The sequence below is a fragment of the Candidatus Halocynthiibacter alkanivorans genome (assembly GCF_003333265.1).
GTDB classification, from domain to species: Bacteria; Pseudomonadota; Alphaproteobacteria; order Rhodobacterales; family Rhodobacteraceae; genus Halocyntiibacter_A; species Halocyntiibacter_A alkanivorans.
In genome coordinates this window covers 57,672-173,014 of record NZ_QOLB01000029.1, presented here as the reverse complement: position 1 = coordinate 173,014, position 115,343 = coordinate 57,672, and the positions used below count along the sequence as shown (strand labels likewise).

The 115,343-nt window shown below is 58.8% G+C and carries 105 protein-coding genes (2 of these 105 cut by a window edge); 78 read left to right on the top strand and 27 right to left on the bottom strand.

Going from position 1 to position 115,343, the window contains the following annotated elements; genetic code table 11:
* From oppB to DWA01_RS01345, 4 genes are all read left to right on the top strand, one after another.
* Window positions 1-394, top strand: the 3' portion of a protein-coding gene (gene oppB, locus DWA01_RS01360; protein WP_114283814.1) for an oligopeptide ABC transporter permease OppB. The gene continues 530 nt to the left of window position 1, outside the view; only the last 394 of its 924 coding nucleotides appear in the window; the start codon falls outside the window, past its left edge; it ends in the stop codon at window positions 392-394.
* Window positions 395-406: 12 nt separating this feature from the next.
* Complete coding sequence (locus DWA01_RS01355; protein ID WP_114283813.1) at window positions 407-1,333, top strand: ABC transporter permease subunit; 927 nt, start codon at window positions 407-409, stop codon at window positions 1,331-1,333.
* A gap of 1 nt (window position 1,334) precedes the next feature.
* Window positions 1,335-3,143, top strand: coding sequence for an ABC transporter ATP-binding protein (locus DWA01_RS01350; protein WP_114283812.1), 1,809 nt, complete (start codon window positions 1,335-1,337; stop codon window positions 3,141-3,143).
* Window positions 3,144-3,580: 437 nt separating this feature from the next.
* The gene (locus DWA01_RS01345; RefSeq protein ID WP_114283811.1) at window positions 3,581-4,108 is read left to right on the top strand and encodes a GNAT family N-acetyltransferase; all 528 of its coding nucleotides are present in this window, start codon (window positions 3,581-3,583) and stop codon (window positions 4,106-4,108) included.
* On the opposite strand, the gene DWA01_RS01340 is transcribed toward DWA01_RS01345, so the two are convergent.
* Entirely contained in the window at window positions 4,105-7,140 is a 3,036-nt protein-coding gene (locus DWA01_RS01340; protein WP_200832479.1) for an aminotransferase class III-fold pyridoxal phosphate-dependent enzyme, read from the bottom strand. The two genes, DWA01_RS01345 and DWA01_RS01340, sit on opposite strands and share 4 nt — an antisense overlap.
* 251 nt (window positions 7,141-7,391) lie before the next feature.
* Between DWA01_RS01340 and trpB the strand changes: the two genes are divergently transcribed.
* Window positions 7,392-8,597 (top strand): tryptophan synthase subunit beta, encoded by a 1,206-nt coding sequence (gene trpB, locus DWA01_RS01335; RefSeq protein ID WP_114283810.1) that lies wholly within the window; start codon window positions 7,392-7,394, stop codon window positions 8,595-8,597.
* Between the two features lie 85 nt (window positions 8,598-8,682).
* Here the strand turns inward: trpB and modC are convergent, their stop codons facing one another.
* The 3 genes from modC to modA are packed head-to-tail and all read right to left on the bottom strand — an operon-like array spanning window position 8,683 to window position 11,389.
* Complete coding sequence (gene modC / locus DWA01_RS01330; RefSeq protein WP_114283809.1) at window positions 8,683-9,786, bottom strand: molybdenum ABC transporter ATP-binding protein; 1,104 nt, start codon at window positions 9,784-9,786, stop codon at window positions 8,683-8,685.
* On the bottom strand, window positions 9,783-10,481 hold the full coding sequence (modB, locus tag DWA01_RS01325; RefSeq protein WP_114283808.1) for a molybdate ABC transporter permease subunit: 699 nt from the start codon (window positions 10,479-10,481) through the stop codon (window positions 9,783-9,785). Before modB ends, modC begins: the two co-directional genes overlap by 4 nt.
* Entirely contained in the window at window positions 10,478-11,389 is a 912-nt protein-coding gene (gene modA / locus DWA01_RS01320; RefSeq protein WP_235008386.1) for a molybdate ABC transporter substrate-binding protein, read from the bottom strand. Before modA ends, modB begins: the two co-directional genes overlap by 4 nt.
* A gap of 227 nt (window positions 11,390-11,616) precedes the next feature.
* On the opposite strand from modA, the gene DWA01_RS01315 reads away from it, so the two are divergent.
* The 5 genes from DWA01_RS01315 (at window position 11,617) to DWA01_RS01295 (ending at window position 17,662) form a co-directional block, all read left to right on the top strand.
* Complete coding sequence (locus tag DWA01_RS01315) at window positions 11,617-12,465, top strand: alkaline phosphatase family protein (protein ID WP_114283807.1); 849 nt, start codon at window positions 11,617-11,619, stop codon at window positions 12,463-12,465.
* Between the two features lie 175 nt (window positions 12,466-12,640).
* Complete coding sequence (locus DWA01_RS01310; protein ID WP_114283806.1) at window positions 12,641-13,891, top strand: sarcosine oxidase subunit beta family protein; 1,251 nt, start codon at window positions 12,641-12,643, stop codon at window positions 13,889-13,891.
* A 12-nt stretch (window positions 13,892-13,903) separates the two neighbouring features.
* Complete coding sequence (locus tag DWA01_RS01305; RefSeq protein ID WP_114283805.1) at window positions 13,904-14,191, top strand: sarcosine oxidase subunit delta; 288 nt, start codon at window positions 13,904-13,906, stop codon at window positions 14,189-14,191.
* A complete protein-coding gene (locus DWA01_RS01300) occupies window positions 14,188-17,133 on the top strand; it encodes a sarcosine oxidase subunit alpha family protein (RefSeq protein ID WP_114283804.1) in 2,946 nt (981 codons plus the stop codon). Before DWA01_RS01305 ends, DWA01_RS01300 begins: the two co-directional genes overlap by 4 nt.
* Complete coding sequence (locus DWA01_RS01295; RefSeq protein ID WP_114283803.1) at window positions 17,126-17,662, top strand: sarcosine oxidase subunit gamma; 537 nt, start codon at window positions 17,126-17,128, stop codon at window positions 17,660-17,662. Before DWA01_RS01300 ends, DWA01_RS01295 begins: the two co-directional genes overlap by 8 nt.
* A 38-nt stretch (window positions 17,663-17,700) precedes the next feature.
* Here the strand turns inward: DWA01_RS01295 and DWA01_RS01290 are convergent, their stop codons facing one another.
* The 3 genes from DWA01_RS01290 to tmpA form a co-directional block, all read right to left on the bottom strand.
* Window positions 17,701-18,699: a GlxA family transcriptional regulator gene (locus DWA01_RS01290; protein WP_114283802.1), complete on the bottom strand. Its 999-nt coding sequence runs from the start codon at window positions 18,697-18,699 to the stop codon at window positions 17,701-17,703.
* A 313-nt stretch (window positions 18,700-19,012) separates the two neighbouring features.
* The gene (tmpB, locus tag DWA01_RS01285; RefSeq protein ID WP_114283801.1) at window positions 19,013-19,603 is read right to left on the bottom strand and encodes a (R)-1-hydroxy-2-trimethylaminoethylphosphonate oxygenase; all 591 of its coding nucleotides are present in this window, start codon (window positions 19,601-19,603) and stop codon (window positions 19,013-19,015) included.
* A complete protein-coding gene (gene tmpA, locus DWA01_RS01280) occupies window positions 19,600-20,745 on the bottom strand; it encodes a 2-trimethylaminoethylphosphonate dioxygenase (RefSeq protein WP_114283800.1) in 1,146 nt (381 codons plus the stop codon). Before tmpA ends, tmpB begins: the two co-directional genes overlap by 4 nt.
* A 98-nt stretch (window positions 20,746-20,843) precedes the next feature.
* On the opposite strand from tmpA, the gene DWA01_RS01275 reads away from it, so the two are divergent.
* Complete coding sequence (locus DWA01_RS01275; RefSeq protein WP_114283799.1) at window positions 20,844-21,731, top strand: LysR family transcriptional regulator; 888 nt, start codon at window positions 20,844-20,846, stop codon at window positions 21,729-21,731.
* A 530-nt stretch (window positions 21,732-22,261) separates the two neighbouring features.
* Entirely contained in the window at window positions 22,262-23,302 is a 1,041-nt protein-coding gene (locus tag DWA01_RS01270; protein WP_114283899.1) for a YeiH family protein, read from the top strand.
* Window positions 23,303-23,521: 219 nt separating this feature from the next.
* Here the strand turns inward: DWA01_RS01270 and DWA01_RS01265 are convergent, their stop codons facing one another.
* Complete coding sequence (locus tag DWA01_RS01265) at window positions 23,522-24,217, bottom strand: EF-hand domain-containing protein (protein WP_235008385.1); 696 nt, start codon at window positions 24,215-24,217, stop codon at window positions 23,522-23,524.
* A 170-nt stretch (window positions 24,218-24,387) separates the two neighbouring features.
* Here DWA01_RS01265 and DWA01_RS01260 point away from each other — a divergent pair, with 170 nt between their 5' ends.
* The 8 genes from DWA01_RS01260 to DWA01_RS01225 all read left to right on the top strand — a co-directional run bounded on the left by DWA01_RS01260 (window position 24,388) and on the right by DWA01_RS01225 (window position 32,127).
* The gene (locus DWA01_RS01260; RefSeq protein WP_114283798.1) at window positions 24,388-25,110 is read left to right on the top strand and encodes a response regulator; all 723 of its coding nucleotides are present in this window, start codon (window positions 24,388-24,390) and stop codon (window positions 25,108-25,110) included.
* Window positions 25,107-26,504 (top strand): ATP-binding protein, encoded by a 1,398-nt coding sequence (locus tag DWA01_RS01255; RefSeq protein WP_200832478.1) that lies wholly within the window; start codon window positions 25,107-25,109, stop codon window positions 26,502-26,504. The genes DWA01_RS01260 and DWA01_RS01255 overlap by 4 nt, the downstream gene beginning before the upstream one ends.
* 22 nt (window positions 26,505-26,526) lie before the next feature.
* Window positions 26,527-26,844 carry an SHOCT domain-containing protein gene (locus DWA01_RS01250; protein ID WP_235008384.1) on the top strand — a complete coding sequence of 106 codons (318 nt, stop codon included), beginning with the start codon at window positions 26,527-26,529 and terminating at the stop codon, window positions 26,842-26,844.
* A gap of 460 nt (window positions 26,845-27,304) precedes the next feature.
* Window positions 27,305-29,302: a heme lyase CcmF/NrfE family subunit gene (locus DWA01_RS01245; RefSeq protein ID WP_114283797.1), complete on the top strand. Its 1,998-nt coding sequence runs from the start codon at window positions 27,305-27,307 to the stop codon at window positions 29,300-29,302.
* Between the two features lie 3 nt (window positions 29,303-29,305).
* Entirely contained in the window at window positions 29,306-29,878 is a 573-nt protein-coding gene (locus DWA01_RS01240; RefSeq protein ID WP_114283796.1) for a DsbE family thiol:disulfide interchange protein, read from the top strand.
* Window positions 29,878-30,351 carry a cytochrome c-type biogenesis protein gene (locus tag DWA01_RS01235; RefSeq protein ID WP_419186975.1) on the top strand — a complete coding sequence of 158 codons (474 nt, stop codon included), beginning with the start codon at window positions 29,878-29,880 and terminating at the stop codon, window positions 30,349-30,351. Before DWA01_RS01240 ends, DWA01_RS01235 begins: the two co-directional genes overlap by 1 nt.
* A 1-nt stretch (window position 30,352) precedes the next feature.
* Window positions 30,353-31,522 carry a c-type cytochrome biogenesis protein CcmI gene (ccmI, locus tag DWA01_RS01230; RefSeq protein ID WP_114283795.1) on the top strand — a complete coding sequence of 390 codons (1,170 nt, stop codon included), beginning with the start codon at window positions 30,353-30,355 and terminating at the stop codon, window positions 31,520-31,522.
* 32 nt (window positions 31,523-31,554) lie between these two features.
* Complete coding sequence (locus tag DWA01_RS01225) at window positions 31,555-32,127, top strand: L,D-transpeptidase (RefSeq protein ID WP_235008383.1); 573 nt, start codon at window positions 31,555-31,557, stop codon at window positions 32,125-32,127.
* 519 nt (window positions 32,128-32,646) lie between these two features.
* Here the strand turns inward: DWA01_RS01225 and DWA01_RS01220 are convergent.
* Complete coding sequence (locus tag DWA01_RS01220; RefSeq protein ID WP_114283793.1) at window positions 32,647-34,779, bottom strand: protein-disulfide reductase DsbD family protein; 2,133 nt, start codon at window positions 34,777-34,779, stop codon at window positions 32,647-32,649.
* A gap of 456 nt (window positions 34,780-35,235) precedes the next feature.
* The gene (locus DWA01_RS01210; RefSeq protein ID WP_136057643.1) at window positions 35,236-35,535 is read right to left on the bottom strand and encodes a hypothetical protein; all 300 of its coding nucleotides are present in this window, start codon (window positions 35,533-35,535) and stop codon (window positions 35,236-35,238) included.
* A 303-nt stretch (window positions 35,536-35,838) separates the two neighbouring features.
* Between DWA01_RS01210 and DWA01_RS01205 the strand changes: the two genes are divergently transcribed.
* The 6 genes from DWA01_RS01205 (at window position 35,839) to DWA01_RS01180 (ending at window position 39,306) form a co-directional block, all read left to right on the top strand.
* Window positions 35,839-36,369 (top strand): L,D-transpeptidase, encoded by a 531-nt coding sequence (locus tag DWA01_RS01205; protein WP_114283790.1) that lies wholly within the window; start codon window positions 35,839-35,841, stop codon window positions 36,367-36,369.
* Window positions 36,370-36,421: 52 nt separating this feature from the next.
* The gene (locus DWA01_RS01200) at window positions 36,422-36,886 is read left to right on the top strand and encodes a c-type cytochrome (protein ID WP_473206057.1); all 465 of its coding nucleotides are present in this window, start codon (window positions 36,422-36,424) and stop codon (window positions 36,884-36,886) included.
* Between the two features lie 265 nt (window positions 36,887-37,151).
* Window positions 37,152-37,613 (top strand): hypothetical protein, encoded by a 462-nt coding sequence (locus DWA01_RS01195; protein WP_114283789.1) that lies wholly within the window; start codon window positions 37,152-37,154, stop codon window positions 37,611-37,613.
* Between the two features lie 373 nt (window positions 37,614-37,986).
* Window positions 37,987-38,079: a multicopper oxidase domain-containing protein gene (locus DWA01_RS24005; RefSeq protein WP_419186973.1), complete on the top strand. Its 93-nt coding sequence runs from the start codon at window positions 37,987-37,989 to the stop codon at window positions 38,077-38,079.
* Window positions 38,076-38,567: a c-type cytochrome gene (locus tag DWA01_RS01185; RefSeq protein ID WP_114283788.1), complete on the top strand. Its 492-nt coding sequence runs from the start codon at window positions 38,076-38,078 to the stop codon at window positions 38,565-38,567. Before DWA01_RS24005 ends, DWA01_RS01185 begins: the two co-directional genes overlap by 4 nt.
* Window positions 38,568-38,571: 4 nt before the next feature.
* The gene (locus DWA01_RS01180; protein WP_114283787.1) at window positions 38,572-39,306 is read left to right on the top strand and encodes a DsbA family protein; all 735 of its coding nucleotides are present in this window, start codon (window positions 38,572-38,574) and stop codon (window positions 39,304-39,306) included.
* A gap of 154 nt (window positions 39,307-39,460) precedes the next feature.
* Here DWA01_RS01180 and DWA01_RS01175 read toward each other — a convergent pair whose 3' ends face one another.
* Window positions 39,461-39,658, bottom strand: a complete 198-nt coding sequence (locus DWA01_RS01175; RefSeq protein WP_114283889.1) for a heavy-metal-associated domain-containing protein — start codon at window positions 39,656-39,658, stop codon at window positions 39,461-39,463.
* Between the two features lie 215 nt (window positions 39,659-39,873).
* Between DWA01_RS01175 and DWA01_RS01170 the strand changes: the two genes are divergently transcribed.
* From DWA01_RS01170 to DWA01_RS01160, 3 genes are all read left to right on the top strand, one after another.
* Window positions 39,874-42,384, top strand: a complete 2,511-nt coding sequence (locus tag DWA01_RS01170) for a heavy metal translocating P-type ATPase (RefSeq protein WP_200832477.1) — start codon at window positions 39,874-39,876, stop codon at window positions 42,382-42,384.
* An 11-nt stretch (window positions 42,385-42,395) separates the two neighbouring features.
* Complete coding sequence (gene cueR, locus DWA01_RS01165; protein ID WP_114283785.1) at window positions 42,396-42,812, top strand: Cu(I)-responsive transcriptional regulator; 417 nt, start codon at window positions 42,396-42,398, stop codon at window positions 42,810-42,812.
* 252 nt (window positions 42,813-43,064) lie between these two features.
* Window positions 43,065-43,715, top strand: a complete 651-nt coding sequence (locus DWA01_RS01160; protein WP_114283784.1) for a cupin domain-containing protein — start codon at window positions 43,065-43,067, stop codon at window positions 43,713-43,715.
* On the opposite strand, the gene DWA01_RS01155 is transcribed toward DWA01_RS01160, so the two are convergent.
* The 5 genes from DWA01_RS01155 to DWA01_RS01135 form a co-directional block, all read right to left on the bottom strand.
* Entirely contained in the window at window positions 43,703-44,191 is a 489-nt protein-coding gene (locus tag DWA01_RS01155; protein ID WP_200832476.1) for a GlcG/HbpS family heme-binding protein, read from the bottom strand. The two genes, DWA01_RS01160 and DWA01_RS01155, sit on opposite strands and share 13 nt — an antisense overlap.
* Window positions 44,192-44,205: 14 nt before the next feature.
* Entirely contained in the window at window positions 44,206-45,525 is a 1,320-nt protein-coding gene (locus tag DWA01_RS01150) for a TRAP transporter large permease (protein ID WP_114283783.1), read from the bottom strand.
* Window positions 45,522-46,163: a TRAP transporter small permease subunit gene (locus DWA01_RS01145; RefSeq protein ID WP_114283782.1), complete on the bottom strand. Its 642-nt coding sequence runs from the start codon at window positions 46,161-46,163 to the stop codon at window positions 45,522-45,524. Before DWA01_RS01145 ends, DWA01_RS01150 begins: the two co-directional genes overlap by 4 nt.
* Before the next feature lie 84 nt (window positions 46,164-46,247).
* Window positions 46,248-47,291, bottom strand: a complete 1,044-nt coding sequence (locus DWA01_RS01140; protein ID WP_114283781.1) for a type 2 periplasmic-binding domain-containing protein — start codon at window positions 47,289-47,291, stop codon at window positions 46,248-46,250.
* 462 nt (window positions 47,292-47,753) lie between these two features.
* Window positions 47,754-48,641 (bottom strand): LysR substrate-binding domain-containing protein, encoded by an 888-nt coding sequence (locus DWA01_RS01135; protein ID WP_114283780.1) that lies wholly within the window; start codon window positions 48,639-48,641, stop codon window positions 47,754-47,756.
* Between the two features lie 238 nt (window positions 48,642-48,879).
* Here DWA01_RS01135 and DWA01_RS01130 point away from each other — a divergent pair, with 238 nt between their 5' ends.
* The 3 genes from DWA01_RS01130 (at window position 48,880) to DWA01_RS01120 (ending at window position 52,504) form a co-directional block, all read left to right on the top strand.
* Window positions 48,880-49,983 carry a glycine cleavage T C-terminal barrel domain-containing protein gene (locus tag DWA01_RS01130; protein ID WP_114283779.1) on the top strand — a complete coding sequence of 368 codons (1,104 nt, stop codon included), beginning with the start codon at window positions 48,880-48,882 and terminating at the stop codon, window positions 49,981-49,983.
* Window positions 49,984-50,072: 89 nt separating this feature from the next.
* A complete protein-coding gene (locus DWA01_RS01125) occupies window positions 50,073-51,707 on the top strand; it encodes an AMP-binding protein (protein WP_114283885.1) in 1,635 nt (544 codons plus the stop codon).
* Between the two features lie 41 nt (window positions 51,708-51,748).
* Window positions 51,749-52,504 carry a crotonase/enoyl-CoA hydratase family protein gene (locus DWA01_RS01120; protein WP_114283883.1) on the top strand — a complete coding sequence of 252 codons (756 nt, stop codon included), beginning with the start codon at window positions 51,749-51,751 and terminating at the stop codon, window positions 52,502-52,504.
* 368 nt (window positions 52,505-52,872) lie between these two features.
* On the opposite strand, the gene DWA01_RS01115 is transcribed toward DWA01_RS01120, so the two are convergent.
* On the bottom strand, window positions 52,873-53,787 hold the full coding sequence (locus tag DWA01_RS01115; RefSeq protein WP_114283778.1) for a LysR family transcriptional regulator: 915 nt from the start codon (window positions 53,785-53,787) through the stop codon (window positions 52,873-52,875).
* Window positions 53,788-54,017: 230 nt separating this feature from the next.
* On the opposite strand from DWA01_RS01115, the gene xdhA reads away from it, so the two are divergent.
* The 9 genes from xdhA to DWA01_RS01070 all read left to right on the top strand — a co-directional run bounded on the left by xdhA (window position 54,018) and on the right by DWA01_RS01070 (window position 65,857).
* Window positions 54,018-55,481, top strand: coding sequence for a xanthine dehydrogenase small subunit (xdhA, locus tag DWA01_RS01110; RefSeq protein ID WP_114283777.1), 1,464 nt, complete (start codon window positions 54,018-54,020; stop codon window positions 55,479-55,481).
* A gap of 17 nt (window positions 55,482-55,498) precedes the next feature.
* Window positions 55,499-57,820 (top strand): xanthine dehydrogenase molybdopterin binding subunit, encoded by a 2,322-nt coding sequence (gene xdhB / locus DWA01_RS01105; protein ID WP_114283776.1) that lies wholly within the window; start codon window positions 55,499-55,501, stop codon window positions 57,818-57,820.
* Window positions 57,821-57,823: 3 nt separating this feature from the next.
* Window positions 57,824-58,678, top strand: a complete 855-nt coding sequence (xdhC, locus tag DWA01_RS01100; RefSeq protein WP_114283775.1) for a xanthine dehydrogenase accessory protein XdhC — start codon at window positions 57,824-57,826, stop codon at window positions 58,676-58,678.
* Window positions 58,675-60,234, top strand: coding sequence for an ABC transporter ATP-binding protein (locus tag DWA01_RS01095; RefSeq protein WP_114283774.1), 1,560 nt, complete (start codon window positions 58,675-58,677; stop codon window positions 60,232-60,234). The genes xdhC and DWA01_RS01095 overlap by 4 nt, the downstream gene beginning before the upstream one ends.
* Window positions 60,224-61,300, top strand: a complete 1,077-nt coding sequence (locus DWA01_RS01090) for an ABC transporter permease subunit (protein ID WP_114283773.1) — start codon at window positions 60,224-60,226, stop codon at window positions 61,298-61,300. Before DWA01_RS01095 ends, DWA01_RS01090 begins: the two co-directional genes overlap by 11 nt.
* A complete protein-coding gene (locus DWA01_RS01085) occupies window positions 61,297-62,220 on the top strand; it encodes an ABC transporter permease (protein WP_114283772.1) in 924 nt (307 codons plus the stop codon). Before DWA01_RS01090 ends, DWA01_RS01085 begins: the two co-directional genes overlap by 4 nt.
* A gap of 24 nt (window positions 62,221-62,244) precedes the next feature.
* Window positions 62,245-63,321, top strand: a complete 1,077-nt coding sequence (locus DWA01_RS01080; protein WP_114283771.1) for a BMP family ABC transporter substrate-binding protein — start codon at window positions 62,245-62,247, stop codon at window positions 63,319-63,321.
* Window positions 63,322-63,439: 118 nt separating this feature from the next.
* Window positions 63,440-64,723: a guanine deaminase gene (gene guaD / locus DWA01_RS01075; protein ID WP_114283770.1), complete on the top strand. Its 1,284-nt coding sequence runs from the start codon at window positions 63,440-63,442 to the stop codon at window positions 64,721-64,723.
* 309 nt (window positions 64,724-65,032) lie between these two features.
* Window positions 65,033-65,857, top strand: a complete 825-nt coding sequence (locus DWA01_RS01070; protein WP_114283769.1) for a bifunctional allantoicase/(S)-ureidoglycine aminohydrolase — start codon at window positions 65,033-65,035, stop codon at window positions 65,855-65,857.
* Window positions 65,858-65,895: 38 nt separating this feature from the next.
* Here DWA01_RS01070 and bhcR read toward each other — a convergent pair whose 3' ends face one another.
* Window positions 65,896-66,723 (bottom strand): HTH-type transcriptional regulator BhcR, encoded by an 828-nt coding sequence (bhcR, locus tag DWA01_RS01065; RefSeq protein ID WP_114283768.1) that lies wholly within the window; start codon window positions 66,721-66,723, stop codon window positions 65,896-65,898.
* A gap of 196 nt (window positions 66,724-66,919) precedes the next feature.
* On the opposite strand from bhcR, the gene bhcA reads away from it, so the two are divergent.
* From bhcA to bhcD, 4 genes are all read left to right on the top strand, one after another.
* Window positions 66,920-68,110 (top strand): L-aspartate--glyoxylate aminotransferase BhcA, encoded by a 1,191-nt coding sequence (gene bhcA / locus DWA01_RS01060; protein WP_114283767.1) that lies wholly within the window; start codon window positions 66,920-66,922, stop codon window positions 68,108-68,110.
* 12 nt (window positions 68,111-68,122) lie between these two features.
* Window positions 68,123-69,076, top strand: coding sequence for a beta-hydroxyaspartate dehydratase BhcB (gene bhcB / locus DWA01_RS01055; RefSeq protein ID WP_200832475.1), 954 nt, complete (start codon window positions 68,123-68,125; stop codon window positions 69,074-69,076).
* Window positions 69,077-69,090: 14 nt separating this feature from the next.
* Window positions 69,091-70,254 (top strand): 3-hydroxy-D-aspartate aldolase BhcC, encoded by a 1,164-nt coding sequence (gene bhcC / locus DWA01_RS01050; protein ID WP_114283766.1) that lies wholly within the window; start codon window positions 69,091-69,093, stop codon window positions 70,252-70,254.
* Window positions 70,255-70,322: 68 nt separating this feature from the next.
* Window positions 70,323-71,288, top strand: a complete 966-nt coding sequence (gene bhcD / locus DWA01_RS01045; RefSeq protein WP_114283765.1) for an iminosuccinate reductase BhcD — start codon at window positions 70,323-70,325, stop codon at window positions 71,286-71,288.
* Window positions 71,289-71,518: 230 nt separating this feature from the next.
* Here the strand turns inward: bhcD and DWA01_RS01040 are convergent, their stop codons facing one another.
* The 3 genes from DWA01_RS01040 to puuE form a co-directional block, all read right to left on the bottom strand.
* The gene (locus DWA01_RS01040; RefSeq protein WP_114283764.1) at window positions 71,519-72,955 is read right to left on the bottom strand and encodes a uracil-xanthine permease family protein; all 1,437 of its coding nucleotides are present in this window, start codon (window positions 72,953-72,955) and stop codon (window positions 71,519-71,521) included.
* 61 nt (window positions 72,956-73,016) lie between these two features.
* The gene (locus DWA01_RS01035; RefSeq protein ID WP_235008395.1) at window positions 73,017-73,496 is read right to left on the bottom strand and encodes an ureidoglycolate lyase; all 480 of its coding nucleotides are present in this window, start codon (window positions 73,494-73,496) and stop codon (window positions 73,017-73,019) included.
* Window positions 73,497-73,636: 140 nt separating this feature from the next.
* Window positions 73,637-75,052 carry an allantoinase PuuE gene (puuE, locus tag DWA01_RS01030; protein ID WP_114283762.1) on the bottom strand — a complete coding sequence of 472 codons (1,416 nt, stop codon included), beginning with the start codon at window positions 75,050-75,052 and terminating at the stop codon, window positions 73,637-73,639.
* A gap of 144 nt (window positions 75,053-75,196) precedes the next feature.
* Here puuE and uraH point away from each other — a divergent pair, with 144 nt between their 5' ends.
* A complete protein-coding gene (uraH, locus tag DWA01_RS01025; protein ID WP_114283761.1) occupies window positions 75,197-75,550 on the top strand; it encodes a hydroxyisourate hydrolase in 354 nt (117 codons plus the stop codon).
* Here the strand turns inward: uraH and DWA01_RS01020 are convergent.
* Window positions 75,547-76,452: a LysR family transcriptional regulator gene (locus tag DWA01_RS01020; protein ID WP_114283760.1), complete on the bottom strand. Its 906-nt coding sequence runs from the start codon at window positions 76,450-76,452 to the stop codon at window positions 75,547-75,549. The two genes, uraH and DWA01_RS01020, sit on opposite strands and share 4 nt — an antisense overlap.
* A 103-nt stretch (window positions 76,453-76,555) precedes the next feature.
* Between DWA01_RS01020 and DWA01_RS01015 the strand changes: the two genes are divergently transcribed.
* From DWA01_RS01015 to DWA01_RS00975, 8 genes are all read left to right on the top strand, one after another.
* Window positions 76,556-77,815, top strand: a complete 1,260-nt coding sequence (locus DWA01_RS01015) for a urate hydroxylase PuuD (protein ID WP_114283759.1) — start codon at window positions 76,556-76,558, stop codon at window positions 77,813-77,815.
* Window positions 77,816-78,907: 1,092 nt separating this feature from the next.
* Window positions 78,908-79,858: a Bug family tripartite tricarboxylate transporter substrate binding protein gene (locus tag DWA01_RS01005; RefSeq protein ID WP_114283757.1), complete on the top strand. Its 951-nt coding sequence runs from the start codon at window positions 78,908-78,910 to the stop codon at window positions 79,856-79,858.
* 81 nt (window positions 79,859-79,939) lie between these two features.
* Window positions 79,940-80,404, top strand: coding sequence for a tripartite tricarboxylate transporter TctB family protein (locus DWA01_RS01000; protein WP_114283756.1), 465 nt, complete (start codon window positions 79,940-79,942; stop codon window positions 80,402-80,404).
* Window positions 80,405-80,409: 5 nt separating this feature from the next.
* Window positions 80,410-81,909, top strand: coding sequence for a tripartite tricarboxylate transporter permease (locus DWA01_RS00995; protein WP_114283755.1), 1,500 nt, complete (start codon window positions 80,410-80,412; stop codon window positions 81,907-81,909).
* 1 nt (window position 81,910) lies between these two features.
* On the top strand, window positions 81,911-83,083 hold the full coding sequence (locus DWA01_RS00990; RefSeq protein ID WP_114283754.1) for an L-rhamnonate dehydratase: 1,173 nt from the start codon (window positions 81,911-81,913) through the stop codon (window positions 83,081-83,083).
* Complete coding sequence (locus tag DWA01_RS00985) at window positions 83,080-83,994, top strand: dihydrodipicolinate synthase family protein (protein WP_114283753.1); 915 nt, start codon at window positions 83,080-83,082, stop codon at window positions 83,992-83,994. The genes DWA01_RS00990 and DWA01_RS00985 overlap by 4 nt, the downstream gene beginning before the upstream one ends.
* Before the next feature lie 2 nt (window positions 83,995-83,996).
* The gene (locus DWA01_RS00980) at window positions 83,997-84,698 is read left to right on the top strand and encodes a GntR family transcriptional regulator (RefSeq protein WP_114283752.1); all 702 of its coding nucleotides are present in this window, start codon (window positions 83,997-83,999) and stop codon (window positions 84,696-84,698) included.
* Window positions 84,695-85,696: a 4-hydroxythreonine-4-phosphate dehydrogenase PdxA gene (locus tag DWA01_RS00975; RefSeq protein WP_114283751.1), complete on the top strand. Its 1,002-nt coding sequence runs from the start codon at window positions 84,695-84,697 to the stop codon at window positions 85,694-85,696. Before DWA01_RS00980 ends, DWA01_RS00975 begins: the two co-directional genes overlap by 4 nt.
* A gap of 244 nt (window positions 85,697-85,940) precedes the next feature.
* On the opposite strand, the gene DWA01_RS00970 is transcribed toward DWA01_RS00975, so the two are convergent.
* Window positions 85,941-86,972, bottom strand: a complete 1,032-nt coding sequence (locus DWA01_RS00970; protein ID WP_114283750.1) for an L-idonate 5-dehydrogenase — start codon at window positions 86,970-86,972, stop codon at window positions 85,941-85,943.
* Window positions 86,969-87,928, bottom strand: coding sequence for a 2-hydroxyacid dehydrogenase (locus tag DWA01_RS00965; RefSeq protein WP_114283749.1), 960 nt, complete (start codon window positions 87,926-87,928; stop codon window positions 86,969-86,971). Before DWA01_RS00965 ends, DWA01_RS00970 begins: the two co-directional genes overlap by 4 nt.
* A gap of 87 nt (window positions 87,929-88,015) precedes the next feature.
* Here DWA01_RS00965 and DWA01_RS00960 point away from each other — a divergent pair, with 87 nt between their 5' ends.
* The 7 genes from DWA01_RS00960 to DWA01_RS00930 all read left to right on the top strand — a co-directional run bounded on the left by DWA01_RS00960 (window position 88,016) and on the right by DWA01_RS00930 (window position 94,760).
* On the top strand, window positions 88,016-88,789 hold the full coding sequence (locus tag DWA01_RS00960) for an SDR family oxidoreductase (protein ID WP_114283748.1): 774 nt from the start codon (window positions 88,016-88,018) through the stop codon (window positions 88,787-88,789).
* Window position 88,790: 1 nt separating this feature from the next.
* Entirely contained in the window at window positions 88,791-89,291 is a 501-nt protein-coding gene (locus DWA01_RS00955; protein WP_200832474.1) for a gluconokinase, read from the top strand.
* Window positions 89,288-90,175, top strand: a complete 888-nt coding sequence (locus tag DWA01_RS00950; protein ID WP_114283746.1) for an NAD(P)-dependent oxidoreductase — start codon at window positions 89,288-89,290, stop codon at window positions 90,173-90,175. Before DWA01_RS00955 ends, DWA01_RS00950 begins: the two co-directional genes overlap by 4 nt.
* A gap of 628 nt (window positions 90,176-90,803) precedes the next feature.
* Window positions 90,804-91,286 (top strand): TRAP transporter small permease, encoded by a 483-nt coding sequence (locus tag DWA01_RS00945; RefSeq protein ID WP_235008382.1) that lies wholly within the window; start codon window positions 90,804-90,806, stop codon window positions 91,284-91,286.
* Window positions 91,283-92,563: a TRAP transporter large permease gene (locus tag DWA01_RS00940; RefSeq protein ID WP_114283745.1), complete on the top strand. Its 1,281-nt coding sequence runs from the start codon at window positions 91,283-91,285 to the stop codon at window positions 92,561-92,563. The genes DWA01_RS00945 and DWA01_RS00940 overlap by 4 nt, the downstream gene beginning before the upstream one ends.
* A 19-nt stretch (window positions 92,564-92,582) precedes the next feature.
* On the top strand, window positions 92,583-93,575 hold the full coding sequence (locus tag DWA01_RS00935) for a TRAP transporter substrate-binding protein (protein WP_114283744.1): 993 nt from the start codon (window positions 92,583-92,585) through the stop codon (window positions 93,573-93,575).
* A 165-nt stretch (window positions 93,576-93,740) separates the two neighbouring features.
* Window positions 93,741-94,760: a LacI family DNA-binding transcriptional regulator gene (locus tag DWA01_RS00930; RefSeq protein ID WP_200832473.1), complete on the top strand. Its 1,020-nt coding sequence runs from the start codon at window positions 93,741-93,743 to the stop codon at window positions 94,758-94,760.
* Window positions 94,761-94,949: 189 nt separating this feature from the next.
* On the opposite strand, the gene DWA01_RS00925 is transcribed toward DWA01_RS00930, so the two are convergent.
* The 3 genes from DWA01_RS00925 to DWA01_RS00915 form a co-directional block, all read right to left on the bottom strand.
* Window positions 94,950-95,807: an NAD(P)-dependent oxidoreductase gene (locus DWA01_RS00925; RefSeq protein ID WP_114283742.1), complete on the bottom strand. Its 858-nt coding sequence runs from the start codon at window positions 95,805-95,807 to the stop codon at window positions 94,950-94,952.
* Window positions 95,804-96,220 (bottom strand): GlcG/HbpS family heme-binding protein, encoded by a 417-nt coding sequence (locus DWA01_RS00920; RefSeq protein WP_114283741.1) that lies wholly within the window; start codon window positions 96,218-96,220, stop codon window positions 95,804-95,806. Before DWA01_RS00920 ends, DWA01_RS00925 begins: the two co-directional genes overlap by 4 nt.
* Window positions 96,221-97,215: 995 nt before the next feature.
* The gene (locus tag DWA01_RS00915; RefSeq protein ID WP_114283877.1) at window positions 97,216-98,211 is read right to left on the bottom strand and encodes a nuclear transport factor 2 family protein; all 996 of its coding nucleotides are present in this window, start codon (window positions 98,209-98,211) and stop codon (window positions 97,216-97,218) included.
* Between the two features lie 151 nt (window positions 98,212-98,362).
* Here DWA01_RS00915 and DWA01_RS00910 point away from each other — a divergent pair, with 151 nt between their 5' ends.
* The 17 genes from DWA01_RS00910 to DWA01_RS00830 form a co-directional block, all read left to right on the top strand.
* Window positions 98,363-99,415 carry an ABC transporter ATP-binding protein gene (locus tag DWA01_RS00910; RefSeq protein ID WP_114283740.1) on the top strand — a complete coding sequence of 351 codons (1,053 nt, stop codon included), beginning with the start codon at window positions 98,363-98,365 and terminating at the stop codon, window positions 99,413-99,415.
* Window positions 99,416-99,498: 83 nt separating this feature from the next.
* Window positions 99,499-100,734, top strand: coding sequence for an ABC transporter substrate-binding protein (locus DWA01_RS00905; RefSeq protein ID WP_114283739.1), 1,236 nt, complete (start codon window positions 99,499-99,501; stop codon window positions 100,732-100,734).
* Window positions 100,735-100,841: 107 nt separating this feature from the next.
* Window positions 100,842-101,867, top strand: coding sequence for a carbohydrate ABC transporter permease (locus tag DWA01_RS00900; RefSeq protein WP_114283738.1), 1,026 nt, complete (start codon window positions 100,842-100,844; stop codon window positions 101,865-101,867).
* Between the two features lie 3 nt (window positions 101,868-101,870).
* Window positions 101,871-102,752, top strand: a complete 882-nt coding sequence (locus DWA01_RS00895; protein WP_114283737.1) for a carbohydrate ABC transporter permease — start codon at window positions 101,871-101,873, stop codon at window positions 102,750-102,752.
* A 178-nt stretch (window positions 102,753-102,930) separates the two neighbouring features.
* Window positions 102,931-103,956 (top strand): ester cyclase, encoded by a 1,026-nt coding sequence (locus tag DWA01_RS00890; protein ID WP_114283736.1) that lies wholly within the window; start codon window positions 102,931-102,933, stop codon window positions 103,954-103,956.
* Between the two features lie 128 nt (window positions 103,957-104,084).
* Window positions 104,085-104,615 (top strand): ester cyclase, encoded by a 531-nt coding sequence (locus DWA01_RS00885; RefSeq protein WP_114283735.1) that lies wholly within the window; start codon window positions 104,085-104,087, stop codon window positions 104,613-104,615.
* An 11-nt stretch (window positions 104,616-104,626) separates the two neighbouring features.
* Complete coding sequence (gene hisD / locus DWA01_RS00880) at window positions 104,627-105,955, top strand: histidinol dehydrogenase (protein ID WP_114283734.1); 1,329 nt, start codon at window positions 104,627-104,629, stop codon at window positions 105,953-105,955.
* On the top strand, window positions 105,952-107,004 hold the full coding sequence (locus tag DWA01_RS00875; protein WP_114283733.1) for an ester cyclase: 1,053 nt from the start codon (window positions 105,952-105,954) through the stop codon (window positions 107,002-107,004). Before hisD ends, DWA01_RS00875 begins: the two co-directional genes overlap by 4 nt.
* Window positions 107,004-107,768 carry an SDR family NAD(P)-dependent oxidoreductase gene (locus DWA01_RS00870; protein WP_114283732.1) on the top strand — a complete coding sequence of 255 codons (765 nt, stop codon included), beginning with the start codon at window positions 107,004-107,006 and terminating at the stop codon, window positions 107,766-107,768. The genes DWA01_RS00875 and DWA01_RS00870 overlap by 1 nt, the downstream gene beginning before the upstream one ends.
* The gene (locus DWA01_RS00865; RefSeq protein ID WP_235008381.1) at window positions 107,765-108,787 is read left to right on the top strand and encodes a LacI family DNA-binding transcriptional regulator; all 1,023 of its coding nucleotides are present in this window, start codon (window positions 107,765-107,767) and stop codon (window positions 108,785-108,787) included. Before DWA01_RS00870 ends, DWA01_RS00865 begins: the two co-directional genes overlap by 4 nt.
* Complete coding sequence (locus DWA01_RS00860) at window positions 108,784-109,752, top strand: nuclear transport factor 2 family protein (RefSeq protein ID WP_114283730.1); 969 nt, start codon at window positions 108,784-108,786, stop codon at window positions 109,750-109,752. Before DWA01_RS00865 ends, DWA01_RS00860 begins: the two co-directional genes overlap by 4 nt.
* A gap of 118 nt (window positions 109,753-109,870) precedes the next feature.
* Window positions 109,871-110,836: a cupin domain-containing protein gene (locus DWA01_RS00855; RefSeq protein ID WP_114283729.1), complete on the top strand. Its 966-nt coding sequence runs from the start codon at window positions 109,871-109,873 to the stop codon at window positions 110,834-110,836.
* A 61-nt stretch (window positions 110,837-110,897) separates the two neighbouring features.
* On the top strand, window positions 110,898-112,025 hold the full coding sequence (locus DWA01_RS00850) for a cobalamin-independent methionine synthase II family protein (RefSeq protein WP_114283728.1): 1,128 nt from the start codon (window positions 110,898-110,900) through the stop codon (window positions 112,023-112,025).
* Window positions 112,022-112,717 (top strand): alpha/beta fold hydrolase, encoded by a 696-nt coding sequence (locus DWA01_RS00845; protein ID WP_114283727.1) that lies wholly within the window; start codon window positions 112,022-112,024, stop codon window positions 112,715-112,717. Before DWA01_RS00850 ends, DWA01_RS00845 begins: the two co-directional genes overlap by 4 nt.
* On the top strand, window positions 112,714-113,409 hold the full coding sequence (locus tag DWA01_RS00840) for an RraA family protein (protein WP_114283726.1): 696 nt from the start codon (window positions 112,714-112,716) through the stop codon (window positions 113,407-113,409). Before DWA01_RS00845 ends, DWA01_RS00840 begins: the two co-directional genes overlap by 4 nt.
* 203 nt (window positions 113,410-113,612) lie before the next feature.
* A complete protein-coding gene (locus DWA01_RS00835; RefSeq protein ID WP_136057642.1) occupies window positions 113,613-113,933 on the top strand; it encodes a hypothetical protein in 321 nt (106 codons plus the stop codon).
* Window positions 113,934-114,466: 533 nt separating this feature from the next.
* Window positions 114,467-115,343: the 5' portion of a tyrosine-type recombinase/integrase gene (locus tag DWA01_RS00830; protein WP_114283724.1), read on the top strand. Its footprint extends 257 nt past the window's final position; the window shows 877 of its 1,134 coding nt (coding positions 1-877); the start codon lies at window positions 114,467-114,469; the stop codon falls past the right edge of the window.

Genomic DNA, 115,343 nt, shown 5'->3' with positions numbered 1-115,343 from the left:
GCCGGTGGCGGCACTGTCCACTTCTTATATGGCGACGATCGCGCGCATCACCCGCTCTTCGATGCTGGAAGTGCTGCATTCCAATTATATCCGCACCGCCGCCGCCAAAGGCCTGCCGGCGCGCAGCATCATCTGGCGCCATGCGTTCAAGCCGGCGATGATGCCGGTGGTGTCTTATCTTGGGCCGGTGTTTGTCTATATGATCACCGGGTCGGTGTTCGTGGATATCTATTTTTCCACCGGGGGGCTGGGGCGCGCCTATGTCAACTCGGCGCTGAGCCGCGATTACGCGGTGCTGCTCGGGGTCACCGTTCTCTACGGCGTGCTGACCATTGCGTTTAACCTGATCACCGACCTGATTTACGGCTGGCTTGATCCGAAAATCAGGTATTGAGGGGGATATGAGATGAAACCCTCTGAAAAAATGAACGATCTGGCGGATGTGATCACCGACACCACGGTGATTCAGGGCCGCTCACTGTGGCGGGATGCGCGCCTGCGGTTTTTCCGCAACAAAGCAGCGGTGACCTCGGTCTTTACCCTGCTGGCGGTGATCCTGTTCATCCTGATCGGGCCGCAATTTGCCGTCTGGTCCAATGAAGAGATCGACTGGGCCATCATGGCGGATATTGCCGGTTCGGGCATGCCTACGGTTGAGAATGGCCATTATTTTGGCGTCGACAGCCTCGGGCGGGATCTGTTTTCGCGTACCATCCAGGCCACACGTACCTCGCTGCTGGTCGGGGTGATCGGCGCGGCGGTGGCTTTGGTGATCGGCACGCTTTATGGCACCGTCTCGGGGTTTGCCGGCGGCTGGGTCGACAATGCGATGATGCGCTCGGTGGATATTCTGATTGCGATCCCGGCGACGCTGATCATCATCCTGCTGATGGTAATGTTTGAGCGCTCCTTCTTCATGCTATTTGTCGGCATCGGCATTGTCAGCTGGTTGTCGATGTCACGTATCGTGCGCGGCCAGACCCTGACGCTGAAAAACCGCGAATTTGTGGAAGCCGCGCGCGCCGCCGGCGTCGGGCCCTTCACCATCATCACCCGCCATATCATCCCCAACTTGCTGGGCATTGTGGTGGTCTATGCCTCGCTGCTGGTGCCGGAGATGATCCTGACCGAAAGTTTCATCTCGTTCCTCGGGCTTGGAGTGCAGGAGCCCAATACCTCGCTGGGGGCGCTGATATCCGAGGGGGCCGGCACCATTTCCTATGGCACTCTGTGGCAGCTGATGTACCCGCTGTTTTTCTTTATTATCACCATCGTGTCGATGTTCTTTATCGGCGACGGGTTGCGTGATGCGCTTGATCCGAAGGACCGTTGATATGGCATTGTTAGAGGTCAGAGATCTGGCGGTGAATTTTGATACGCCTGACGGGGTGGTCAAAGCGGTCAAGGGCGTCTCGTTTCATATTGAGGCCGGGGAATGTCTGGGCATTGTCGGCGAATCCGGTTCCGGCAAAAGCCAGACCTTTATGGCGGCGATGGGGCTGTTGCCGCTAAACGGTTTGGCCAACGGGTCGGTACAGCTGGACGGGCAGGAGATCCTAAACCTGGAGACCAGGAAACTAAACACGATCCGGGGTTCAGACATGGCGATGATTTTTCAGGATCCGCTGACGGCGTTGACGCCGCATCTGCGCATCGGCCAGCAGATGAAAGAGGTGCTGCGCCATCACAAGCAGATCACCGGTGGTGCGGCGCAAAACCTGTGTCTTGAGTGGATGGACAAGGTGCGTATGCCGGAAGCGGCGCGGCGGATGGAACAGTATCCCCACGAGCTGTCAGGCGGCATGCGCCAGCGGGTGATGATCGCCATGGCGATGCTGTGCAACCCGCGGCTGCTGATCGCGGACGAGCCCACCACGGCGCTCGATGTGACGGTGCAGGCCGAGATCCTGGATCTGATGGTGGGTCTGCAGAAAGAAGAGGGCACCGCGATTGCGCTGATCACCCATGATATGGGGGTGGTGGCGCGCATGTGTGACCGTATCGAGGTGATGCGCCACGGCGCTTATGTCGAAAGCGGCAGCGCCGAAGACGTGTTTTACCGGCCAATGCATGATTATACAAAAAGCTTGCTGGAGGCGATGCCGCGGCTGGATGAACCTTCTGAGACCGCGCTGCATGTGCAGGATATGACGCCGGTGCTGTCGGTGAACGATGTGAAAGTGCATTTCGACATCAAGAGCCACAAGGGGCTGTTTGGCGGCACTATCCCGCTGAAGGCGGTGGACGGGGTAAGTTTTGACATTGCCCAGGGCGAAACGCTCGGCGTGGTGGGGGAATCCGGCTGTGGCAAATCCACCCTGGCCCGCGCGGTGCTGCAACTTATTCCGCCGACAGCGGGCTCGGTGTCGTGGCTGGGGCAGACCATTTCGGGACTGTCACGCCGGGCGCTGAACAAACATCGCAAAGATTTGCAGATCGTGTTTCAGGATCCGCTGGCCAGCCTGGATCCACGCATGACGATTGAGGCTTCTATTGCGGAGCCGCTGCGCACCTATCATCCGGAAATGACCGCGCGCGAGCGGCGCCAGGCGGTGGCGGCGATGATGGAGAAGGTCGGGCTTGAGCAGAATATGATCAACCGCTACCCCCATGAGCTGTCCGGTGGCCAGAACCAGCGCGTGGGTGTGGCGCGGGCGATGATCAACAAACCCAAGCTGATCATCTGTGATGAGGCGGTGTCAGCGCTGGACGTGTCTATTCAGGCGCAGATCGTGGCGCTGCTGAAAGACCTGCAGAAAGAGTTTGGCCTGTCGATGATCTTTATCAGCCATGATCTGTCAGTGGTGCGTGATATATCCAACCGGATTATGGTGCTTTACCTGGGTCGGGTGGTGGAGCTGGCGGACCGCGATGTGATCTATGCCGACCCGCAGCACCCTTATACACAGTCGCTGATTTCGGCGGTGCCAATCCCGGATCCGCGTATTGAGCGGGCGCGTCAAAGGTTAAAAATCCCCGGCGAATTGCCCTCGCCGCTGGACCCCAGGGCGGCGCTGCGCTTTCTACCGTCCAAGCTGGAGGCCGGCATGGTGGATTATGTGCCGAGGCTGATGCAGCCGGCGCCGGGGCATTATGTGGCCGAACATGACCCGCTGGAACGCATCATGCAGCAGGCGGGCTGAGACGGGGTTTGCGGATCTTCTGAGCCAGTGGCACTGGCGAGTATCGAGTATCGAGTATCGAGTATCGGGTCGCAGCGGGCCACCTCAATGGACGCGGGCGGCGGCGCCAGGTCTGGCGGCGCGCGCGGGGGCAGGGCCCGTGCCCGGCGGTGTGCAATGGTGTCATTCCGTGGCCACGTTTATTCTCCGGGGGGGCCGTATGAGAGTTCGCAGGTCCGCCGGGTCTGGTGCAGGCGCCTGTGCTCAGGCTCCGTACCCGGCGTGATGCAATGGCGGCTTCCGGTGGCAAAGCATGTCCTCCGGTGGCCCAGCGCCAGGATCTGGCAGCGGGCAGCGGGCAGCGCCTGGTGCGAAGGGCGGGAGATTGACGAGCGGCCTGGTCTGGATAAATCTGCGATGTCCCATTATCGAGGGGCTGATTTCAGGAGGCAGATGATATGGCAGCAGTAGAATTCCGGCAGGCGACACAGGCGGATGCGGCGGCACTGATCCAGGCGTTGCGGGCGCTGGGCGAGGCGCTGGGAGATCCGTTTGCAGCGGATGAGGCCGGTTTGAAAAAAGCGATGGGGCGTGGGATTTGTCATGGCATCATCGCTGAGGCACGCGGCATGACCATGGGGGTGGCGCTGTTTTCACCTGTCTATTCAACGATATATGGCGGTGCAGGTGTTTTCGTCACTGATCTGTGGGTCGCGGATGCGGTGCGTGGCCAGGGGCTTGGAGAGATGATGCTGACAGAAGTCTGGTCCCGTCAGGTGAAAGCCTGGGGGGCTTGTTATATGAAGCTGTCTGTCGGCGTGGACAATGCGGAGGCGCGGCGGTTGTATCAGCGGCTGGGTTTTGAGCCGGCGGAGACGGAAACCACCATGCTGCTGACCCGGGCGCCGGGGCGCGCCGGGCAGGGGCGAGGCAAGGGCAAAGCTGATGCCCGCAACAAGTCCGGCGGCAAGGCCAAAAAGCGCTAAGACGTCAGCGCGGTTTCACCCAGGATCCGGTCCAGCACGGACAGCAGCATGTCGCAGTCCTCTTTGTCGATCGTCAGCGGCGGGCGGATCTTCAGGATATTGTCCCAGGGGCCTTCGGTGCCAATAAGAATGCGTTCTTCGCGCAGGCGGTTCTTGAGGTAGCCAGCGGCCTGAGTTGCCGGCGCCATCTCAGGCCCCACCAGCTCAACACCGAGAAACAGCCCGCAGCCGCGCACGTCACCGATGAGCGCGTGTTTGCCCATCAGATCCCGCAGCCCGGCGAGCAGTTGGTCACCACGGTGGCGGGCATTTTCCTGCAGCCCCTCGTCATCAACAATATCGAGCACTTCTTTGCCGATGCGACAAGACAGGGTGGAGCCACCAAAGGTGGAGAAAAACTCCGGTCCCCTGGCAAAACTGGCGGCGATGTCGGGGCGGGTGATCACCACGCCGATCGGGTGGCCGTTGCCGATCGGTTTGCCCAGTACCACGATGTCGGGCGTTACGCCCTGTTGTTCAAAACCAAAATACCAGTCGCCGAGGCGGCCAAGACCGGTCTGCACCTCGTCCGCAATACAGATGCCACCAGCGGCGCGGATATGGGTGTAAACCCGGGCCAGGTAACCCGCAGGCGGGATGATTTGGCCGCCGACTGAGGGGAAGGTTTCGGCGATAAAACCGGCGAGCCTGCCACCGCGCGTATCGATATTCCGGATCGCGCTCTGCACCAGGTCGGCAAATTTCGCCGCCCGGTCCGGGTCACCGCGACGGAAAGAGCCGCGATAGTCATCGGCGACCTCGACCAGCTGCACCCAGTCGGGTTGGCCGATGCCGCCGGGCGCGTTGAACTTATAGGCAGAGAGGTCAATCGCGCCGGTGGTATTGCCGTGATAGCCGTGGTCCGGGGTCACCATATCTTTGCCGCCGCTGTGGGCCCGCGCAAGGCGCAGCGCCAGCTCATTGGCTTCGCTGCCGGAATTCACCAGGTAGCAAACTGACAGCTCGTCGGGCATTTTTGAAATCAGCTTGTCGGCAAAGGCGCTTTGCGCCGGGTGCAGGTAGCGGGTGTTGGAGTTCATCCGCCGGAGCTGATCTGCGGCCACTGCCTGAATGCGCGGATGGGCGTGGCCCACATGCGGCACATTGTTATAGGCGTCGAGATAGGGCCGGCCCCACTGGTCAAACAGGTGGTGCTGCCAGCCGCGCATCAGCATCACCGGGTCCTGGTAGGACAGTTTCACATTGTCGCCAAAGCAGCGTTTGCGGTCCTGATGCACCAGTTCTTTTTGCAGCGGCTCAAAGGCAGTTTTTCTGTCGGGCAGATTTAGCAGCGCCGCCGGGTTGGGGCAGAGCGCCTGCCAGAGGTACATCTCATCCGGGCTGGCAACCCCGGGCCAGTCTTCGCCCATGCCGTCAAGGCTCAGCGCAAGTTGGAAATGCACATGCGGTGCCCAGCCGCCGTTCTGGCTGGCGTCACCCAGACGGGCGAATGCCGTGCCTTTGGCAATGGGGTCGCCGGGGCTCAGCCGGGCGCAGATTTCCGGGTCGAGATGGCCATAAAGGGTGAAGAAATTGTCCCCTGCCGATGTTTCGTGACGCAGGATGATGACACCGCCATAATCCAAGTGCGCGTCGCGGTTTTCCACCACATGCACGGTGGCCTCCAGCGGCGCGTGAAGGGGCGTGCCGGCAGGCGCAAAAACGTCGACCGCGATATGGACGGTGCGCCGCTCAGAAGCTTTATGGGGTCCGTTGCGAAAGGCGTCGGCGGTGTAGGTCAGCCGCGGTTCATTGTAATGCCCCAGCCAGAAGTCACCGAATTCTTCGCCGACACGGGCGGCCTCAGTCGCACCCATATCAAACGGGTTCTGCGGCCAGGTCGAATGTTCGACCGACAGTGATCCGGTCGGGGTATCAGAAAGGTCCTGGCCCATCAGTGGCGCGAACTGGCCGCGGTTCTTATCCAGCCAGGACTTTATGCGCGGCGCGGCGTCATTAATGGGCAGGCCGCAGGCGGCGCGCAGGCGGGCGGGGATCAGCGCGGCGTTGACACTGTCACTCTCCAGCAGACGCCAGGCCGGGGCCTGGGAAATGGTGATATAAGGATCATCGGGGTTTTTCGCGGCCATCAGCGTTGAATTCACCACGCTGACCGCCAGGCGCATGCGCAGCAGCGGCCAGATCAGACCCGTCTCGGCGGCAGTAAGCGGGTTCTCACTGTGATATCCCTGAACCAGCGCCACCAGCGCGGCTTCGGGCGCGGCGTGGTCCATCAGCACATAGGCGGCGGCGATGGCCAGGTTGCAGATGCGCGGGGCGCGGCACATGTCGCCAAAATCGATCAGACCGGAGACGTGGGGCTTTTCTGTGCGCGAGGCGGTGACCAGGATGTTGTAGTCATTGACGTCATTGTGGATCAACTGGCGTGGCAGCGCCTCCAGCGCTGGGCGGATGGATTTGAACTTGTTGATGATGTCGGCGAGAACAGCGCCGCGTCCGGGGTCGGTTATCACGACGGACTGATCTTCAATCCAGAGTGCGGCGCGCAGGTCCCATTTGAAATCCGGTGCGGCACTTACAGCGTCTTCTGGCAGGAGCGCCGGGGTGTCCATGCCGGCCATTGCCGCATCCATACGGCCTGTATGGGCGCCGAGTTGCTGGATCAGATCCAGGCTGTGCGGCGAGAACTCTGCCCAGCTGACACCGGGCAGGCGCTGCTGCAGCCAAACCAGCCGGGGGGTGCCGGTCTCGTCTGGCAGTGTCGCAAACAGAGCGGCGTTGCGGGTCGGGATCACTGCGGGCACCGGCAGGCCGGGCGTGGTCCGGCGCAGGTGATCCAGCGCGGCGCATTGTTGCTGGACGAGAGCCTCTGAACAGCCGGCGCGCATCACTTTGAGCACATAGAGTCCGTCAGCTTCACCAGTGCCGGTGGCGAGAAAGTTGAGGTCATATTCGCCGTCAATCCGGCTCAGGGTGACCTGCTGCGCCCAGGTGTCTTTTACGGCATTCTGCCAATGAGGGATCATCGTCATCAGGGTCTCTCTGTCTTTGCGCGTCACAGTGCTTTTGCTGCGAGATTAGGCAGGGGGGCGCGGCGGAGCAAGATGACAAAACGCGCGCATGTTCAGAAATATATCTGTGTGTGCCGCCGCATTCAGGCCAGGGTGCAACAGGAGGGTGCAACAGGAGGGTGCGACAGGACAGCGCGCCTGCTGGATTGCGGCTGATTATTATGCGCCGTCGCGGCTAGAGTTTTGAACGCATTTAAAAAAAGGACAGTTGAATGAACGCCTATCTGAAATCAGTACCGGATGAGAACGGCTTTTTTGGCGACTATGGCGGCGCGATGCTTCCGCCTGTGTTAGAGCCTCATTTTAAGGAAATCACCGAAGCCTACGGGCGGATTTCCAAGTCGGCAGAGTTCATCAAAGACTTGCGCTATATCCGCAAACATTTCCAGGGCCGGCCAACGCCGGTGTCCCATCTGCGCAACCTGTCTGAGATTTGTGGCGGCGCCCAGATCTATGCCAAACGGGAGGATCTGAACCACACTGGCGCGCATAAGCTGAACCACTGTATGGCCGAGGCGTTGCTGGCGAGACATATGGGTAAGACCAAGCTGATTGCGGAAACCGGGGCGGGTCAGCACGGGGTGGCTCTGGCGACAGCGGCGGCCTATTTCGGCATGGAATGCGAAATCCATATGGGCGAGATCGACATTGAAAAAGAAGCGCCCAATGTGACACGGATGAAGCTGCTGGGCTGCACGGTGGTGCCGGTAGGTTTTGGCGGCCGGTCGCTGAAAGAAGCGGTGGATTCGGCGTTTCAGAGCTATGTGCCTCAGGCTGATCACGCGCTGTTTGCCATTGGCTCGGTTGTCGGGCCACATCCGTTCCCCAAGATGGTGCGCGATTTCCAGCATGTGGTTGGCATTGAGGCGCGCGAGCAGTTTCTGGAGATGACCGGTGAGCTGCCGGATATGGTTGGCGCCTGTGTCGGCGGCGGTTCCAACGCAATGGGGCTGTTTTCGGGTTTCATGGATGACCGGAGTGTGGCGCTTTACGGGGTGGAGCCGATGGGCACATCGTCAAATCTGGGCGATCACGCCGCCACCATCAGCTTTGGGGAGGACGGCGAAATTCACGGCTTCCGCACCATGGTACTGAAGGACGCGAACGGCGATCCTGCGCCGGTGCATACGGTGGCCAGCGGTCTGGATTATCCCGGGGTCGGGCCGGAACATGCCTATCTGCACCGGCAGGGGCGGGTGACCTATACCACGGCGGATGACAAAGAAGCGCTGGACGCGTTTTATGCGCTTTCGCGCCATGAAGGCATCATTCCGGCGCTGGAAAGTGCGCATGCCATCGCCTTTGCAATGCGGGAGGCGCGCCTCAATCCGGGCAAGTCGATCCTGGTGAACCTGTCCGGGCGCGGTGACAAGGACATCGATTATGTCACTGAAACCTATGGTTTTGGCGACAGCTGAACGCTGAGAACAAGCGGCCGGGGGCCATAAGGGTGCCCGGTCATATCCAATTACAACGGGGGGGCGGCGCGGTCATGCGCGCCGGTTACGCGCCGGCGGGCCGGCGCGGGGCGCCAATGTTGCTCTGCGCGACGGAGACCGATTTGACGATGCCATAACAACTTGCGCCCGGCCTGATATCAAGCGCGGCTGCGGAGCGTTTGGTGATGCGCGCCAGGATCAGGTCGTCGCCAGCGCTGAGCTGTACGATGACGCCGGGACCGCCGCCGGCATGCACGGCCCGCACGGTTGCAGGCAGGATGTTTAATGCCGACAGCCCTTCGGGGCGGGTGCGCGACAGCATCACGTCCTGGGCTTCAATACGCACCCGGACCCGCGCGCCTGGCGCCGCATGGATGCGGGGCAGATACAGGGTGCCGGCGGAGACCGCGAGTTCGCTGAGACCGTCGTCATGCTGGGCCACCAGACGGCCGGTCAGGATGGAACCGGCCTGACGCAGCCCCAACGCCTGGGCGGAGGCGGGATCAGACAGAACTTCCTCCGCAGGGCCCGCGCGGACCACTTTTCCGGCGTTCAGCGCCACGACAGTGGTGGCGAGACGGGCAACTTCGCTCATGGCATGGCTGACATAGAGGATCGGGATGTTTGTTTCGTCGCGCAGCCGCTCGAGATAGGGCAGGATTTCGCTTTTTCGTGCCTCATCCAGCGCGGCGAGCGGTTCATCCATTAAGAGGATTGAAGGCGCCGCCAGAAGGGCCCGGCCGATGGATATGCGTTGTTTTTCGCCGCCCGAAAGACCGGCAACGCGCCTGTTTAACAGCGCATCAATGCCCAGAAGCCCGGTGATCTGGTCAAAATCACTGGTGGCGCGGTTGCGGGCGAACCAGCGGCCATAGCCCAGGTTCTGGCGCACATTGAGATGGGGGAACAGCCGGTCTTGCTGAAACACATAACCGACCCGGCGTTTGTGTGGCGGCAACCAGGTCCGGGTGGCACTGTCTGAGAGCACCCGTTCGCCAACCTGAATGTGGTGGCTGTCGGTGCGCAGCAGACCGGCCACCGCCTGCACCACCGTGGTTTTGCCACAGCCCGAGGGGCCGAACAGCGCGGTGACCCCGGCAGGTGCTTCAAAGCGAATGTCCAGATCCAGGCCGTCAAAGCGGTGGGAGAGCGCGACAGAGAGCCTCATGAACCACGGATCCGTTTTGCCACCCGGCTGGCGATCAGCTCGGACAGCAGCAGGGCGGTGATGGCGATGGTGACCGAGACCAGCACGAGGCGCAGCGCCGAGTTTTCGCCACCAGGCACCTGGAGGAACGCATAGACCGCCGAAGGCAGGGTCTGGGTCTGACCGGGGATATTGGCGACAAAAGTGATAGTGGCGCCAAATTCACCCATAGCCTTGGCAAAACCAAGTACCGCGCCGGCGATGATGCCGGGTGCGATCAGCGGCAGGGTGACCGTGGCAAACACCCAGGGGCGGGATGCGCCCAGCGTTGAGGCGGCCTGTTCCAGTTTGGGGTCAACCGCTTCAAAGGCCAGCCGGATGGCGCGCACCATCAGCGGGAAGGCCATGATTGCGGCGGCAAGTGCCGCGCCGGTCCAGCGGAAGGCAAACACCAGGCCGAACGTGTCTTCCAGAAACCGGCCCAGCGGCGCGCGGCGGCCAAAGCTGAGCAGCAGCAGGTAACCGGTGACCACCGGCGGCAGGATCAGCGGCAGGTGCACAAGCGCGTTGAGCAACTGGCGGCCGGGAAAGCGTTTGCGCGCCAGCGCCCAGGCGGTCAGCACCGCAAGTGGCAAGGAGAGCACCGTGGCCCAGAGCGAGACTTTGAGCGACAGCGCCACTGCGATCCATTCCTGAGGGCCGAGCCAGTCTGTCATTGTGCGGACTCGGGTGCGGGGGCGGTGGCGGGCGCAATGGGCGCGGCTGGCTCGGCCAGTTCGGTGGTCACTGGCGCGGCGGTTATTGTGCCGGTGACAAATCCGTGGCGCTGGAAAATAGCTTTGGCGACGGGCGCTTGCAGCCAGCGCAGCAGTTCTGCAGCGGCCTGGCTGTTGCTGTCTGCGGTCAGTGCGGCCGGGTAGCGGATCGGCGGGTGGCTTTCAGGCGGCAAGGTGGCGACAACCGAGACACGCGGTTCCGCCAGCGCGTCCGTGGCGTAGACCAGGCCAAGCGGCGCTTCGCCGCTGGCCACCAGGGCGAGGGCGGCGCGCACATTGTCGGTCTGGGCGACCTGTCCGGCGATCTGATCCCAGCTGCCAAGTGATTTCAGCGCCGCCTGGCCGTAAATACCCGCCGGCACCGCGTTTATCAGCGCCATGGCCAGTGGTGCGTCGCCGAGGCGGGCGCGGATGTCGGCACCGGCGCTGACGTCAAGCGGGGCTGCTTTGCCACCCGCACCGGGGGCAGGAGCAATCATCACCAGGCTGTTGGAGAGCAGGTCAACCCGGCTGTCCGGTTGCAGAAGCTGTTGATCTTCAAGGTAATCTGCCCAGGCGCTGTTGGCGGAGACAAAAAGATCGGCGGGCGCTCCGGCTTCGATCTGGCGGGCAAGAAGCGCGCTGCTGCCGTAAGAGGCGATCAGCTGATGATCAGAGGTCTGGGCCCAGCGTACAGCCAGCTCGTCCAACACCGTTTTCAGGCTGGCGGCGGCAAATACTGTAACCGTATCGGCGCGGGCTGACGCTGCTGGCACCGAGACACTGGCCGCGATGCCAAATGCCAGCACAGCCAAGAACCGCCGCAGCTGTGGCAGATGGGGCAGGAATTCAGATGTGCGTGTGGTCAAGAAATGAGCTCCGTGAACGGCGGGTATAAATGTATGGCAATGGCAGCGCGCATTAGGCAAGCGCAAATGGCGGGCTGCCCGCGGGGTGACCCTGAAATAATGTCGCAGACGTCACACACGTGGTCGCGAATTTGCAAGGATGAGGCCAGTTAATCGCAAGTATCGGGAGATGATTTTTTGGGTACCGGCGAGTCAATGGCGGCCCTTCATGCAAAGGCTGAGTGTCTATGAGCGGACAAAATAAACTATTGCTGATCATCCTGGACGGGGTGCCCTGGCGCAACTTCCGGTCCCTGTTCGGAAACCTGGAAGGCTGGGTCGAGAGCGGCGAGGCCAGGGTGTGGAAAATGCGCGCCGTGGTGCCCTCGATCTCGGCCGCCTGTTACGCGTCCATCCATACCGGCGTGACCCCGGCAGTGCATGGCTGCACCGGCAACACCAATGTGTTTCGCCTGCCCTTGCCCGATGTATTTTCTGAAGTGCGCCGGGCCGGCGGTGTTACCGGTGCAGTGGCGCATTCCTACTGGTCGGAACTTTACAACCGCGCGCCGTTCGATCCGGTGCAGGATCTGGAATATAATGAGCCTGACAGTGCCAGCATCAATTATGGCCGGTTCTATTCGATGACCGGTGATAACCGCGACAATCAGATGACGCCGTCTGATGCGGACCTGTTTGCGTTGATGACCATGCTGACCGAGCGCCATGGGCTGGATTATGGCATGATGCTTGTCAGCACGCTGGACAGTATGGGGCACCGGTTTCAGCATGATTGCGAAGCGATGGACCAGGCCATTTTCAAGATGGACGAATACCTGGCGCCCTTCATCACCCGCTGGCGCAAGGCAGGGTATGAGGTCATCGTAACGGCCGATCACGGTCAGAATGATCGTGGCCATCATGGCGGGCGCGGTGCCGATCAGCAGGACACTGCGCTGTATTATTTCGGGCCTGCTGCAGGACCCGACAGCGATCAGCTGATCGATATGGTGCAGCTGGCGCCCACCATACTGACGCGGATGGGGGTGCCGGTGCCGGAGACAATGAAAGCGGCATCCTTTCTGAGCGCGGAATAAGAATTCGAATCTGTGCTGTGGCAGAGGCCGCCGGGACGCCGGCGGCCTCTGTGACGTGCAGGCCGGCGGGCGAAACAGGCGCAAAATGTGTCCGGAACGGATGGGTAATTGTCCCCTTTGACAGACAGAAACGCTCCCCGCTTGTGCCAGGATTGGCGCAACGGGAGAATGAACTATGCGATATTCCGGTTTTCGGGTCATCAAAGAGGCCCTGACGGGTCACAAAGGTTGGGGGCCAGCCTGGCGCGATGCTGCGCCAAAACCCCATTATGATTTTGTCATCATTGGCGGCGGCGGCCACGGGCTGGCGACAGCGCATTATCTGGCCAAAGTCTACGGCAAGGCGAATATCGCTGTGGTGGAGAAGGGCTGGATCGGCGGCGGCAATGTCGGACGCAATACCACCATCATCCGTTCCAACTATCTGCTGGATGGCAATGAGCCGTTTTACGAGCATTCGATGAAGCTGTGGGAAGGTCTGGAACAGGATCTGAACTATAACGCCATGGTCAGTCAGCGCGGGATCATGAACCTGATCCATACCGATGCGCAGCGGGACGCGTTCCGCCGCCGGGGCAATGCGATGATCCTGAACGGGGCCGATGCGGAACTGCTGAGCGCTGCGGATGTAAAGCGTGAAGCGCCGTTCCTGAATTTCGACAATGCACGTTTCCCGATCAAAGGGGCGCTGGTGCAGCGCCGCGGCGGCTCGGTGCGCCACGACGCGGTGGCCTGGGGGTATGCCCGCGCCGCCGACAGCCGTGGTGTCGATATTATCCAGAATTGCGAAGTCACCGGGTTCCGCATTGAGCAGGGCAAGGTCCTGGGTGTCGAAACCAGCCGGGGCTATATCGGCGCGGGCAAGATCGGCTGTGCTGTGGCCGGGTCCTCCGGGCGGGTTATGGCCATGGCCGGAATGCGCTTGCCAATAGAAAGCCACGTGCTGCAGGCCTTTGTTTCTGAAGGGCTGAAGCCGGTGCTGCCAGGCGTGATCACATTTGGTGCCGGGCATTTCTACGTCAGCCAGTCGGACAAGGGTGGTCTGGTGTTCGGCGGTGATCTGGACGGCTATAATTCTTATGCACAACGGGGCAATCTGCCGGTCGTGGAAGACGTCTGCGAAGGCGGCATGGCGCTGATGCCGATGATTGGCCGCGTCCGCCTGCTGCGCATGTGGGGCGGGGTGATGGACATGTCGATGGACGGCTCTCCGATCATCGACCAGACCCCGGTTGACGGGCTCTATTTCAACGGCGGCTGGTGTTACGGCGGCTTTAAGGCCACGCCGGCGTCGGGTTATGCCTTTGCCCATCTGCTGGCCACTGACAAGCCGCATGACACCGCCAAAGCCTATCGTCTTGACCGGTTCCGCACCGGTCGCATGATTGATGAACGAGGCGCGGGCCCACAGCCCAACCTGCACTGAGGAATCACAAATATGATTATCAATCATCCGCTTCTGGGGCCGCGTGACTCGCAGGAATTCACCTATCTTGGCGATGCCAGCCTGATGCACCGCCCCGACCGGCAGGGCGAAAACGCTGGCGAGGCGTTCTATGAGTATCAGTATCAGCGCGACAACCCCGCCGGTCTGCACCGCGAATTGTGGTATCATGAGCAGGGCGACCGGTCCTGGCTTGTGGTCACCCGCGATACCACCACCCATGAAATTACTGATGTAAAACTGGCCCGCGATGTGGCCCGGTCCGAGGGGCGCAGCACATGAGCCAGGTCAATCGTTTAAGCGGCGGTCTTGTGGACCGGGAAACCGCGCTGGACTTCAGCTTTGACGGCAAACGCTATCAGGGGGTTGCCGGCGATACGCTGGCCTCGGCTTTGCTGGCCAACGGGGTGCGCCTGATGGGGCGCTCGTTCAAATATCACCGGCCGCGCGGCGTGCTGAGCGCCGGATCAGAAGAGCCGAACGCTTTGGTGGAGCTGCGCGATGGGGCGCGGCGCGAACCCAATACGCGCGCCACCTGCGTTGAGCTATATGACGGGCTTCTTGCCAACAGTCAGAACCGGATCGGGTCGCTGCGCTTTGACGCGATGGCGGTGAATGATCTGCTGTCGCCGTTCCTGGCCGCCGGGTTTTATTACAAGACCTTCATGTGGCCGCGCGCCTTCTGGGAAAAAGTCTATGAGCCCATTATCCGCAACGCCGCCGGTCTGGGCCGCTTGTCAAAGCAGGAAGATCCCGACAGTTATGACAAAGGGTTTCTGCATTGCGATCTACTGATCGTGGGTGCAGGTCCTGCCGGGTTGGCGGCGGCGCTGACGGCGGGGCGGTCCGGCAAACGGGTGATCCTGGCCGATGAGGATTTCCGCATGGGCGGGCGCCTGAACTGCGAAACCTTCGCGCTGGGCGATCAGTCCGGTGCCGACTGGGCCGCCGCCACCGTGGCAGAGTTGACCGGGATGGACAACGTGCGCCTGCTGCCGCGCACCACGGTTCTGGGCGCGTTTGACCATGGGATTTACGCCGCGGTTGAACGGGTCAGTGATCACCTGACCCAACCTGCTGCCAACAGGGTCCGTCAGACCCTTTGGCGCATCTATGCCAGCCGCACCTTGCTGACCGCCGGGGCGACCGAACGCCCGGTTGCGTTTGAAAACAACGACCGGCCCGGCATTATGCTGGCGGGTGCTATGCGGTCTTATGCCAATCGCTGGGCGGTGACACCGGGCCAGAAGGTGGCGGTGTTCACCAACAATGATGATGGATTGCGCACGGCGGTGGATCTGGCGGCCAAAGGGGTCACCATTGCCGCGGTGATTGACAGCCGCAAGGATGCCACCCCGCTTGAAGGCTTTAATCACCTGCGCGGTGCCCTGGTGGTGAACAGCCGTGGCCGGCTGGGACTGCGGGAAATATCCGTGCGACTGGCGGACGGCTCGCTGCATAAAATCGCCTGTGACGCGCTGGGCGTGTCGGGCGGCTGGAACCCGAATGTGCAGCTGACCTGTCATCAGCGCGGCCGTCCGGTCTGGGACGACACGCTTGCGGCTTTTGTGCCCGGTGGCAGCCTGCCCACAGGCATGAGCGTTGCCGGTGCCGCCATGGGCGACATGACAACCACCGGGGCGCTGGTTTCAGGCGCACGTGCGGCGATGGAAGCGCTGGAGCTGAGCGGCTCTGCACCCGACATGCCACAGGCGGAAGACGCGCCCTGCAGCCCGACACCACTGTGGTTTGTCAGCGAAGGCAAGGGCCGCGCCTGGGTCGATCTGCAAAACGATGTCACCGTCAAAGATGTAAAACTGTCCCATCAGGAAGGTTTTGTGTCAGTTGAACATCTGAAACGCTATACCACGCTGGGCATGGCGACGGACCAGGGTAAGACCTCTAACGTGACCGCGCTGGCGGTGATGGCGGAGCTGACTGGCAAGACGATCCCGGAAACCGGCACAACCATATTCCGACCTCCCTATACGCCAGTGGCGATCGGCGCTTTTGCCGGGCGCTCCAGCGGCAAGGATTTCCGTCCCACCCGCCTGACGCCGAGCCACAAATGGGCCGGGGAACAAGGCGCGGAATTTGTCGAGGTCGGGGCCTGGCTCAGGGCGCAGTGGTTCCCCAAAGCTGGCGAAAGCAGCTGGCGTCAGTCAGTGGACCGCGAGGTTCTGGCTGTGCGCAAGTCGGTCGGTGTCTGTGACGTGACCACGCTCGGCAAGATCGACGTGCAGGGCGCGGATGCGGCGACCTTCCTGAACCGGATCTATTGCAATGGGTTTGCCAAGCTGGCCGTGGGCAAAGTGCGCTACGGGCTGATGCTGCGCGAAGACGGTATGGCGATGGATGACGGCACCGCCGCGCGTATGGCAGAGGACCACTTTGTGGTCACCACCACCACGGCCAATGCGGTGGGTATTTCCCGCCATATGGAATTCGCCCGCCAGTGCCTGTGGCCAGACCTCGACGTGACGCTGATTTCCACCACCGAAGCCTGGGCGCAATATGCGGTGGCAGGTCCCAATGCACGCAAGCTGTTGCAAAAGATCGTGGATCCGGAATTTGACATCAGCAATGAGGCTTTCCCCTTCATGGGCTGTGGCGAGATCACCGTCTGCGGTGGCTTGCGGGCGCGGCTGTTCCGGATCTCGTTTTCGGGCGAGCTGGCCTTTGAGCTGGCGGTGCCGACACAGTATGGCGACGCTTTGATCCGCCGCTTGATGGCGGAAGGCGAGGAATTCGATGTCGTGGCTTACGGCACCGAGACGCTGGGCGTGCTGCGCATTGAAAAAGGCCATGCGGCGGGCAATGAGCTGAATGGTCAGACCTCGGCGCTGAACCTGGGCATGGGACGCATGGTGTCAAAGAAAAAAGACAGCATCGGCTCCATTCTCAGCGAGCGTGAAGGCATGACGGCGGACCGGCACCGGTTTGTCGGCTTTAAAGCAGTGAACGCAGGGGATGCCGTCGTTGCGGGCGCGCATCTGATGAATAAGGGCAGCGTTGAAAACGCCGCCAATGACCAGGGCTGGGTTTCTTCGGCAGCGTATTCGCCGGTGCTGGGCTCCTCGATCGGCATTGGGTTCCTGGTCGATGGCGATACGCGGCTGGGAGAGATTATGGTGGCGGCCAATCCGCTGGAAGGCAGCAGTGTTAACGTGGAAGTCGTCAGCGCTCATTTTGTAGATCCGGATGGGGAGCGTCTTCGTGGATAATCTGAAAGCAATCACACCGCTGGGCAGCAGCACGCCACGTCAGGATCAGGTGGCTGGTGTCACCCTGGTGGAGAACTGCGATGTGGCGCTGGCTTCTGTCGCGCAACGCATGGGGGCCACGATCAGTGGTCTGGATCTGCCTGCGGTGGGCAAGTCGCTTGCGGGCGATCCGTTCAGCGTCTTCTGGACCGCTCCGGGCCAGTGGATGATTGAGGCGCCGATGAACAGCCATGAGGACATCGTGCCGGCGCTGCTGCAGCATCTGGACGGTGCGGTCTCGATCACCGAGCAATCCGGCGGCTGGGCGCGGTTTGATATCTCCGGTGAGGGCACGATACCGGTGCTGGAACGTCTGGTGATGCTTGATCTGGATGCCCTGCAGCCCGGGGACACCGCGCGCAGCACGCTGGACCATATCGGCGTATTTCTGATCCGCCGTGGCGCGCAGAAATTCACCCTTTATGCACCACGCTCCTCAGCAGCGTCGCTGCATCACGCGCTGCTTCAGGCCATGCGGGCGGTGTTATAAGTTCAGCGCCATTGTAAATCGGTGCAAAGCGCTGGCGCTCAGACGGATGGCAGACAATTGCCGTCCGTCACCCTGAATTTGTTTTTATCTTTGCGGTCCTGCTGCGGTGAGTTGCCATAGGTTTCTTTATAATGCCGCACCATTGGCGTGGTGGAGGCATAGCCGACCGACAGGGCGATTTCGGTTATGGTATCATTGGAATATAGCACAAGCTGGCGCGCCTGTTTCAGCCGCAGCCTGCGGTAGTATTTCAACGGGCTCTGCCCTGTGGCGCGCTTAAAGCTGCGTTCCAGGTGGCGGGTGGACATGTTCACCGCTTCGGCGACATCGACGATCTGGATCGGGTCTTCAATATGTTCGGCGAACATCTGAATGGCGCGGGCCACGGGTTTTGGCATCATGTCATCAGTATTTGCCGTCGCCAGTGTCGGGATTTTTTGCGCCACATCGCTGGTGCGCATGAACGGGTGCTGGAACCAGCAGGCGACCTCGGTCATAATCTCGGCGCCGAACGTGTCTTCGATCAGCTTCAGCATCAGATCAAACACCGCCGCTGCGCCCGAGGCAGTCATGCGCCGGCGGTCCTGACAGATCACGGTCATCACCGCCTCAATGTCCGGGAATTCCGTGCGAAAGGCCGCCTCATAGCACCAGTGTAGCGAACACGCATGGTTCTCGAGCAGGCCCGAGCGTGCCAGCGGAAATATGCCGCCGGAGAACCCGCCGATAATCACGCCGCTGCGCGACAGGCGGCGCAGGGCTCCGTTGCCGGACGAAGGTGTTTCAAAATGGGCATCGGGTCCGGAGATCAGAAAGATATGATCCAGTTTCGCATTTTCCGACAGGGCTTCATCGGGCGCAAATACCACTCCGGCAGAGGACCGCACCGGCGCCATGGTTTCGCCGATAACGCGCCAGCGGAACTTTTGTTCACCGGCGATTTCATTGGCGGCGCGCAGCGGTTCAATCGCTGAGGTCAGGGCAGCCATAGGGAAACCGGGGAATATCAGGAAACCAAGAGTGAGACTGTCGCTCATGTATTCGCGCTTTCAGTGGGGTGGAACCAGTGCAGATGCGTCGGTTCCTGGACAGGCCGCGCCGATGGTCAGGCGCAGTAAATCATCAGCTTTAAAGCGGGGAGTGTCAAGTTCACGGGGGGGGCAGGGCAGGCTGCAGCCGGGTTGCGGGCCACGCCGCGCAGCATCTGCGGTGCAGGCGGGGCAGCGGACGCGCCGGGGGCCGGTCGCAGAGGCGAGGCTGCACCGGCTTTCAGTTCTGACGGGAGTTTGAAATCCCGGGAGGCACCGGCAAAAGCGTGTCTGCCGGTGCAATTGTTGGCCGTTGCGGGGGTTAAGCCGCGCAGTGGGCGTCGACGATTCGCTGCACCATCGGTGCAAAATGAGCAAAATTCGGGATTTCCATATCGGCGTGTTTGCCGGCGTCGTCCAGATAGCGGACCTGAATGATTTCCTTCAGGTTCGGGTTCTTTGCGAATTCCGCAACTTCGTAAGCATTCATCGGGCCGCCCTGCAGATTCAGCGAATGAACCGAGGCTTCGGACAGGCGGTCAAAATATTCCGGTTTGGTGGCGCAGAGATAGCGTTTCGCCGCCACGTGATACCGGACGCAGTCCGTCACAATGGTCGGGAAAAAACGTTCCAGAACCAGGGCACCGGCTTCTTCGTGGAACTTATCGGCGGTGTCGTCCATTGAAAACGTGCCAAATTCGCTGGTGAAATGACCGATGTCATGCAGCAGAGCCGAAACGACGATGATGTCGGACTGGCCATTCTTTTGTGCGATGGTGGCACCCTGCAGCATGTGTTCCGCCATGGTGACCGGTTCCCCGAGATATTCTTCACCGCCGCGGCGCTCAAAAATACCGCCGAGAAAGTCGACGATATTTTCAGGGGTCAGCGCGCTGGCCTCTGGCGCGCTCATTCTGCAGCCACCGCAACCTGGGCTTCAAGCGCCCGCAGGGTGGAGAGCAGCCCGTCTTTGTCGGCGTAACAGCCCTGAAGCCAGCGCGAGCCTTCGCCGGAATAGCCGGTGCGGGCGTGCAGAACGCGGGTGTTGTCGACGATAAAGCTTTCACCGGGGGCCAGTTTGAAGCTGACACCCATGTCCGGATCATCGATGAACTCGCCCAGCTGGCGGTAGGCGGCGTAATAGGCGGCCATATGGTCAAACGGTACGTCGACAATCGGAGCGCAGGAGCGGTTGTTAAAGCGGATACCGATCAGTTGCCCTTCAGGTGACAGTTCGATCATCGGACGGCGTGACTGCAGCACGACGCCGGCTTCACCTTTGTATTCAAACCGTGCCGGGTAGCCTGCCAGCAGGTTAAAACCTTCGGGGTTGCTTTCGCGCAGGCGTTCGGCGGCGCGGAAGCCGTCGACCACAATTGAATCGCCACCCTCGGCAGAGTTTTCAAGGCAATAGAGCAGCTGCAGTGTGGGTACCGGATCGCGGTAAGGATTGTCGGTGTGTGCCTGCAGTCCCAGACCGGTAAACGCCAGGTTGGTCGGGTTCACTTCGGTGCGGACCTCAAAATACTGGCCGTAATTGGTCTCGCGGGTGTAGCCGAACAGATCGATCACATCTATCAGCGCGCCGCTTTCGGTCGGGCCGTTGATCATCTTGGCAAAACCGAACCGTTCGATCGCCGCCAGCCAGGACTTGCGGGTTGCAGGGTCGCTGCGGGCTTGTTCAAAGTCAAAACACGGCGCGTCCTGGGTTTTGTTCCAGGTGGTAATGGCCGCGGCATCTACATGGCCAAACAGGCTGGGCTCAGCACGGTCATAAGCATTGTCGCGCAACCAGGTGGCCGGAAAGCTGACTTCTTTGTCTTCGGGGCTGAAGCGCAGCACAACGCAGTTGTCGGCGATGTTTGCAGCTGCGATTTTTATGTCGGTGGGGATATCTGCCAGGGTGATCAGGCACTGCCCATTGCCCGGGGCGCGTGTTTCTGAGTCCAGCGCGTTGTCGCGCAGCCAGATGGCGTGAAACCGGGCGCGGTCGCCGTTGGTGAATTCGAGCGACAGAACATCGCCCGAGTGATCTGTATTAACTGTCCGTAGCATGTCGTTTCTCCGAGTACGTTCAAGCCTGGTTGCATGTTTTAGCGAGCCGGGACAGTATCTCAAGCAATACGTTTTGACCCAAAGGCATAGAATTTCTAATGGCTGAAGAGAAGAAGAAGGTCGGTCTGCCGCCGCTGGATTGGTTGCGGGTGTTTGAGGCGGCGGGGCGACGCGGCGGATTTACCGCGGCGTCTCATGAGTTTGGCCTGACCCAGGCGGCGGTCAGCCAAAGGATCCGCAATCTGGAATCCTGGCTGGGCTGCGCGCTTTTCCTGCGCTCGGCGCGCGGCGTGAGCCTGACCGTTGAGGGCGAAAGCTATTTGCCACTGGTGCGACAGGCGCTTGATTCGCTGGAGCGCAGCACCGAGGATCTGTTTGGGAAGGCGCCGCGTGAGCTGCGCATTGCGGCATTGTCCTCACATCTGGATGCGCTGGTACTGCCGCGCGTCGGTGGGTTCCTGACCGCAAATCCTGAAGTGCGGCTGGTGACGGAATCGGTATCACACCGGGCCGGGCTTGAGGAGGTGGAGACCGATCTGCAACTGCGCTACGGCCGTGGCAACTGGCAAGGGCGCGAGGCGGTGCTGATCCAGTGCGAAGTGCTGGTGCCAATGGTGGCGCCGGCGCTGCGGGACCACGCCTGGAAAGAGCTGGCGGCGATTGAAGTGCGTGGCGAACGGCCAGGATGGCACGACTGGGCGCGCGAGAGCGGTGGGGCATTGCCGGCCGCAGCAGGGTTGAGTTTTGATTCGATGGAACATGGGCTGACGGCGGCGCGCCAGGGCCTGGGCGTGGTGCTGGGGTCTGTTCCGCGCGCGCAGGAAAGCATAGAGGCCGGTGCTTTGGTGCGGCTGGAGGTAGGAACGCCAGGGGCCGCAGTTCTGGAGGTGGCGGACGGATACTGGCTAACCTGGAGCGAAGACAGGTTGCGTTCGAAAAAACAACGTCGCCTGGTCGAGGCATTCGCGGCAGCGCTGGTGCGCTGATCCGGCAGGGAGGTAGCGCCAGACCAGACCAGACCAGACCAGACCGGTGCAAGCGGGTCGGGTCGCAGAGCTCCGGTTGCGTAAGTCGCGGACCTTATGGCACTTTTGCTGACGGTTGTGTCTGTTCTGAGCGGGTTGTGGTGCCAGGTTGAGCTCTTTCCGGAGCCAGATATAGCTCTTCACCGGGGCTGCGGCTCGTGAAGGCGCATGAAAGACGCGGGGTCTGATCGGTACGGCCTATGCGATGCCACCGGTCTGTATTGGCGTTGAAACGTGCCTCCAGGGACAGAAGGGTCGCGGTTTGATGTGGTGGCGGAATATATTTTCGCGAAAGAATATATCTTTGGACAGAAAGCTTCCTGCAAAGCCTGGTGACAGAACAGAATACCATCTGTAGTAGTTTGCCCAGTGTCCCGCAGGTAAAGCTGAATGTGCCGCCGGGCGCATAGAAATTGTCTAAAGGGGGCTGCCGTCCACAAGTGCTCAAAATGTGCCTGCGGCGTGCAGACCTGCAATCGAAAGATCACAAAATGTCCGAAGCTACTTCGTTTAGCACCAGGCTACAGGTGCTGCCGCCATTTCTGAACAATATCAGATCCGGCGTTCTGGTTGCCACCCTGATCGCCATCGCGTCCAAGTTCCTGTCCGAACATTACGGGGCGCCGGCAATGCTTATGGCGCTGTTGCTGGGCATTGCGTTTCATTTTCTCTCTGAGGACGGTCCCTGCAAAGCGGGCATTGAGTTTTCTTCGCGCACGGTGCTGCGCATCGGGGTGGCATTGCTGGGGGCGCGGGTCAGCGCCGAATTGCTGGCAGGGCTGGGCATCCAGTTGATTGTGCTGGTGGTGCTGGGCGTGTTCCTGACCATTCTGGTTGGGTGGGCCGTGGCGCGTCTGTTCGGCTTTGACTGGCGTTTTGGCCTGTTGACCGGGGGCTCCGTGGCGATCTGTGGCGCATCTGCGGCGATGGCGATTTCGGCTGTGCTGCCGAAGGATGAAAATTCCGAACAGAATCTGATCTTTACCGTGCTTGGTGTTACCGTACTCAGCACGATGGCGATGATTGTTTATCCGATTATTGCCGATGTGCTGGCGCTGACGGATCTGCAATCAGGCGTGTTCCTGGGCGGTACAATCCATGACGTGGCCCAGGTGGTTGGAGCCGGGTTCTCGGTGTCCCAGGAAGCGGGGGAATCTGCGACCCTGGTCAAGCTGATCCGGGTGTCGACTCTGGCGCCGGTGGTGCTGATCTTTTCGCTGGTGATCCGCGCCCGGTTCAAAGACGCGGTGTCTGACGGCAAACGCCCGCCCCTTATCCCGTTTTTCGTGCTGATGTTTCTGGTCTTTGCGGCGATCAATTCCACCGGTGTGGTGCCGGCGTTTGTCACCGATCTGATGGGGCAGATGTCGCGCTGGGCGCTGTTAATTTCGATCGCCGCTGTGGGGATGAAAACATCGCTGAAACGGATCCTCGAAGTGGGCGGCAAAGCCATCGCCCTGATCGTGATTGAAACCGTGTTTATTGGCGGCTTTGTCCTGATCGGCATCTTTGTTCTGCAACAGGGCGCCTGAAGAACACCATCGCCGTCAACGCGTTCTGAGGGCCGGGCAAGCGGTGACGCTCCGCGTGCCAAACACTTCAGAAGCACGCCACGCCGCAGGAACCGTCTGATGCCAAGCGTGAAAGTGGCACCCCGGTCATCGCACAGACCGTGTTGCCCGCGTAGCGGCGTGCGGCGTCTGGCAGCACAGAGACCGGCGCGCCGGGCCGGGGCCCGGCGCGCCGTCAGTTCAGCTGTCGTCGGACCCGCCGTCCATGTTGTCAGAGTCGGCTTCTTCTGCGCCATGTGGGGCTTTGCCGTCATCGTCACCCATGCCGCCCATTGCCGCCATGCCCTGCATCCGGGTCATTTTTTCAGCGGCAGCCGCCATTTCTTCTGCGGTCACAATGCCGTCGCCGTCACTGTCGATCTGCTGGAACCGGTCCACCATCATGTCGCGGTTGTTGGCGCTGTTCAGGGCTTCATATTCGGCAATTGAGAGCGTGCCATCGCCATCGGCATCAAAGGTGGCCAATTGCGCGGCCAGAGCGGCTTTTGCTTCTTCGGCGCTGACTTTGCCGTCACCGTCAGTGTCCATCGCTTTGTTCATTGCGGCGTTGCCATGGCCCGCTTCCATGCCCATGCCGCCCATCATGCCGCCGCCCATCATCTGGCTATGCATTTTCATCATTTTTTGCATCATCGGCATCATCTGACCGCCGTTGCTCATGCCGCCAGCCATGCCTTTTGCGCCATGCACGCCGGATTTGCCGCCCATATCGCCGTCCATATCGCTGGCCATGCCAGCCGACATGCCTGCTGAGGCGGATGCCTGGTGTACTGCTTTGACTTGTTTTTGTCCGGTGTGATCGCCAGAGGCAAAAGCGGGAAATGCCAGTGCAGTTGCTGCAACGAGACCAAGTGCCAGGGTTGTTTTGTGTTTCATAGTGTCACCTCAATAATCGTGTTTCGATGACAGAGATATGGCGATGGCTGGTCGCAGTACTATGCCGGGCAGCGGGCGAATTGTATCCGTTTGTCGCAGACAGCGGCGCCGATACCAACTGCGACAATTTAGGCGGGAAAGCCGCGCAGCGACGGGCTATAAGCGGGGCTATGAGCGAGACACCACATATACTTATAGTCGATGACCACCGCGAAATCCGCGATGCGGTCAGCCGGTATCTTGAAACCAAGGGCATGCGCGCAACCAGCGCCCGCGATGCGGTCGATATGGATGCAAAGCTGGCCGCCGGTCAGTTCGATCTGATCGTGCTGGATGTGATGATGCCGGGCGAAGACGGGCTGTCGGTCTGTCGCCGTCTGTCCGCAAAGGGCGGCACGCCGATCCTGATGCTCACCGCCTTGGGGGAAGAAACCGACCGCATTGTCGGGCTTGAGATCGGTGCCGACGATTACCTGTCCAAACCGTTCAACCCGCGCGAGCTTCTGGCCCGGATCAAAGCGATCCTGCGCCGCTCAAAGCGCTTGCCCGCCAGTGCGGGGGCGTTGTCCGGCCACCGGGTCGCCTTTGCCCAGTGGGTGCTGGACACTGACCGCCGGGTATTGCTGGCGCAGAATGGCTCTGAGACCAGCCTGACCACGGCGGATTTCAAACTGCTGACGGTGTTTCTGGAGCGGCCGCGTTTTGTGTTGAGCCGGGAGCAGTTGCTGGATCTGGTGTCCGGGCGCGCAGCCCAGGTGTTTGACCGCACGATAGATAATCAGATCAGCCGGCTGCGGCGCAAGATTGAGCACGACCCGGGGCGGCCGGAGATCATCACCACGGTGCGTAGTGGGGGGTATTGCCTGTCTGTTGATGTTGCGGAGGTGAAATGATGCGCAAATTCTGGAGCAGCCTGCGCGGCCAGGTGATTTTGCTGATCGTTGCCGCGCTGTTGGCGGCGCAGGCCGTCAGCCTGTGGCTTTTTGTGGATGAGCGCAGCCAGGCGGTGCGCGCGGCGATCGGGCTGGAGGCAGCCGGGCGGTCGGCCAATATTGCCAGGTTGATCGAGGAAGCGCCGGAGGCGTTGCATTCCTCAATCCTGCGCGCCGCCGATTCGCCGATGGTGCAGTTTGAATTGGCGGCGACGCCGTTGGTGGAGCACCGGGACCATGACGGCAATGGTACGATCGGGCGCCAGATCCGCGCGCTGGTCGGGGACGATTTTACAAGGGAGATCAGGGTTGAGCTGCATCGCGTCGGCACGGATCAGATGATGATGCGGGATATGTCGTCAGGAATGATGACCATGCACAAATCCATGATGCAGGGGCAGATATCGGAGATGGAGATGCGGCTTTCGATATCGCTGCAGTCTGGCCAGTGGCTGAACGTCGGTACCCGCTATCATCAGCCTCCGATGCAGTGGCCCTGGATGTCGGCCCTTGCGTTCGGGGGCACTGCAGCGGCGGTTCTGATTGTGGCGTTGTGGGTGTTGCTGACACGGCTGACCGGGCCTCTGCGCGCGCTCTCGGTGGCGGCGGAGCGGTTGGGGCGCGGCGAAGAAAGCGCGGCGCTGGTGCCTGCGGGTCCCACCGAAGTGCGCGATCTGACCGGCGCGTTCAACCGGATGCAGGCGCGGCTGACCCGGTTCGTGTCGGAGCGCACACGCTTGTTGGCGGCGCTCGGCCATGATCTGCGCTCGCCGCTGACCGCAATCCGCGTGCGGGCGGAAATGGTGGAAGATGACGAGACCCGGGAACGCATTGTCGCTTCAGTAGAGGAAATGCAGGAGATGGTGGACGCGACCCTGTCTTTTGCGCGTGGCATGGCCACGGGGGAGGCGTCTCAAACCGTTGATCTCGGGGCGTGTCTTGACGAGTTATGCGGCGAATTGCGCGAGACCGGCTGTGCGCTGACGCTTGAGCCCACGGCGGGCCTGGCTGTGCGCATCCGCCCCACCGCATTGCGGCGCGCGTTGCGGAACGTCATTGAGAATGCCGTTCGTTATGGCGGATCTGCTGATATTCGCCTCAGCCGGACAGGCACGTCAGCATTGATCCAGATCGATGACAACGGGCCGGGCATTCCGCAAGATGCGCTTGAACGGGTGTTTGAGCCCTTCGTGCGGCTGGAGGTCTCGCGGTCGCGGGAAACCGGTGGTACCGGGCTGGGCTTGTCGATCGCCCGCAGCATTGTGCAGGCCCATGGCGGTGAAATTGGCCTTGAAAACCGGGCCGGAGGCGGCTTGTCGGCGACGGTGGAGCTGCCTTTGGAACCGACAGATTGAACTATTGAAAATGGAGAAAGATATGAAACTTCTGATGATGAGTGCGGTACTGGCCGTTGCGGCATTGCCGGCGCTGGCCGACGGCGGCGCTATGGGCGGCTACGGTCATATGCATATGTTTGGCGGTGGAATGGGGCTTATGGGCGTGCTTGGCATGGGCATGATGGCCCTGTTCTGGGGCGGCATCATTCTGTTAGTGGTGCTGGCCGTGCGCTGGATTTCGGGCCAGAACGGGGCTTCAGGAAAAGGTGATGCTTTCGCGATTCTGCGGGGCCGGCTGGCGCAGGGCGAGATTGATCCCGAAGAATACGAGACCCGCCGCAGGGCGCTTGAAACCTGAGGTTTGCAGGTAAAACTTGAAGCATAAGCCGTGGGGCTGTAGGTGGGACGTTAGCTTTGTGCCATTTGCAGCCCTTCTGGCATGCGACCGGACGCCACGTTCCGGATGCCTGCATTACGTGATTGAAGTGGCGCCGGTGTTCACAAAGAGGCGGCTGCCGCGGCGGCCGGTCAAGTTGTCATTCGTCAGAGATGAAACATGGATATGAAAGCCTCCGGCCGGTGGAAAATTCCCGGCAGAGACAAGGGCGGCAGCAACGCCGCAAATCCCGCCGGCACCTGCGCTGCTGCGGAGACGTTTTCATGCTGAAATCCGGCGGTTTCCCGGCACCTCTCAGGGCAGCTCCGGCCTTAAAAACCTGGGCCTGGAGCTCTCACGTGATTGTGAAGGTCGGGCGGGTTTCGCTGCTTGACCTTCCAGTACAGGATGCTCGCATATCGAGCGAAAAAAAGGATCTGAAATGATACCCGAAATTGGTCAGTTTGCGCTGGCGCTCGCCCTGGTTCTGGCTCTGGTTCAAAGTGTGCTGCCCATCGTGGGCGCCGCACGCGGGAACAAGCTGTGGATGCAGAGTGCCTGGGCGACATCGCTGGGTCTGGTTCTGTTTGTCGGCACCGCATTTGCGGCGCTGATCCGGTCTTTCATTGTCAGCGACTTTACCGTCGCCAATGTGGCCGAAAATTCCAACTCGCTGCAGCCGCTGTTCTTCAAAATTGCCGCGGCCTGGGGCAGTCATGAAGGCTCGCTGGTACTCTGGGTTCTCATTCTGACGATCTTCGGGCTGAGCGTGTCGTTATTCGGCACCAATATACCGGCGGCGCTGCGGGCGCGGACCTTGTCGGTTCAGGCCTGGATCGTGGTTGGCTTTCTGTCGTTCCTGTTGCTGACATCCAACCCGTTTGACCGCCTGATCCCGCCGCCGGCGGATGGCAGTGATCTTAATCCGCTGTTGCAGGACATCGGCATCATCATTCACCCGCCGCTGCTGTATCTTGGCTATGTCGGCTTTTCGATCGTGTTCTCTTTTGCGGTTGCCGCGCTGATTGAAGGCCGGGTGGATGAGGCCTGGGCCCGTTGGGTCCGGCCCTGGACGCTGGCCGCCTGGACCAGCCTGACCGCTGGCATCGCTCTGGGCTCATGGTGGGCCTATTATGAGCTTGGCTGGGGCGGCTGGTGGTTCTGGGATCCGGTCGAAAACGTTTCATTCATGCCCTGGCTGCTGGGCACCGCCCTGCTGCATTCGGCGATTGTGACGGAAAAACGCGGCGCGTTTAAAAGCTGGACCATCCTGCTGGCGATCCTGACGTTCTCGCTGTCCCTGCTGGGCACCTTTATCGTGCGCTCCGGCATCCTGACTTCGGTGCATGCGTTTGCTGTCGATCCGGCACGCGGCATCTATATGCTCGGCTTGCTGGCGATTGCCATTGGCGGCTCACTGGCGCTTTACGCCTGGCGTGCGCCGGACATGGAAGGCGGCGGTCTGTTTGCGCCAATCAGCCGGGAAGCGGGTCTGTTGATCAACAATATCCTGCTGACGGTTGCCACGGGTATCGTGCTGTTCGGCACACTCTATCCGCTGTTCCTGGAAGCGGTGACCGGCGATAAAATTTCGGTCGGGGCGCCGTTCTTTAATGCCGGGTTTATCCCGGTGATGTTGCCTCTGGTCCTGCTGACCGGGATCGGGCCGTTTCTGTCCTGGAAACGGGCAGATCTGATGGGCGTGGGCCAGCGGTTGAAAGCCATTGCGGTGGTCAGTACGCTGATCGCGCTTGGCATCTGGTATCTCACCACCGGCGGGCCTGCTCTGGCGATTCTGGCGCTGGGCATCGCGGTCTGGCTGTTGCTGACCACGCTGAAAGAATGGGGCCTGCGCATCAAACTGTTCAAAGCTCCGTTCGCCGAAAGTCTGCGCCGGTTGCGCAGTCTGCCCCGGGCATCTCATGGCATGACCCTGGCCCATGCCGGGCTGGCGATTGCTATGTTCGGGTTTATCGGCTCCAGCGCGTGGAAAACCGAGCAGATTGTCTTTGTGACCCCGGGCGTGTCTGTCAGCATCGCTGGCTTTGATGTGACGTTTGAGGGCACGCAACGGGTACAGGGTCCAAACTATGTGGCTGACCGGGGCACCCTGACGGTGACCCGTGACGGCGCGCCGGTGACAACGATGTATCCCGAGCGGCGGTTTTACCCTGTCACCCGGACCGGAACCACAGAATCTGCCATTCGCGAGACCCTGGCCGGTGACCTTTATGCGACCATTTCCGTGCCGGCGTCGGACGGGGCCGCAGAACGGGCCTGGACCCTGCGCATTCTGTATGAACCTTTGGTGAGCTTTATCTGGATCGGCGCGACGATGCTGCTTCTGGGCGGGCTGATGTCGCTGTCGGACCGGCGCCTGCGTGTCGGGGCGCCCCGGCGCAAAGCCCGTGCGCCTGCAAACGCCACACCTGCGGAGTAATAGATGAAACGTATATTGTTTTTCCTGCCAGTTCTGCTGGTCGTTCTCACCGGTGGCTTCCTGTTGTGGGGGCTCGATGCGGACCGCAACCCGAGCGCCATCCCGTCGGTACTGATTTCGCAGCCGGTGCCGCAGTTTGATCTGCCGCCGGTGGAAGGTCTCGGCTTGCCCGGGTTTGGCTCTGTCGAGCTGGAACAGGCCGGCGAAGTTGTGCTGGTCAATGTGTTTGCGTCCTGGTGTGTGCCTTGCCGGGCGGAACATGCGGTGCTGACACGGATGGTGCGGGAAACCGGCGTTGTTCTGATGGGGCTCAACTATAAGGACAAACCTGCCGATATCACGGCGTGGCTGGACAATCTGGGCAATCCTTATGACCGGGTCGGTTCAGACCTGGACGGGCGCGCCGGTATTGAGTGGGGGATCTCCGGAGTGCCGGAGACCTTTATTATCGGTGCCGATGGCCTGGTGTTATATCGGTATGTTGGCCCCATCATTGGCCCCAAGGCCGAGGCGGAGTTTTTGACCGCGTTGGAACAGGCCCAGCAGGCTCAGGCTGAAGCGGAGGCAGGGGTGTGATCAAACGACTGCTGATAACCGCGTCACTGATGCTGGCGATGACACAGCCGGCGCTTTCGGTGGAGCCGGATGAAATACTGGACGATCCGGTTCTGGAGGCGCGCGCGCGGGCGATTTCCAAAAAGGTGCGCTGCGTGGTCTGTCAGAATGAGGATATCGATTCCTCCAATGCTGGCGTGGCGCGTGATCTGCGCATCCTGCTGCGTGAACGGCTGGTGGCCGGGGAAAGTGACCAGCAGGTGCTGGACTTTCTGGTGGCGCGATACGGCGACTTTGTCCTGCTCAGCCCGCCGTGGAAACCCATCACCTATGCGCTCTGGCTGGCACCTGCCGGGCTGGGCTTGTTTGGCGGTGGTGCCGCGATTTTTGTGCTGGTGGGAGCCCGCAGACGTAAACCGCCCAAAGGGCAGCTGAGTGACGCAGATGAGGCGGAGATCGCTGAAATCGTCAAACGAAATACAATGGATATCTGACATGGCATTTTGGTTCATTTTGGTCGCACTCGGCCTGCTGGCGCTGCTGCTTGTGATACTGCCGCTCAGGGGGGCTGCAGAGCCGCTGGCGGACCGGCGCGACGGGGCGATGGCAATCTATAGCGACCAGCTGCGCGAAGTTGAAGGCGAGGCCCGGCGCGGGGTGATTTCGGCGGATGAAGCGCGTGGCGCAACTCTGGAAATCAAACAGCGCATGCTGGCGCTGAACAGAAGCCAGGTGGGGCCTGATTATAACGCTGCTGCCGGCGGGCGCAAAACGCTGGTGCTGGTGGCGGTTCTGGTTCCGGTGCTGGCCGGGGGCATCTATTTCTCGCTGGGTTCGCCCGGCACCGAAAGCCTGGCTTTTGCCGACCGCCAGGACGAGCAGGCAGATGCGGCCGAGGTGGATAATCTGACCGCGCGGCTGGAGCAACGGTTGATGGATGATCCGCAGGGTGGCCCGTCTGAAGGCTGGGTATTGCTGGGGCGGACCTACATGCGCATGGGCCGTTTTGAAGATGCCGCCAATGCGTTTGCGACTCTCGCCGGGCGGGAAGACGTGACCGCAGATATCTTGTCGCAATATGCTGAGGCGCTTATCTCGCTTGAAAACGGGGTGGTGACGCCGCGCGCCAGCCAGGTGATTGACCGGGCACGTGAACTCGATCCCCGCAACCCGGCCGGGGTCTTTTACAAGGCGGTCGCGCTGGACCAGCAGGGCAAAAGCGAAGCGGCACATGCGCTGCTGATCGCGCGGCTGAACGCGGCGGGCGCGCTGCAGCCCTGGATGGAGATTTTTGTCGATCAGGCCAACCGGATCGGTATGACACTGGGAAAATCGATGGTCGAACTGGCGTCTTTTGCGCCCGAAGTCAGCGCGCCCGCGTCGGGGCCCTCGGCGGCAGAGGTGGTCGCCGCCTCAGACATGTCCGAGTCCGACCGGGCCGCGTTTGTCCGCTCGATGGTGGAGCGGCTGGCAACCCGGCTTGAAACCGAGCCCGGTGATCTTGATGGTTGGCTCCGGCTCGCCAATGCCTATGGTGTATTGGGAGAGACGGAAAAGTCTCGAAACGCATTTTTACGCGCCCGGGATCTGGCGGCAGATCTGAGTGCGGAGGACCCGCGTGTGTCGGCAATTGCCGCCGGCATCGCCAAAGCGGGTGGAGAATAAGTTAAAGGGAGAATTTTGTGCAAAGAAGGTCATTGTTATTATCAGCTCTGGCAGCGGCGGCGGTCCCGATACGGGCCGCCGCCCATCCCGCATTACCAGCCTATGATGTGCCGGAAGAGTTTTTACCGCTCGAAGTCAGTATCAGTGAAGGCTTTGAGCCCTATGAAATTCACGTCAGACCCGATGAATTTGCGCTGTACTGGACCCTGCCGGAGCAGCGCGCCATGCGTTATACCGTCGGCATTGGCCGGGCCGGGCTGTATCACTCCGGCGAATTTTACGTCGGCGCCAAGAAAGAATGGCCGAGCTGGACCCCGACGCCGGATATGATCGAGCGACAGCCCGAGATCTACAGCAAATATGAAGAAGGACTGCCGGGAGGCCTTGAGAATCCACTGGGGGCGCGGGCGCTGTATCTGTTCACGCCCGAAGGTGGGGATTCCTATCTGCGCATCCACGGCACCAATAATCCCCATACCATTGGCCGGGCAGTGTCCAATGGCTGTGCCCGTCTGGTCAATGATCAGATCATCGAGCTTTATGAGCGTGTGCCGATGGACACGCGCGTTGTGCTTTACCCCAAAAACCACGTCCACGAGGCTTGAACACTGCGTTTCAGTGCAGGAATTTTATCAGCGGCCGGGCATTGTCCCGGCCGCTTTCTGTTCCAGAAGGCGGTCAGCTGTCGTTCTGGTGTTGTGGGGGGGGGCGGGTGATGCGCGTCAGCGTGCTGGCGTGACGGGCGCAGTTCCCCTGGGCAGCGGGCCGGCGGCGGACCATTAGGCCCGGCGAGAGTATCTCAGTGAGAAAGGCACAGCGAGAGTGCACCGTAAAAGTGGCCCCGGAAGAATTCCACAGCGACAGGTGCACCGCGAGAGTTGCACATAGGCAGGTGCACGGTAACATGTGCTCAGCGCGCGTCGGGGATGGCAGGCGGTGCCGTGACGGTGCAGCAGCGTCCCCATTGCCAGGGCGGGCTGGTGTCCGGTGCCTGTCTCAGGAATGGAAACTGTCGCGACAGTATAGCTGCTCACGCGGTGTGGCGGCGTGTGGAAAACCTGTTCCGCTACCGGCCCGCGCGCCCCCGGAGAGAAAGCAGCGCGGGTCGGAGGCTGACGCCAGTGTCAGTTGGCCAGGGCAGTGGTCTGCTGTTTGGCGGCGTCAAGCGCGTCCAGAACCGCTTCAGCGTTGAGGATCTCGGGCAGGGTTATGCCGTTTGGCGCTCCGGGGCCGTACACGGCGTTGAACGGGATGCCGTAGCGGCCAAAACTGGCAAGATAACGCGAGATGCTCTCGTCCGGCCGGGTCCAGTCCGCCTGCATCGGCGTCACGCCCTCAGCGGCCAGCGCTGTTGCCACCGGTTCGCGTTCCAGCACCAGCGCTTTGTTGGCTTTACAGGTCAGGCACCAGTCAGCGGTGATATCGACGAACACTACCTGGCCTTCTGAGACCAGTCTGGCGATTGCGCTGCGGTCAAAGGTGGCCCACTCTGTGAGCACTTTGGCACTGGCGCTGGTGTCCGGCTTGAGAAACACCGGCGTCAACAACGTCGCGGCCACCAGCGAGGCCAGAGACAGGGCCTTCAACCGTGCTGGCAGGGGCAGCAGCCGGGACAGCAGCAGAATGACCAGCGCGGCGCCGGCAGCGACCACCAGCATGGCGGTGGACCCGCCCACGCCCTGCAGCACCCAGAACAGCCAGGCGGCGGTCAGCGCGAGCAAGCTGCCAAGCACCAGCTTGAACCAGACCATCCACTTGCCGGGTTTAGGCAGTTTCTTAACCAGCCCCGGCGCGGCTGCGATCAGGAGATAGGGCAGGGCCAGGCCGATCCCCAGCGCGGTAAAGATCACAAAGATGTCCACCGGGCGCCCGGCGAGCGCAAAAGCGACAGCGGTGCCGAGGAAGGGCGCTGAACAGGGCGTTGCCAGCACGGCGGCAAAGGCGCCGGTGGCAAAATCTCCGGTATAACCGCCAGCAGAGCTGGCGCTGCCGTCGGCGCGGCTCAGCTTTGCCTGCCAGGACTGCGGCAGGCTGATTTCAAACAACCCAAAGAAATTGGCGGCAAAGATGGTCAGGATCAGGATCATCACCACTAGGAAGACCGGGTTCTGGAACTGCAGCCCCCAGCCCACTGAGAGACCAAGCTGGCGTGCCAGCAGCGTGGCGCCGGCCAGCAGCCACATGAACGACAGGACCCCCAGTGCGGTCATCAGGAAACCGCCGCGGATCCGGGCATGAGACTGACCGCTGATTTTCAGTGCCGAGGACATCTTGATCGACAGCACCGGCAGCACACAGGGCATAATATTGAGGATCAGCCCGCCCAGAACCGCGATCAGCGCAATCCAGGCCAGTTCATTCACCCCCGGCACAATGCGGTCGAGCGCGAAGGGCGGTGCGGGGGCCACATCGCTCAGGCCGGGCTGAAACGTCGCCGCGAGCGTGCCATCGGTGAGCGTGACGCTCAGATCGGGCAATGTTTCTCCGGCAGCGAGGATGGGCAGTTTAGCCCACATCAGTTTGCCACCGTCACCAAGGCGGATGTCCGGCGCGCCAAAAGCGGTGCCGGCGCCCAACTCAGGAAAAATGTCGGGGCTCTGAAAACCGGTGGCGCTGCGGGCGGTCACGATCAGCGAGGTGAGATCAGCATCCAGCGTCGCAGTCTCAACCGACAAGCCGCTGGCGCTGCCGTCGTCGGGCACCCTGGCGGCGAAGGTTGAAATAAGCCTGGCGGCATCCGCGTCAATACCGGTGCCCTGATCCAGGCTCAGGTTCAGTTCGAATTCATGCGGGGTGCAGACCAGTGAGCAAACCAGCAAATTGACTGAACCGGAGAGTGTTGCCGGCTCACCAGGGTTTTCCAACGTGACAAGCAGCGGGAAGACAACAGTGTCCTTGTAGCCAAAATTTTCGATGCCAAAGGCTTTGAACCGCTCGGGTGCCGGCCAGAGGAATTCCACATCTGCAATATTGCCGGATCCTGCCCAGTCAACCGTGGGCGGATAACCGACTTCTCCGGGCGAACGCCAGTAGGTCTTCCAGCCTTTCGACAGCGTCAGCTCAAGGCCGGCCGAGATCAGCCGCGCGCCGGGCGCCACCGCGTCTTCGGCGGTAATAAGACGCGCTGAGATCGGGGTGGAGACATAGCTTTCAGACGTTGCCGCCGTGGCAGAGACCGCAGGCATCAGCCAGGCCATGGCGATCAGCACCGCTGCGCACAGTCCCTGGCCAATAGTGTTCCGGATTGAATACGTCATTCAGATGAACCAGCCTTATTTGTTGGTGCTGCCAGGCGACGCCGGGAGCAGCGCTGCACCGACAGGTGCCTGATGTTTGGCGACATGGGTTTCCCGGCCCATTATCATGTGTTTCTGGCGTCGCGCCACCCCGGTGGCCACGACAGAGGCGGTGAAAGCCCGGATTTCACCCGATTGTTATTACGGCGGCGCGGAACGTGAGCGCTTTGGGCGCCGGGGCTTGTCAGGAGATGAACGCAAACCCGGTGCGCCCGTTGTCGCATTCAAACTGTGCAAGTTGCGCGACGCCGGAAGACACCAGCTTGCATCCCGCCGGCACTGAGATACCTGGCGTTGTTTTGGTCGAAACAGAAGAGGGCGGTTGCAGGCAAATTGCCGCAGTCGAGCAGCCGGCCAGGATGGCAGGCAGCAGAACCAGGATGCGCCGGGGCCGTATTCGGAGCTTCAGAAGTCCGTTCACCTGTGTGTCTTGTCGTTCTGTGCCGCCGTCTGTGCCGCCGTCTGTGCCGCAATCTGTGCCTCAGCCTCAGCCTCAGCCTCAGCCTCGGGCGCGGCCGACGGGGCGGGTGCTGCAGTGCCGCTTTTGGGAGGGAGTTTTCCCATCAGCCGGTGCATAATAAAATGCGACCCGAGGCACAGCGCAACAACGAGCGCCACCAGAGGGCCGCTGATGCCGCCCAGCCCGTCGCCGGTGGCAATCAGGCCCAGGGCAATCGCCAGCAACACGGCGCACCCGGCCCACATGCTGTGTTTCACCGCGTTATGTTTCCGGCCTGCGTTGCGCCCGGCTGATGTTGGTATGTGACCCACCATCTCAAAACCTTTTGTTTGTTTCTGAGGGTGAGAAATGCCAGCTTACAGCACAGTAAGGTCAACCACGAAATACTCACTGTTTTGTTATCTGCAAAGGATTGACCTTCCAGCGCTGGAGGCTGGTCTATGATGCGACTATAGTATGAGACTCATCTTGTTTTGGAGGCATTGGGCGTGACGACATTTAAGCGAGCGGCAAATCGACGGAAATTCCTGGCGGGCGGCGCGTCAGTCGCGCTGGTTGGCATGGCATCGCCTGCAATCCTGAGTGCCCAGGAGGCACTGGTTCAGGACGGTCCGGCCACAGAGGCTCTGCGCCGCAATATTTCGTCCTTCCGGGTCAATGACTGGCGCGATCATTTTGAGTCGCTCAAAGGTGGGGTGATTTTGTCCGACACCACTTCCCGGATGATACAGTACTGGTCCGAAGATGAGAGCATCTACAAAGTCTATCCGACCAGCGTGCCTCTCAGCGACGATCTGACGCGACTTGGCTACACGTCGATCATCAAGAAAGTGGTCGGTCCCAGCTGGGCACCAACCCCGGCAATGAAGCGGCGCAACCCGGAATGGCCCGATTATGTTGGTCCCGGACCAGACAATCCGCTGGGCACCCATGCGTTGTATCTGTCTTGGACCTACTACCGGATACATGGTACCAACGACACACGGAAAATCGGCCGGAAATCGTCGAACGGCTGTATCGGCTTGTTCAACGAACAGATTGCTGAACTATTTGAATTGGCCGAAGTCGGGACCCAGGTAAAATTGATCTGAAGCTCAGTTAACCCTGCGTCCTGAAGCGGTAAGTGTGACGGACAAGAAAAGAATGAATAATAAGTTAGCTTACGGGCTTGGCGCAGCTGGTGTTGCGGCGATGGCAGTTTTTGTTTTGACAATGGCCACGCCGCAAGCCGGACAACGGGGCGGCATGTCGATGACGCCGCCTGATACTACCGCCCTGGATGATGGTGATCCGATCAACAGTGTTCTGGTGCCGGTGGAGTTTTCTCCCGAAGCACAGATCGGCAAACGTATTTTTGAAGGCAAGTGTTCCGTGTGCCACGGGGACAATGCGACGGGACAGCAAGGTTTCGCGCCGCCTCTGGTCGATCAGATTTATGAACCCAACCATCATGGCGACGCCGCTTTTGTTGCGGCGGCAAAAAACGGGGTGCAGGCGCATCACTGGGACTTTGGCAATATGCCTCCGGTGGACGGTCTGACCGACGGGGATGTGAAATATATCGCCCGCTATATCCGGGAACTTCAGAAGGAAAACGGCATCTTCTGATCCGGCTCCGGGGGAGGGCCATGCGAAGTCAGTCGTGCCAGCCCCCGGCGTACGCCCGTTCAGGCCGCGATGATAAATCGCGCTCATGTTGTTGCGGGAAACAAGGGGCTGGTTTCTGTCCGGACGAGACCTTCCGCGCCGGCTTCCAGGTTCAATTTTGTGGCGATCTCCGGCAGCACTTCCCAAGACCGAAACAGGCAGGCTTTGATAAGGCAGGCACGACCGTGCAACACTTCAGGGTTGCAGAAATCCATGGGAACAACGCATGTTTATGATTTTTCAGAAGGATCGCGAAGGCCTGGTTCTGGTGGCCTTTCTCCATGCCGCTTGGCTGCTCGCATTTCCGGCAATGGTCCTTATTCCATTGCCCTATTTTCCGGTTTTATTCGTTGGAATTTTGGTGTTTCTGACTGCGTATATCTCACACAGGATCTGCCGCATTAAGGACCGGCTAAGGTTCCTCAATGATAATATTGAGGCAATGGTCTTTCCTCCATCAAAGCCCTTCTTTCTCTATCTTCTCAAGCTCGAATTTCTCCTTTGGAGTGCGGCCTCAATCGGGGTGGTGCTCGCAATTATACGCATGCGCGAGTTTGGCGTACCTGAAAAAGGTATGGGGGATGTCTTCATACCATATCTTCTGGCTCAGGGATTCTCGATAAATCTGATCCATCACTTTGTGCGCAACAGGTTTTTCCCTTCTGAGTGGGAGGCAAGATCCGGGTAAAGCCGCGCCGCGGGGGTTCTTTGCTGCGGTGATTTGTCATGATGCATCGCTGGCGTGTGAGGATCAGAAAGCACGGGTTTGCGGACTGGAGGATGACCAGGAAGAGACGGGATACCGGCGGGCATATGCGCTGCTGGTCTGCAAGAAAGGACGACGGGCTTTTATGGAACAGCAATAGCGGCGTTGCTTTGCCCCCCATTGACCGGGGTCGCCCCCGGGCGAATCCCTGCGGGGGGATCAACCCGGACACGGCTTTTCCTCATGCCATATATCTGCATGGCATACATTTTCGTGAAGCATTGCAGGGTGGTAAGCCCGGCGCGCTTCGCGATACACCTCTACTTATGAGGGCGAAACGCGCGAGATTGCTTTTGTGGCAAACACTCCGGGCGATTGGCTCTTTCACTGTCACATGCTGTCCCACGCGGGTGCCTGCATGATGACCTGGCTTAAGGTAACGGCATGAAACGACAATTGGGTATCACACTTGCAGGGGCTGCCGTCGCGCTCGTCCTGGTTGCAGGATGGGCCTGGAATAACGCAAAGCCCGCGGTGGCTCTGCCGGATCTGGCCGCTTTGGCACCGGGTGACCCGGTGGTGGGCGAGGGCCTGTACCAAGAGGGCTGTGCCGTGTGCCATGGTGTCAATCTGGAAGGTCAGTCGGATTGGCGCTCGCCTGGTGAAGACGGGTTTCTGCCGGCGCCGCCCCATGATGAGACCGGCCACACCTGGCATCATGCGGACGGGGTTCTGTTCAATTATGTCAAACTGGGCGGCAAAGAAGCGCTTGCAAGACAAGGGCTTGACTATAATAGTGGCATGCCGGGTTTTGCAGAGCAGCTGAGCGATCAGCAGATCTGGGATATTCTTGCTTATATCAAATCGACCTGGCCCGAGCGTGAACGGGAAACCCAGGCATCACGCAGCGAGGCCGAGCGCCTCAATCAGGAGTGACGCGATGAAACTACTCATTAATGCATTGCTGGCGGCATTTCTGTCGCTGGTGCCACTTGCCGCCACCGCCACGTCCGATGAGTTGGACGAGGCGCGGGTGCGCGAACTGGTCTATGAGGCCATTCGCGACCGGCCGGAGATTATCGTCGAAGCGCTGGAACTGTTGCAGCAGCGCGACCAGGCGCAGCAGGCCGCCGCAGCGCAGTCATTGCTGAGCGATCAGCGCTTCCTGCTGGAACGCGATCCCAATGCGCCGGTGCTGGGCAATCCGGATGGCGATGTGACGGTGGTCGAGTTCTTTGACTACAACTGTCCGTTTTGCAAACGGGCGATGCCGGAAGTGCAGGGGTTGCTGGCAGACGACGGCAATGTGCGGCTGGTCTATCGTGAATGGCCAATCCTCGGAGAGGGGTCGGATTTTGCCGCCCGTGCCGCGCTGGCGTCGCGCAATCAGGGCCAGTATGAAGAATTCCACACCGCTCTGATGGGTCTGAAGGGCCGGGTTGAAGAGGCGTCAGTGCTGCGCATGGCCAAAAAGATCGGTCTTGATGTCGATCAGCTGCGCACAGACATGGGTTCCCCCGAGGTTGAGGCCCATATCGCCACATCCATGCAGCTGGCGCAAACGCTTGGTTTTAGCGGCACCCCGTCTTTTGTCATCGGCGACGCGCGCGTGCCGGGGTTTGTGGAACAGGCCAGGCTGCAGAGCTTTGTTGACGAGAGTCGCGAGGCGCAGTGAGCGGGTTGCGATCCGTCTGAAAAAAAGGGGCCGGAAACAGAGAACTGTTTCCGGCCCCTTTTATTTGTTGCAACGCTCCTGCATTTCAGGGGCGCGGCGCAAGCGCTCTGAGCCTGCCGGGAGAGGGCAGGGCTGAACCGCTCTGTTGCGCTGCTCAGGCGGCGGTGGCCTCATAGCCGGCTGCTTTAATGACAGAAAGCAGGGTATCGGCGCCCAGGCTGCTTTCAACCGCAACGGTGCGGTCTGTCAGGTCGCAACTGACTTCGGCGCTCTGATCGGCCGCTTTGATTTCTTTCTGGATGGTCGCGGTGCAGTGACCACAGCTCATCTTTGGTACGTTGAATTTAGTCATGTCAGTCTCCTTTGATTGATACATGGCTCCTTCCTGCGCTGGAGGGTCAAGGCCGGAGACTTGTCTTATTTTGCTAGGTGTCATGATCTGCTGAGCAACGCATTGCTTCACGGTTTCCAAAAAAATGTTTTTCAGAAAAACGCAAACTTAACCTTGACCTTCCTGTAAGGGGAACCCGTATCTAGGGTCGTGAAATGATCACAAGGATGAGTCGGATGACTGTCGCAAACGAATTAAAAGTATCGATTGAAGGGATGTCCTGCGCCTCGTGTGTCGGACGGGTCGAACTGGCTCTCAAAGCAATGCCGGACGTTTCTGACGCGGCGGTGAACCTGGCGTCTGAATCCGCCAGTGTGCGTTTTTCCGGCGCCCCGGATGCAAAAGCCGTTGCTGCCACCCTGGAACAGGCGGGCTATCCGGCGCGGGTTCAGACCGTTGTGCTGCAGATTGAAGCAATGACCTGTGCCTCCTGTGTTGGCCGGGTGGACCTGGCGCTGGCCGCCGTGCCCGGCGTGCTTGAGGTCAACGTGAACCTCGCTTCCGAAACGGCAACAGTCAAATTCCTTGAGGGCCAGCTCAGCAACAGCGATCTGCTGAAAGCCGCGGCTGAGTCCGGTTATCCGGCCAAATTGCGCGACGCAGGTGAAACCGAAGACATGGGCGCACGCAAAGAGGCCGAAGCCCGCCATCTGAGTCGCCTGACCCTGTTTGCTGCGGTGCTGGCCTTGCCGGTCTTCCTGCTGGAGATGGGCCCGCATATCATTCCCGGGCTCTATGATCTGATCGACGGCTCCCTCGGGCGCCAGAACAGCTGGTTGTTGCAGTTTGTTCTGACCACGATTGTTCTGGTCGGACCGGGGCGTCGTTTCTATCTGAAAGGCTTCCCGGCGTTGTTCCGCGGCGCGCCTGACATGAACAGCCTGGTCGCCCTTGGCACATCCGCCGCATATCTCTTCTCTGTTGTGTCCACCTTTTTGCCCGGACTTCTGCCGGCAGGCACCCAGGCAGTGTATTTTGAAGCAGCCGCTGTGATTGTGGTGCTGGTCCTGCTGGGCCGGTTCCTGGAAGCGCGCGCCAAAGGGCGCACCGGTGAGGCGATCCGAAAACTTCTGGGGCTGCAGGCCAAAACCGCAAATGTTGTGCGCGGCGACGACATCGTTGAAATCGATGTGGACGAGCTTGTGGTGGGTGACATTCTGATGGTGCGTCCGGGCGAACGCGTCGCGGTTGACGGCGAAGTCACCCAGGGCCAGAGCTATGTCGATGAAAGCATGATCACCGGCGAGCCAATACCTGTGGACAAAAGCGAAGGCGCTTTGGTCACCGGCGGCACTGTGAACGGCGCCGGCAACCTACGCTACCGTGCCACGCATGTGGGCTCTGATACCACCCTGGCGCAGATCATCCGTATGGTGGAAGAAGCCCAGGGCGCCAAACTGCCGATCCAGGGTCTGGTCGACAAGATCACCATGCGCTTTGTGCCAGTTGTCATCGGTCTCACCATTCTGACCGTTATCTTGTGGATGCTGTTTGGGCCTGAGCCCTCGCTGTCTTATGCGCTGATTGCCGGTGTTGCCGTGCTGATCATCGCCTGCCCATGTGCCATGGGTCTGGCCACACCAACCTCGATCATGGTCGGGACCGGGCGGGCGGCTGAAATGGGCGTGCTGTTCCGTAAAGGCGACGCGCTGCAAGGGCTTCAGGCGGTAGACGTGGTGGCGCTGGACAAGACCGGCACCCTGACCGAAGGCCGTCCCGAACTGACCGACCTCATTCTGGCAGACAGGTTCTCCCATGATGACGTGCTGCGTCTGGTGGCTGCGGTGGAGCGGGACTCGGAACACCCGATTGCCCAGGCCATCGTGCGGGCTGCTAAAAACGAGGGTGCCAGCCTGCCCAACACCGAAGACTTCACCTCGATCACCGGGTTCGGTGTGCAGGCTGTTGTAGAAGGCCGGACCATCCTGGTCGGTGCAGACCGTCTGATGGCGCGTGAAGGCATTGCCATGGGCAAGCTGGACACGGCCGGCAATGCGCTGGGGGCCAAAGGCAAAACACCGCTCTATGCGGCGATTGACGGCAAGATTGCTGCGGTGATTGCGGTGTCTGACCCGATCAAACCCACCACCAAAGCGGCGATTGATGCGCTGCATGCTCTGGGCCTCAAAGTGGCGATGATCACTGGCGACAACCGGGGCACCGCCCAGGCCATCGCTGCGGAAATTGGCATCGACCACGTGGTGGCTGAAGTGCTGCCCGATGGCAAAGTCAAAGCGCTGAAGGAACTGGCCGAAGGTGGCAAGAAAGTTGCCTTTGTCGGCGACGGTATCAACGATGCACCGGCTCTGGCCCATGCGGATGTGGGTATTGCCATCGGCACCGGCACTGATGTTGCCATTGAGGCGGCTGACGTTGTGCTGATGTCGGGTGACCTGCGCGGCGCGGTGAATGCGTTCGATATTTCCGCCCGCACCATGCGCAATATCTATCAGAACCTGTTCTGGGCCTTCGCCTATAACACCGCTCTGATCCCCGTGGCTGCCGGTGTGCTTTACCCCGCGTTTGGCATCCTGTTGTCCCCCGTGCTTGCCGCCGGTGCGATGGCGCTGTCCAGCGTCTTTGTCCTGACCAACGCGCTGCGCCTGCGGATGATCCGCCCGGTGCTGGAAGAAACTGCAATCACCGCCGCCGCCGCAGCTGAGCTGCGTCAGATCCCGGCTGAATAAGGAGAGAAATGATGAATATCGGAGACGTCTCACGCCTGTCCGGCCTGCCGGCAAAAACCATCCGCTACTACGAAGATATCGGTCTGGTTGCGCCTCAGCGCAGCGATAACGGGTACCGCAGCTTTCGCGACAGCGACCTGCACAAGCTGACCTTTATGGGCCGGGCCCGCTCGCTGGGCTTCACCATCGAGGACTGCCGCAACCTGCTGGCGCTTTATGATGACCGGGAACGCGCCAGCTCGGATGTAAAGGTGATCGCAAGAGAGCACCTCGGCCGGATTGATCAGAAGCTGAAAGAGCTGCAGGAAATGCATGAAACGCTGACCCATCTGGTCGACGAATGTGCCGGCGATCACCGGCCCGACTGTCCGATCCTGGCCGGGTTGTCCGCTGGCGCGGATGAGGAACTCTCGGCTGTAGCGAGCTAACCTGACGCAAAATAATCCTGGAAAAGCCCGGCCTCGTTCGCGAAGCCGGGCTTTTTCGTTGCGGGGCCTGGCGCGGAAGATCCCGTGGGCACAAAGGGGCGCTTAAAACGCTGCGCGGCGTGGATTGAGTGTTGTCAGCCAAGGGGCGCGACGGCACTATTATGTCAGCTGCCGGGTCAATCTGACTCTGCAGGGCCGGAGGGGTACAGGTCTCTGGCATATATTGATAATATTGCTTTCGCTGGAGCTGACGTGACCAATTTTCAACTGTGTTTGATCCGGGAAACCGGCGTTCCGGAGACCGACGTAAATTTGCCACCCTGCTGGCGGACCGTCTGGCTGGCGGGAGGCGGATTGCGCCTCGATGGTCAGGAACTGGAGCCGGGGGGCAGTCTTTTTTCATCCGGTCCGCTCGCCGTGTCTGGAGGTACCGATGCGGGGGCAGATTGGTTGCGCTTTGAGCTGTTGGCGGCCGGGGCTGAACCAAAGCTATTGCCCTCAAGCCAGCTGTTGTCGCGTCAGGACATCACCGTATCAGAGGATGAAGTATTGTTGCGGCTGGATCAGGTCAGCTTTCCACCCGCTGCCATCGCATACCGCCATGTGCATCCCGGTCCGGGCATCCGCTATTTGGTCAAGGGCCGGCTTGAACTCACCAGCGACCACGGGAGCGAGGTCGCCCGGCCCGGACATGCCTGGTTTGAGGCGGAAAATTCGCCGGTCCGGGCGGTCGCTGATGCGGATCTGGCTGAAACCAGCTTTGTGCGCTTCATGGTGCTGCCGGTCGCATGCGCCGGCAGGCCCACGATCAATATTCTGGACGCTTCTGATGCGGCAAAACCGCGCCGGCAGGTGACACAGCGTTTTGTGGATCAGAAGGTCCGTCTGGCTCAGGATCTGTGACCCGAAAGCGAAGAGCCGCGCCATTCTGCATCCGGGGTGGCCGGTTCAGAGGCAAACCCCGCCGCCTGAATGGCACCGATGGCACAGAATTCGTCCTTTTCTGACGTGTCGCCACTGATGCCAACGGCTCCGATAACCTCGCCCGCTGCATTTTCAATCAGTACGCCCCCGGGAACCGGGATCAGCCTGCCGTCTGAGGTGGTCGCGAGTGCCGCCTGAAACACTGGTCGGCTGGCAAGACGGTCGCGGATCAGGCGGCTGGACATGCCCATTCCGAGCGCGCCCCAGGCCTTGCCAAACGCAATGTCAAAGCGGATCAGGCCGGAGCCGTCCTCGCTTTTGGCCGCGATAAGCTTGCCGCCCGCGTCCAGCACCACCACGGTGAGCGGCAGCATGTTTTCGCTCCGGCCAAGGCGCAGCGCCTCGTCCACGATTTCGGACGCTGTCGCGAGCGGCAGGCTGGTGATCAGTCGCATTAATTTTTCCCCCATCAGTTCATCAGATCCGGCAACCAGGTGACGATCTCAGGAAAGGCAAACAGCACCGCGATGGTCAGCACATCTGCCACAAAAAAGATCGCAATGCCGCGGAAAACCTGGGTCAGCGATATATCCGGTCGCACTCCGTTCACTACAAAACAGTTCAACCCGATCGGCGGGGTGATGAGGCAGACTTCGGCCATTTTCACCACGATAATGCCAAACCAGATCGAATCATATCCCAGCGCGATCACCGCCGGGTAGACCACGGGAAGCGTCAACAACAGCATGCCAATGGCGTCCATGAACATGCCCAGCAGTGCATAGGCCAGCAGGATACAGATCATGATCACTGTCGGTGAGGTGTCCAACTGCACGATCCAGGAAGTGAAGGCTTCCGGCAGCCCGGAAAATCCGAGAAATCGTACAAAGATCAACACGCCCCAGATCATTGAAAAGATCATCACCGTCAGCTTGGCGGATTCCATCAGCGAGCCTTTGATAGCACTCAGCGAAGTGCCGCGCAAAATGGCGATCAGGAACACCACTGCGGCGCCGAGAGCGCCGGCTTCGGTTGGGGTGGCCCAGCCATTGTAGATGGCAGATATAATGATCACCACCACCGCGAAGATCGGCGAGATCCCGGGCAGGGACTTCATGCGATCGCCCCAGGTGTAGCCGCCAACAGAGGGGGCCTCATGGGGGCGGAACAACGCCCAGGCGATGATGATGCCGGCATAGATCAATGCTGAGACCAGGCCGGGCAGGAAGCCCGCCAACAGCAGCTTGCCGACAGATTCCTCAACAATGATGGCGTAGATTACCAGGATGGCGGAGGGTGGGATCAGCGAGGCGAGGGTGCCGCCGGCCGCGACCACACCGGCGGCGAGTTTTTTGTCATAGCCGTATTTCAGCATCTCCGGGATGGCGACGCGGGAAAACACCGCGGCAGTGGCGGTGGAGGCCCCTGACACAGCGGCAAATCCAGCGGTTGCAAAAACGGTGGCCACCGCGAGGCCGCCAGGCAGCCAGCCGACCCATTTGCGCGCGGCGTCAAACAGTTGCCGGGTCATGCCGGCGTGAAAGGCGAGAAAACCGATGAAGATAAACATCGGCAGCACGCTCAGCGCATAGGTCGAAGATTTGGAGTGCGGGATGGTGCCGACGATGCCAGCGGCAGGGCCCCAGCCCAGCAATTCAACCAGTCCCAGCAGCCCGATAATGGCGGCAGAAAATACCACCCGGACCCCGAGCAGCATCAAAATCATCATCATGCCGAGCGCGATCAGACCGACAAGGAACGGGTTGGTGAAACCAATACCAAGAATCATTGTTTAGTGTCCTCATTCTTCAGGACAACATCAGGTGCTTCGTCCCCCATAACTTCGTGAATTTCCTCTTGCGCCTGGTCCACCACATCCTTGAGCGAGACAATGCCTACCGGCTCTGCTGACGGATCGATAAACAGGCGGATGGAACCGGCGAGCTGAACCGTGAGGCGCAAAAACCAGATTGAAAAGGCTATCGGAACCAGCAGTTTCGAGGGCCAGACCACAAACTCAGCGTCAATTGTGGTGTCGCCAAGCGAATAGGCGCGCCAGAAATGTCCGGCGCCGTACCAGACCAACACAGCAATAATGAACATGCCGATCAGAGTGCTGAAAATCTCCAGCGCCCAGTATTTACGGCCAGAAAGATGTGACACAACCAGATCCATCCGGATATGGGTGCCCAGTCGCTGGCAATAAGCCGCACCCAGAAACGCCATGCTGGCCATGGAAAGCTCGACCATGTCGATGTAGCCGGCGACCGGTGAGTTGAAGACTGTCCGCATGACAATCTGGACAACGCCCAGCACCATCATCAGGAAAATAGCAATGGATGCCAAGAGGTTGGCCAGATCTTCTACGGGGATCAAGCGCCTGTCCAGCGCGACGATGGCCGAGGACGCCCGGTTGAAATAGGACATTTTTATTCGCTGCCTGCAAGGTCACGGAAACCGGCCCCAGGGCAGGGGCCGGCATTGCGTTTTATTCAGAAAACAGAGGGTGGATTATTGCGCCATTTTTGCTTCGTCGGCGTATTTCCAGATGGCATCAAACACCGCCTGTGAATCAAACTTATCCGCGTTGGCGGCGATCCATTCATCCCAGACCGGGCGGCCTGCACGTTCGCGGAACTCTTCCAGTTGCGCGTCCGAATATGTGATTTCGGTCATGCTGCTTTCAAACATCGGAATGTTGATTGCGTCCTGCTCAGCATAGGCGGCCTGTTCCACATCCATCACCAGATCGCGGTTTTCCATCAGGAAGTCCTGATACTGGGACGGCAGTGCTTCATAGGCGGTCTTGTTGAACATCCAGCCACACTCAGAGGTGCCCGGTGTCAGATTGCTGGTAAACCATTCGGCCTCTTCATTAATTTTGAAGGCGACATGGGCATAGGTATAGGGGAATGCGGCGGCATCCAGGGCGCCCCGCTGGAACGCGGTGGAAGTTTCGCCCGCGGGCAGCGTTTGTTTGACCGCCCCCAGTTTTTCCATCGCGCTGCCCAGACCACCACCGGCGCGCACCCGCATGCCGGCCCAGTCTTCCAGGTTCAGCGGCGGAGTGCCCTTGCCGAGAATTTCATACTGCGGCAACAGGCCAGAGACATAGGGGATGGCATTCCACTTGGCCATGTCGGCGACCAGTGCGGGTTCTTCAAACATTTTGGTGCGCACATATTTATCCACCGCCGGATCGCCGAGCGGCAGGAAGGGCAGCGAAAACACCATAAATGCGGGATTCTTGCCGGGGTGGTAGAAATTACAGATCGCAGCGCCCTCAAAAGCGTTGAGCTTCAGCCCGTCGAGATTCTCGCGCGATGACGACAATTGCGCACCGTAGAAAATCTTGATCTGGAAATTGCCGTCGGTTTCTGCTGCGGCGCGTTCGGCGAGGGCCTCCATGCCGGCGGACAAAGCACGTGGATTTCCCCACATCGAGATTTTCCAAAAGACTTTTGGTCCGTCAATTTTGGCGGCTGCGTTGGCCAGTGTCGGCACCAGCAAGCTGGCGGCAACAAGACCGGTGGTCAGAATTCCCTTAAATTTCACGTTTCTCTCCCTATTTTTTTTATCGGTTTATTCCCGGCGCTTGTTGCGCTCCTGAACTATATCAGCCTCGTCTTAAAATGTCGATTTTTTTGCCAAAACGGTTAAATTACCGCTTTTATGTGCGCCAATTACGGCTTGCGCAATTGTGTCCTTGGCCCTTATCTGTTGCTTTTCAAATGGTTGCATGAGGTCGTTGCCACGGTCCGGACTGGCGGCCTGATGCTACATATTTTGCAGGGCGCGCGATGCGATGCAAAGTTCTTTCTTCATGCAAAGGGTGGGCATCGCCTGTCGGCGCGCCAAAACCAATGTCTCACTCCACGATATTGACAGGTCTGTCACACCGGCGATCTGCTCTGCGAGGTTGGGAAAACCGGCAAGGTGGGGCTGTAAACGCAGACCGGCTGCCAGAATCCTGATCCGTCCCAGGATATTTCTGCGCAATACCTTGCAGGCAGTGGCTCAGCCCGGGCTGGGGCGGAGTTGTTGCAGGATCCAGTCGCGAAATAGCGCGCTGTCAGGGTGGGCGGGACGGTCTTGCGGGCTGAGCAGGTAGAAGGCTTCCTCTACAGGCACTGACAACGCAAAAGGGGCGACCAGCGCGCCGGTGGCCAGCGCGGATTCGCAGAGGCAGCTGCGGCCAAGCGCGATGCCGCCGTGGCTTGCGGCAACTTGATAGGCAAGCAGGGAGGTGTCGAACTGGATCCCGGCCCCGGCAGGAATGTGGGGCAGGCCGGCGGCTTTGAGCCAGATGCCCCAGCCTTCGAGATAGCCCATCACATGCAGCATGCGATGATCTTCCAGGTCGGTGGGCTGGGTCAGTTCCCGGGCAGTCCGGGGGCTGCACAGCGGTCGCAAACGGTCGTGGCTGAGCCGGTCGCAGTGATAGCCGTTCCAGCGGCCACTGCCATAGCGGATGTCGAGATCGAACTGCCCGGCGTCCGGATCGTCGGCCCAGATGATGGAGATGATCCGCAGGGGTGTGCCGGGATGGGTGGCAAAGAAATCCGGCAGGCGCGGGGCCAGCCAGTTCACCGAAAAGGTCGACTGTACCCGCAGGGTCAGAATGCCGGTTTTGCGCCCGGCAAAGACTTCTTCGGTGCCGGTTCTGATGCGCTCAAAACCGTCCTGCACGCTGGGAAGATAAGAGAGCGCGGCTTTGCTGAGACTCAGGCTGCGGGCCTGGCGGTGAAACAGCGCTTCGCCAAGGTGGTGTTCCAGCAGTTTGACCTGTTTGGAGACCGCAGCCTGGGTCAGCCCCAGTTCCCGGGCGGCGAGGGTGAAACTGAGATGGCGGGCGGCGGCCTCAAAGGCCCGCAGCCAGGGCAGCGGTGGCAGGTGGTTTTTCATCAGCGCGGGTCTCTTTTTGCGGTCGGTCGTTTATCCTGTCGATTTTATCCGAACTGTCAAATCAGGAATTTTGCCCGCACAAGACTAGCGCGACGCCGGAGCCGCAGAGGTGCTGCGCCGATACCGTCGCAAAAGTTGGGCTGAGCCTGTGATTTGGTTGTTTGTCAGCACCAGCAGATCTGGTGCTGATAGGCGGGAACCTGGTGCCGCCAGGATCGCCCTCAACACAGGAACTAACATGGCTGTCATTGCTCCTTCTGCGCGTGTGCGCCCCTCGGTTTATTACAATGCAACGCTGAAAGAGGGCGTGGCATCCTTCACCACGTACAATCAGATGCTGATGCCGACCGGCTACGGCGATCCTGAGGGCGAATATTGGCGTCTGATCAATGGTGTCAGCCAGTGGGATGTGGCCGTTGAGCGTCAGGTCGAACTTTTGGGACCGGATGCCGGCACCCTGGCCCAGATCCTGAGCCCGCGCGACCTGAGCCGCTGCAAAGTGGGGCAGGGGAAATACGTCGCCATGTGCAATCATGATGGCGTGCTGATCAATGATCCGATCCTGCTGAAACTGGCGGATGACCGCTATTGGCTGTCGATCGCGGATTCAAATATATTGTTCTGGGCACGGGCGGTTGCGGCGGAACGCGGCTTGAACGTGCAGGTGTCGGAGCCGGATGTCTCACCGATGGCGCTGCAGGGGCCAAAAGCCGAAGATGTGGTGGCGCATCTGTTTGGCGACTGGGTGCGGGATCTGAAATATTTCTGGTTTCAGGAGACCACGTTGAGAGGAATACCGGTTGCTGTGGCGCGGTCGGGCTGGTCCAAGCAGGGCGGTTTTGAGCTGTATCTGATGGATGGCAGCCGGGGCGAAGAGCTGTGGAATATTGTGCGCGAGGCCGGGCAGGCATGGGGTATTGGCCCGGGTAATCCCAATCCTTCAGAACGGGTGGAAAGCGGGTTGCTGTCTTATGGCGGTGACACGGACGATGTGACCAACCCCTATGAGGTGCGTCTTGGCGGCTTTGTTGATCTGGATGTGCCGGACGATGTGATCGGCATTCAGGCGCTGCGTGACATTAAAGCGCGGGGCGCGGTGCGGCAGCAGCTTGGGGTGATCCTGGACGGGGACAGCGCTCTGGTGCCGGAACCAGGCTGGAACGAAATCACCTGCGAGGGCAGGAAAATGGGTCATCTGACCAATTGTTCCTGGTCCTGGCGTATGAAAAAGAACATCGGCTTTGCATTGATTTCAAGCACATGTGGGCCGGGAGACCGGGTGCAGGTGATGCGCGCCGACGGACCGCAGAACGGCGTGCTTGTAGACTTTCCGTTTTTGTAAACAAATAGCGCAGCAAGTCCCCGGTCCTGATGACCGGGGCAACACTGGCCCGGCCCCAGGTCAGCCGGACACTTCACAGGGAATTCGGGATGCACAAAAATTTTGACGCTTTGCCCAGGACAGCGGCCAACTATGTGGCGTTGACGCCTCTTTCGTTTTTATCCCGCGCGGCCGGCGTTTTTGGCGACCGGGAGGCGGTGAGCTATGGCGACCACCGCTACAGCTGGTCCGACGTTGAGCGGCGCTGCCAGGCTTTTGCCTCAGCGCTGGTGGCGCGGGGCATCGGGCTTGGGGATACGGTGTCGGTGATCGCCCCCAATATTCCGGCGCTGTTTGAACTGCATTATGCGGTGCCGATGACCGGCGCGGTGCTGAACACAATCAATTCACGCCTCGAAGCAGAGACCATTGCCTATATTCTGGATCATGCAGACAGTCAGCTGGTGATTGCCGACAGCGCCTATGCGCCGCTCTTGCGGGCGGCGTTTGACATCCTGGGCCGCGAGATTCCGGTGATCGACATCATCGATGACCAGGCCGGTGCAACACCGGGGTTCGGCCAGCACAATTACGAGGATATGATTGCCAGTGGTGATGGCGGTTTCGCACCCAGGCTGCCCGCAGATGAATGGCAGGCGCTGGCGCTGAATTACACCTCGGGCACCTCCGGCAAACCCAAAGGTGTGGTCTATCACCATCGTGGCGCCTATCTGATGAGCATGGGCACAATTGCCGGATGGAATGTGCCGCAAAACCCGGTCTACCTGTCGGTGGTGCCGATGTTCCATTGCAATGGCTGGAACCACCCCTGGGCGATGGCCATGGTCGGTGCGCGAATGGTGTTCACCCGCGACGCGCTGCCGCAAAAACTGTTTCGCGCGATCAAAGAGGAGGGCGTGACGCATTTTGGCGCGGCGCCTGTGATCCTGGCGATGCTGGCGGACAGCGAAGACGCGCCAGAAGCGCCGTTTTCGCCGCCGCTCAAAGTGTTCACCGCAGGCGCGCCACCGCCGCCGGCGGTGCTGGCGAAAACCCGGGCGCTGGGCTTTGAGGTGATGCAGGTCTATGGGCTGACGGAAACCTATGGCCATGTGTCGCAATGCATCTGGCGCGAAGAATGGGACGCTTTGAGCGCCGATGAGCAGGCCGAAATGCAGGCCATGCAGGGGGTTGGTTTTCCCATGGTCGAAGGTTTTGCTGTTGTCGACCGTGCCACTGGGGGCGAGGTGCCAAAAGACGGGAAAACCCAGGGCGAAATTGCCATTCGTGGCAACGTGGTGATGAAGGGCTATTATAAAGACGCGACGGCAACTGCGGCGGCGTTTGAGAACGGTCAGTTCTGGTCCGGGGATGGCGCCGTGGTACATGCCAACAGCTATGTGCAGATCAAAGACCGGCTGAAAGATGTGATCATTTCCGGCGGCGAAAACATATCTTCGGTCGAGGTCGAAAACGCGCTGCACCACCATCCGGCCATTGCCGCTGTGGCGGTGGTTGCGATGCCGCATCCCAAATGGGGGGAAAGCCCCTGTGCTTTCGTGGAATTGCGCAGTGACGCTGCCGCAGACGAAGCAGGGATCATCGCTTTCTGCAAAGAGCGGCTGGCAGGGTTCAAAGTACCAAAAGCGGTGGTGTTCGGGGACCTGCCCAAGACCGCGACCGGTAAAATTCAAAAGTTCCTGTTGCGGGAACGCGCCCGTGAGATGGGGAAGGACAAGACGTGATTAAGATCGAACAAAAACCTCTGGTGAATCTCGACGTGGAGATGGGCGAGGACAACATCGCCATTGTGTCGCTGAACCGGCCTGCCAAGCGCAACGCGCTGGATGCGGCGACGATTGAAGAATTTGTGACGCTGTTTTCGATCCTGCCGCGCGAAGGCGCCCAGGCGGTGGTGCTGCGCTCCAATGGTGATCATTTCTGTGCCGGGCTGGATCTGGTGGAGCATTTCAACGAGGACCGCTCGGCGGCGGATTTCATGCATCTCTGCATGCGCTGGCACGAGGCGTTCAACAAAATCGAATATTCCGGCATCCCGGTGATTGCGGCGCTCAAGGGCGCGGTGGTTGGCGGCGGGCTGGAACTGGCCTCGTCCGCCCATATCCGGGTGGCGGATCTGGGCACCTATTTTGCGCTTCCCGAAGGGCAGCGTGGGTTGTTCACCGGCGGTGGCGCCACCATCCGGGTCGCCGATCTGGTGGGCAAATCCCGCATGATCGACATGATGCTGACCGGGCGGATCTATAAAGGCCAGGAGGCGGTTGACGTCGGGCTGTGCCAGTATTTGGTGGAAGACAGCGCGGAAGACAAAGCGATGGAACTGGCCCGCGCCGCGGTCAAAAACCCGCCGCTGTCAAATTTTGCCATCTGTTCGGCGATTTCGCATTTCCAGAACATGTCACCGCTGGATGCCTCCTATGCCGAAGCGGTGATGGCGGGTATTGTGAACACGCAACCAGCGTCGCGCGCACGGCTTGAAGCTTTTGCCAACAAAACCGCAGCCCGCGTGCGTCCGGACTGATCCGGTAACGCGGCCACAAAGGCAGAGACCGGCAGCACGATTGCCACCCCCGGCTGTGATATTGCACCGGGGCGCACTGCCCTGCTTCTGAGGGCCGCATGAGCGACGAACTTGGTTGATCTCAGCGCGTGTGGCTTCTGATTGCCTTATTGATCCGTGAGTTTCGCGCTCATGGCAACCACCAGGCGCGGGGCATGAGGCGGAGTTAGGGGGCCAGGTCTGGCCCGGCGGCTCAGGCGCCCGAACAAAAGGAACGGGGCGTAAATCGACAGGGAAGTCGCCAAAATCATCGCGAGAGCGACGTGTATGGCGCACGCGTGCGGCAGCTAGCACCCGGATCGCAGGACAACGGGCGCGTCTGTTGTGGTTTAAGTTCCGCCACCGTCGATAATTCTGCGGGCGTGATCGATCATGAAATCTACGAACAGGCGGATCTTTGGATCCTGCAGCTTCCGGTGCGGATAGAGACAGCCAAAAGAGATCGGAACCGGCGGTGTATCCGGCAGCACTTCGATCAGTTTTCCCGAACGAAAATGCCGCTCAATATCAAACTCTGGCCGGTTGATGATGCCATGCCCGTCCAGCGCCCATTCTGTCAGCACATCCGCATCATCAGCGTCATACCGGCCGGAAACTTCCATTTTGCGCGGGCCGTCCACTGTCTTCAATGTCCAGAAATATTCCGGCGAGCGCGGATAGCGCAGCAAAAGGCAATTGTGGTTTTTTGAAATCAGATCGTCCGGCGTTTTTGGTGTCCCGTGTTTCTGCAGATATCCGGGGGCGGCGGCCAGCACGCGCGGACAGTTCATGATTTTTCTGAGTTTTAGATTGGAATCAACCAGTTCGCCGAGGAAAAATGCCAGATCCAGACTGTCCTCAACAATGTCTACTCTGCGGTCCGACAATCGCAGGCGCACATCGACCTCAGGGTAGAGTTCGCAGAAAACCGGCACCAGCGGCGCCACGATCCGGCGGCCAATGCCCAGAGGCGCCGTCACGCGGATGACGCCGCGCGGGCTGTCGGAAAAACTTGCAACGACGGCCTCCGCGTCCTCAAGAGTGCCGATGACTTTTTTGGCGTGCTCGTAAAAAATCCGCCCCACTTCGGTCGGCGTCAGCACGCGGGTGGTGCGGTTGAACAAACGCACCCCCAGGCGGCTTTCCAGTTCCTTGATTCTGTTGCTGGCAACTGCCGGTGTCAGGCGCAGATCGCGGCCGCCAGCGGTGATGCTGCCCAGTTCCACCACCCGGACAAAGACCTTGATACTTTCGACATAGGGCATTGGGCCTCTCCTGGCTGTTGTGGCTACGGATATGCCTGCTGGCCCAAACTCTGGAAAACGGCTGGGAATTCCAATGGGTCCGGCATCTCTGATGCGCGCCACGGTCATTATATACGAAACGTTGAAAGTGTCGAAGGAAATGCCCGGTATCTTGCGGGTAATGCCCCGGATTAGGGTCAGCCCAACGAAATGCTGCGGACAAAAGTTCGCTTTTCCGGGAGGCCCGTTTAATGCAGGCGATACGTCGAGAAATTCGATTTCTTCTGAACGACCGCGAGCAGTGCATCGCGGAGGTTTCTGCAACGGATACGGTGCTGGACTTTCTCAGGATTGAGCGTCGTCTGACGGGCACCAAAGAAGGTTGTGCGGAGGGGGACTGCGGTGCCTGTACCGTGCTGATCGGCCGGATTGCAAACGGGGAACTGATCTATGAAACCGTCAACGCCTGCATTCGCTTTATGGCGTCGCTTGACGGCTGTCACATTGTAACCATCGAACATTTGCGTGGGCCCGAGGGGCGGCTTCATCCGGTGCAGCAGGCTATGGTGGATTTCCACGGCAGCCAATGTGGCTTTTGCACGCCAGGCATTGTGATGTCGCTCTACGCGCTGTGGATGCAATCCCCCAGTCCCTCGCGCACAGAGATCGAGACCGCGCTGCAGGGCAATCTGTGCCGTTGCACCGGCTATGAACCGATCATCAAGGCCGCACATGCTGTGTCTCAATATGGCACGCCAACAAGTGACTATCTGTTGGCGGAACGTGACGCCACGATGGCACGTCTTGCCGCGTATAAGGATGGCGCACGGGTTGAACTGTCTGAAGGCAGCGATCTGGCAATCGTACCAGCAGATGTCGATGACCTGGCCGTGGTGCTGCAGGAACATCCGCAAGCCACCATTGTTGCAGGATCGACCGATGTTGGCCTCTGGGTCACAAAAATGATGCGCCCGATTTCGCCTGCAGTTTTCATTGGCCATCTGGATGGGCTGAAGCAGATCAGCAGCGATGGTGACAATATCACCCTGGGCGCAGGTGCTACTTATTCTGAAGCTGAGACTGTTCTGACCTCCAACTTCCCGCATCTGGCGGAGTTCTGGAACCGTATTGCCGGCTGGCAAGTGCGCAATATGGGCACCATCGGTGGCAATATCGCCAACGGGTCCCCGATCGGCGACACACCACCGCTTTTGATCGCACTTGGCGCTGAGATCACGCTGCGCAAAGGCGCCACCAGACGTGTGGTTCCGATTGCTGAGTTTTTTATCGCCTACGGCAAGCAGGACCGGGAAGAGGGTGACTTTGTGGAAAGCATCCACATTCCGAAAGCCGCGGCCAACACGCTTCACGCCGCCTATAAAATCACCAAGCGCCGGGATGAGGACATTTCTTCGGTCTGCGCAGCGTTTAACCTGACGGTTGAAAACGGCATGATCTTACGCGCCAACATCGCCTTTGGCGGCATGGCAGCGACGCCCAAACGTGCGGCACATGCTGAGGCGGTACTGATCGGTCAGGCCTGGAGTGAAGCAACGTTGATCGCAGCGTCCAGGGAGCTTGGCAAAGATTTCACGCCGCTCTCGGATTGGCGTGCCTCGGCGGACTACCGGCTGCGGGTATCCCAAAATCTGTTCCGCCGGTTCTGGCTCGAAAAAGGGAGCGCTGATCAGACAGCGCAGTTGGTGCGGGTATGAACGTTCAGGCAAATACGATGAAACACACAACGGTTATCAAGGGTGCTGCCACCACCGATCTGCGCCATGACAGTGCCACAAAACACGTCACCGGGGCGGCAGATTATACCGACGATATCGCCGAGCCGGTTGGCACGCTGCACGCCTATCTTGGTCTGTCTGAAGTTGCGCATGCAGAGATCGAAAACATAGATTTCAGCGCGGTTCTGGCGGCGCCTGGTGTGGTCGGCGTTCTGACTGCGGATGATATTCCCGGTGTCAATGACGTCAGCCCGACAGGCTCAAATGACGACCCGGTTTTTGCCACCGGCAAGATTGAGTTCTGGGGGCAGCCGCTGTTTGCCGTAGTTGCGGAAAGCCGGGATGCCGCGCGCCGGGCCGCTGAACTGGCAGAGGTCAGCTACAAAAAACTGCCGCATATACTGGACGCCGTTCAGGCCATCGAGGCAGGCGGACCCTGTGTCACCGCGCCATTGAAACTGGAACGGGGCGACGTTGAAACCGCGATGGCAGCAGCGGAACACCGTATCAAGGGCCAGATGACCGCCGGTGGTCAGGATCACATGTATCTTGAAGGCCATATCGCCTTTGCTATGCCTGGTGAAGATGAAGACGTAACGGTTTATTCTTCGACCCAGCACCCAAGCGAAGCGCAGCATATGGTGGCGCATGTTCTGGGTGTTGCTTCCAACGCGGTGACGGTCAATGTGCGCCGCATGGGCGGTGGTTTTGGTGGCAAAGAAAGCCAGATGAGCCTGTTTTGTGCAGTGGCAGCACTGGCGGCGAAAAAATGGAACCGCGCAGTCAAGATCCGCCCTGACCGGGATCAGGACATGATCGCGACCGGCAAGCGGCACGACTTTGTCATCGATTATGACGTCGCCTTTGACAGTGACGGCCGGATCCAGGCGCTGGACGGCAGCTTTGCGGCCCGCTGTGGTTTTTCGGCGGATCTGTCGGGACCGGTCACCGACCGCGCCCTGTTTCATGCGGACAACGCCTATTTCTATCCGCATGTGCGCCTGGTCTCAAAGCCGATGAAAACCAACACGGTGTCCAACACCGCATTTCGCGGTTTTGGTGGCCCGCACGGGGTGATCGCCGCTGAGCGGATCATGGAAGAAATCGCCTATCATCTTGGCAAGGACCCGCTGGAAGTCCGCAAAGTGAATTTCTATGGCGGCGAAGGCCGTGATCTGACGCCCTATCATCAGACGGTTTCCGACAATATACTGCAGCGCCTGGTGGGCGAGCTTGAAGACACTTCGCAGTATCAGGCGCGTAGAGCTGCGGTGCTGGAACACAATGCCAAAGGCGGCATCATCCGCAAGGGCATCGCGCTGACGCCGGTCAAATTCGGCATCTCCTTCACCGCTACCTGGTTCAACCAGGCCGGTGCGCTGGTGCACGTCTACAATGACGGCTCGATCGCGCTGAACCACGGCGGTACCGAGATGGGGCAGGGGCTGAACACCAAGGTCGCTCAGGTTGTGGCGGACGCGTTTCAGGTGGACTTTGACCGTATCAAAATCACCCAAACCACCACTGAAAAAGTGCCGAACTCGTCGGCTACCGCAGCTTCGTCCGGCTCTGACCTGAACGGTATGGCGGCGCTGAACGCGGTAGAACAGATCAAAGCGCGCCTCGTTACATTCGCGGCGGAGACCTGGAAGGTTGACCCGTCTGAGGTGGTTTTCGCCCCCAATGAAGTTCATATCGGCGACACACGGCTGTCGTTCAACGCCTTCATAAAACAGGCCTATATGGCGCGGATCCAGCTTTCAGCCGCAGGGTTTTACAAAACGCCGGACATTCACTGGGACCGGGCAAAAGGCAAAGGCCGCCCGTTCTATTATTACGCTTACGGCGCCTCGGTATCTGAGGTCAGCATCGATACGCTGACCGGCGAATATCAGGTCGACCGGGTAGATATCCTGCACGACGTCGGCCGCTCGCTGAACCCAATTCTGGACAAGGGCCAGGTCGAAGGCGCGTTTGTTCAGGGCATGGGCTGGGTCACCACCGAGGAATTGTGGTGGGATGACGAGGGCTGCCTGCGCACCCATGCGCCCTCGACCTACAAAATCCCACTGGCGTCTGACTTGCCGCGTGAATTCAACGTGAACCTGGCCGACTGGTCAGAGAACCGTGAATTGACCATCAAACGGTCCAAAGCCGTCGGCGAGCCGCCGTTCATGCTGGGGATATCGGTGTTTGAAGCGCTGTCGATGGCGGTTGCTTCGATCGCGGATTATCGCGAATGCCCACGGCTGGACAGCCCGGCCACCCCCGAACGGGTTCTGATGGCCATTGACCGGCTGCAGGACGGTGAGGGCTGAGCCATGTCTGATACGCGCGCAATTAAAACGTTTCTGGAAGATCACGCCGGGGTCGCGTCCGTCAGGTTGACCCGCGTGCGGGGCTCATCTCCGCGGGATGCAGGCGCTGAGATGTTCGTGGCAAAGGGCGCGACATTTGGCACCATCGGCGGTGGCCAGCTTGAATATATGGCCATCAGCCAGGCCCGCGTGATGCTGGCTCAGGGCGGTGACAAGATGGTCATGGACGTGCCGCTGGGCCCGGAAATCGGCCAATGCTGCGGCGGTCGTGTGGAGATCAGCCTGGCGCGGATGAGTGTCGCGGACAAACTGATGGCGGTTGGCAGCCTCGCCGGGGAAGTGTCCAACTATCCAAGTGTTTACATCATTGGCGCCGGTCACGTGGGGCGCGCGCTGGCGGCGTCCCTGGCTCTTTTGCCGGTCAAAACCATTTTGATCGACGGGCGCACTGACGAATTGTCGCAGTGCAAAGCAGCGGTCGAAAAACGCCTGACACCGCTGGCGGAAGCTGAAATTCGCGCGGCATCTGCCGGCAGTGCTTTTGTGGTGCTGACCCATGATCACTCGCTTGATTTTCTGGCCGCTTCCGAAGCGCTTGCCCGTGGCGACGCCGCCTATGTCGGCATGATTGGCTCGGCCAGTAAACGGGCCTCATTCAAAAGCTGGTGCCGGCGTGAAAACGACGGCCAGAGCATCAATAACCTGACCTGCCCGATCGGTGCAGGCAGTTGCTGCGACAAACGGCCCGACGTTATTGCCGCGCTTGTTGCAGCAGAAGTCATCACTGAACTGACCGGTTTTAAAGCGCGCGAAGCTGCGGAAAAACCATCAGTTTTACTCGAAGGGAGAAGCTCATGAATACGGATGTGGCCTGTCGGCTGGAGCTGCGCAGCGTGACCAAGGCGTTTCCGGGGGTGCTGGCCAATGATCAGGTCAGCTTTAAAGTGGGCCCCGGAAAAATTCATGCGCTGCTTGGAGAAAACGGCGCCGGAAAATCGACGCTGGTCAAGATGATCTACGGCATTATGCAGCCCGACGCGGGTGAAATTCTGCTCGACGGTAACGTGGTTCATGTGCCCAACCCGAAAGCCGCGCGCGCCATGGGCGTTGGCATGGTGTTCCAGCATTTCTCGCTTTTCGAGGCGATGACAGTGCTGGAAAATATTGCTTTGGGTCTGGATGAAAATATCAGCCACGCGGAGCTGGAAAAGCGTATTCGTGAAGTGCTGACACAGTACGGGCTGGCGCTTGAGCCACACCGGATCGTGTCGACGCTGAGCGTGGGGGAACGTCAGCGGATCGAAATCGTGCGCGCGTTGCTGCTGAATCCCAACCTTCTGATCATGGACGAACCCACATCAGTTCTGACGCCGCAAGAAGTGGCACAACTGTTTGAAACCCTGCGGCATCTGGCGGCCAACGGCTGTTCGATCCTTTATATCAGCCACAAGCTGCACGAAATTCAGGCGCTGTGCGACGGGGCTTCGATCCTGCGCGGCGGCAAGATTGTCGGCGCCTGTGACCCCAAGCAAGAGAGCGCGCGCTCGATGGCCGAGATGATGATCGGCGGCGAGTTGATGGATGTTGAGAAAGGCCCGTCACGCCAGCTTGGCGGCGACAGGTTTGTCGTCAACAGCCTGACAGTTCCGGGCGAAGGCGATTTTGGTGTCGCCCTTGACGACATCAATTTCAGCGTGCGCGAAGGCGAGATTTTTGGCATCGCAGGCGTTGCCGGCAACGGCCAGAACGAGCTGCTGCTGGCGCTGAGCGGAGAGGTCAAATCTGAGGACAGTTATACCGTTCAGCTGGATGGCAAACCGCTGGGTAAACTGGGCACCACGCTGCGCCGCTATTTCGGTCTGTGTGCGGTGCCAGAAGAAAGAAACGGCCACGGGGCGGTGCCAAATTTCTCACTGACCGACAATGCAATTCTGACCGCGCGCAATCGCAAAGGCATGGTGAACTGGGGCGTGATCAACGCCAGAAAAGCCGAGACATATGCCGACGAAATCATCCAGCAATTCTCGGTGAAAACAACGGGTTCGACGTCAACTGCCGGTTCTCTGTCGGGCGGTAACCTACAAAAATTCATCATGGGGCGCGAGATCATGCAAACGCCCGAAGTGTTGATTGTTTCGCAACCCACATGGGGTGTGGACGCAGGTGCCGCTGCGGCGATCCATCAGGAACTGGTCAATCTTGCCGGGCGGGGCTCTGCCATCGTGGTGATCTCGCAGGATCTGGATGAGCTGCTGGCAATCTGTGACCGGATGGCGGTGATCAACGAAGGAAAAATGTCCAAAACCCTCAATGTCGCCGAGGCCACGATTGATGAGATCGGCCTGTTGATGGGCGGGGTCCACGGCGACCCGAATTCTACCACTGAAATGACGGAGGCAGCCCATGTTGCTTGAACTTGAAGCACGCAAGGAGCCCAGCCGCTCCATGTTATACCTGACACCGGTCATTGCCGTTTTGCTGACCATGGTGTTCGGCGCGGTCATCTTTACGCTGCTGGGCTACAATGGTCTGGCCGCAGTGCGGGAAATCTTCATCACCCCTGCCATTGATATTGGCCGCTGGCCGGATCTTGGCATCAAAGCCGCGCCGCTGATCCTGATTGCGACCGGCCTGTCGATCGGGTTCCGGGCGAATGTCTGGAACATCGGCGCCGAAGGGCAGTACATTTTCGGCGCACTTGCCGGCACCGGGGTGGCCTTGCTGACCTGGGATATGGAAGGCGTCTGGATCCTGCCGTTGATGTGTCTGGCGGGGATTGTCGGCGGGATGCTCTATGCCGCGATTCCGGCGCTGCTGAAAATCAAGCTTGAGGTCAACGAGATCCTGTCGAGCCTGATGATGACCTATGTCGCGGTGCAGCTGCTCTATTACCTGATGCGCGGTCCATGGATGGATCCGGAGGGCTTTAACTTCCCGCAGACACGTCTGTTCAGTGACTCGCAACTGATGCCGGAAATCGGCGATACCTTTGTCCATATTGGGGTGCCATTGGCCTTTATCATTGCGCTGATCGCCTGGTTCACCATGTCAAAGACCGTGTTTGGCTTTCAGGTCCGTGTCGTTGGCGCTGCGCCGCATGCGGCCCGCTATGGTGGCTTTAACAAGAACCGCACGGTGTTGTTGTCGATGCTTGCCGGTGGCGGGCTGGCCGGTCTTGCCGGTGTCTTTGAGGCGGCGGGTCCCTTTGGCCAGATGGTGCCGCAGTTTCCGACCGGCTACGGCTTTACCGCCATCATCGTTGCCTTTCTGGGTCGTCTGCATCCGATCGGCATCATGCTGGCCGGTGTCATCCTGGCGATCTCCTATGTGGGCGGTGAAATCGCGCAGACCACGCTTGGCTTGCCCAATGCCGCCGCCGGACTGTTTCAGGCGATGATGCTGTTCTTCCTGCTGGCGACAGACATCCTGGTGAAATATCGCTTGCGGTTTGGTTCCGCAGCACCTGGAGGTGCAAAATGAACGACTATCTTCTCATATCATTCATCATGACCGTCATCGGGGCCTCGACCCCGATCCTGCTGGCCGCGCTGGGCGAGCTGGTGGTTGAAAAAAGCGGTGTGCTGAATCTGGGTGTCGAAGGCATGATGCTGGTGGGGGCCGTCACCGGGTTTGCGGTGACTTCAATCACTGGCATGCCACTGGTTGGCATCATTGTTGCGGCGATAACTGCGACGCTGGCGGCACTGATCTTTGCCTATCTGACACTGACGCTGACCGCCAACCAGGTGGCAACCGGCCTGGCGCTGACGATCTTTGGTATCGGGCTGTCTTCGCTGCTGGGCGAAGGGTTTGTCGGCTTCACCATTGACGTCATGGGACCGGTCTTCCCGGCTGGTCTGGCCGAACATCCGGTGCTGCGTGTTGTCTTCGGCCACAACGTGGTTGTCTACTTCTCGATTGCGATGATCGGCGCGGTGGCGTGGTTCCTGAAGAAATCACGCGCTGGTCTGATCCTGCGAGCGGTGGGCGAGAGTGACAGTTCGGCCCATTCCATCGGCTATTCGGTGATTGGCGTGCGTTATGCTGCCGTGGCCTTTGGCGGTGCCATGGCTGGCATTGGCGGAAGTTACTATTCGCTGGTTCTGACGCCGATGTGGGCGGAGCAGCTGACCGCCGGGCGTGGCTGGATCGCGCTGGCCCTGGTCGTATTTTCAGCCTGGCGCCCGTGGCGCCTGCTGCTGGGGGCGTATTTCTTTGGCGTGGTTATGACACTGGAGCTTTACACCAAAGCCGCCGGCATCACGCTCATCGCCCCCGAACTTCTGGCCGCCATGCCTTATATCGCAACGATCGCTGTGCTTGCGCTGATTTCGCTCAGGAAATCAGCCGGTGCTCAGGCTCCGGCCTGTCTGGGCCAGCCCTTCAAACCATCCACCTGAATTTCAATACCAAAGGGAGAGACCATGACCAATTTTACGCGCAGAAACATCCTGAAAACAGCTGGTGCGGCGGCAACGCTGCCTTTGCTGGGAACCATGGCACGGGGCACCGCGCCGCTGAAAGTCGCCTTTGTCTACCTGGGCCCGATCGGGGATCACGGCTGGACATATGCCCATGAGCAGGGCCGTCAGGCGGCGATCGCACAATACGGCGACGCGATTGAAACGACCATCGTGGAAAACGTTGCCGAAGGGCCGGACAGCGAACGGGTGATCCGCAACCTTGCCGAGCAGGGCAATGAGCTGATCTTCACCACGTCCTTTGGCTATATGAACCCGACCCTGAAAGTTGCCAAACGCTATAAGAACGTGAAGTTTGAGCACGCATCCGGGTACAAGCAATCCAAAAATGTCGCGTCTTATAACGCACGTTATTATCAGGGCCGCGCAGTCTGTGGCACCATTGCGGGCCACATGTCGGAAACGGGCGTTGCCGGCTATATCGCCTCCTTCCCGATCCCCGAAGTGGTGCAGGGCATCAACGCCTTCACCCTGGCCGCACGCAAGGTCAATCCGGATTTCCAGACCCGGGTTCTGTGGGTTTCAAGCTGGTATGATCCTGCGAAAGAGGCTGATGCTGCCAAGGCGCTGTTCGATCAGGGCGCGGACATCATCGCCCAGCACACCGACAGTCCGGCGGCACTTCAGGCCGCTGAACAGCGTGGTCTGATGGCCTTTGGTCAAAGCTGGGATATGTCCTCCTTTGCACCCACCGCGCATCTGACGGCGATCCAGAACAACTGGGGCATCTACTATGTTGACCGTATTGCAAAAGTGCTGGCGGGCAACTGGTCAACCGGGTCCACCTGGTGGGGCATGAAAGAAGGTGCCGTAGAGATGTCTCCGTTCAATGACCGCATTCCAGCCGAGGTGCAGGCGGCTGCAATTGCAACGCGCGACAACATCATTGACGGGTCCGTCCCGGCCTTTGCCGGACCAATATCTGACAATACAGGAACCGAGCGGCTGGCCGCCGGTGGCGCGCTGGATGACGGTGCGCTGAACGGGATCGACTGGTACGTCGAAGGCGTTTCTGCCTGATCTGCAACGCAGGGAAACGCGCTGTTCGTGGCGCGTTTCCCACCCTAATAATCTGTCCTGCCATCACGCCACAGGCGCGATCCTGGTCAGAGAGAATTCTCAGGAAACTTGAATACCAATGAAACTTCTACGCGGCAGAGTGCTGAATTTCGTATCCGAACCCCAGGGCGCGGACGATACGGATGCTTATGAATTTCACGAAAACGGCGCGGTCCTTGTCAGCGATGGCATCATCATCGCACAAGGCGATTTTGCCACTGTCAGCCTTCAGGCCACTGACGCCGAAATAATCGACCACCGCCCGCATCTGCTGATGGCGGGGTTCATTGATACGCACATCCATTTCCCTCAGGTGCAGGTTGTAGCCTCCTGGGGCGCGCAATTGCTGGACTGGCTGAATACCTACACTTTCCCGGAAGAAAGTCGTTACGCCGATGCCGCTCATGCCACCAGAATGGCAGGGCTGTTCTATGATGAGCTGGTCAAGAACGGCACCACCACCGCCGTTTCTTACTGTTCTGTGCACAAAGCCTCGGCCGACGCATATTTTGGCGAGGCCGCAAAGCGCAACATGCGCATGATCGGTGGCAAGGTGCTGATGGACCGCAACGCGCCGGACATGGTCTGTGATACGCCTCAGTCGGGCTATGACGACAGCAAATCGCTGATCGAAGACTGGCACGGCCGTGGCCGGGGGCTGTATGCGATCACCCCGCGTTTTGCCATCACCTCGACCCCGGAACAGATGGAGGCGGCCCAGGCGCTGGTCGCTGAGCATCCGGATTGCTACGTGCAGACCCACCTGTCTGAGAACGTGGACGAGATCGCCTTTACCGCCGAGCTGTATCCGGGCGCGCGGGACTATCTGGATGTGTACCAGTCCTATGATCTGCTTGGCCCAAAGATGTTCCTTGGCCATTCGATTCACTTGAAAGAGCGCGAGATCGGGGCGATTGCGGAAACCGGCAGCCATCCGGTGTTCTGCCCGACCTCGAACCTGTTTCTGGGCAGCGGCTTGTTTGATGACGCGGGGCTCAGGGCACGCGGCATTCAAAATGCCATCGCAACTGACATCGGCGGCGGCACCAGCTATTCAATGCTGCAGACCCTGAACGAGGGCTACAAGATCCTGCAGCTGAACAACCAGAAACTGCACCCGTTCCGGGCGTTTTACTGGATCACGCGCGGCAATGCTGTGACGCTGGGGCTGGAAGACAAGATCGGAACCCTGGATGCTGGTTCAGAGGCCGACATCGTCGTGTTGAACAGTTCCGCCACAAGCGCGATGGCGTTGCGGATGGAGCGGGCGGAAACGCTGGCGGAGGAGCTGTTTATCCTGCAGATCATGGCCGATGACCGCTCTGTTCAGCAGACCTATGTTGCGGGTCAGGCGCAGCTTTAAGCCGGTTCAGCCGGTCTGACCGCAGTTTCTTCGCTGGCCGCCAGCCAGGTGGATGCGAATGATTGCGGTCAGGTTTCGCCCCTGACCGGGGCCGCAGGCAGGGTTTGCGGCCTGACGCGATCTGTGCAAATGCGTGAATTGCGGCAAAAAACCGCAAACGGTGCAAAAGCTGATGACCTGAGAACGTCATCGAATTATCATATTTTTCAAGGCACTCCTTCTGGTATCACCGGGCGGTTTTATCGTTGAACTGCGGGCAAAGACCGGGTTTTAAAGAGAGTGCAAATCAGTTGCCGGAAAGGGCCGTCTATGTCTCAGTCGTCTTATTATGCTCCCAAGGGGGGCCTGCCGCCGCAAACGCAATTGCTGACCGACCGGGCGATGTTTACCGAAGCCTATGCGGTGATCCCCAAAGGCACGTTCAGCGATATTGTCACCAGTCTCTTGCCGTTTTGGGACAAAGCCCGGTTTTGGGTGTTGTCCCGCCCGCTGAGCGGCTTTGCCGAGACCTTTTCGCAGTATATTGGCGAAGTGCAGCCCGGCGGTGGCAGTGACCGGCCGGAAACAGATGCCAGTGCCGAGGCGGTGCTGTTCGTTGTTGAGGGAACCATGCAGGTGACGCTTGACGGGCAGGCGCATGAGATGGGCGAGGGCGGTTATGCTTTCATCCCGGCGGGGGCCGCCTGGAGCCTGCGCAATGATAGTGATGCCCCGGTAAGGTTCCACTGGATCCGCAAGCGTTTCCAACCTGTTGACGGACTGGCGCCGCCGGAGGCTTTTGTCACCAATGAACGCGATATAGCGCCCACCGAGATGCCGGACACAGACGGCGCCTGGGCCACCACGCGCTTTGTCGATCCGACCGACCTGCGCCATGACATGCATGTCACCATCGTCACATTCCAGCCAGGTGGAGTTATCCCCTTTGCGGAGACCCATGTGATGGAACACGGGCTTTATGTGCTGGAAGGCAAAGCGGTTTACCGGCTGAACCAGGACTGGGTCGAAGTCGAAGCCGGCGATTATATGTGGCTGCGCGCCTTCTGCCCCCAGGCCTGTTACGCCGGCGGCCCGGGCCCATTCCGTTACCTGCTGTACAAGGACGTGAACCGGCATATGGCGTTGCCTGGCTGATAAGGCACGGCTGACTGCGCCGGGCTATATCTCCCGGCTCAACCGCCCGGTTGCGGCGGTTGAGCCCCCAGGCCGCGTGACAAGTCCAGCGCGGCCTGACGCACAAGCATGGAAATCCGCGTCATCTGTGCGCCGCTCATCCGGTGGGTTGGACCAGAGACCGAAATCCCGGCCACCGCTTCACCGTAGAAATTCAGCACCGGGGCGGCAATACAGCGCATGCCCTGGGTGCGCTCTTCGTCATCAAAGGCGAAACCCTGATCCCTGATTTGCTGCAACTCGCGGCGCAGCGCGTCGCTGTCACAGATGGTTTTTCCGGTAAACCGTTCACGCTCGCTGTCGCGGAGATACTGATCCAGCCGCGCGGCGGTGAACTGGCTGAGCAGTGCTTTGCCAATGCCCGAAGCATGCATCGGGGACAGCGTGCCTGGCGGAAAAAACGCCCGGATCGTTTCATGGGTCTCGACCTGGCTCAGGAACATGACATTGCCCCGGTTCTCGATGCCCAGGTTCGACGTCTCCCCGGTGGCCTCCATCAGATCGCGCATAACCGGCCGACTGCGTTCCACCACTGAGCTGCGCCGCAGGAATGATGCCCCCAGACGGAAGGCCGCCGGACCCACGTGCCAGGCCTGGGTTGAAGCGTCAGTCTCTACCACGTCACGCGCTTCCAGCGTGGCCAGCACCCGGTGAATCGTCGCCGCTGACTGATCCAGACCGGCGGCAATCTGGGACAGCGTCATACCGCCACTGTTTGCCAGTAAATCGAGAACATCCAGCGCACGGTCTAAAGACTGAATCGTGTTTTGAGACGGTTTGTTGTCAAAGCTTTTTGGGCGTCCGCGTTTGCTTTTGGGAGGTTGCATGGGTTGAAAACCTGTAATTTGAGAAGCAGTTTCATCCTAATGTTGAAAATCAATTTCGTACAGTGAAAAAATGTAAACTATTGAAATTACACTTATATTGCCACATTTGGCAGTTTTGAAAAACGTTTTCAAAAAAATTGGCAGGTGATCACCTTCGGCGTAGACTTGAAATAACCTTGCCAACGGAGGGCAGAAAATGAGCTTTCAGAACCCGGTCTTTATTCCCGGCCCGACCAACATGCCCGAACGCCTGCGCAAAGCAGTCGACATGCCGACCCTTGATCACCGCTCCTCATTGTTCGGGGAAATTCTTCACCCGGCACTGCAGGGCGTGAAAAAGATCCTCAAATCCAAAACCGCCGAGATCTTTATCTTTCCCTCTACTGGCACCGGTGGCTGGGAGACCGCATTGACCAATACGCTCAGTGCCGGGGACAAAGTTCTGGTCGCGCGCAACGGTATGTTCAGCCATCGCTGGATTGACATGTGCCAGCGTCATGGCCTCGACGTGCAGATCGTTGAAACCCCATGGGGGGCGGGCATTCCAGCCGACCGCTATGAAGAAATCCTGACCGCAGATACATCGCACCAGATCAAAGCGGTGCTGGCGACTCACAATGAAACGGCCACCGGGGTGGTTTCTGACATTGCTGCCGTGCGCCGGGCAATGGATGCGGCGAGCCATCCGGCTTTGTTGTTTGTGGACGGGGTCAGCTCCATCGCGTCGATGGATTTCCGCATGGATGAATGGGGCGTCGATATCGCCGTCACCGGCAGCCAAAAGGGCTTCATGCTTCCGGCCGGGCTGGCAATCACCGGCTTCAGCCCCAAGGCGATGGCGACGGTGGATGCTGCGAAGCTTCCGCGCACCTTCTTTGATATCCGCGACATGGCCAAAGGATATGCCGCGGACGCTTATCCTTACACGCCGGCCGTCGGGCTGCTGAACGGGTTGAAACTCTCCACCGAGATGCTGCTGGGCGAAGGGCTGGACAACGTGTTCGCGCGCCACACCCGCATCGCAGGTGGTGTACGTGCTGCGGTTGATGCCTGGGGGCTGGAGCTTTGCGCAAAGTCTGCGGACGTGTATTCTGATACCGTGAGTGCGATCTGCACGCCCGAGGGTTTCAACGCCACTGACATCGTCTCTCTGGCGGCAAAAAAATACGACGTGGCTTTTGGCGTCGGTCTGGGCGAGGTCGCAGGCAAGCTGTTCCGCATCGGCCATCTGGGCAGTCTGACAGATGTGATGATGCTTTCGGGCCTGGCCACGGCGGAAATGTGTATGGCAGATCTTGGCCTGAACATCCGGCTTGGAGCGGGTGTCGCCGCGGCGCAGGAGCATTTCCGCAGTACGGCAGGCGTGCCGGTCCTCGCGGCAGCATAAGGAGTGGTGCCAATGTATATACCTACTTTTGACGATGTGCAGGCCGCCGAACACCGGATCGCTTATTACATCCGGGAAACGCCGGTTCTGACCTCGGCCTTTCTCAACCGGCTGACCAGCGCAGATCTGTTTTTTAAGTGCGAGAACTTTCAGAAAGCCGGCGCGTTCAAAGTCCGGGGCGCTTCAAATGCGGTGTTTTCGCTGCGCAATGATCAGCTGGAACGCGGTGTTGCCACCCATTCTTCGGGCAATCACGCGCTCAGCCTGTCCTATGCGGCCGGGTGCCGGGGCATTCCCTGCACCGTAGTGATGCCGCGCACCGCGCCTCAGGCCAAAAAAGACGCGGTTATCGGCTATGGTGGCCGCATCGTCGAATGCGAGCCTTCCACATCTTCGCGCGAAGCGACATTCGCCGAAGTGGTGAAGGAAACCGGCGCCGATTTTGTGCACCCCTATAATGACCCGCGGGTGATTGCAGGACAGGCCACCTGCTCCAAGGAACTGCTGCGCCAGGTGGAAGGTCTTGAGGCTATAGTGGCCCCGATCGGCGGCGGCGGCATGATTTCGGGCACTTGCCTGACCCTGTCCAACCTGGCGCCAGACGTGAAAATCTATGCCGCCGAGCCGGAACAGGCCGATGATGCTGCCCGCAGTCTGCGCGCGGGTTATATCATTGCCGATGACGCGCCGGTGACGGTGGCCGATGGTCTCAAAGTGCCGCTGAAGGAGCTGACCTGGCATTTTGTGTCCAACCACGTCAGCGATATTCTGACCGTATCTGAGACTGAAATCATCGAGGCCATGGTGCTGATCTGGAAGATCATGAAAATCGTGGTCGAGCCGTCCTCGGCGGTCACTCTGGCAAGCATTCTGAAAAATCCCGAAACCTTCGCCGGCAAAAGAGTCGGCATCATTCTGACCGGGGGCAATGTCGATCTGGACAGTCTGCCCTGGATGAACCGCTGATTTAGGAGAGCATAATGAACGAGAAATCAAATTTTTCCGGCCTTGAAGTCGGCTATGATGTGCCTGCCCTGCCGGGCATGGATGAGGCTGACATTCAGACCCCCTGCCTCGTGCTGGATCTTGATGCGCTGGAACGCAACATTGTGAAAATGGGCAATTTCGCCCGTGACATGGGTGTGCGCCACCGGGTGCATGGCAAAATGCACAAATCGGTGGATGTGGCTCTGTTGCAGGAAAAACTGGGCAACAGCTGTGGTGTATGTTGCCAGAAAGTCAGCGAGGCCGAAGTCTTTGCCCGTGGCGGTATCAAGGATGTGCTGGTGTCCAATCAGGTCCGGGATCCGGCCAAGATTGACCGTCTGGCGCGGCTGCCCAAACTGGGTGCGCGCACGATCTGTTGTGTCGATGACATTGAAAATATTGCCGGTCTGTCGGCTGCGGCTGTCAAACATGGCACCCAGATCGAATGTCTGGTTGAGATCGATTGTGGCGCCGGGCGCTGTGGTGTGACCACCACGCCTGCAGTGGTTGAAATCGCGCAGGCGATTGACGGCGCGGAGGGGCTGAAATTCGCTGGTCTCCAGGCCTATCAGGGCGCCATGCAGCACATGGCTTCCTATGAAGACCGCAGAGGCAAAATCGACATTGCCGTGGATATGGTACGCGACGCCGTAGACGCGCTGAAAGCGCTGGGGCTGGAATGTGACATCGTCGGCGGGGGTGGCACCGGGTCCTATTATTTTGAGGGCAGTTCGGGTGTTTTCAACGAACTGCAATGCGGCTCCTATGCGTTTATGGATGCGGATTATGGCCGGATTCTGGACAAAGAAGGTAAGCGCATTGACCAGGGCGAATGGGAAAATGCGCTGTTCATCCTGACCAGCGTGATGAGCCACGCCAAGGCGGACAAGGCCATCGTGGATGCCGGGCTGAAGGCCCAGTCGGTCGATTCCGGTCTGCCCACCGTGTTTGGCCGGGATGACGTGGAATACGTCAAATGCTCTGATGAACATGGCGTCGTTGCAGACCCTGCGGGTGTGTTGAAAGTCAATGACAAGCTGCGCCTGGTGCCGGGCCACTGCGATCCGACCTGCAACGTGCATGACTGGTACGTTGGCGTGCGTGGCGGCAAGGTTGAAACCCTGTGGCCGGTCTCTGCGCGCGGCAAAGCTTACTGATTTACCCCCTGACTGGCGGGGCCGCCTGGCGTGGTCCCGCTGCTTTTTTAAGACGCAAGGAGAGCGGAATGATTATCGTTCCAGAAAAAGAAATCGCCGGGCTGATCGGTGCAACAGAATCTTTTACGGCGGTGGAACAAGTGTTCGCCGCCATGTCGCGTGGGGACGCCTATAACTTCCCGGTGATCCGCGAAGCGATCGGCCATGCGGATGCGCTGTACGGCTTCAAATCCGGCTTTGACCGCGCCGGCCTGGCGCTGGGTCTGAAATCCGGCGGTTACTGGCCGGGCAATGAAAAGCTCGGCCTGCCCAATCACCAGTCTACCATTTTTCTGTTTGATGCGGACACCGGCAAGGTCAAAGCGGCCATTGGCGGCAATCTTCTGACTGCGCTGCGCACTGCGGCGGCCTCTGCGGTGTCGATCAGTTACCTGGCCCCCAAAGCGGCCAAAACCCTGGGCATGATTGGTGCGGGGCACCAGTCGGCGTTTCAGATGCGCGCCGCGGTGGCGCAGCGTGATTTTGACCGGGTGATCGGCTGGAACCTGCATCCTGAAATGCTGTCGCGGCTGGCAGATACGGCGGCTGAGCTTGGCCTGCCGTTTGAAGCCGTTGAACTGGATCAGCTGGGGGCAGAGGCAGATGTGATCATTTCCATCACCTCAAGTTTTGATCCGATCCTGCTGGACGCCCATGTCACCGGTGGCACCCATATTGCCTGCATGGGCACCGACACCAAAGGCAAACAGGAAGTCGACGCCGCGCTCATCGCCCGTGCCACGCTGTTTACCGACGAGATCGCCCAGTCCGTCAGTATCGGCGAATGCCAGCACGCTGTGGCCTCGGGTCTGATCACCGAGGCTGACATCAGTGAAATGGGCGCGGTGATCAACGGCGCGCATCCGGGCCGCAGCTCTGAGGATGAGCTGACGCTGTTTGACGGCACGGGTGTCGGGCTGCAGGATCTGGCCGTCGCCTCTGCAGTGGTGGATCTTGCGCTGGCCAAAGGGGTCGCGACCGTGGTTGATTTCTGAGCTTACGCCATTGATTGCCTGACCGGAGGGATGATCCGGGGACAAAGCCCGGCTGTTGCAGCCGGGCTTTTTTGTGGGATTACGGCAATTACGGGTGCCTTCAGCCCGCCGATCCCTACCGGCGGCAGACGTGTCAGATGATCCTGCGCTCATGCGCGGTGCCTGTACGTGACCAGAGATAAAAAAAGGGGGCCACAATGGGCCCCCTTTAGCAACTCTGCTTTCCTGTCTCAGCCCTGGCTATCCTGGGGCAACGATCCTGCACCGTGACCCGCCATACCGCCAGACACTTCCTCAGTGGACTCGGCCGACAGTTCCGCGGGCAAGACCAGATTGAGTGTCATGGCAATCAGCGCCGCAGGCAGCAGACCACTGGTCATCAGAATGCGCAGCGTATCGGGCAGATGCTGTACCGCACCTGGTTCAAGCTGCAGCCCGAGACCAACTGAAAGCGCGATGGCGAAAATCACCATGTTGCGACGGTTCCAGACCACATCCGAGAGCATCGAAATACCAGCGGCAACAACCATACCGAACATGATGATCACACCGCCGCCCAGCACCTCAATCGGCACCGTACGGATGATGGCGCCAACTTTCGGAATCAGGCCGCTGATGATCAGGAAAATGGCCCCGAAAGTCACCACATGGCGGCTCATCACCCCGGTCATCGCAATCAGGCCGACGTTCTGGCTGAAGGATGTGTTTGGCAACCCGCCGAAACACCCTGCCAAAGCAGTGCCAAACCCATCGGCATAGGTCGCGCCCTGGATTTCACGGCCGGTGGCTTCGCGACCGGCGCCGCCCCGGGTGATGCCGCTGACATCGCCGACTGTTTCAATGGCGGAAATAAAGCCCATTAGGCTGAAGCCGATAACTCCGGCGACAGTGAAATCAATGCCATACTTAAACGGCTGCGGCAGGGCAAAAACGGCGGCACTCTGCCAGCTGGAAGAGATCGCATCAATGGTTATCATGCCGGTCAGCAGCGCGTAAAAATACCCCACGATCAGTCCCAGCAGAACTGCGGAGATGGACAACATTCCGCGGGCAAAAAACTTCAGACCCAGGGTGACAAAGATCACCACCAGCGCGGCGGACCAGTTCAGCGCAGAGCCATATTCCGGTGTGCCGATCGCCGGAACCCCGCCGGCGGCATACTGGATGCCGACCTTGACCAGAGCCAGTCCGATCATGGTGACAACGAGACCGGTCACCAGCGGCGGCATGGCAAAGCGGATCTTGCCAATGAATGTGCCGAGCAGTGCATGAAACAGCCCGCCGACGATGATGCCGCCATACAGCGCGGCCAGGCCGTCAACACCTTTGCCGGCGACCAGCGGAATCATAATCGGCAAGAACGCGAAACTGGTGCCCTGAACGATGGGCAGCGCGGCGCCAACCGGGCCAAGTGTGATGGTTTGCAGCAATGTTGCGACACCGGCAAACAGCATCGACATCTGAATGAGGTAAAGCAGTTCCGGAAAATCCGGCGAGTTAGAGCCAAAGCCAAAACCGGCAGCGCCTGCAACAATAATGGCAGGCGTGATGTTGGAGACAAACATCGCCAGAACGTGTTGAATTCCTAAAAAGATCGCCTTGCCCGTTGGGGGCGTGTAATTGGGATCCCGGAGCTGTTCCGCTGTCCCTATCGAATTGTCAGTCATTAATTTTCCTCCCAGAATTGACTGTCAAACATGCCGCTTCAACGTCGGCTTAAATATTAATTCATTGATCTGATTTCACGGTGTACGGCGCGGAGAACCAATGTTCTTCCAGGTTGTCGCCCTCGCCGATGCGGTCGACTACAGCGTATTGGCCGGGCGCTTCAAAGGGCGCCAGCACGCCGTGCCAGGTGCCGCGGTGCAGGTTTATGGACTGGCCCGGCTGGCTCAGAAACGCGCGCAGATCTGCCGGCGTGCCGGCATCATCTTGCGCCACGATCACCATCATCGGCACCTGATTGAGCGGGATAAAGGCCTGGCTGCCTTCAGGGTGGCGCTCCACCAGTTCCACCAGATAGGGCAGCTGACGCGCCTCGGCGTTAAACAGGCTGATGCCGGCGGCCCCGCTGCCAAAATCAAGTCGCGCCAGGTCGTGGTGGCGGCCGCAGAGCCCCTGATTGATCAGCTTGTCCGGGGTACCGGTGATCTCGATCACTTCGCCAAACGGGGCAAACTCCGCCGCTGTCAGCGGCTCGAGCTGCAGGGTCCGCTCAGCGCGGCTTCCGCCATCGCCGACATCCCTGTTTTCCCTGGCGCGCCCGGTGCCTCCGGCATCCCCTGCGCGCTCTGCCACACTCCCGTCACCGCCGGCAGCATCCCCGGTCCGCCCGGCTTTCCCGGCGCTCATGGCAGCAGGTCCTGCAGCCGCAGCTGCGCGATGCGTTCCACCTGTTTGCAGGCTTCGCGCATCTCCTCGTCGCGGCTGTTGTCGATGCGGCGGGCAAAGGCCTCTTCAATTGAGGCTTTGGAATTGTCGCGCACCGCGATGATGAAGGGAAAGCCGTGGCGCGCGGTGTAATCATTGTTCAGACGGGTAAACTGGGCGCGTTCCGCATCCGTCAGCGCGTCCAGTCCGGCGCCGGCTTGTTCCGAGGTGGATTCCTCGGTCAGCCGATCGGCCTGCGCCAGTTTGCCGGCCAGATCCGGGTGCGCTTTCAGCACGCCGAGCCGTTCCGCATCACTGGCGGAGCGGAACATGCGGGTCAGCGCATGGTGCAAGCCGCAGGCAGAGTCATGCGCCGGGCCCAGCTCCAGTTCAAAAGCGCGTTCCGCAATCCAGGGCGAATGTTCAAAGATGCTGCCATACAGTTCCACAAAACGTTCGCGGCGCATCTCCGAGGGGCGTTCAAAGCGTTGATGCGGATGGTTTTCCTGCCAGTGCTGCGCGATATCGATGCGGCGCGCGAACCAGACATCCGCGTGGGACTGGGCGTATTCCATGAAGCGTTTGAGCGCCATCACCCGGCCAGGCCGCCCGATCAGCCGGCAGTGCAGCCCCACGGACATCATTTTGGCAGCGCCCGCTTCGCCTTCGGCGTAAAGCGCGTCAAACGTGTCTTTCAGATAGGTGTAAAACTGGTCGCCGGAGTTAAATCCCTGCGGCGTGGCAAAACGCATGTCGTTGCAATCGAGCGTATATGGGATGACCAGCTGCTCGCGTTCCCCGGCCTCAATCCAATAGGGCAAGTCGTCACAATAGCTGTCTGAGACGTAGTCGAAACCACCGTCTTCTGCCACCAGATCGACGGTGTTTTCCGAGCAACGCCCAGTGTACCAGCCACGCGGGCGTTCGCCGGTGACTTCTGTGTGCAGCCGGATCGCCTCGACCATATCATCACGCTCAGAACGGCGGCTGGCGTCTTTATATTCGATCCATTTCAGCCCGTGGCTGGCAATCTCCCAACCGGCGGCCTGCATCGCGCCAAGCTGCTCCGGGCTGCGCGCAAGCGCGCTGGCGACGCCGTAAACCGTGGCCGGGATATCCAGCCCTGTGAACAGCCGGTGCAGCCGCCAGAACCCGGCGCGCGCGCCGTATTCATAGATCGATTCCATGTTCCAGTGCCGCTGCCCGGGCCAGGGCGCAGCACCAACGATTTCCGACAGAAAAGCCTCGGATGCCGCGTCGTGATGCAACACACAATTCTCGCCACCCTCCTCGTAGTTGATGACAAATTGCACAGCGATTTTGGCGCCAGCGGGCCAGCGGGCGTCCGGTGCCTCAGCGCCATAGCCGCGCATGTCACGGGGGTATCTGTTCACGGGGTCTCTCCTGCAGTTCACTTGATTGTAGTTTAGAACAATGGTCGCGATTTACTTTGTTTTCCGAAAGGTGTTTCTAAAATAATCTAGTGACGTCAAAGCCGCAGTTCGGGCAGGATGTGGCGACCCAAAAAGGAACAGAATATGGCCGGATATTTAACGACACATGTGCTTGATACTGCACGCGGCTGCCCGGCTGCGGGTCTGAAAATCGAACTTTACCGTCTGACGGGTGGGACCCGCGCATTGTTGCGTACGTTGCACACCAATAAAGACGGGCGCACCGACGGGCAGATCCTGCCGGAGGCGGAATTTGAAACCGGCATCTATGAGCTGGTATTTCATGCCGGCGACTATCTGGATGACAGCGGCGCTGCGGTGGACGGCCCCCGGTTTCTGGATGTAATTCCACTGCGGTTTGGCATGTCAGAAGCCGCGCATTATCACGTGCCGCTGCTGTTGTCGGCTTACTCTTATTCCACCTACCGGGGCAGCTAAGGCTCCAGCGACTTGCGGATCCGTTCCACCATAAATTCGATGAACAGACGTGTTTTCGGATCTTGCAAGCGCCGGTGAGAGTAAAGACAGGCCATCTGAATAGGCATCGGTGGTTCCTGTTCCAGCACCGGGACCAGCGCGCCGGACTTCAGGTGATCGGCAACTTCGAACATCGGTTTCAGAATAATGCCATGCCCGTCCAGCGCCCAGCCGGTTAAGACGTCGCCGTCGTCAGATTCAAGCGATCCGGTGACCGCCACCCGTTTCAGACCATCAATGGTCTGCAGCGGCCAGCGGAATTCCGGAGCACCGGGAAAACGCAGGTTGAGGCAATTATGGACGCCGCCGTTGAGGCTGGCGGCTGTTTCCGGCGTGCCGTGGTTCTTCAAATATTGCGGCGAGGCACAGAGCAGACGCGAACATTCCGCGATCTTGCGCATGCGCAACGTCGAATCCTTTGGAATTCCCAGGAAAAATGCCAGATCAAGCCCTTCCGCGGCCAGGTCCAGTGTACGGTCAGACAGGCGCATGCGGATATCGATCAGCGGAAACTGCGCCTTAAATTCGGGGATCAGCGGTGCAATCAGCCGGCGCCCGACTCCCAATGGTGCTGCCACATGAAGATGGCCGCGCGGTGTCAGGGTGACATTGTTGATTTCCGCTTCGGCCTCTTCAATCGTCTCAAGAATTTTACAGGCACCGGGGTAAAACAGTTTGCCCTGTTCGGTTGGACTTAAGGTGCGGGTCGTGCGTTGGAACAGTCTGACACTCAGATGCTCTTCAAGCTGGGATATGCGGGCAGAGGCCACGGCGGCGGATATGCGTTGGTCGCGGGCTGCCGCTGACATGCTGCCCAATTCGTAAACGCGTACAAAGGTTTGAATATTGTCCAGGTAGGCCATAGGTTTATTCGGATTTTTTTGAAACTGTTTGGGTCTTTTTGTTAATACAGGAAAGTGGTGTATGCCGCTAGAGTGACAGGTAACTTATTCTGGAGAACTGACGATGTCTGAAATTGTTATCATGTGGGACTGGCTGGCCTTTGCGGTCCGCTGGTTACATGTCATCACCGCAATCGCATGGATCGGCTCATCGTTCTATTTTATCGCGCTCGATCTCGGGCTGCGGCGGGCCCCGGATATGCCTGAGGGTGTGCATGGCGAAGAGTGGCAGGTGCATGGGGGTGGGTTTTACCACATCCAGAAATACCTGGTCTCGCCCGCACGGATGCCGGAAGATCTGATCTGGTTTAAATGGGAAAGCTATGTGACGTGGCTGTCCGGTGCGGCATTGCTGATGATCGTCTACTGGGCCGGAGCAGAGCTGTATCTGATCGACAGCAGCAAGGCGGATCTGGCGGTCTGGCAGGCCATTCTGATTTCATTCGGATCATTGACGATAGGCTGGCTGGTCTATGACTTCCTGTGCAAATCCGGTCTGGCCGAACGCCCGACCCTGCTGATGGTGCTGCTTTTCATTCTGTTGATGGTGATGGCCTGGGGCTACAATCAGGTGTTTACCGGCCGTGCATCCTTGCTGCATCTGGGGGCCTTCACCGCCACGATTATGACCGCCAATGTGTTTCTGGTGATCATGCCGAACCAGCGTATCGTGGTGCAGGACCTGAAAGAAGGCCGCAAACCGGATCCGAAATATGGCAAGATTGCCAAGCTGCGCTCCACCCACAACAATTACCTGACGCTGCCGGTATTGTTCCTCATGCTGTCCAACCACTATCCGCTGGCTTTTGCCTCCGAATATAACTGGATCATCGCAGGTCTGGTGTTTTTGCTGGGGGTCACAATCCGCCATTATTTCAATACAAGGCACGCGCGCAAAGGCAATCCGACCTGGACTTGGCTGGTGTCGGTGCTCTTGTTCCTTGGCATCATGTGGTTGTCCACCGCGCCGTTGATGCAAAGCGATTATGACGAAGAAGAAGCGCGGGATCTGACGGCAAAGGAACAGATCTTTGCCAGTGCGGACGGCTTTGAGGAGGTCCAGGACATTGTCCTGGGCCGCTGCTCCATGTGCCATGCGCGGGAGCCCTCCTGGGACGGGATAAACCGTGCACCCAAAAACATGTTGCTGGAGACCCGGGGCGATATCGTTGCTGCCGCGAGTGAGATATTCCTGCAAGCGGGCGCAACCAACGCCATGCCACCGGCAAATGTCACTTGGATGGAAGAAGATGAACGCAGAAAGATCGTGAAATGGTTTCGCAAAGCTCAGGCGGACATGTCGTTTTTTGTTGCGATTAACTGAGCCGGCGGCAGGGGCTGCTTTTACTTCGCGGTGTTGCGTGCATCGGCAGGGTAGTCGTCGTGACCCGACAATGTGAACCGGTGCAGCATTTTGCTGATTGCAGACCTGGCAAGGCCTCAGGACTGAGCGTCAAAGAGGCCAGGAAAAAGCTGAGGCAGCGAAAGAGGTTGCTCTCTCTCTCCGTTAATTGGCGTTGATGCAAAATTTTTGAGGATCTGTTCGCCAGCTATAAAACTTCAAAAAATCTAGTATGCGGAGCTGGCGCGGCGTTCACTCAGTTTGGGACACCTGGGCATTGCGCAGGACAGGCCTGTTTTGGTGGCGGGCATTACAGTGCATCACAGGCTTGATTTGCACGACTATGTAGCAGGTCAGTCCAGTGAAATTGGAGCCGGTGCCGTAATCCGATATTTGCGACCGATGTTTGATTGGGCAGCGGACGAAAGAATAATTAGTGCGCATCCCTGGGCTGGTCTGAACGCTGGAGCTACCGCAGAGGCGAGGGATCTTCTGCCGTTGATCGGGCATATCCGGTTTGCCTCCGTACCCGATCACGGCGCACCGGATCACGGCGAAATATGCTGCGCACATATGTGTGAGCGGATCGGGGCGCTGAGCTACACTGCTCCGCCGGGTGCGGAATACAAGCCGGTCGCTGAGACCGGCGAAACGCTGGGGTGGATGGCGCAGCTGCGCGGATAAGGCCGGCGCTGGATTGCGTTGGTTTTCCGCGCGGTGGCTGCAATGCCCGAGCAAGTAAGAGGTGCCGCGCCGGTTCGGATTTTTCCGCGCCCGCCCTTCGTCGTCCTGGACAGCACATCTTCCGTGATCTCAAAAATGATGATTGCCGGGAGAGGGGCTGACGGTCTCAAAGCGTGCCGCCAAAACGCCGCGCGCCGCAGACTTTGGAATTCTCAAGCAACAACCGGGTCAATAGCTCGCCCATAAAGGCAGTGTTTATCGGCGTGGTATACGGGGGGATTTCCTTTTCAAATTTTGGTATACCGAATCCCAAATACCTGATAGTGAGATCTTGCCAGTAAATAATATACCGGAGGCAAATGGCTGTGCCCCACCAACGGAGGAATGAATATGAACAAATTGCTTTCCGCGGCGTCTGCTGCAGTGTTGAGCTTTGCCGGCTTTTCGGCGGCGGCACAGGAATACCCGTCCAAACCCATCGAGGTGGTGACCCATGCAGGTGCCGGTGGTGGTACAGATGTTACCACCCGGATGATGATGCTGCGGGCGCGTCGTGAACTGGGCGAAGATATGGTTGTGGTGAACAAACGCGGTGGTGGTGGCGCAGTTGCGATGGATTATTATCTGGAACAGCCAGCGGATGGGTATTCGATCCTGACCTTTACCATCGGTCACGCCGCCACTCTTGCCAAAGGCAAAACAGAGATGACTTTGGACGACATCCGCCCCATTGCGCGGGGAACGGATGACCCTCAGATTCTTATGGTGAGATGTGGTGCATATGACACCCCCGAGCAGTTCGTTGCGGCACAAAAGGATGAGCCTATTCTCTATGGCACCACCCATCTGGGCAATATTGACGATGTATCAGCCTTTATGTTTACCAAAAAGGGCGGCATGAAAACGCCAAAGATCGTGCCCTTTGAAGGCGGAGCTGAGCTGGCGACGCAGCTGATTGCCGGTGCTGTCGATGCGGCGGTTCTGAACCTGGCCGAAGCCGGGGCCCAGATTGAAAACGGCGATATCTGCCCGGTCGTGGTCCTGGCCGACGAGCGTATGGCGGGGCTGCCGGATGTCAGCACTGCTAAGGAAATGGGCATTGATGTCAGCTTCTCGACCGTGCGCGGCTTTGTTGTTGCCAAAGACACGCCGGATGATGTCGCGCAAAAAATCGAAGAGTCTTTGATGAAGGCGATGCAGCACCCGGTCTACCAGGCGTTCCTGACCTCTGCGGGGCTGGATGCAACTTCCGTGGCCGGATCTGAGGTCTGGGGAGACCAGATTTCTTCAATGGTCGTTGATATGGAATCCGCTCTGAAAGAGCTCGGTTTCATCGAGTAACTTATTTGGAGTGCTGTTGCGGCTCTCTCTGGCGCAGCAGCATTCCGGCCCTGGTACTCCATGCTTTGAAAGGTTCATCACATGACGAAATCGTCGGGGAGAGGCCCAGCCAGGTGGGTTGCGCCGGTCACTATTATCGGCATCAGCCTCTTGGCGTTCTGGCAGAGCACACAGTTTGAACGTGTGCCGCCGATCCTGAAACGCGGCATGCAACCCTCGGATTTCCCCCAGTTGGTGCTGTTGCTGATTATTGCCCTGGCGCTCTATGTGCTGGTGAAAGAAAAGCGAGTCACTGTAGAAAAACTGCACCCGAAAGCACTGAGCTCCGCCGGCTTGCTGATCGCATTTGCGCTTCTCGCTGAGGTTGATCTTTTTTTGGGGCTGGGGGTCTTTTCGGCGGCGCTGTGCCTCAGTTGGGGCGATCGGAGACCCGGAGCGATCCTGTTTGTCGGTCTGGTGGTCCCAATGCTGATCTTCTTCTTTTTTGATACGGTATTTGACATTCGTTTCCCGCGCGGACTTCTGACAAATCTTTGGTATGGATAAGTAAAATGGACGCTGCACTTTCGGGACTTCTGGCGCTTGCCGATCCCTATATATTGGCACTGATCGTTATCGCAACGCTTGGCGGCGTGCTTATTGGCGCGTTGCCGGGGCTGAACGCCACCACGGGGGCTGCCCTGTTGCTGCCGTTTACGATCACCATGGATCCGATCCCGGCGATTGTTGTGCTGACAACGATCTATTGCTCGGCGACCTTCGCCGGCGCGATCACCGCTATTCTGATCAACACACCCGGCACCTCGGCCAGCGCCACCACCTGTCTTGACGGCTACCCGCTGGCACAGCGCGGTGAGGCAGGACGCGCGCTTGGCATGGCGGCGGTGTCCTCAACAATCGGTGGCATTATTTCCGTGATCGCGCTGATGCTGGCGGCGCCGATGCTGGCGCGGGCCGCTTACAATTTTGCACCACCTGAATATTTTGCGCTGACGGTTTTTGGCCTTTCGATGCTGGCATCAATAGGGGACGGATCACCGGTCAAAAACATTCTGTCAGGCGCTTTTGGCGTGCTTCTGGCCACGGTTGGCGTTGACTTGTTGACCTCAGTCGAACGTTTTACCTTTGGCTACAATGAACTGTCTGAGGGCATCGGATTTGTACCGGTCATGATCGGTGTTTTCGGAATTTCAGAGCTTCTGGTGCAGGCGGGCGGTCTTGATACCGTGCGGAAACAGGTGTCGATGAAGTCGATCAAGCTGCCAGGGCGTGCGGATTATGTCAAAGTCTGGCGCACCATTCTGCGCTCCTCGGGCATTGGAACTTTCATTGGAATTCTGCCCGCTGAGGGTGCAACGGTCGCTTCAATGATCGGTTATAACGAGGCCAAACGCTGGTCCAAAACCCCGGAAGAGTTTGGCAACGGCGCGATTGAAGGTATTGCAGGTTCCGAAGCCGCAAACAACGCGGCCACCGGTGGCGCCATGGTGCCAACGCTTGCGCTGGGCATTCCGGGCAGCCCGACAGCTGCGGTGATCCTGGCGGGCATGATGGTGCACGGGCTGCGCCCGGGTCCCAGCTTGTTCACCGAACAGGCTGATTTTGTGTACGCAATCTTCTGGTCGATGATGCTGGTGAATGTACTATTCTTTTTTGTCGGCCTTTACGGAGCCAAACTGTTTGCCCGCGTGACATTCATCCCGACCCAGATCCTCTGGCCCACCGTTTTCACGTTTTCGATTGTCGGTGCCTATGCGCTTGATCAGTCGATGATGGATGTCTGGATTGCGCTGGCTTTTGGCATCATCGGTTTCATGATGCGGCGCCACGGGTTTTCGGTTGTGCCCATGGCCATTGGCCTGATCCTTGGCGGCATGCTGGAAACGCGGCTGGGCCAAAGCATGGTGATGCTGGACGAGCAATGGTGGCTGATGGTCACCCGTCCGCTGACGCTGTTTTTCTTTGTGCTGACGGCGCTGGCACTTTTTGGCCCGATGATCTGGGGCCGGTTTTTCAAACAACGCGCACCTATCGACTCGACTGGAGAATAACATGGTAAAAATTAAATCAGTGCGCACCCGGGTCTGGAACTGGAAAGGCCCCACGGTTCCGCCGCAGGCAAATTTCTGTACCAACGCCAGCGATGTTCTTTATGAGCGCGGTGATGCGATGGACAGCTTTCGCTTCCATCAGTGGCTGACCTGCGAGATTGAGACAGAGGACGGCACCATTGGCATCGGCAATGCGGCCCTGGCACCGGATCTGGTGAAAGGGGCGATTGATCAGTATTACGCCCCGCTGGTGATCGGTGAAGACCCGTTTGACTATGCCTATCTGTGGGAAAAAATGTACCGGCGCACCCATGCCTGGGGACGCAAAGGTATCGGTATGGTGGCGATCTCGGCGGTCGATATCGCGATCTGGGATCTGATGGGGAAGCTGGTGGGCAAACCGGTGTTCAAATTGCTGGGCGGGCGTACCAAAGAGAAAATCCCGGTCTATTATTCCAAACTCTACGCGGGTGATATCCCGGATATGCAGGCCGAAGCCGAAGCGGCGATGCAACATGGCTATTCCGGGTTTAAGACGCGTTTTGGCTTCGGCCCCCAGGACGGCATGGCGGGCATGCGCGAAAACCTCAAACGGGTTGAAGCACTGCGGGAAGTGATAGGTTATGACAAGGATCTTATGCTGGAATGTTATATGGGCTGGAACCTGGATTACACCCGGCGGATGCTGCCTAAACTGGAGAAATATGAGCCGCGCTGGCTGGAAGAACCGGTTATTGCCGATGATATCCATGGTTGCGCGGAGCTGAACAAAGGGCCAATTCCGATCTCGGGTGGCGAACATGAATTCAGCCTGATGGGGTTCCGCCAACTGCTGGAGGCGAAAGCGGTCAGCGTCATTCAGTATGACACCAACCGTGTTGGCGGCATCACTGCGGCGCAAAAGATCAATGCGCTGGCAGAAGCGCATCAGGTACCGGTTATTCCGCATGCCGGTCAGATGCACAATTACCACCTGACAATGGCCAATGTGAACTGTCCGATGTCGGAGTATTTTCCGGTGCATGACGTGGAAATCGGCAACGAGCTTTTCTACTATATTTTCGACGGCGACCCCGATGCCGAGGGTGGGTTTTTGGATCTGGACGACACGAAACCGGGATTGGGCATTGAAATATCCGACCGCCACCGGCATCAGTTTGAGGTGACAGAATGAGCCAGGTTTACAGCGGCATCTGGCCGGTCGCCCCGACGCCGTTTCATGAGGACGGGCAGATTGATCTTGAGGGCATGCGCCGGGTTCTGGACCTGATGATAGATCAGGGCTCAGACGGCATTTGTATCCTCGCCAATTTTTCGGAACAGTTCCTGATCAGCGATGAGGAGCGGGCGGTGCTGACCCGGCTTTGCCTCGAACATGTTGCTGGCCGGGTGCCGGTCATCGTGACCATCAGCCATTTTGCCACCTCGATTGTGGTGGAACGCGCCCGGTTTGCCCGGGGCCTGGGTGCGGCGATGGTGATGATGATGGCGCCCTATCATGGTGCTTTAATGAAGGGCACTGCGAACCAGACCTTTGAACAGATGGCAGCCGTCAGCGAAGTGGGCATTCCGATCATGGTGCAGGATGCGCCTTTGTCCGGCGTTGAGCTTCCGGTTGAGCTGCTGGCGAAGATGGCCCAGAGAATCGAGATGGTGAAACTGTTCAAAATCGAATGCGCCGGGGCGGCAGAAAAATTGCGGGCGCTGATTGAAGCAGGCGGCGCGGCGGTTGAAGGGCCGTTTGACGGTGAAGAGGCCATCACACTTATGGCTGATCTGGACGCAGGCGCCACCGGTGGTATGACGTCGGCGATGATCCCGGACCTGATCAGGCCAGTGATAAGCCACCATCTGGCAGGGGACAGGGCGCAGGCCGCTGCCGCCTATGCAAAGGTCTTGCCCGCGATCAATTATGAAAACCGGCAGTGTGGTTTCCGCGCCGCCAAGGCTGCAATGCTGGCGGGTGGGGTCATTGCCTCGGATTATTGCCGCCATCCAATCATGCCATTGCATCCGCAAACCCGCTCTGGTCTTTTGGAAATATTGGCGCCGCTGGAGCCTGTTGTGCTGAATTGGGGGAAATAGAGATGAGTGAAAACAACTGGTTTACGGCGCTAAAGAAAGAAGGCGCAGTGCATCCGCGTCAGACTCTAGCGGACGAAGCCGCCGACAATCTGCGTGAATTTATCCTGCTGGAGAAGCTCCCCGCCGGAACACCAATTCCAGAGCGTGAGCTGGCCGAGGCGCTGGGCATCAGCCGTACGCCTCTGCGCGAAGCACTGCGCCTGCTGGAGGTCGAAGGGCTGGTGGAATATTCCTCCACACGGCGGCCCAGGGTGGCGGACCCGTCTTTTGAGGAACTTGTTCAGTTTATCAAAGTGCTGGGTGCGTTAGAAGCGCTGGGCGGCGAGCTGGCCTGTGCTGAGGCGAGTGACGCCGAAATACAGAAAATCCTCAAGCTGAATGCCCGGATGGCCAACGGGTTGAAGACAAAAGATCCGCTGGAGTTTTTCCGCCTCGACATGCTGTTTCACACCTCAATTATCGAAGCCAGCCGCAACCTGCCGCTGATCGAGACTCACCGTCAGTATAACGCCCGGCTGTGGCGGGCGCGCTTTGTCTCTTCGCGACGTGCCACCCGCCGTGAAAGGACGCTGCAGGAACATGATGACATCTCAGTGGCGTTGCAGGCCCGCGACGGTGTGGCCGCCGGAATTGCGATGCGCAGCCATCTGAATACGGCGATAAAAAACATCGCCCTGGCTCAGGCTGAGGACAGCGACACATGAAACCCAGAATAGGAATTATTCCCGGGGATCCCAGTGGTATCGGGCCGGAGTTGATCGCCCGTTTGCTGGCCAGCGAGGGGGTGGCAGAGGCCGCCGACATCCTGCTGATTGGCGATGCGCATATCTTTGAGCGCGGCCAGCAACTGGCCGGCGTCCAGCACGAGCTGATCCCGGTTGATGCGCGCCAGGGGTCCTGGAGCGTGTCCGGCGGCTTTGCCTGGCACGAGACCCGTACGATCACCCGCGACGCGGTGGTGAAGGCAGAAGCCACCCGGGCGTCCGGAGCATCGGTTCTGGCGACGCTGGACCTGGCGCTGGATCTCGCCCGCGACGGGGTGATTGACGCGGTGGTGTTTGCCCCGTTCAACAAAGCAGCCTTGCACCTGGCCGGGATGGAGCACAGTGATGAGCTTCATTATATGGCGGACCGTTTGGGTGTGGTCGATTATCTTTCGGAGCTGAATACGCTGGACGGGCTCTGGACCAGCCGGGTCACCAGCCATATCGCCCTGCGCGATGTTGCCGATGCGATCTCAGAGGAGCGCATCACGGAAGCCGTTGCCCTGATCGACAAAACTCTGCGTCGCTCCGGTCTGGCCCGGCCGCGTATTTCGGTTGCGGCGCTCAACCCTCATGCCGGGGACGGGGGCAATTTTGGCCGGGAAGAAATCGACGTGATCGAACCTGCTGTACGCCGGCTGGCCGGCGGTCAGATGGCGGTGGACGGACCCTGGCCCTCGGATACAGTGTTTCTGAAAGCCGTGGCGGGTGAGATTGACGGAATCGTCACTATGTATCACGATCAGGGCCAGATCGCGCTGAAACTGCTCGGTTTTGACCGGGGTGTAACGGTGCAGGGCGGCATGCCTTTCCCGGTCACAACCCCGGCGCATGGCACTGCTTTTGACATTGCCGGGCTGGGCAAAGCGGATGTCGGTGCCACTCTGGCGGCCTTTCAGCTCGCTTGCGATATGGTTGAAAACTGGCGCGACGCATAGCGCCCAAAAACGATCTGAATAATACATGACATACACGCCGCATGGCGATCATCTGATCGCGGGCAATCGGATATCTGGCGAAACGCATTTTCGCTCTGCACCGGCCCGGTGCGGTTTGAAGCGGCGGGCTATTGTGATGCCAAAAGGGGCCAGGCGTTGCAGCACCTGGCCCCTTTTGTTGTCTGTCTGAGCCGGCCGGTGCTGCGGGCGCCCTTTCGTCCGGGCAATGCATCCGGGTCATAGATCAGGAAAAGTCGATATGCACTTTCATCGCCTGGCTGCGGTCTGAGGCCAGGGTGAAGGCGTCTTCCGCCTGCTCCAGCGGCAGTGTGTGGCTGATCAGCGGTTTCGCATCGATCAGCCCTTTTTGCATCAGCTCCACCCCGGTGAAGAACTCCCGATGAAAGCGGAAAGACCCGCGCAGTTGCAGCTCCTTGGCAGTGATGGCCATCATTGGCAGGCTCATGTCGCCGCCGAGGCCAAGCTGAACAATCACCCCGCCGGGGCGCAGCGCGGCGATACCAGCGGCAAGCGCGGGGGCTGCACCGGAACATTCATACAGCACATCGAAATGGCCTTTTCCGGCCTGATATTCAGTCAGTTGCTCCGGCGAGTTCACCATGTTGATGCCCAGGTCAGCGCCATTTTTCCGGGCCAGGTCCAGAGTGAAATCTGACAGGTCAGTGGCGACGATTTCTGCGGCTCCGGCGCGGCGCGCGGCGAGGACGGAGAGCAGCCCGATCGGACCGCAGCCGGTAATAAGCACACGCTTGCCCAGCATTTCACCCGCCTGTCTTGTGGCGTGCAGACAGACCGCAAGCGGTTCCGCCATCGCCGCTTCCGCCGGGCTCAGCCCGTCCGCCGGGGCGCATTGGCTGGCGTCGGCCACCAGCACTTGCCGGAAGGCGCCCTGGATATGGGGAAACGGCATGGCGCTGCCGTAAAAGCGCATGTTCAGACACTGGTTGTGTTTGCCCTGCTGGCAATATTCGCAGGCGTAGCACGGGCGCGACGGGGAGACAGCGACCAGTTGACCTACGCTCAGGTTTTCTACACCTGCGCCCAGTTTGACAATGTGGCCGGATACTTCATGGCCCAGCACCATCGGTTCGCGCAGTATAATGGCACCAAAACCACCGTTGTTGAAATAATGCAGGTCTGAGCCGCAGATGCCGCCGGTGGCCAGAGCAATCTGGACTTCTCCGGCACCGGGCTCCCCGGGCTGGCTTTCTTCGAGCCGCAGGTCTTTTGCAGCGTGAATGACGATGGATTTCATGACTGCCTCTGCGCCACTGGTGTCAGCAGGCTTTCGCCTGCGAAATGCGCACTCAGATTGTCCCGCACCAGTTTGCCCATTGCTTTGCGGGTCTCAAATGTTCCCGAGGCGTGATGTGGCTGTAACAGCACGTTGTTGAGCTGCAGAAAACGCGGATCCAGCGCCGGTTCACCCTCAAACACATCCAGCGCTGCGGCGCCAAGGTGACCATTTTCCAACGCGTCCAGCAGTGCGTTTTCGTCGATATTGGAGGCGCGGGAAATGTTGATAACCATGCCCTCCGGGCCAAGCGCTTCCAGCACATCATGTCCGACGATATGGCGGGTGTCGGCCGACGCAGCGAGTGTCACAAACAGGAAATCCGCATGGCGGGCAAGTTCAACCGGATCAGAAATATATGCCCAGTCAGCCGCGTAGTCTTTGGCGGAGATATCGGAATAGGCGATATCCATGTCAAAGCCTGTCAGCCGTTTGGCAACCTCAAAACCGATGCGGCCCAGGCCGAGCACACCGACTTTGGCGCCGTGTACGCGGCGCTTGAGCGGGTAAAGCCCTTTTGCCGCCCAGCTGCCGTCCCGAACCCAGGATTCTGCACCGACAAGGCCGCGCGACTGCGCCAGCATCATGGCGACGCCCAGATCAGCGACGTCTTTGGTCAAAACATCCGGTGTGTTGGTCACATGGATGCCTTTTTCGCCACAGGCCGCCAGATCAACCGCGTCATACCCGACGCCATACACCGAAATAATCTCCAGGTTCGGGCAGGCCTCAATCAGTGCGCGATCAGCGCCAAGTTCGCCCCGGGTTGCGATGCCGCGGATGTCTGGACCGACCTCGGCCAGAAACGCAGCCGTGTTGTCGGCGTCAAACAGGCGATGTACCGTAAAGGCTTCATTCAATGGACCTTCATCCCATTCCGGGTAAGGACCGACCTGAAGTATGTTTGCTTTGACCATCGGGGTACTCGCTCTCTTGACTTGAATTGTTATCGATACCATAAGCGATGTAATTTGTTATTGTCGAGATCAAAAAGGAAAGCTTGTATGGCCAAAGGAAATGAACTGTTCGATCTGACGGGGCGGCTGGCGCTGGTGACGGGCTCTTCTCAGGGAATCGGATATGCTTTGGCCAGGGGGCTTTCTGAGGCTGGGGCGCATGTCGTACTGAACGGGCGTGATACCAGCAAACTTGCGCAGGCGGCTCGGTCGCTGCGTGACCAGGGGGCGACGGTCAGCGAATTGCCCTTTGATGCCACCGACCACGCCGCAGTCAAACAGGCGATCGACGATTTTGAAGCCAATACCGGTGCTATTGATATCCTGGTAAACAACGCCGGAATGCAGCATCGGAGCGAGCTGGAAAACTTTCCGGCGGAGATGTTTGATCAACTGCTGCGGACAAATATTTCGACGGTTTTTAATGTGGGGCAGGCGGTCGCCCGCCACATGATCAGCCGTGGCGTCGGTAAAATCATCAATATCGCATCGGTGCAAACTTTGCTGGCCCGTCCGGGCATCGCGCCCTATACCGCCACCAAAGGCGCTGTGGGCAATCTGACAAAGGGTATGGCGACGGACTGGGCCAGACATGGGCTGCAATGCAATGCGATCGCGCCGGGTTATTTCGACACACCGCTGAACGCCGCGCTTGTCGCCGATGCTGCGTTCAGCTCCTGGCTGGAAAAACGCACCCCCGCCGGTCGCTGGGGCAATGTAGACGAACTGGTGGGCGCATGTATCTTCCTCAGCGCGCCAGCGTCCAGTTTTGTCAACGGGCACACGCTGTATGTCGATGGCGGCATAACGGCGTCGCTGTAACATGAGATGTTATGTGGTCATGGGCATTGCGGGCTGTGGAAAATCCTCGGTCGGGGCGGCACTTGCCGCAGGGCTCAGTGCAACGTTCATTGACGGTGATGATCTGCACCCAAAATCAAACATCGAAAAAATGGCGCGCGGCGAGGCGTTGAATGACACGGATCGTGCGCCCTGGCTGGAAAAAGTTGGCACTGCATTGCGCGACTTTGACGGGCTCTGCGTGATCGGCTGTTCGGCGCTGAAACGCAGCTACCGCAACCGGATACGCGATGCGGCGGGGGAGCCGGTGCTGTTTTTACATCTGGACGGCGCCGCTGAGGTGATCAGAAAACGCATGTCAGCGCGGGATGACCATTTCATGCCGCTCAGCCTGCTGGACAGTCAGATTGCGACACTGCAGCCGCTTCAGCCTGATGAGGCATCAGTCACGGTTGATATCGATCAGTCCTTTGACGCGGTCGTGGCGGAGATACTTGAGAAAATCGGAAAGGTTGAGACATGACACAGAATGTTGCACTGATCGGGGCAGGGGCCATGGGTGGCGCTATCGGCACAAGGCTGGCGCAGGTCGGGCATAATTTAACGGTGTTTGACCTGGACGCTGAAAAAGTGGCGGAACTGGTGGCCAGGGGTGCAAAGGCGTCGGCGTCGGCTGCGGACGCTGCGGCGGTGTCTGATTATGTGATTGTCAGCCTGAATTCGGCCCGGATTGTTGATCTGGCAGTGTTTGGGGCCGAGGGTGTGGCCAGTGGCGCGAAGCCAGGTACTGTCATTATCGACATGTCCTCGATCGATCCGGAATCGACAAAAGACCTGGCTGCCAAAGCTGCGGCGCAAGGGCTGCGCTGGGTCGACAGCCCGCTGTCGGGCGGCGCGCCAAAAGCCTTGATTGGTGAGTTGACCCTGATGGCCGGCGGCGAGGCCAAAGACGTGGAGGACGCCCACAATGTGCTGAAAGATGTGGCCTCAAACTACACCCATATGGGGCCGAGCGGGGCCGGGCAGACCACCAAGCTGATCAATCAGGTGCTGTGTGGTCTTGGCTTCCTGGCGGTTGCTGAGGCGACACAGCTGGCGCTGGATGCAGGTGTGGATGCGGCTAAAATCCCCCAGGCGCTGAAAGGCGGGCGTGCGGACAGTGCGTTGCTGCAGGAATATATGCCGCGGTTTGTTGCGAAAGATTACCGCAAGACCGGGCGTATCGACAATATGGTCAAAGATCTCAACGGCGCGCAGGATCTGGCACGTCTGACCAATACCGCAATGCCGCTGACGGCAGTCTGTGCCGAGGTGCACCGCATGCTGACGGCGGCGGGGCTTGGCGGCGAAGATCAGGCGGCGTTGATGGAGTATTTCAAGGGGCCGGACAGGTCGCAATTCTCGTGACCTCCGTGGCAGGCTGATGCCAATAGCGCAGGCCTGCGCTGATAAAACGGGCCTGATCCCGAAACCGGGTCAGGTCCGCGCGCGCCGGCCCGTTTGGTGTGACGCGCGCGAATACTTATTCTTCATGCCTGGAGGCGACGCTGCAGTCCTGGCTCAGGGCGGGCAAATTTTAGCGCAGTTCCGGGCTGGTTAATGCGTCTGGGCAAGGGGGCGGTCTGCTGGCCTGCACGCTGTCGCCGGGAAACGTCCACATCTTTCAATATGGCTGCGCCGCACGGTCAGAGTTTATGAAACAAGCGGGATTTTCGCCAATTGTTGGAGTGCTCCGATTTGCCGATATCACGGTTTCGGGTGGTTTCTGGCGGTGGCGTCTCGGCCTTAACGTCTGACGTCGCCAGTTAAACTTTGCCGTTTAACCTCAATAGCTTGATGTGTTACCCCCATCATCCTCTGTTCAATTTGGCACCGTAAATAAAAATCCAGCCCACTGATCACGATCGCCCTTTTTGTTGAAATTATTGTTGACGGGCTGAAATGGTATCGATAACAATTATCAAAAATAAAGACGACCTGCTGGCAAGGCTATGACGATTCAGGGTTAGGCCGGGGGGAGGAAGTGGAGGAAATTTTGAGACAGCTGTCTATCTGGCTTTGGCAATTTATCGACATCATTATGGCGGTGCTTCTGGCCGCGATGATTCTGCTGGTCTTTGCAAATGTCGTCTTGCGTTATGGGTTTTCATCCGGCCTGCGCCCGTCTGTTGAGCTGTCGCGCCTGGGTTTCGTCTGGGTGGTGATGCTTGGTGCGGTCACCGCTTTGCGCCGGGGCGAACACCTGGCCGTCACGGAACTGGCGGACAGGCTGTTCCCGCGCGCGGTTCCTTTTCTTCGCAAAGCCATCTGGCTGGTCATTCTCGTTTCGGTCTGGATGCTCTTTTGGGGCGCAGCCAAGCAGACGTTGGCCAACTGGAACAATATCTCACCGCTGACCGGATTGCCGTCCGGGCTGTTTTATCTCGCCGGGGTCGTCTCGGGCGCGCTGATGGGGTTTGTCGCACTATTTAACCTGTTCGGGCCGCTTAACAAACCCGATGACGAGGCACAAGAATGACTCTTTTACTGTTTCTCTCGGTGCTGCTGTTCAGCATTTTCCTTGGGCTGCCCGTCGCCTTCGCTCTGCTGTTGGCGGCAATGGCACTGATGCTCCAGATGGATCTGTTCAGCGCCGACATCCTGGCGCAGTCGATGATCAATGGCGTTGACAGCTTTCCGCTGCTGGCCATTCCGTTCTTTCTGATGGCCGGCGAAGTCATGGCCTCAGGCGGATTGTCGACCCGGATCGTGCGGCTGGCAACGGCGCTTATGGGCCACCGCAAAGGCGGGCTGGGTTATGTTGCCATTTTCACCGCCGTACTGCTTGCCGGCCTGTCGGGGTCGGCGGTTGCCGACGCGGCGGCGCTGGTCAGCATTCTCTATCCGATGATGAAAAAAGCCGGGTATCCGGAGGCGCCGTCCATGGGGTTGCTGGCCTCAGGTGGCATCATCGCGCCGGTAATCCCGCCGTCGCTGCCGCTGATCATCATGGGCGTTGCGGGCAACATATCCATAGCCAAACTGTTCATCGGTGGCATCGTACCCGGGTTGATTATGGGCATGGCTCTGATCGTGGTCTGGACTGTGATCATGCGCAAAGAGGATGTCGAAGTCGCGCCAAAGGCCGACCGCAGCGAACGGCTTGCCGCGCTCAAAGACGGCGTCTGGGCTCTGTTCCTGCCGGTGATCATTATTGGTGGTATTCGGTTTGGCGTCTTTACCCCGACCGAGGCGGCCGTGGTTGCTGCAGTCTACGCCATCGCTGTGTCTGCCTTTATCTACCGCGAACTGACCTGGCACAGCCTGTTTCGTATGCTGGTGCAGTCGGCACGTACCACCGCCATGGTCATGTTTCTGGTGGGATCGGCGATGGTTGCTGCCTGGCTGATCACCGTCGCGCAATTGCCGCAGCAACTGGCTGAACTTCTTGGCCCGCTGGTGGATTCACCCAAACTGCTGATGGCCACAATCATGGTGATCGTACTCATGGTGGGCATGGTGATGGATCTGGCGCCGACCATCCTGATCCTGGTGCCGCTGTTCATGCCCATCATCAAACTGGCCGGCATTGATCCCGTCTATTTTGGCCTGATGTTTGTGATCAACACCTCGATCGGTCTGATCACGCCGCCGGTGGGAAATGTACTGAATGTGGTTTGCGGTGTTGGCCGCGTCCCTATGAGCACCGCGGTGAAAGGCGTCCTGCCGTTTATCGCTGTCTACCTTATGCTTCTGGCGCTGTTTGTCGCCTTCCCGAGCATAATTATCGTCCCGATGAAAATTTTGATCGGATAAAAACTTCAAGGAGGAAACTATGAAGACATTTTTCAAAGCAATTGGGGTGGCATCGGTATTGGCCGTTGGAGCTCTTTCTGTCAGCGCCCTTTCCGCCAGCGCGCAGGTCACTCTGAAACTGGCGCATGCGGCTCCGGCCTCAGATCTGCAGCAAACGCTGTCGTTGTTTTTCAAAGAGCAGGTTGAAGCCCGCTCCAACGGCTCGCTGAAGGTCAACGTATTTCCTCAGGGCCAGCTGGGCAATGATGCGCAGATGATCGACGGGACGCGTTCCGGCATTATCGACATTGAAATGTCCGGTCTGAACAACTTTACCGGTCTGATCCCGGAAGCGGCGGCCTTCACTTTGCCCTTCATGTTCCCGACACGTGAAATCGCCTATAAAGTGCTGGATGGCGACGTCGGTCAGGGCGTGTCCAAACAAATGGAAGAATTTGGTCTGAAAGGGCTGGGTTATCCTGAAAATGGCTATCGTAACGTGTCAAACAACCGGGGTCCGATCCGGGTTCCGGAAGATCTCAAAGGTCTGCGGATGCGGGTCAACAGCTCCAAAGCGCTGAACGATATGTTTGATATGGTCGGTGCCAATCCACAGCAAATCCCGGTTGCCGAGCTTTATACCGCGCTGGAAACTGGTGTTGTCGACGCGCAGGATCACCCGATCGGTGTTGTGCAGTCCTTCAAGTTCTACGAAGTGCAGAAGTACCTGTCGCTGACCCGTCACGCCTATTCGCCACTGGCGCTGGTGATGAACCTGAACAAGTTTAATGGCCTGTCCGCTGAAGAGCAAAAGATCATCACCGAAGTCTCTGCCGAAGCTGTTGCGATGCAGCGTGAGCTGAGCATTGCCAAAGAAGATGAGATGATCGCGACGCTGGAAGCCGAAGGCATGATGGTGAACCGCGATGTCGACGGTGCCGCTTTCCAGAAAGCTGTGAAACCGGTGTGGAGAAACTTTATCAAAGAAAATGGTGATACGTTGATCAACGCCATCCTGGAAGCAGGCATGTAATCTGACATCTGGAATGTCAGTCAAAACAAAGATTTGGCGGGGTCTTCCGGATCCCGCCATTTCTGTTGCATGATTGCCGGGGATCCTTCGCGCTGACGGTTGAAATTGTCACCGTTTCTCTGTCTAGTCCCCTATATAATATTGATAACACAGGCACCCTATTCTATGGCCCGAACTCCCATTATGAAGGACGTCGCAAAAGCGGCAGGCGTGTCGCCGATGACCGTCTCGCGTGCGTTCAGCCAGGATTCATCTGTCAGCAAATCTACCCGAGAGAAGATTATGGCGGTGGCAGAACAGCTGGGCTATGTGTTTGACAGCACGGCGTCTAATCTGCGCTCGCAAAAAACCGGTTTTGTCGCGGTCATCATCCCGTCGCTGAACAATGCCAATTTTGCCGATACCGTCAGCGCCCTGTCGGGCGAACTGGCCAATCACAACCTCCAGATCCTGCTGGGCTATACCGGCTATAATATAGAAGAAGAAGAGCGGCTGATCGGCCAGTTGTTGCGACGCCGTCCCGAGGCGATCGTGGTGACCGGCGGGCGCCACACCGCAGCGGCGCGGCGGATGCTGGAGAATTCAGCGATTCCGGTGGTCGAAATCTGGGATCTTCCAGACGATCCGATTGATCATGTGGTCGGGTTTTCGAATGCGGCAACCATGGGCGGGCTGGTGGATCATCTGGTGGCACAAAATTACACCAGGCTCGGATTTATCGGTGCGGATGCGGATGGCGATACCCGCGGTGCCGACCGCCGCAACGGCTTTCTGGAGGCGCTCGGGCGGCACCAGCTGGACATCTCGCGTCTGATATCCGCGGGGCCGGCACCGATTTCCATGCGGGAGGGCGCTGACGCCATGGCGCGGCTTCTGCAGCGTTTTCCGGATACCGAGGCGGTGGTCTGCGTGTCGGATCTGACGGCCTTTGGGGCGCTGACCGAATGCCAGCGGCGTGATATCCGGGTGCCCGGTGAAATCGCGGTTGCCGGGTTTGGCGCCTATGACATCTCTGCTTTCTCTGTGCCGACCATCACCACAATTGACGCTTTTTCGTTCGATATTGGCCGCGAGGCCGGCGAACTCATTTCCAGCCTGCTGAGAAACCCGGAAGCCAGCAGGGAACAGCAGATCAGGAACATTTCGCCAAAACTCGTGGTCCGGCAATCGACATTTCGCGTCTAGATCTGCGCAGCTGCGCCAATCAGTTTTAACATTCGATTGCTGGCGGTCGTATTCTGCGCTGCGGCCCCGGCTCACGGCCAATCGAGGCGGGGCTGGCAGGGCGGTCACAATCCGGGCCATGGACCCGCCGGATCCGTATCAGGGGCGCTGATACCACAGCAGCCCGGATCTTTGTGGCAGTTGTCCCAGTTATGACCAGCGCTGCTCAAGCCAGAGGTAATAGGCAGAATGGTCGAGCTCGGCGCCGCCATGGTTTTCTACAAAATCGCGAAAACTGGCGGTGATTGTTGTGCCCAGCGGCAGTTCAAGGCCGCTTGCCTCTGCAAGTGCCATAACATTGTCGAGGTCTTTCAGCTGCGCCACCGATCTGCCCCCAGGCACAAAATCCGCAGTCACCATGCGTTTGCCGTGGAGATCGAGGATGCGGCTGTCGGCAAAACCACCTTTGAGCGCCTCTCGCAGCGCGGCCGGATCACATCCGCCCGCCTCCGCAAGCCGCAGACCTTCTGCCACGGCGCCAATGGTGGTGGCTACCATCAGCTGATTGGCAAGTTTCGCCACCTGACCAGCGCCAACTGCCCCCAGATGGGTGGCGCGGCCAAGCGGGGCGAAGACAGGCACGGCCATGGCATAGGCTTCAGCGGTGCCACCGGCGAATATCGCCAGCGTTCCGGCTTCGGCGCCAACCACACCACCTGAGACCGGTGCATCCAGATAGTGCAGTTCCAGCCTGGCGGAAAACGCAGCCAGCGCCCGGTCGGTATCGGGATCAACCGACCCCATATCAATAATCAGGGTGCCCGGTTTCAGCAGCGAAAGACACGGGCTCAGCACTTCTGCGGTGACAGGCCCGTCCAGCAGCATCATGATCACGACATCAGCGTCCAGGATTGCGCTTTCGGCGGTGTCACACACCGTTGCAATACCGGCCAGTGCGGTGGCCCGGGCTGCAGAGCGGTTCCACACCGACAGTTCAAAGCCTGCCGTCGCCAGCCGCCGCACCATCGGTGCCCCCATCAACCCGGTGCCAAGGAATGCGATTTTCATAACGTGGCTCCTATGGTTTTCAGCGCCGCCTGCGCGACTGCAATATCCTGGTCTCCACTGCCAGAGCCGACGCCGATACCGCCAAGCAGAATACCCCCTATCCGGATTGGCAACCCACCGGGCAGCCCGGTCATTTCTCCCGCAGTCGCCAGGCCGATCAGCGGCCTGACCGTGTCAGGGATCGCTACGGTCTCTGCGCCGGTTGACGCCGCTGTGCGCGCTTTGGCGCGGGCGCTTTTGCGGCTGAGAAATTTTGCCCCTGTCATCCGCAATTCGCCCAGGGTCTCGCCGCTGCCATCGACGATGACGATGCATTGCGGCTGGCCCGTTTCGCCGGCTTTGGCCACGGCGGCGGTTAACATCGCCAACACCGCTTCATCGGTCAGTATCTTGCTGTTTTGGGTCACACGCATCTTGAGCTCCCAGTGCAGGATCAGTAATATGTTATCGATAACTATCGACTGGCGTGCCGGAAGAAGCAAGCCGCCAATTCTTTGGTGAAACAGATGTTTTGCGCACGGAAACTTATATCCCACAGGCGGGATTACAGATGACTTTGCTCTACCCCCAAATTGCCGGGCCAACAGAGCTGGAACTATCCCCTTTTGGTCTCCAGGCATGGGAAAAGTGACCTGATGGGATGGGCTGCCATTCCATCCGAACGCAGCTATTGGTGATTTGAATTTGGCGCAGGACAAGATAATTCCGTTGAATATCCCGGTTCCTGGGATTGCTTTGGGGAAACGCGGATCGCAGTGTTGCGGGTCAGGGCCGTTCTGGCGCGCTTGTGTTGTGAAAACGCATTCAACGCTTCAGATTGTTGGATTTTTTCGCAAATCTGGTGCCTTGCGCCATCACCAGGGACACCTGCGGCGGGGCGCCTGCATCGGGCGTTTCTGTCTTGAGCATGGTCATGAGCCACGACTGATGTCGCTCCCCCCGTGTCCACCCCAGCGTAAAGGTCTACAAGGCTGACGGCCGGGATGCCGAGAGCATCGCCGAGGAGGTAATCCGGCTGGACATACCACGACCTGCGCGAAACAGCAGCGACCCGAATGGCAGAAGGTATGGTTTCGCGATTTATCATTGAAAGAGCATTGGCACATGCTGGCCAGGGCGTAACGGCTACTTACGACGGAGCGTCATACCGGGACGAAAAGCTTGGGGCACTTGAGGTAGTAGCTTCTGGCTTATCGTAAGCGCTGCGTTGTCGCCACCTTCCGGAATCTGAGTTGATCTGCGTGTCCACTGCCAAGAGTAGTTTTGGACTGGTGACTGCATTGGCAGGACATATATCGCACCATGTTAAGGACACTTTCCGAACTTAAGTAATGTATGGCCCCTCTGGAAGAGACGTTGGACGGAGAAGTTAATAGCACGCGCTTTGGCCGCCCCGCACCCAAGCCCCTTATGTCCCGGTGGTGCGGGCCAGGATATCCACGCCTTGTTGTTTCCAGAAATGCAGCAGGTCGATAAAGACCCAGTTCTCGGCCAGTTTGTCACCGTCGCGCCGGTAAATATCAATGACGCGGAATTCGCCTGGCTTGTCACTGCCAGGCATGCCCATAAACCCGCCCGTCGGAATGGCGGTGAAATTGGGCCAGCCAAAGAAGCCGCCATAGTTGCCTTCAGCCATCCGGCAGACGTGACCGGTGCCGGAGCGGTCACGAAACCCTGCGCGAAACGGACCGGAGTGTTGTTTGGCGTAACGTTCAATGGTGTAAGTCGCGCCGATACCGGCGGGGCCCCACCAAATCATGTCGTCATGCCAACTGCGGGCGAGTTCTTCTTCCAGTGGCAGGCCGCTTTGCCATTGGCCCAGGTCTGAGACCATGAAATTGATCGCCTCCAGCGTCTTTTTGCCCTCATCCGGATCCTGTTTGTCAAACATCAACCCGTCATGCGGCGTCGGGCCTGGTTGCACCAGATGCGCGGCTGTCTGCGGCGGGAAAGGGTTCAGGCCGGCTTGCATCATCAAATGGGGAATGTCGAAATACATCGCGGTTTCAGCAATCTTGCCATCCACGATTTTATGGAACTCACAGTAGCGCAGGAATATCATTTTGCCGGTCGGCGCGATGCCAAGCCATGGGGCGTCAAAGAGCCCCATCAAATGTCCCATGGAGCACACCCAGGTGGTCTCGAAACCGTCGAACATATTTTTACCGGCCATGAAGATATCCATGCGCCGCTGCAGGCGCGTCAGGCTGTGCCGCAGCGGGAGCCAAAATCGCTCTGCGACGGTGCCCGCTCCCCGGATTTCATCAAACGGGTGGAAGCCCTGCCAGAGATAATCCTGGGTTGTATACTCGCGGATCGCGTCGGGAATACTGTCGAAACTGGCGGTGTCCAATTTGTCATAGAAGTCCAGAATCAAGTTTTTTTCTTGCTGAAAGTTGGTCAATTTATTCTCTTTTTCAGTGCGTTGCGGCGGCCACTGCCGGCGTTTCGTGGGGCGATTTTGCATGCGTATGCAAAAAGTACTTGTCAGAGTTATATTTGATAGCTTACCGTTAGTGCAAGCGTATGCAAAAAGATTCCATCCGGGGGACCCAATGGCCGAAATTCAACTGCGAAATGTAGGGAAACGTTGGGGATCCTTCGTTGGTGTCGACAACTTTGATCTGACGATTAAGGATAGGGAGTTTCTGGTTTTGCTCGGGCCGTCCGGTTGCGGCAAGACCACAACAATGCGCATGGTCGCGGGGCTCGAAGATGTCAGCGATGGTGAGATCCTGATCGATGGTCAGTGCGTCAACGATCTCGATCCCAAGGACCGCGATGTGGCCATGGTGTTCCAGTCTTATGCGCTTTACCCGAACATGAATGTCTATGAAAACATCCGCTTTCCTCTGAAAGTGCGCGGCATCGATCCGGCTGAGCATGATGAGCGGGTGATGAAAGCCGCCGATATGGTGGAACTGCGTGAATTTCTGCATCGCAAACCGGCCGAACTATCAGGCGGTCAGCGTCAGCGCGTCGCACTGGCCCGTGCCATTGTGCGCAAGCCGAAAGTGTTTCTGATGGACGAGCCCTTGTCCAATCTGGATGCGAAACTGCGGGTCTCGACCCGGGCGCAGATCAAAAACCTCAGCCATGAACTGGCGGTGACCACGATCTATGTAACCCATGACCAGATCGAAGCGATGACGCTCGCCGACCGTGTTGTTGTGATGAAAAAGGGCGTCGTTCAACAACTTGGCAGCCCAACCGATATCTACGACAAACCAGCAAATACTTTCGTTGCAAGCTTTATCGGCAGCCCGGCGATGAACCTCATTGATGGATCGGTAAAAAACGGGGCCTTCACGGCGGAATACACTGAAATCACGGACATCGATTTACCGGAGGGGCCAGTGACGCTTGGCTTCCGCGCGGAGGACGCAACCATTGCAGTGACGGGGCAGGGGCAGATCAACGCGCCGGTCTACGCGATGGAACTTCTTGGCGATGCGACCATGATTTCGGTGCGGATTGGTGGGGCGCTGGTTTCTGTCAAAGCTGACAAATCCTTCCGCGTTGAGATTGGTGAGACGATCTCGATCTCGGTGCCATCTGAAATTTGCCACCTGTTCGCTGACAAAACAGGCGAGCGGATCGGGGACTGACGTCCCTGCAACCGGGCGTAGTCCGGGTAACGAAAAACACTGCGGTCATCGAAATCGCAAAACACACACACAGGGAGATAGAAATGTTTCTGAAAGAAATCACAATGGCCGGGAGCTTTGCCTTGATGGCGTCTGCCGCTTATGCGGAATGCAATGTTTCCGCAGGCCGGGTCAATATTATCGGCAACGAATTTCCTGCCATTCATGCGGTCGTAAATGCGGCCAAAACCTGTGCCGGCAATGGCGTGGAAATTAAATCGAATCTGACGGCGGATCATCAATTGATCAATCTCGCCGGCATGACGGGCAAGCCGGCGGAATACACTTCTGCGATTGTTGCCAACTCCTCAATTGTTGCGCTGATGAACGAAGATGTCATCCGTCCGCTGGATGATCTTGTTGCAAAATTCGGCCAGGACCTGCGTAAGAACCAGTTGATCACCATCGATGGCAAGATCATGGCTGTGGCCTTTATGGCAAATGCACAGCACCTTGTGTTCCGCCAGGACATTCTGGATCAGGCCGGCGTTGAGCCACCCAGGTCTTATGAAGAACTTCTGGCTGCCGCGGCAAAGATCCGTGAGATGGGTCTGCTCGAGTACCCGGTTGGCGGCGCCTACAAAGCGGGCTGGAATCTCGCTCAGGAATTCAACAACATATACATCGGTTTTGGTGGTGAATTCTTCGAACCAGGCTCTGCTAAGGCGACTGTCAACAACGAGGCCGGTATTGCTACACTGAATTTGATGAAAGAATTGTCGGGTTACATGAACCCGGACTTCCTGACCCATGATTCAAATGCAACCAATTCGGAATGGAAAGCGGGCAATGTTGCCCTGATGAACATGTGGGGATCACGCGTCCCACCATTGAAGGATACCGAAGGCTCCAGCCAGGTTGTCGTCGACAATACCGATATCGCGGGTCCGATGACTGTTGGCGGTGGTTCTGTTCCAGCGACGACACTGTGGTGGGATGGCTGGACAGTCGCCAGGAATATTTCTGACGAAGATGCAGAAGCCACCTTCAAAGCGCTTGTTCAGGGGACCAGCCCGTCCATGCTGAACGCAGAAACCGCGCCGATGGCCGTCTGGCTGATCGAAGGCTATGAGCCGACTGACGCCGCGAAAGGTGTGTTTGCGGCCGCGAACAGCGGTGCCGTGCCATATCCGATGTTGCCGTTCCAGGGATTGTTGCATTCAGCACTTGGTGCAGAACTGTCTGACTTCATGCTTGGCAGAGAAGACGCCCAGACAGCGCTTGCCGATGTTGAAGCCGCATACACTGCAGCAGCAAAAGAAAAAGGGTACCTGCAGTAAGCAGCCCTCTCGCGGGAGGGGCTTCCCCTCCCGCTTCGCCTCTCTGATTTATCCTGTTTCACTGCGCCCCCGGGGCAGGATGTGGAACATTGCAGCGGTCTGGACTCATGCAGCATAAAACATTCTTCTGGTTCTTCTTCCCGACAGCGACAGCCATGCTTTTGTTCATCGCGCTGCCAATCCTGTCGGTGGTGACACAGTCCCTGTTCACACCCCATGACCAGGTCTTCAAAATCGTCGAAAGCTGCGGGCCGTTCGGATGCAAGCAGATCACAAGCATAGACACCGAAGCGACAGACGCGCTGAAACAAGCACGTCCGCTGGGGCAATGGTCTGGTCTGGACGTTTACCTGGACCGTGGCCATCTGGCGGTGAGTGAAGTGGCCGCCGCATGGGGCGCTTCCGACAGTATGGGACAGTTTTTTAAGGCGATTGGAAATCTGCCTTTCTATCGCGCGATGTCTTTTACGCTGACCTATACGTTTGTCGTTACACCGCTGCTCATCGCTCTCGGCTTTATGATTGCGTTGTCTGTGAATTCGCTGCACCGGCACCTGAAAGGGCTTGCGATCTTTTTCTCCCTGCTGCCGATGATCGTGACGCCTCTGATCGGATCGCTGATCTTGTTTTGGATGGTCGATTCCCGGGGCGTGCTCGGTACGGGATTGCAGTGGTTGTTCTCAGATCCTGATCTGTCGCTTAAGGCGTCTACCAGCCTGACCTGGGTGATGCTTATTGTTTATGGCGTCTGGCATTCGGCTCCTTTTGCTTTTGTGGTGTTTTATGCAGGTCTGCAAACAGTGCCTAAGGAAACACTAGAATCTGCGATGATTGACGGAGCGACACGCTGGCAACAGACCCGCTATGTTGTGATCCCGCATCTGATGCCGCTGGTGACCTTTGTCGCGCTTATTCAGCTGATGGACCATTTCCGGGTGTTTGAACCTATCGTCGGGTTTAACGCTGAAGCGCATGCAACATCTCTGTCCTGGATCATCTTCAATGATCTCGGAGGGGAAACACGTCTGCTGTCCTCGGCCTCTACAACGTCGGTTCTCACTATCATCGGTGTTTCAATTCTCTTGTCCCCGGTGCTCGTACGCACCTGGCGCGACTTCAACGCAAAGGGCTGACACATGTCTTCGAAAGCTTTCAAACAACCCGCCAGTCTGCGCGCCCTGTCGATCGGATTCATGGCATTCTGGTTGCTGCTTGCGGCGTTCCCGTTCCTCTGGACACTCTGGGGATCCTTCAAAGTTGAACTGGATTTCTTCTCCAAGGCGGACTGGACTGACGCCCTGACCGGAGCGCGCACGGTGGCGGAAAAGGGCACGGCCTTTACCGGAGCCGGCTATGAAGGGGCCTGGGTCCAGGAAGAATTCTGGCGCAGCGTGATTAATACGTCGATCGTATGTTTCTGTGTGGTGGTCACGTCGCTGACAATCGGTACGCTGGGTGGCTATGCGCTGTCGCGTTCGACGTACCGCTACACGTTCTGGCTGCTGATTATTGCGCTGATCTTCCGTGCGATGCCGCCAATCACACTGGTTTCTGGCTATCTGCTGCCGTTCTTCGCGTGGAATCTCTGGGGCGTTCTGCCGACAACTATCATCGTGCTCGTGGCGATCAACCAGCCTTTCACCCTGTGGATGCTGCACTCGTTTTTCCAGAAAATCCCCAAAGAACTTGATGAAAGCGCCAAGGTCGATGGGTGTTCTCAGTTTCAGGCATTCCGGCACGTAATCATTCCGGTGATGTGGCCAGGCGTGGTTACCACAGGGCTGTTTTCTTTTCTGCTCGCCTATAACGACTTCGCGGTGACCTCGATGCTGTTGTCCAAAGACAACCAGACTATGGTTCCGAAAATTGCCAGCTTTCTTGGCACCACGCAAACCGAGGGCAACGTTATGTTTGCGGTGGCGTCTGTTGTGTCTGCCACAGCGCCACTCTTTGTCCTCGTCATGGTTTTCCAGCGCCAGATCGTCAGCGGCCTGACCGCCGGTGCGGTGAAAGGCTGACACCGATGGGACGCGCTCAACCTCAGTCCGTCTCTGCCCATGTGCACGCAGCCAGCCAGAATATGGCAGCGTGCAGGGCCCGGCGACCAGGACGGATTCCCTTTGCTCTGATGCGCGCGGGGCCCTGTGCCTGCGCACCGTCACAGCAAACAGGAATTCGTTTAGAGAGTATAACGCCATGAATACGCGCGCAAACCGCCCAGCTATGGGCATCGCCACCGAAACCACATTTGAAAACAAGCGGTTGTACCGCCAGTTTCTGGAAAGCTTCACAGCAGGCTCCGGCAAAGCAATCGAACAGGCCGCCGGAAAGATCTTCAGCACCACAGCCAGGACCGAAGCAAGCCACCCGATCAATGCCGCCGACGACGGTTATTTCCGCGAAGTCATTGCGACCATCGCAGAGGCGTTCGAGGGGTTCACCCGTCAGGATTATGTCGTGACCGGCGGTGAGTACCTCGGCACCGAATGGGTCACCTCAACCGGTTATTTCCACGGCCTTTTCACCCGACCGTTGTGTGGTATCCCGCCCAGCAACAAACTGGCCTTCCTGCGCTTCGGCGAGTTCCACAGGATGGAAGACGGCAAAATCGTCGAATCCTATGTATTCCTTGGATTTGCCGAGCTGATCATTGCTCTCGGGCTCTGGCCGCTGGCGCTAAGCCAGGGCTATGAGGGCGTTGTGCCCGGCCCAGCAACACATGACGGCAACGTTATCGGTCCATCTGATCCAGTACAGTCCCGCCACACAGCCGATCTGGTGGAGGACATGCTGAAACAGCTGACCACCAAAGACCAGACCTGGCGCCCCTATTGGGACGCCCGCATGGTCTGGTACGGCCCAGGCGGGCTGGGTTCCTACGCCACCGTGGATGACTTTGCTAACTTCCAGTCCCCGTTCGAAGACACCTTCGAAGGCTGGGGCGACGGCAAGGACGCGGGCATCACCGGAGTCGGATCCAACTGCAAGGCCGGCGACGGCGATTACGCCTTCCTGTGCGGCTGGCCACAGATCACCGGCGTACAAGTGAAACCGTTTCTGGGCATCGAGGCAACTGGCAAGCGCGTTTACATGCGCGACTGCGACTGGTGGCGCTGCGCGGACGGAAAAATCATCGAAAACTGGTGCATGCTCGATATCCCCCACGTGCTGATGCAGTTGGGATACGACTTATTTGCCGAGATTTTGGATCAGCCAAAATGAGCAATACTGCCCGCCATAACGCTGTTGGGCGCCACCCGGCGCTGAACAGAATGCCAAGGGACTTTTTGAGCATGGGTCCCTCTCCCGCCCCATTGATCAAGCCCTTGGCATTTTGAAAGGATAACCTCATGAAAGGTTCTCGCCCCGAACAGGCCGTGCTGACCAAAGACACGGATATGAGCAAAACCGATGAAACACGTGCTGTCATTGAGGGCATGGTTGACGGGCTGAATGACCACCGTATCAGCGATATCGGAGATTTCTTCAGCGACGGGTTCCGCTGGTTCGGCAATCAGGGCTGCGGCACAAAGACCGGGCTGAAGGAGTTCCAGGACAACTGGCAGCGCCCGTTCCAGGCGGCCTTCACCGACAAAGTCTGTATCGATGAAGCCCGGCTTTATATGGGCGAATGGGCGGCGGCTTTTGGCCGTCAGGAAGCAACTCACACCGGTGAGTTTCTCGGCATCGCCCCGACCGGCAAGCGCGTTGAAATCCGGTATATGGATTTCTGGAAAGTGGTGGACGGCAAGATTGAAGACAACTGGGTGAACGTCGATTTTGCCCATGTTGCCGCACAGCTTGGTGTGGATGTGTTTAACGGCGAAGGCTGGGAAGCCTATGACAGCGGCGAAAAAACTGCGCCGCGCCCTGAGAAGTAAGGAAGATCAGAATGACCATTCAGTATTTGAAAACAGGAAAACCGGCGACTGAGCGCGAAGAGGACGACGCCAAAACGCGTGCAGTTGTCGAGGCCACGCTGAAAGATATCGAGACACGCGGTGACAGCGCTGTACGCGAGCTTTCGGAAAAGTTTGACAGTTATTCTCCTGCTTCTTTCCGTCTTTCTCAGGCAGAGATTGATGACCTGATTTCTCAGCTGAGTGAACGCGAACTTGCTGACATCAAGTTTGCCCAGGCACAGGTCCGTAATTTTGCCCAAGCGCAACGCGATTCCATGCTCGATATCGAAGTGGAAACGATGCCCGGCGTTATTCTTGGGCACAAGAATATCCCCGTGCAATCGGTGGGGTGTTACGTGCCCGGTGGCAAATTCCCGATGGTGGCCTCAGCGCATATGTCAGTCGCGACTGCAAACGTGGCGGGCGTGCCGCGTATCATCGCCTGCACGCCGCCGTTTCAGGGCAAACCCAACGCCGCCGTGATCGCAGCAATGCATCTGGGCGGCGCGCATGAAATCTATGTTATGGGCGGCATTCAGGCCATCGGTGCCATGGCGCTGGGGACCGAAACCATTGACCCGGTGCACCTGCTTGTCGGGCCGGGCAACGCTTTTGTGGCTGAAGCCAAACGTCAGCTGTTTGGCCGCGTCGGCATCGACCTTTTTGCAGGGCCTACCGAGACCATGGTCATCGCAGATGACACCGTGGATGCGGAGCTTTGCGCAACAGATCTCCTTGGTCAGGCAGAACATGGCTACAACTCTCCAGCCGTGCTTCTGACCACCTCCCTGAAACTGGCCGAGGAGACCCTCACTGAAATCGACCGCCTGTTGCAGATCTTGCCCACTGCCGGTACCGCGCGCGTCAGTTGGGAGGATTACGGCGAGGTGATCCTGTGCGACACCTATGACGAAATGCTTGCGGTTGCGGATGATATCGCCAGTGAACATGTCCAGGTCATGACAGACCGGGATGACTGGTTTCTTGAGAACATGACGTGTTATGGCGCTTTGTTCCTTGGTCCGCGCACCAATGTTAGCAACGGCGACAAGGTGATCGGCACCAACCATACGCTGCCGACCAAAAAGGCGGGCCGGTACACCGGTGGCCTCTGGGTTGGTAAATTTCTGAAAACGCACAGCTATCAGAAAATTACTACGGATGAGGCGGCGACTCTGATCGGGGAATACGGGTCGCGACTTTGTATGCTTGAAGGTTTTGTCGGCCATGCCGAACAATGCAACGTGCGTGTACGCCGCTACGGTGGCATCAACGTGCCCTACGGTGAAGGCGCGCCTTACCGCGAGGTCACAGAATGAGTGACTGCCACTCGCAGAATAAGACCGTGACAGCGTCTCTGCGGGCGGCAATGTATGATTTTGACGAGGCCGGTGTGCGTGCTGCCCTTGCCGAAGCGGCAGCACCGGATGCGATCTTCCGCCTTTGCCACCCCTTTGGCGACAGCATTGGTACCACTGCCTATTATGACACCGCATATTCGGAGCTGCTTGCCGCATGGCCTGACCTTGAACGGCGTGACTATATCGTCACCGCTGGTCCGGACGCCAACGGTGCAGAATGGGTTGGTTGTGCCGGCTATTACACCGGCACGTTCACCGGCCCCTGGCTGGATATCCCACCGACGGGCCATCAGGTTGCGATGCGGTTTCACGAATTCTACCGCTTTGAGCAGGGCAAGATCGTGGAGATGCAGGCGCTTTGGGATATCCCTGAAGTCATGATGCAGGCCAGTGCCTGGCCCCTGGCGCCAGGCCTTGGGCGGGAATGGCTGGTTCCCGGGCCTGCCACACAGGATGGCATAGTCCCAGGACCGTATGAGGCCGAAAAAGGTGCAACCACCTGCCAGTTGATCATCGATATGATCACCCATCTCACCAGGCACCCTGCGCAGGGTGGCCCGGAGGTGATGGAACTTGACCGCTTCTGGCATCCGCGCATGAACTGGTACGGACCTGCGGGCATCGGCACCGCACGTGGCATCGCGGGTTTTCGCAACTGGCACCAGATCCCGTTTCTCAACGCGATGCCCGACCGTGGCCAGAACGACGATGAAATCACCTGTCATTTCTTTGGCGATGGCAACTACGCAGCGGTCACAGGCTGGCCCAATATGGCGCAGTCTGTAACCCGAGGCGGCTGGCTTGGCATCGCGCCAACAGGTGCGAAGATCACATTGAAATCGCTGGATTTCTGGCGGGTTGAAGACGGACTTATCCGTGAAAACTGGGTTCTGGTGGATCTGCTTGATGTCTATGGCCAACTTGGCATTGATGTCTTTGCACGATTGCGCGAGTTCAATAAGGCCCGCAACATTGGCCGCATTGATATCCCGGATGGAATGAACTGATGATAGATTTACCACGAACCCCTTCTTTTAGCCTGGCTGGCAAAATTGCGCTGGTAACAGGAGCGTCCTCCGGTATTGGCCTTGGCTGCGCTGTGGCGCTCGCCGAAGCTGGTGCGCATGTGATCTGCGCCGCACGTGGCGCGGACCGGCTGCAGGAAGCCGTTGCCGCGTTGAGCGCGCAGGGTTGGTCCGCAGAAGCACTACAATTGGACCAGGGTGATCTGGCAGCCCTGAAAACTGTCTGCGCTGAGGGTCGCTTTGATGTGGTGGTCAATTCCGCGGGTCTTGCACGTCATGGCCCTGCAATTGACACAACGCCCGAAGATTTCGACGCTGTTGTCGGCGTGAACCTTCGATCCGCCTATTTTCTGTCGGCCTACGCGGCTGAAGCGATGATTGCAGCCGGAAAATCCGGCTCAATCATCCATATTTCCAGTCAGATGGCTCATGTCGGCGGGATAGACCGCGCGCTGTATTGCGCCACGAAACATGGGCTTGAAGGCATGGTCAAATCGATGGCAATCGAATGGGGCAAAGCGCAGGTGCGCATCAATTCGGTCTGTCCGACATTCATTCGCACCCCTCTTACGCAGTCGACGTTCGACAATCCCGAACGCGCGGCCTGGATCAAAGAGAAAATCAAACTTGGTCGGGTTGGCGAGGTCGAAGATATTATGGGGGCGGTGCTTTATCTGGCCTCTGATGCCAGTGCGCTGGTCACTGGGTCCTCCATGTTGGTTGACGGAGGTTGGACGGCAGATTGATGGCAGAGAAAGTCACCTCTATTCAGGTCGCAAAGCGCGCAGGTGTCAGCCAGTCAGCTGTCAGCCGTGTGTTCACCCCAGGCGCTTCCGTTTCAAGTAAAACGGCAGAAAAAGTGCGCAAAGCAGCCAGCGAACTGGGCTATCGTCCCAACGTTTTGGCCCGCGCGATGGTTTCAGGGAAAAGTCGCATCATCGGTTTGGTGGTGGCCTATCTGGAAAACCAGTTCTACCCGGAAGCCATTGAGAAGTTGTCCAATACCCTGCAGAAACACGGCTATCACGTGTTGATCTTCATGGCCTCCAACAAAGACGAGGTCACGCAAACTGTGATCGACGAGTTGCTGGATTATCAGGTGGACGGCATAATCACCGCTTCAGTCAGTTTGTCCAACGATCTGACGGCACGCTGTGAGGCGGCAGGCATTCCAATCGTTCTCTTTAACCGTCTGCAAAACGATGATCGTCTCTCTGGTGTCAGTTCTGACAACGTGGCGGGGGGGCGCAAGCTGGCGGATTTTCTGGTCGCGGGCGGCCATGAATGCATCGCCCATATTGCCGGCTGGGAAGGCGCCTCGACCCAACGCGACCGGGAAAAAGGATTCCTGCTTGGTCTTGCAGCAGGCGGGAAATCGCTTTTTGCGCGCGCGGGTGGTAATTTCCATTACGATCAGGCCCAGGAAGCGACACGCTCTATGTTTTCCGGGGCAGAGCGCCCGGATGCAGTTTTTGTCGCCAATGACCACATGGCCTTTGCTGTGATGGATGTGTTGCGCTTTGAACTCGGGCTTCGCATTCCCGAGGACGTCTCTGTCGTGGGCTATGATGACGTCTCGCTTGCCGCCTGGCCAAGTTACAACCTGACCACCGTGCGCCAACCCGCCAACCGTATGGTGGAGGAAACGGTGGACGTATTGCTTACCCGAATTGAGAAACCTGAAACACCGGCGCGTCGAATTGCCATCGACGGCCCCCTGATCGTGCGTGGCTCTGCCCGCATTCCAAAAGGATATACATCATGAAAGGCTTTGATCCCAAGTTCAAAGATTTCCCCGACTACATCATCGGGATCACCAAAGAGATCTGGGAAGATCGCGGCATCGCCACCCTGCATGACTATTACGCCAGCGACATCGTTGTCCGGATGCCCGGCGTGGTATCTACTGGCAACCAGGGTGTGATCGGCGCGACCATGGCCACATTGTCGGAATTCCCCGACCGTACTCTGCTTGGCGAAGACGTGATCTGGTCCGGCACTCCGGAAGAGGGAATGCTGAGTTCGCACCGCATTCTGTCTACCGCGACCCACACGGGTGACGGGGTGTTCGGCAAGGCAACAGGTAAAAAGCTGGTCTATCGTATTCTTGCGGACTGTCACGCGGTCAACAACAAGATCGACGATGAGTGGCTGATCCGCGACCAGGGCGCCATCGTGCGTCAGATGGGCTGGGAGCCCAAACAATACGTCGCCGACCTGATCACACGTGAAGGCGGGCCTGAAGCCTGTGTGAAACCGCTGACGCCTGCAAACGACATTAAAGGGCCCTACACTGGCACCGGCAATGACAACGAGTGGGGCGTAAAATACGCGGAAATTCTGACCGGTCTCATGGGTGCGGATATGGCCGTGATTGCACGTGAATACGACCGCGCGGTGCAGACCGAATACCCCGGCGGCGTCACCGGTCACTCCTTTACCTCGGTGGACAGTTTCTGGATGGGGCTGCGCGCCAGTTTCCCCAATGCCGAGTTCCGGATTGACCACCAGATTGGCCGCGATGATCCTATGATGCCACCCCGTGCCGCTATTCGCTGGAGCCTGCACGGTAAACATGATGGCTGGGGCGTGTTTGGTGCGCCTACGGGGGCTGAGGTCTACGTGCTGGGCATCTCCCATGCGGAATTCGGACCATGGGGCTTGCGCCGGGAGTGCACACTATTTGACGAAACGGCGATCTGGAAACAGATCTTATTGCAGGCTGGCTGACCGCGATTGAACCCGTCGAATTTGTTGTGCTGCAAACTGATCTACGGTTTTCCGACGACGCACCAGCGGCAAAAAATTGAATCCATAGGGCAGCGTGCCCAGTGAAGAAAGAAACAAGATGACACAGCTGGACATCCCTTCCCGCATCGTTCGCTATGGCGACCTTCAGCCCTGCAAAACCGCCTTTATCGATGCCCATACGCCGGGCAGCGATCAAAAGGAAAATTTCACCATCATCGGGGGTGGCGTTTCTGAATCCACGGATCAGCACGTCCACATTACTGACACGCCTGGTTTTAACATTGGTGCTGCTGGTCAGCCACCACATTGCCGTAACTCGCTGCACAGCCACACGACAGCGGAGGTCTTTTTTGTGCTCAAGGGGCGCTGGCGGTTCTTCTGGGGCCGTTATGGCACCGCAGGGGAATTCATCGCCGAAGAAGGTGATATCTTTAACATCCCCACCGGCATTTTCCGGGGCTTTGAAAACGTCGGCACCGATTATGGGATGATCATGGCCATTCTGGGCGGGGATGACGCTGGCGGCGGTGTGACCTGGGCACCGCAAGTAATCGAAGAAGCCTCAGCCCACGGTTTGGTGCTGGGCGAAAACGGCGTGCTTTACGACAGCAAAAAGGGCGACACTCTGCCACATAATGTTGGCCCGATGCGCGTGCTGACCGAGGAGCAGCTCAAGTCCATTCCGGAAACCCCGGTGGAACAGGTCGTGCGCGATTATGTGGCACGCTATTGGGACCTGATGGCACTCGCTGGCAAAAAACCGGCCAAAGTCATTGGCGAAAACGCTCTTCTCAAAGACAAACCCGGGTTTGAAGTCGAATTCCTCACCCGTGGATCCATTCCCGAGGACTTCTATGCTGTTGATCAGCATGAGGTTTTGATGCCAATGCGCGGGTATTGGAAGCTGCGCTGGGAGGGCGGCGAAACCGTGCTTAATCCCGGCGACACCTGCCTGCTGAAACCAGGCGAACGCCACTCGATTGCGCCCTCGATGACCGGAGAGGCCAGTCTGTATCGCGTCACCGCCACCAGTGATCAGGCCGGTGCCACCTGGGCGGGCTGACCGTTTTGGAATTGAATGCTGCGCCCGCCGGTTCTCCGGCGGCGCAAATTGGAGGACGGACATGATCAAGACAACACATGTGGGATCGCTGCCCCGCACGCAGGAGGTGGTGGACTTCATTTTCGCGCGCGAAAATGGGACGCCCTATGACGCTGCCGAATTTGATGCCTGCATGACCGCCGCTGTGTCCGAGACGGTTCGCAAACAGGTGGACGCGGGTATCAACATTGTCAGCGACGGTGAAACGTCCAAGATTTCCTACGCGACCTATGTGAAGGACCGCTATTCCGGTTTTTCAGGGGACAGCCCGCGCAATCCGCCCGCCGATCTGAAGATGTTTCCCAGCTTCCTTAAACGACTGTCAGATGACGGCGGCACGCCCAAATATGCGCGGCCCATGTGTACCGGTGAGGTGCGCTCAAAAGGGCAGGGCGAACTGGCAAAGGATATCAAAAACCTCAAAGCCGCGATGCAGGAGCATGGTGCTGAGCGCGGTTTTATGAACGCCGCTTCTCCTGGGGTGATTTCTTTGTTCCTGCAGAACGATTATTACCCAACGCGTGAGGCGTATCTGGCGGCGCTGGCCGATGTAATGAAGGCTGAATATGAAGCCATTGTTGCAGCCGGTCTGGACTTGCAACTGGACTGCCCCGATCTCGCCTTGTCGCGCCATATGTTGTTCAGCGATCTGAGTGACGCTGAGTTTTTGAAGATCGCTGAAAGCCATGTTGACGCCTTAAATCACGCCCTGTCGGACGTGCCTCAGGATCGCGTAAGAGTTCATATTTGTTGGGGGAATTACGAGGGGCCCCATTGCTGTGACATTGCGATGGACAGCGTGTTCAGCACCCTGATGCGCACCAGATCGCGCTATGTGCTGTTCGAAACATCGAACCCGCGGCATGGGCATGAATGGACGGTGTTCCGCGACCGTAAATCTGAAATTCCCGACGACAAGATCCTGGTGCCCGGTGTTGTGGATACCACGACGAATTTTGTGGAACACCCCGAACTGGTGGCGCAGCGCATTCAAAGGTTCACAGATATCGTGGGCGAAGATCGTGTAATCGCAGGAAGCGATTGTGGTTTTGGTACATTTGCAGGTTTCGGCGCGGTGGATCCGGATATCGCCTATGCAAAGCTCGCGGCGCTTTCTGAAGGCGCAGCTTTGGCCGGGGGCGGACAATGACGCCACTGCTCCTCCTGCCGGGAATGATGTGTGATGCCCGGCTTTTCGCGCCTCAGATCAACGATCTGTCTGGTGACGTGACCCTGATGACTGCGCCCATCGGTGCGCATGCGACGATGGCTGAACTTGCGCATGAAATATTGCTAAATGCACCGCCTCGTTTTGCATTGGCGGGTCTGTCGATGGGCGGGATCGTGGCAATGGAGATCCTTCGACAGGCGCCTGAGCGGGTTGAAAAACTCGCCCTGATGGACTCCAATCCGCTGGCGGAAAAACCCGACGTCAAAGCCGGGCGTGAACCTCAGATTAAAGCAGTTCAGGCTGGGGACTTGCGCCGGGTCATGCGGGATGAAATGAAACCCAACTACCTGGCTGACGGGCCACATCAGGGCGCGGTTCTGGACCTGTGCATGGCGATGGCAACGAGCCTTGGCGCTCAGGTTTTTGTGAACCAATCCATTGCATTGCGCGACAGACCAGATCAGTGCAACACGCTGCGAAATTTTCATGGCCCGGCGCTTGTCCTGTGCGGGCGGCATGACAAACTTTGCCCTGTGGAGCGTCACGAACTGATGCATGAACTGCTGCCCAACAGCCAGCTTTGTATCATTGAAAATGCGGGCCATCTGCCCACCGTTGAAAACCCTGAAGAAACGACAGCTGCTTTGCGCCGCTGGCTGGAGGCCGAATGAACAACGAACTTTTTACATTGCTGCGCAATGTTGACACGCCCACTGTCTGCAACGCCATCGAAGTGGCCCAGGGCAAACGCGGTTTTAACGCCTTTACCCGCGGCACGATGCTCTGCAGTGCACCAGATGCGGCCCCGGTCGTTGGCTATGCCCGCACCGCCAGGATCGCGGCGCTTGCCCCGCCAACTGAGGCGCCCGAGGTCATCCGGTCGCGCCGGATGGACTACTACCGCTACATGGCCGAGGCGGAATTCCCGGCCGTTGCTGTCATCGAAGACATGGACTACCCCAATTGCATTGGCGCTTACTGGGGGGAAATCAATACGACAGTTCACAAGGGTTTCGGCCTTTCGGGCGCGTTGACCAATGGGGTCATGCGCGACCTGGGAGACCTGCCAGACGGTTTTCCCGTCGTTGCGGGGTCTGTGGGCCCCAGCCACGGTTTTGTTCATGTGCGCGAAGTCGCAACAACCGTCAACGTTTTTGGCTTGCAAGTCGCTCCGGGCGCGCTGATCCATGCCGACAGACACGGGGCGGTCGTGGTCCCGGACGGCGTGATACCTGAACTGGAAGACGCAATTCTGAAGCTGCTCAAAACAGAACGGATCGTACTGGATGCCGCAGTCCGGGAGGGCTTTGATTTCGCGGCTTTTGAAATTGCGTGGAGTGCGTTTGAGAAGGCGCGGACCTGATGCAAGGCGGCTTATGGAGCGGCCTTATTCGTCGATTACTATAACAACCAGCGTTATCGCGAGAGCCTGAACAACGTCACACCTGTCGATGTCTACTTCGGGCGCGATAAAACGATCCTGCGAGAAAGAGAGTAGATCAGCCGTGAGTGGCCTAAAAGGCGGCGCGCTCCCTCATAGTTTCCGGGATGAACTTAGAGCATGATGTGGGCGGCCTGATGCCGGAAAAGATGAAGGTTCACGACCAGGCCTGGTTCGCGCTTGATCCGTTTCTTGACCGATTTGGCAAGGTCAGGGTCACCGGTGCGGCTGCCGTCTCCTGGCCATTCACCGGCACTATGACCACTGCCGAAACACGGCCGCATCGCGAGGTTCCAGAACTGTCTTTGACCTTGTCAGTGGCGAATACCTCCTTTGCATTCTCAAAAGCGGCCTGGATCGCTCCCCGACCACTGACGGCTACGCACGCGGTGCACCGTAATATTCGCGAACTCAAAGCAAAATCGAGCGTTATCATCAGACGTTGAAGAACCGCCATCCTGCTGGAGAAATGCAACCTGCCTGATGTTCCCGAAGCGCATCTCATTAACTCAGTTCCAAGATACGCAATTTGCAAATTTGGCAGGATACCAGCCATTTGAAATTGAAAATGGCTCCTGAAGACAAATCACTACCGGTGTTTGGAGAAATCACCACGAAAGTCAAATCGAGGCTAAGCGGAGGGGGAACCGTCACATTTGTGTTCAAATATTCACCTCGAGGATTGCCTGGATGGGAAAACGGAGAACTGAAAACTCGTTTGTTAGAATAACGCACAAAAAAACACAAATTCCGTGCATCCCGAGAGTCAGATTTTTACTAATGTATTGAAAGTATTGGTAGCGGTGGAGGGATTTGAACCCCCGACACGCGGATTATGATTCCGCAGGCTCGCGGTGTCAACTCGTTCCTATTGGTTGATAACCTGTTGTAAATATGAAATATTGATAAGGTAGGAACGTGCAGGAATTTCTGTCAATCACTCAAAACGCACAAGAAACGCACAAGAAACGCACAAAAAATGAAAATCAGACTGAACGAAAAAAAGGTGGCAGATTTGAAGCCCGCCCAAGTGGGGTACGAGGTTCGCGACGAATTGGTGCGCGGCCTAATACTGCGAGTCGGAAAAAAGGGCCAGAAAGTCTGGGAAATTATGACTTTTCGTGGTTCGAAGCGGCTACGAGTCCGACTGGGCACATTCCCAGGGTTGAGCGTCAAAGAGGCAAGAAAAAAAGCTGAGGCAGCGAAAGAGGTTGCTCTCTCGCCGTTAATTTGCATCGACACAAAAACTGTCGAGGATCTGTTCGCTAGTTATAAAGCAGCAAAAGAATCTAAGATGCGAAGCTGGCGCGACGTTCAGTCAGTTTGGGACAACTGGGCTTTGCCCAGGATAGGTCATGTTCGGGTGGCAGACATTTCAGTGCATCACGGTCTTGATTTGCGTGACTATGTTGCAAGTCAGTCCAGTGAAATTAGAGCCGGCGCTGTAATCCGATATTTGCGACCAATGTTTGCTTGGGCAGCAGACGAAAGAATAATTAGTGCGCATCCCTGGGCTGGTCTGAAAGCTGGTGCTACCGCAGAGGCGAGGGATCGTGTTCTTACATCCTTGGAATGGACTTCATTGTGGCAGGCAAGTTTTTCAGAGGAATACCCTCTTGGCCCGTTTGCCCGCGCTCTGATGCTCTCCGCGCAGCGACTAACAAATGTCGCATCTATGCGGTGGGATGAAATCCATGGGGATGTCTGGACAATTCCCAGGCAGAAAATGAAAGCCACACGAACTTCAAAAGCTTCAGCTCATGAGGTCCCATTGTCAAAAGCACTTGCAAATTTGATCGCAGAACAACCTCAAATTGGCCCGTTCGTTTTTACTACTCGGGGGGACAGGCCAATTA

Excerpts from the sequence above, each read along its gene's own strand:
- DWA01_RS01355 (WP_114283813.1), top strand. The coding sequence starts at position 407 with ATGAAACCCTCTGAAAAAATGAACGATCTGGCGGATGTGATCACCGAC.
- DWA01_RS01350 (WP_114283812.1), top strand. The coding sequence starts at position 1,335 with ATGGCATTGTTAGAGGTCAGAGATCTGGCGGTGAATTTTGATACGCCT.
- DWA01_RS01345 (WP_114283811.1), top strand. The coding sequence starts at position 3,581 with ATGGCAGCAGTAGAATTCCGGCAGGCGACACAGGCGGATGCGGCGGCA.
- DWA01_RS01340 (WP_200832479.1), bottom strand. The coding sequence starts at position 7,140 with ATGACGATGATCCCTCATTGGCAGAATGCCGTAAAAGACACCTGGGCG.
- trpB (WP_114283810.1), top strand. The coding sequence starts at position 7,392 with ATGAACGCCTATCTGAAATCAGTACCGGATGAGAACGGCTTTTTTGGC.
- modC (WP_114283809.1), bottom strand. The coding sequence starts at position 9,786 with ATGAGGCTCTCTGTCGCGCTCTCCCACCGCTTTGACGGCCTGGATCTG.
- modB (WP_114283808.1), bottom strand. The coding sequence starts at position 10,481 with ATGACAGACTGGCTCGGCCCTCAGGAATGGATCGCAGTGGCGCTGTCG.
- DWA01_RS01315 (WP_114283807.1), top strand. The coding sequence starts at position 11,617 with ATGAGCGGACAAAATAAACTATTGCTGATCATCCTGGACGGGGTGCCC.
- DWA01_RS01310 (WP_114283806.1), top strand. The coding sequence starts at position 12,641 with ATGCGATATTCCGGTTTTCGGGTCATCAAAGAGGCCCTGACGGGTCAC.
- DWA01_RS01305 (WP_114283805.1), top strand. The coding sequence starts at position 13,904 with ATGATTATCAATCATCCGCTTCTGGGGCCGCGTGACTCGCAGGAATTC.
- DWA01_RS01300 (WP_114283804.1), top strand. The coding sequence starts at position 14,188 with ATGAGCCAGGTCAATCGTTTAAGCGGCGGTCTTGTGGACCGGGAAACC.
- DWA01_RS01290 (WP_114283802.1), bottom strand. The coding sequence starts at position 18,699 with ATGAGCGACAGTCTCACTCTTGGTTTCCTGATATTCCCCGGTTTCCCT.
- tmpB (WP_114283801.1), bottom strand. The coding sequence starts at position 19,603 with ATGAGCGCGCCAGAGGCCAGCGCGCTGACCCCTGAAAATATCGTCGAC.
- tmpA (WP_114283800.1), bottom strand. The coding sequence starts at position 20,745 with ATGCTACGGACAGTTAATACAGATCACTCGGGCGATGTTCTGTCGCTC.
- DWA01_RS01275 (WP_114283799.1), top strand. The coding sequence starts at position 20,844 with ATGGCTGAAGAGAAGAAGAAGGTCGGTCTGCCGCCGCTGGATTGGTTG.
- DWA01_RS01270 (WP_114283899.1), top strand. The coding sequence starts at position 22,262 with ATGTCCGAAGCTACTTCGTTTAGCACCAGGCTACAGGTGCTGCCGCCA.
- DWA01_RS01265 (WP_235008385.1), bottom strand. The coding sequence starts at position 24,217 with ATGAAACACAAAACAACCCTGGCACTTGGTCTCGTTGCAGCAACTGCA.
- DWA01_RS01260 (WP_114283798.1), top strand. The coding sequence starts at position 24,388 with ATGAGCGAGACACCACATATACTTATAGTCGATGACCACCGCGAAATC.
- DWA01_RS01255 (WP_200832478.1), top strand. The coding sequence starts at position 25,107 with ATGATGCGCAAATTCTGGAGCAGCCTGCGCGGCCAGGTGATTTTGCTG.
- DWA01_RS01250 (WP_235008384.1), top strand. The coding sequence starts at position 26,527 with ATGAAACTTCTGATGATGAGTGCGGTACTGGCCGTTGCGGCATTGCCG.
- DWA01_RS01245 (WP_114283797.1), top strand. The coding sequence starts at position 27,305 with ATGATACCCGAAATTGGTCAGTTTGCGCTGGCGCTCGCCCTGGTTCTG.
- DWA01_RS01240 (WP_114283796.1), top strand. The coding sequence starts at position 29,306 with ATGAAACGTATATTGTTTTTCCTGCCAGTTCTGCTGGTCGTTCTCACC.
- ccmI (WP_114283795.1), top strand. The coding sequence starts at position 30,353 with ATGGCATTTTGGTTCATTTTGGTCGCACTCGGCCTGCTGGCGCTGCTG.
- DWA01_RS01220 (WP_114283793.1), bottom strand. The coding sequence starts at position 34,779 with ATGACGTATTCAATCCGGAACACTATTGGCCAGGGACTGTGCGCAGCG.
- DWA01_RS01205 (WP_114283790.1), top strand. The coding sequence starts at position 35,839 with ATGGCATCGCCTGCAATCCTGAGTGCCCAGGAGGCACTGGTTCAGGAC.
- DWA01_RS01200 (WP_473206057.1), top strand. The coding sequence starts at position 36,422 with ATGAATAATAAGTTAGCTTACGGGCTTGGCGCAGCTGGTGTTGCGGCG.
- DWA01_RS01195 (WP_114283789.1), top strand. The coding sequence starts at position 37,152 with ATGTTTATGATTTTTCAGAAGGATCGCGAAGGCCTGGTTCTGGTGGCC.
- DWA01_RS01185 (WP_114283788.1), top strand. The coding sequence starts at position 38,076 with ATGAAACGACAATTGGGTATCACACTTGCAGGGGCTGCCGTCGCGCTC.
- DWA01_RS01180 (WP_114283787.1), top strand. The coding sequence starts at position 38,572 with ATGAAACTACTCATTAATGCATTGCTGGCGGCATTTCTGTCGCTGGTG.
- DWA01_RS01175 (WP_114283889.1), bottom strand. The coding sequence starts at position 39,658 with ATGACTAAATTCAACGTACCAAAGATGAGCTGTGGTCACTGCACCGCG.
- DWA01_RS01170 (WP_200832477.1), top strand. The coding sequence starts at position 39,874 with ATGACTGTCGCAAACGAATTAAAAGTATCGATTGAAGGGATGTCCTGC.
- cueR (WP_114283785.1), top strand. The coding sequence starts at position 42,396 with ATGAATATCGGAGACGTCTCACGCCTGTCCGGCCTGCCGGCAAAAACC.
- DWA01_RS01155 (WP_200832476.1), bottom strand. The coding sequence starts at position 44,191 with ATGCGACTGATCACCAGCCTGCCGCTCGCGACAGCGTCCGAAATCGTG.
- DWA01_RS01150 (WP_114283783.1), bottom strand. The coding sequence starts at position 45,525 with ATGATTCTTGGTATTGGTTTCACCAACCCGTTCCTTGTCGGTCTGATC.
- DWA01_RS01145 (WP_114283782.1), bottom strand. The coding sequence starts at position 46,163 with ATGTCCTATTTCAACCGGGCGTCCTCGGCCATCGTCGCGCTGGACAGG.
- DWA01_RS01135 (WP_114283780.1), bottom strand. The coding sequence starts at position 48,641 with ATGAAAAACCACCTGCCACCGCTGCCCTGGCTGCGGGCCTTTGAGGCC.
- DWA01_RS01130 (WP_114283779.1), top strand. The coding sequence starts at position 48,880 with ATGGCTGTCATTGCTCCTTCTGCGCGTGTGCGCCCCTCGGTTTATTAC.
- DWA01_RS01125 (WP_114283885.1), top strand. The coding sequence starts at position 50,073 with ATGCACAAAAATTTTGACGCTTTGCCCAGGACAGCGGCCAACTATGTG.
- DWA01_RS01120 (WP_114283883.1), top strand. The coding sequence starts at position 51,749 with ATGGGCGAGGACAACATCGCCATTGTGTCGCTGAACCGGCCTGCCAAG.
- DWA01_RS01115 (WP_114283778.1), bottom strand. The coding sequence starts at position 53,787 with ATGCCCTATGTCGAAAGTATCAAGGTCTTTGTCCGGGTGGTGGAACTG.
- xdhA (WP_114283777.1), top strand. The coding sequence starts at position 54,018 with ATGCAGGCGATACGTCGAGAAATTCGATTTCTTCTGAACGACCGCGAG.
- xdhB (WP_114283776.1), top strand. The coding sequence starts at position 55,499 with ATGAAACACACAACGGTTATCAAGGGTGCTGCCACCACCGATCTGCGC.
- xdhC (WP_114283775.1), top strand. The coding sequence starts at position 57,824 with ATGTCTGATACGCGCGCAATTAAAACGTTTCTGGAAGATCACGCCGGG.
- DWA01_RS01095 (WP_114283774.1), top strand. The coding sequence starts at position 58,675 with ATGAATACGGATGTGGCCTGTCGGCTGGAGCTGCGCAGCGTGACCAAG.
- DWA01_RS01090 (WP_114283773.1), top strand. The coding sequence starts at position 60,224 with ATGTTGCTTGAACTTGAAGCACGCAAGGAGCCCAGCCGCTCCATGTTA.
- DWA01_RS01085 (WP_114283772.1), top strand. The coding sequence starts at position 61,297 with ATGAACGACTATCTTCTCATATCATTCATCATGACCGTCATCGGGGCC.
- DWA01_RS01080 (WP_114283771.1), top strand. The coding sequence starts at position 62,245 with ATGACCAATTTTACGCGCAGAAACATCCTGAAAACAGCTGGTGCGGCG.
- guaD (WP_114283770.1), top strand. The coding sequence starts at position 63,440 with ATGAAACTTCTACGCGGCAGAGTGCTGAATTTCGTATCCGAACCCCAG.
- DWA01_RS01070 (WP_114283769.1), top strand. The coding sequence starts at position 65,033 with ATGTCTCAGTCGTCTTATTATGCTCCCAAGGGGGGCCTGCCGCCGCAA.
- bhcR (WP_114283768.1), bottom strand. The coding sequence starts at position 66,723 with ATGCAACCTCCCAAAAGCAAACGCGGACGCCCAAAAAGCTTTGACAAC.
- bhcA (WP_114283767.1), top strand. The coding sequence starts at position 66,920 with ATGAGCTTTCAGAACCCGGTCTTTATTCCCGGCCCGACCAACATGCCC.
- bhcB (WP_200832475.1), top strand. The coding sequence starts at position 68,123 with ATGTATATACCTACTTTTGACGATGTGCAGGCCGCCGAACACCGGATC.
- bhcC (WP_114283766.1), top strand. The coding sequence starts at position 69,091 with ATGAACGAGAAATCAAATTTTTCCGGCCTTGAAGTCGGCTATGATGTG.
- bhcD (WP_114283765.1), top strand. The coding sequence starts at position 70,323 with ATGATTATCGTTCCAGAAAAAGAAATCGCCGGGCTGATCGGTGCAACA.
- DWA01_RS01040 (WP_114283764.1), bottom strand. The coding sequence starts at position 72,955 with ATGACTGACAATTCGATAGGGACAGCGGAACAGCTCCGGGATCCCAAT.
- uraH (WP_114283761.1), top strand. The coding sequence starts at position 75,197 with ATGGCCGGATATTTAACGACACATGTGCTTGATACTGCACGCGGCTGC.
- DWA01_RS01020 (WP_114283760.1), bottom strand. The coding sequence starts at position 76,452 with ATGGCCTACCTGGACAATATTCAAACCTTTGTACGCGTTTACGAATTG.
- DWA01_RS01015 (WP_114283759.1), top strand. The coding sequence starts at position 76,556 with ATGTCTGAAATTGTTATCATGTGGGACTGGCTGGCCTTTGCGGTCCGC.
- DWA01_RS01005 (WP_114283757.1), top strand. The coding sequence starts at position 78,908 with ATGAACAAATTGCTTTCCGCGGCGTCTGCTGCAGTGTTGAGCTTTGCC.
- DWA01_RS01000 (WP_114283756.1), top strand. The coding sequence starts at position 79,940 with ATGACGAAATCGTCGGGGAGAGGCCCAGCCAGGTGGGTTGCGCCGGTC.
- DWA01_RS00995 (WP_114283755.1), top strand. The coding sequence starts at position 80,410 with ATGGACGCTGCACTTTCGGGACTTCTGGCGCTTGCCGATCCCTATATA.
- DWA01_RS00990 (WP_114283754.1), top strand. The coding sequence starts at position 81,911 with ATGGTAAAAATTAAATCAGTGCGCACCCGGGTCTGGAACTGGAAAGGC.
- DWA01_RS00985 (WP_114283753.1), top strand. The coding sequence starts at position 83,080 with ATGAGCCAGGTTTACAGCGGCATCTGGCCGGTCGCCCCGACGCCGTTT.
- DWA01_RS00980 (WP_114283752.1), top strand. The coding sequence starts at position 83,997 with ATGAGTGAAAACAACTGGTTTACGGCGCTAAAGAAAGAAGGCGCAGTG.
- DWA01_RS00975 (WP_114283751.1), top strand. The coding sequence starts at position 84,695 with ATGAAACCCAGAATAGGAATTATTCCCGGGGATCCCAGTGGTATCGGG.
- DWA01_RS00970 (WP_114283750.1), bottom strand. The coding sequence starts at position 86,972 with ATGAAATCCATCGTCATTCACGCTGCAAAAGACCTGCGGCTCGAAGAA.
- DWA01_RS00965 (WP_114283749.1), bottom strand. The coding sequence starts at position 87,928 with ATGGTCAAAGCAAACATACTTCAGGTCGGTCCTTACCCGGAATGGGAT.
- DWA01_RS00960 (WP_114283748.1), top strand. The coding sequence starts at position 88,016 with ATGGCCAAAGGAAATGAACTGTTCGATCTGACGGGGCGGCTGGCGCTG.
- DWA01_RS00955 (WP_200832474.1), top strand. The coding sequence starts at position 88,791 with ATGAGATGTTATGTGGTCATGGGCATTGCGGGCTGTGGAAAATCCTCG.
- DWA01_RS00950 (WP_114283746.1), top strand. The coding sequence starts at position 89,288 with ATGACACAGAATGTTGCACTGATCGGGGCAGGGGCCATGGGTGGCGCT.
- DWA01_RS00940 (WP_114283745.1), top strand. The coding sequence starts at position 91,283 with ATGACTCTTTTACTGTTTCTCTCGGTGCTGCTGTTCAGCATTTTCCTT.
- DWA01_RS00935 (WP_114283744.1), top strand. The coding sequence starts at position 92,583 with ATGAAGACATTTTTCAAAGCAATTGGGGTGGCATCGGTATTGGCCGTT.
- DWA01_RS00930 (WP_200832473.1), top strand. The coding sequence starts at position 93,741 with ATGGCCCGAACTCCCATTATGAAGGACGTCGCAAAAGCGGCAGGCGTG.
- DWA01_RS00925 (WP_114283742.1), bottom strand. The coding sequence starts at position 95,807 with ATGAAAATCGCATTCCTTGGCACCGGGTTGATGGGGGCACCGATGGTG.
- DWA01_RS00920 (WP_114283741.1), bottom strand. The coding sequence starts at position 96,220 with ATGCGTGTGACCCAAAACAGCAAGATACTGACCGATGAAGCGGTGTTG.
- DWA01_RS00910 (WP_114283740.1), top strand. The coding sequence starts at position 98,363 with ATGGCCGAAATTCAACTGCGAAATGTAGGGAAACGTTGGGGATCCTTC.
- DWA01_RS00905 (WP_114283739.1), top strand. The coding sequence starts at position 99,499 with ATGTTTCTGAAAGAAATCACAATGGCCGGGAGCTTTGCCTTGATGGCG.
- DWA01_RS00900 (WP_114283738.1), top strand. The coding sequence starts at position 100,842 with ATGCAGCATAAAACATTCTTCTGGTTCTTCTTCCCGACAGCGACAGCC.
- DWA01_RS00895 (WP_114283737.1), top strand. The coding sequence starts at position 101,871 with ATGTCTTCGAAAGCTTTCAAACAACCCGCCAGTCTGCGCGCCCTGTCG.
- DWA01_RS00890 (WP_114283736.1), top strand. The coding sequence starts at position 102,931 with ATGAATACGCGCGCAAACCGCCCAGCTATGGGCATCGCCACCGAAACC.
- DWA01_RS00885 (WP_114283735.1), top strand. The coding sequence starts at position 104,085 with ATGAAAGGTTCTCGCCCCGAACAGGCCGTGCTGACCAAAGACACGGAT.
- hisD (WP_114283734.1), top strand. The coding sequence starts at position 104,627 with ATGACCATTCAGTATTTGAAAACAGGAAAACCGGCGACTGAGCGCGAA.
- DWA01_RS00875 (WP_114283733.1), top strand. The coding sequence starts at position 105,952 with ATGAGTGACTGCCACTCGCAGAATAAGACCGTGACAGCGTCTCTGCGG.
- DWA01_RS00870 (WP_114283732.1), top strand. The coding sequence starts at position 107,004 with ATGATAGATTTACCACGAACCCCTTCTTTTAGCCTGGCTGGCAAAATT.
- DWA01_RS00860 (WP_114283730.1), top strand. The coding sequence starts at position 108,784 with ATGAAAGGCTTTGATCCCAAGTTCAAAGATTTCCCCGACTACATCATC.
- DWA01_RS00855 (WP_114283729.1), top strand. The coding sequence starts at position 109,871 with ATGACACAGCTGGACATCCCTTCCCGCATCGTTCGCTATGGCGACCTT.
- DWA01_RS00850 (WP_114283728.1), top strand. The coding sequence starts at position 110,898 with ATGATCAAGACAACACATGTGGGATCGCTGCCCCGCACGCAGGAGGTG.
- DWA01_RS00845 (WP_114283727.1), top strand. The coding sequence starts at position 112,022 with ATGACGCCACTGCTCCTCCTGCCGGGAATGATGTGTGATGCCCGGCTT.
- DWA01_RS00840 (WP_114283726.1), top strand. The coding sequence starts at position 112,714 with ATGAACAACGAACTTTTTACATTGCTGCGCAATGTTGACACGCCCACT.